This window comes from Rhodococcus sp. FH8, from assembly GCF_019266085.1.
GTDB lineage: Bacteria > Actinomycetota > Actinomycetes > Mycobacteriales > Mycobacteriaceae > Rhodococcus_F > Rhodococcus_F qingshengii.
This window is the reverse complement of the sequence record NZ_LPNQ01000077.1, coordinates 346,029-446,752: the sequence shown is the minus strand read 5'-3', so window position 1 is coordinate 446,752 and position 100,724 is coordinate 346,029. Positions and strand designations below refer to the sequence as shown.

The 100,724-nt window shown below is 62.2% G+C and carries 88 protein-coding genes, 1 tRNA gene and 1 pseudogene; 32 read left to right on the top strand and 58 right to left on the bottom strand.

What is annotated here, in order from left to right:
- The 4 genes from ATN38_RS23800 to ATN38_RS23785 form a co-directional block, all read right to left on the bottom strand.
- On the bottom strand, nucleotides 1–331 hold a 331-nt coding region (locus ATN38_RS23800), incomplete at its 3' end, for an aldehyde dehydrogenase family protein (protein ID WP_218748773.1).
- 126 nt (nucleotides 332–457) lie between these two features.
- The gene (locus ATN38_RS23795; RefSeq protein WP_007732381.1) at nucleotides 458–1,243 is read right to left on the bottom strand and encodes an MBL fold metallo-hydrolase; all 786 of its coding nucleotides are present in this window, start codon (nucleotides 1,241–1,243) and stop codon (nucleotides 458–460) included.
- Entirely contained in the window at nucleotides 1,243–1,713 is a 471-nt protein-coding gene (locus tag ATN38_RS23790) for a RidA family protein (protein ID WP_003943508.1), read from the bottom strand. Before ATN38_RS23790 ends, ATN38_RS23795 begins: the two co-directional genes overlap by 1 nt.
- 5 nt (nucleotides 1,714–1,718) lie before the next feature.
- Nucleotides 1,719–1,883, bottom strand: a complete 165-nt coding sequence (locus ATN38_RS23785) for a hypothetical protein (RefSeq protein ID WP_003943454.1) — start codon at nucleotides 1,881–1,883, stop codon at nucleotides 1,719–1,721.
- 53 nt (nucleotides 1,884–1,936) lie between these two features.
- On the opposite strand from ATN38_RS23785, the gene ATN38_RS23780 reads away from it, so the two are divergent.
- Together ATN38_RS23780 and ATN38_RS23775 are read left to right on the top strand one after the other, a co-directional pair.
- Entirely contained in the window at nucleotides 1,937–2,950 is a 1,014-nt protein-coding gene (locus ATN38_RS23780) for an ArsA-related P-loop ATPase (protein WP_037130910.1), read from the top strand.
- On the top strand, nucleotides 2,950–4,128 hold the full coding sequence (locus ATN38_RS23775) for an ArsA family ATPase (RefSeq protein ID WP_007732380.1): 1,179 nt from the start codon (nucleotides 2,950–2,952) through the stop codon (nucleotides 4,126–4,128). Before ATN38_RS23780 ends, ATN38_RS23775 begins: the two co-directional genes overlap by 1 nt.
- Nucleotides 4,129–4,146: 18 nt before the next feature.
- On the opposite strand, the gene ATN38_RS23770 is transcribed toward ATN38_RS23775, so the two are convergent.
- A complete protein-coding gene (locus ATN38_RS23770) occupies nucleotides 4,147–4,470 on the bottom strand; it encodes a WhiB family transcriptional regulator (protein WP_007732375.1) in 324 nt (107 codons plus the stop codon).
- 291 nt (nucleotides 4,471–4,761) lie between these two features.
- On the opposite strand from ATN38_RS23770, the gene ATN38_RS23765 reads away from it, so the two are divergent.
- Complete coding sequence (locus ATN38_RS23765) at nucleotides 4,762–7,131, top strand: transglycosylase domain-containing protein (RefSeq protein WP_003943525.1); 2,370 nt, start codon at nucleotides 4,762–4,764, stop codon at nucleotides 7,129–7,131.
- Between the two features lie 95 nt (nucleotides 7,132–7,226).
- Here the strand turns inward: ATN38_RS23765 and ATN38_RS23760 are convergent, their stop codons facing one another.
- Nucleotides 7,227–7,703, bottom strand: a complete 477-nt coding sequence (locus tag ATN38_RS23760; protein ID WP_003943491.1) for a GatB/YqeY domain-containing protein — start codon at nucleotides 7,701–7,703, stop codon at nucleotides 7,227–7,229.
- A 132-nt stretch (nucleotides 7,704–7,835) separates the two neighbouring features.
- Here ATN38_RS23760 and ATN38_RS23755 point away from each other — a divergent pair, with 132 nt between their 5' ends.
- The 3 genes from ATN38_RS23755 to ATN38_RS23745 all read left to right on the top strand — a co-directional run bounded on the left by ATN38_RS23755 (nucleotide 7,836) and on the right by ATN38_RS23745 (nucleotide 9,330).
- Entirely contained in the window at nucleotides 7,836–8,804 is a 969-nt protein-coding gene (locus ATN38_RS23755) for a metallophosphoesterase (protein WP_003943461.1), read from the top strand.
- A 54-nt stretch (nucleotides 8,805–8,858) separates the two neighbouring features.
- Nucleotides 8,859–8,932: transfer RNA gene (locus tag ATN38_RS23750), tRNA-Pro, on the top strand.
- A gap of 74 nt (nucleotides 8,933–9,006) precedes the next feature.
- Nucleotides 9,007–9,330 carry a hypothetical protein gene (locus tag ATN38_RS23745; protein ID WP_003943496.1) on the top strand — a complete coding sequence of 108 codons (324 nt, stop codon included), beginning with the start codon at nucleotides 9,007–9,009 and terminating at the stop codon, nucleotides 9,328–9,330.
- On the opposite strand, the gene ATN38_RS23740 is transcribed toward ATN38_RS23745, so the two are convergent.
- Both ATN38_RS23740 and ATN38_RS23735 read right to left on the bottom strand, forming a co-directional pair.
- Entirely contained in the window at nucleotides 9,293–10,624 is a 1,332-nt protein-coding gene (locus tag ATN38_RS23740) for a wax ester/triacylglycerol synthase domain-containing protein (RefSeq protein ID WP_218679768.1), read from the bottom strand. The two genes, ATN38_RS23745 and ATN38_RS23740, sit on opposite strands and share 38 nt — an antisense overlap.
- 80 nt (nucleotides 10,625–10,704) lie before the next feature.
- A pseudogene (locus tag ATN38_RS23735) lies at nucleotides 10,705–12,265 on the bottom strand (acyl-CoA synthetase).
- Between the two features lie 189 nt (nucleotides 12,266–12,454).
- Here ATN38_RS23735 and ATN38_RS23730 point away from each other — a divergent pair.
- Nucleotides 12,455–13,486 (top strand): ABC transporter substrate-binding protein, encoded by a 1,032-nt coding sequence (locus ATN38_RS23730; protein ID WP_003943522.1) that lies wholly within the window; start codon nucleotides 12,455–12,457, stop codon nucleotides 13,484–13,486.
- 57 nt (nucleotides 13,487–13,543) lie between these two features.
- On the opposite strand, the gene ATN38_RS23725 is transcribed toward ATN38_RS23730, so the two are convergent.
- Nucleotides 13,544–14,020, bottom strand: a complete 477-nt coding sequence (locus ATN38_RS23725) for a MarR family winged helix-turn-helix transcriptional regulator (protein ID WP_003943458.1) — start codon at nucleotides 14,018–14,020, stop codon at nucleotides 13,544–13,546.
- A 120-nt stretch (nucleotides 14,021–14,140) separates the two neighbouring features.
- On the opposite strand from ATN38_RS23725, the gene ATN38_RS23720 reads away from it, so the two are divergent.
- Together ATN38_RS23720 and ATN38_RS23715 are read left to right on the top strand one after the other, a co-directional pair.
- Nucleotides 14,141–15,757, top strand: a complete 1,617-nt coding sequence (locus ATN38_RS23720) for a DHA2 family efflux MFS transporter permease subunit (protein ID WP_042446649.1) — start codon at nucleotides 14,141–14,143, stop codon at nucleotides 15,755–15,757.
- Nucleotides 15,758–15,846: 89 nt separating this feature from the next.
- Complete coding sequence (locus tag ATN38_RS23715; protein ID WP_218748772.1) at nucleotides 15,847–16,515, top strand: hypothetical protein; 669 nt, start codon at nucleotides 15,847–15,849, stop codon at nucleotides 16,513–16,515.
- A gap of 5 nt (nucleotides 16,516–16,520) precedes the next feature.
- Here ATN38_RS23715 and ATN38_RS23710 read toward each other — a convergent pair whose 3' ends face one another.
- The 3 genes from ATN38_RS23710 to ATN38_RS23700 all read right to left on the bottom strand — a co-directional run bounded on the left by ATN38_RS23710 (nucleotide 16,521) and on the right by ATN38_RS23700 (nucleotide 19,873).
- Nucleotides 16,521–18,266, bottom strand: coding sequence for a cholesterol oxidase substrate-binding domain-containing protein (locus ATN38_RS23710; protein WP_256932086.1), 1,746 nt, complete (start codon nucleotides 18,264–18,266; stop codon nucleotides 16,521–16,523).
- Between the two features lie 118 nt (nucleotides 18,267–18,384).
- Nucleotides 18,385–19,188, bottom strand: a complete 804-nt coding sequence (locus ATN38_RS23705; protein WP_007732353.1) for a metal-dependent hydrolase — start codon at nucleotides 19,186–19,188, stop codon at nucleotides 18,385–18,387.
- A 220-nt stretch (nucleotides 19,189–19,408) separates the two neighbouring features.
- Nucleotides 19,409–19,873, bottom strand: coding sequence for a light harvesting protein subunit alpha (locus ATN38_RS23700; protein WP_218679764.1), 465 nt, complete (start codon nucleotides 19,871–19,873; stop codon nucleotides 19,409–19,411).
- 167 nt (nucleotides 19,874–20,040) lie between these two features.
- On the opposite strand from ATN38_RS23700, the gene ATN38_RS23695 reads away from it, so the two are divergent.
- Nucleotides 20,041–20,745: a response regulator transcription factor gene (locus ATN38_RS23695; protein WP_218748770.1), complete on the top strand. Its 705-nt coding sequence runs from the start codon at nucleotides 20,041–20,043 to the stop codon at nucleotides 20,743–20,745.
- Nucleotides 20,742–22,121: a sensor histidine kinase KdpD gene (locus ATN38_RS23690; RefSeq protein WP_136471619.1), complete on the top strand. Its 1,380-nt coding sequence runs from the start codon at nucleotides 20,742–20,744 to the stop codon at nucleotides 22,119–22,121. The genes ATN38_RS23695 and ATN38_RS23690 overlap by 4 nt, the downstream gene beginning before the upstream one ends.
- On the opposite strand, the gene ATN38_RS23685 is transcribed toward ATN38_RS23690, so the two are convergent.
- The 8 genes from ATN38_RS23685 to ATN38_RS23650 all read right to left on the bottom strand — a co-directional run bounded on the left by ATN38_RS23685 (nucleotide 22,018) and on the right by ATN38_RS23650 (nucleotide 30,647).
- The gene (locus tag ATN38_RS23685; protein ID WP_065455117.1) at nucleotides 22,018–23,007 is read right to left on the bottom strand and encodes an LLM class F420-dependent oxidoreductase; all 990 of its coding nucleotides are present in this window, start codon (nucleotides 23,005–23,007) and stop codon (nucleotides 22,018–22,020) included. The two genes, ATN38_RS23690 and ATN38_RS23685, sit on opposite strands and share 104 nt — an antisense overlap.
- A 6-nt stretch (nucleotides 23,008–23,013) precedes the next feature.
- A complete protein-coding gene (locus tag ATN38_RS23680) occupies nucleotides 23,014–23,700 on the bottom strand; it encodes an HAD family hydrolase (protein ID WP_065455116.1) in 687 nt (228 codons plus the stop codon).
- 269 nt (nucleotides 23,701–23,969) lie between these two features.
- Nucleotides 23,970–25,421 carry a catalase gene (locus ATN38_RS23675; protein WP_003943483.1) on the bottom strand — a complete coding sequence of 484 codons (1,452 nt, stop codon included), beginning with the start codon at nucleotides 25,419–25,421 and terminating at the stop codon, nucleotides 23,970–23,972.
- Nucleotides 25,422–25,452: 31 nt separating this feature from the next.
- Entirely contained in the window at nucleotides 25,453–26,007 is a 555-nt protein-coding gene (locus tag ATN38_RS23670) for a Fur family transcriptional regulator (protein WP_218748768.1), read from the bottom strand.
- Nucleotides 26,008–26,298: 291 nt separating this feature from the next.
- On the bottom strand, nucleotides 26,299–26,946 hold the full coding sequence (locus ATN38_RS23665; RefSeq protein ID WP_042446642.1) for a hypothetical protein: 648 nt from the start codon (nucleotides 26,944–26,946) through the stop codon (nucleotides 26,299–26,301).
- A complete protein-coding gene (locus ATN38_RS23660; protein ID WP_125050238.1) occupies nucleotides 26,930–28,645 on the bottom strand; it encodes a GMC oxidoreductase in 1,716 nt (571 codons plus the stop codon). The genes ATN38_RS23665 and ATN38_RS23660 overlap by 17 nt, the downstream gene beginning before the upstream one ends.
- Entirely contained in the window at nucleotides 28,642–30,126 is a 1,485-nt protein-coding gene (locus ATN38_RS23655; protein ID WP_007732326.1) for an NAD(P)/FAD-dependent oxidoreductase, read from the bottom strand. The genes ATN38_RS23660 and ATN38_RS23655 overlap by 4 nt, the downstream gene beginning before the upstream one ends.
- Entirely contained in the window at nucleotides 30,123–30,647 is a 525-nt protein-coding gene (locus ATN38_RS23650) for a TetR/AcrR family transcriptional regulator (protein WP_202427151.1), read from the bottom strand. Before ATN38_RS23650 ends, ATN38_RS23655 begins: the two co-directional genes overlap by 4 nt.
- 183 nt (nucleotides 30,648–30,830) lie before the next feature.
- Between ATN38_RS23650 and ATN38_RS23645 the strand changes: the two genes are divergently transcribed.
- The 5 genes from ATN38_RS23645 (at nucleotide 30,831) to ATN38_RS23625 (ending at nucleotide 34,597) form a co-directional block, all read left to right on the top strand.
- On the top strand, nucleotides 30,831–31,541 hold the full coding sequence (locus ATN38_RS23645; protein ID WP_050656944.1) for a response regulator transcription factor: 711 nt from the start codon (nucleotides 30,831–30,833) through the stop codon (nucleotides 31,539–31,541).
- Nucleotides 31,542–31,684: 143 nt separating this feature from the next.
- A complete protein-coding gene (locus ATN38_RS23640; RefSeq protein WP_370333094.1) occupies nucleotides 31,685–31,951 on the top strand; it encodes a response regulator transcription factor in 267 nt (88 codons plus the stop codon).
- A 131-nt stretch (nucleotides 31,952–32,082) separates the two neighbouring features.
- Entirely contained in the window at nucleotides 32,083–33,150 is a 1,068-nt protein-coding gene (locus ATN38_RS23635) for a sensor histidine kinase (protein ID WP_042446628.1), read from the top strand.
- Nucleotides 33,147–34,244, top strand: a complete 1,098-nt coding sequence (locus ATN38_RS23630; RefSeq protein WP_065455112.1) for a hypothetical protein — start codon at nucleotides 33,147–33,149, stop codon at nucleotides 34,242–34,244. The genes ATN38_RS23635 and ATN38_RS23630 overlap by 4 nt, the downstream gene beginning before the upstream one ends.
- 47 nt (nucleotides 34,245–34,291) lie before the next feature.
- The gene (locus ATN38_RS23625) at nucleotides 34,292–34,597 is read left to right on the top strand and encodes a hypothetical protein (RefSeq protein ID WP_218748766.1); all 306 of its coding nucleotides are present in this window, start codon (nucleotides 34,292–34,294) and stop codon (nucleotides 34,595–34,597) included.
- A gap of 6 nt (nucleotides 34,598–34,603) precedes the next feature.
- Here the strand turns inward: ATN38_RS23625 and ATN38_RS23620 are convergent, their stop codons facing one another.
- From ATN38_RS23620 to ATN38_RS23605, 4 genes are read right to left on the bottom strand one after another with little or no spacing between them, the layout of a single operon-like run.
- Complete coding sequence (locus ATN38_RS23620) at nucleotides 34,604–35,500, bottom strand: hydroxymethylglutaryl-CoA lyase (protein ID WP_371734788.1); 897 nt, start codon at nucleotides 35,498–35,500, stop codon at nucleotides 34,604–34,606.
- A 16-nt stretch (nucleotides 35,501–35,516) separates the two neighbouring features.
- Nucleotides 35,517–36,731, bottom strand: coding sequence for a CaiB/BaiF CoA-transferase family protein (locus tag ATN38_RS23615; protein WP_058227104.1), 1,215 nt, complete (start codon nucleotides 36,729–36,731; stop codon nucleotides 35,517–35,519).
- A gap of 36 nt (nucleotides 36,732–36,767) precedes the next feature.
- Entirely contained in the window at nucleotides 36,768–38,534 is a 1,767-nt protein-coding gene (locus ATN38_RS23610; RefSeq protein ID WP_047270036.1) for a multicopper oxidase family protein, read from the bottom strand.
- Between the two features lie 56 nt (nucleotides 38,535–38,590).
- Complete coding sequence (locus ATN38_RS23605) at nucleotides 38,591–39,430, bottom strand: alpha/beta fold hydrolase (protein WP_047270040.1); 840 nt, start codon at nucleotides 39,428–39,430, stop codon at nucleotides 38,591–38,593.
- Between the two features lie 65 nt (nucleotides 39,431–39,495).
- Between ATN38_RS23605 and ATN38_RS23600 the strand changes: the two genes are divergently transcribed.
- On the top strand, nucleotides 39,496–40,272 hold the full coding sequence (locus ATN38_RS23600) for a TetR/AcrR family transcriptional regulator (protein WP_047270037.1): 777 nt from the start codon (nucleotides 39,496–39,498) through the stop codon (nucleotides 40,270–40,272).
- A 48-nt stretch (nucleotides 40,273–40,320) separates the two neighbouring features.
- A complete protein-coding gene (locus ATN38_RS23595) occupies nucleotides 40,321–41,625 on the top strand; it encodes an HNH endonuclease signature motif containing protein (RefSeq protein WP_161121106.1) in 1,305 nt (434 codons plus the stop codon).
- Between the two features lie 94 nt (nucleotides 41,626–41,719).
- Here the strand turns inward: ATN38_RS23595 and ATN38_RS23590 are convergent, their stop codons facing one another.
- A complete protein-coding gene (locus ATN38_RS23590) occupies nucleotides 41,720–42,652 on the bottom strand; it encodes an oxygenase MpaB family protein (protein WP_007731493.1) in 933 nt (310 codons plus the stop codon).
- Between the two features lies 1 nt (nucleotide 42,653).
- Nucleotides 42,654–44,435 carry an acyl-CoA dehydrogenase gene (locus tag ATN38_RS23585; RefSeq protein ID WP_218748764.1) on the bottom strand — a complete coding sequence of 594 codons (1,782 nt, stop codon included), beginning with the start codon at nucleotides 44,433–44,435 and terminating at the stop codon, nucleotides 42,654–42,656.
- A gap of 149 nt (nucleotides 44,436–44,584) precedes the next feature.
- On the opposite strand from ATN38_RS23585, the gene ATN38_RS23580 reads away from it, so the two are divergent.
- Nucleotides 44,585–45,235 carry a TetR/AcrR family transcriptional regulator gene (locus ATN38_RS23580; protein WP_218748780.1) on the top strand — a complete coding sequence of 217 codons (651 nt, stop codon included), beginning with the start codon at nucleotides 44,585–44,587 and terminating at the stop codon, nucleotides 45,233–45,235.
- Between the two features lie 43 nt (nucleotides 45,236–45,278).
- Nucleotides 45,279–45,620 (top strand): Imm51 family immunity protein, encoded by a 342-nt coding sequence (locus ATN38_RS23575; protein ID WP_003943507.1) that lies wholly within the window; start codon nucleotides 45,279–45,281, stop codon nucleotides 45,618–45,620.
- 62 nt (nucleotides 45,621–45,682) lie between these two features.
- Here the strand turns inward: ATN38_RS23575 and ATN38_RS23570 are convergent, their stop codons facing one another.
- Genes ATN38_RS23570 through ATN38_RS23555 form a run of 4 tightly spaced genes read right to left on the bottom strand, consistent with a single transcriptional unit; the run spans nucleotide 45,683 to nucleotide 49,357 of the window.
- Entirely contained in the window at nucleotides 45,683–46,717 is a 1,035-nt protein-coding gene (locus tag ATN38_RS23570) for an aspartate-semialdehyde dehydrogenase (protein ID WP_042447794.1), read from the bottom strand.
- Nucleotides 46,718–46,723: 6 nt separating this feature from the next.
- Complete coding sequence (locus tag ATN38_RS23565; RefSeq protein WP_003943494.1) at nucleotides 46,724–47,989, bottom strand: aspartate kinase; 1,266 nt, start codon at nucleotides 47,987–47,989, stop codon at nucleotides 46,724–46,726.
- A 49-nt stretch (nucleotides 47,990–48,038) separates the two neighbouring features.
- Nucleotides 48,039–48,992: a hypothetical protein gene (locus ATN38_RS23560; protein WP_007731502.1), complete on the bottom strand. Its 954-nt coding sequence runs from the start codon at nucleotides 48,990–48,992 to the stop codon at nucleotides 48,039–48,041.
- Nucleotides 48,992–49,357 carry a hypothetical protein gene (locus tag ATN38_RS23555; protein WP_003943492.1) on the bottom strand — a complete coding sequence of 122 codons (366 nt, stop codon included), beginning with the start codon at nucleotides 49,355–49,357 and terminating at the stop codon, nucleotides 48,992–48,994. Before ATN38_RS23555 ends, ATN38_RS23560 begins: the two co-directional genes overlap by 1 nt.
- A 270-nt stretch (nucleotides 49,358–49,627) precedes the next feature.
- On the opposite strand from ATN38_RS23555, the gene leuA reads away from it, so the two are divergent.
- Both leuA and ATN38_RS23545 read left to right on the top strand, forming a co-directional pair.
- A complete protein-coding gene (gene leuA / locus ATN38_RS23550) occupies nucleotides 49,628–51,436 on the top strand; it encodes a 2-isopropylmalate synthase (protein WP_003943488.1) in 1,809 nt (602 codons plus the stop codon).
- A 240-nt stretch (nucleotides 51,437–51,676) separates the two neighbouring features.
- Nucleotides 51,677–52,054, top strand: a complete 378-nt coding sequence (locus tag ATN38_RS23545; RefSeq protein ID WP_003943489.1) for an SHOCT domain-containing protein — start codon at nucleotides 51,677–51,679, stop codon at nucleotides 52,052–52,054.
- Nucleotides 52,055–52,216: 162 nt separating this feature from the next.
- On the opposite strand, the gene ATN38_RS23540 is transcribed toward ATN38_RS23545, so the two are convergent.
- On the bottom strand, nucleotides 52,217–53,110 hold the full coding sequence (locus ATN38_RS23540) for a LysR family transcriptional regulator (RefSeq protein WP_003943476.1): 894 nt from the start codon (nucleotides 53,108–53,110) through the stop codon (nucleotides 52,217–52,219).
- A gap of 89 nt (nucleotides 53,111–53,199) precedes the next feature.
- Between ATN38_RS23540 and ATN38_RS23535 the strand changes: the two genes are divergently transcribed.
- Genes ATN38_RS23535 through ATN38_RS23525 form a run of 3 tightly spaced genes read left to right on the top strand, consistent with a single transcriptional unit; the run spans nucleotide 53,200 to nucleotide 56,126 of the window.
- A complete protein-coding gene (locus ATN38_RS23535; protein ID WP_050656967.1) occupies nucleotides 53,200–54,141 on the top strand; it encodes an EamA family transporter in 942 nt (313 codons plus the stop codon).
- 25 nt (nucleotides 54,142–54,166) lie between these two features.
- Complete coding sequence (locus ATN38_RS23530; protein ID WP_064073531.1) at nucleotides 54,167–55,420, top strand: MurT ligase domain-containing protein; 1,254 nt, start codon at nucleotides 54,167–54,169, stop codon at nucleotides 55,418–55,420.
- Entirely contained in the window at nucleotides 55,413–56,126 is a 714-nt protein-coding gene (locus ATN38_RS23525; protein WP_007731510.1) for a type 1 glutamine amidotransferase, read from the top strand. Before ATN38_RS23530 ends, ATN38_RS23525 begins: the two co-directional genes overlap by 8 nt.
- Nucleotides 56,127–56,132: 6 nt before the next feature.
- On the opposite strand, the gene ATN38_RS23520 is transcribed toward ATN38_RS23525, so the two are convergent.
- The 11 genes from ATN38_RS23520 to ATN38_RS23470 all read right to left on the bottom strand — a co-directional run bounded on the left by ATN38_RS23520 (nucleotide 56,133) and on the right by ATN38_RS23470 (nucleotide 67,768).
- Nucleotides 56,133–57,296: a low temperature requirement protein A gene (locus ATN38_RS23520; protein ID WP_047271595.1), complete on the bottom strand. Its 1,164-nt coding sequence runs from the start codon at nucleotides 57,294–57,296 to the stop codon at nucleotides 56,133–56,135.
- A gap of 66 nt (nucleotides 57,297–57,362) precedes the next feature.
- On the bottom strand, nucleotides 57,363–58,490 hold the full coding sequence (locus ATN38_RS23515; RefSeq protein WP_218748762.1) for an acyl-CoA dehydrogenase family protein: 1,128 nt from the start codon (nucleotides 58,488–58,490) through the stop codon (nucleotides 57,363–57,365).
- Nucleotide 58,491: 1 nt separating this feature from the next.
- Complete coding sequence (locus tag ATN38_RS23510; RefSeq protein ID WP_003943477.1) at nucleotides 58,492–59,697, bottom strand: acyl-CoA dehydrogenase family protein; 1,206 nt, start codon at nucleotides 59,695–59,697, stop codon at nucleotides 58,492–58,494.
- 17 nt (nucleotides 59,698–59,714) lie between these two features.
- Nucleotides 59,715–61,925 carry an acyl-CoA dehydrogenase gene (locus tag ATN38_RS23505; protein WP_075831921.1) on the bottom strand — a complete coding sequence of 737 codons (2,211 nt, stop codon included), beginning with the start codon at nucleotides 61,923–61,925 and terminating at the stop codon, nucleotides 59,715–59,717.
- 27 nt (nucleotides 61,926–61,952) lie between these two features.
- Nucleotides 61,953–63,083 carry a steroid 3-ketoacyl-CoA thiolase gene (locus ATN38_RS23500; RefSeq protein ID WP_218748760.1) on the bottom strand — a complete coding sequence of 377 codons (1,131 nt, stop codon included), beginning with the start codon at nucleotides 63,081–63,083 and terminating at the stop codon, nucleotides 61,953–61,955.
- A complete protein-coding gene (locus ATN38_RS23495; protein ID WP_064443015.1) occupies nucleotides 63,080–63,934 on the bottom strand; it encodes an SDR family NAD(P)-dependent oxidoreductase in 855 nt (284 codons plus the stop codon). Before ATN38_RS23495 ends, ATN38_RS23500 begins: the two co-directional genes overlap by 4 nt.
- A 1-nt stretch (nucleotide 63,935) precedes the next feature.
- Nucleotides 63,936–65,144 (bottom strand): DegT/DnrJ/EryC1/StrS aminotransferase family protein, encoded by a 1,209-nt coding sequence (locus tag ATN38_RS23490; RefSeq protein ID WP_118604741.1) that lies wholly within the window; start codon nucleotides 65,142–65,144, stop codon nucleotides 63,936–63,938.
- Between the two features lie 32 nt (nucleotides 65,145–65,176).
- Nucleotides 65,177–66,358: a lipid-transfer protein gene (locus tag ATN38_RS23485; protein WP_047888076.1), complete on the bottom strand. Its 1,182-nt coding sequence runs from the start codon at nucleotides 66,356–66,358 to the stop codon at nucleotides 65,177–65,179.
- A complete protein-coding gene (locus ATN38_RS23480; protein ID WP_030535712.1) occupies nucleotides 66,355–66,768 on the bottom strand; it encodes an acyl dehydratase in 414 nt (137 codons plus the stop codon). Before ATN38_RS23480 ends, ATN38_RS23485 begins: the two co-directional genes overlap by 4 nt.
- The gene (locus ATN38_RS23475; protein ID WP_218748758.1) at nucleotides 66,765–67,193 is read right to left on the bottom strand and encodes a Zn-ribbon domain-containing OB-fold protein; all 429 of its coding nucleotides are present in this window, start codon (nucleotides 67,191–67,193) and stop codon (nucleotides 66,765–66,767) included. The genes ATN38_RS23480 and ATN38_RS23475 overlap by 4 nt, the downstream gene beginning before the upstream one ends.
- Nucleotides 67,190–67,768 carry a MaoC family dehydratase N-terminal domain-containing protein gene (locus tag ATN38_RS23470; protein ID WP_218748756.1) on the bottom strand — a complete coding sequence of 193 codons (579 nt, stop codon included), beginning with the start codon at nucleotides 67,766–67,768 and terminating at the stop codon, nucleotides 67,190–67,192. Before ATN38_RS23470 ends, ATN38_RS23475 begins: the two co-directional genes overlap by 4 nt.
- A 199-nt stretch (nucleotides 67,769–67,967) precedes the next feature.
- Here ATN38_RS23470 and ATN38_RS23465 point away from each other — a divergent pair, with 199 nt between their 5' ends.
- On the top strand, nucleotides 67,968–68,546 hold the full coding sequence (locus ATN38_RS23465) for a TetR/AcrR family transcriptional regulator (protein WP_238588009.1): 579 nt from the start codon (nucleotides 67,968–67,970) through the stop codon (nucleotides 68,544–68,546).
- Here ATN38_RS23465 and ATN38_RS23460 read toward each other — a convergent pair.
- From ATN38_RS23460 to ATN38_RS23445, 4 genes are all read right to left on the bottom strand, one after another.
- Nucleotides 68,533–70,005 (bottom strand): MFS transporter, encoded by a 1,473-nt coding sequence (locus tag ATN38_RS23460; protein ID WP_218748754.1) that lies wholly within the window; start codon nucleotides 70,003–70,005, stop codon nucleotides 68,533–68,535. The two genes, ATN38_RS23465 and ATN38_RS23460, sit on opposite strands and share 14 nt — an antisense overlap.
- An 86-nt stretch (nucleotides 70,006–70,091) precedes the next feature.
- Nucleotides 70,092–70,661 carry a TetR/AcrR family transcriptional regulator gene (locus ATN38_RS23455; protein ID WP_099696768.1) on the bottom strand — a complete coding sequence of 190 codons (570 nt, stop codon included), beginning with the start codon at nucleotides 70,659–70,661 and terminating at the stop codon, nucleotides 70,092–70,094.
- Entirely contained in the window at nucleotides 70,661–71,281 is a 621-nt protein-coding gene (gene recR, locus ATN38_RS23450; protein ID WP_003943917.1) for a recombination mediator RecR, read from the bottom strand. The genes ATN38_RS23455 and recR overlap by 1 nt, the downstream gene beginning before the upstream one ends.
- Before the next feature lie 12 nt (nucleotides 71,282–71,293).
- Complete coding sequence (locus ATN38_RS23445; RefSeq protein ID WP_003943929.1) at nucleotides 71,294–71,632, bottom strand: YbaB/EbfC family nucleoid-associated protein; 339 nt, start codon at nucleotides 71,630–71,632, stop codon at nucleotides 71,294–71,296.
- Between the two features lie 109 nt (nucleotides 71,633–71,741).
- Between ATN38_RS23445 and ATN38_RS23440 the strand changes: the two genes are divergently transcribed.
- The 3 genes from ATN38_RS23440 to ATN38_RS23430 all read left to right on the top strand — a co-directional run bounded on the left by ATN38_RS23440 (nucleotide 71,742) and on the right by ATN38_RS23430 (nucleotide 74,434).
- A complete protein-coding gene (locus tag ATN38_RS23440; RefSeq protein WP_007731541.1) occupies nucleotides 71,742–72,542 on the top strand; it encodes an Rv3717 family N-acetylmuramoyl-L-alanine amidase in 801 nt (266 codons plus the stop codon).
- An 84-nt stretch (nucleotides 72,543–72,626) separates the two neighbouring features.
- Entirely contained in the window at nucleotides 72,627–72,923 is a 297-nt protein-coding gene (locus tag ATN38_RS23435) for a hypothetical protein (RefSeq protein ID WP_021332904.1), read from the top strand.
- Nucleotides 72,923–74,434, top strand: a complete 1,512-nt coding sequence (locus ATN38_RS23430) for an alpha/beta hydrolase (RefSeq protein ID WP_116057414.1) — start codon at nucleotides 72,923–72,925, stop codon at nucleotides 74,432–74,434. The genes ATN38_RS23435 and ATN38_RS23430 overlap by 1 nt, the downstream gene beginning before the upstream one ends.
- A gap of 54 nt (nucleotides 74,435–74,488) precedes the next feature.
- On the opposite strand, the gene ATN38_RS23425 is transcribed toward ATN38_RS23430, so the two are convergent.
- Entirely contained in the window at nucleotides 74,489–74,923 is a 435-nt protein-coding gene (locus ATN38_RS23425; RefSeq protein ID WP_003943959.1) for an SRPBCC family protein, read from the bottom strand.
- A 338-nt stretch (nucleotides 74,924–75,261) separates the two neighbouring features.
- On the opposite strand from ATN38_RS23425, the gene ATN38_RS23420 reads away from it, so the two are divergent.
- Together ATN38_RS23420 and ATN38_RS23415 are read left to right on the top strand one after the other, a co-directional pair.
- Entirely contained in the window at nucleotides 75,262–76,665 is a 1,404-nt protein-coding gene (locus ATN38_RS23420) for an FAD-binding oxidoreductase (RefSeq protein WP_042447764.1), read from the top strand.
- Entirely contained in the window at nucleotides 76,662–77,963 is a 1,302-nt protein-coding gene (locus tag ATN38_RS23415; protein ID WP_218748753.1) for a class I SAM-dependent methyltransferase, read from the top strand. Before ATN38_RS23420 ends, ATN38_RS23415 begins: the two co-directional genes overlap by 4 nt.
- A 36-nt stretch (nucleotides 77,964–77,999) precedes the next feature.
- On the opposite strand, the gene ATN38_RS23410 is transcribed toward ATN38_RS23415, so the two are convergent.
- The 7 genes from ATN38_RS23410 to ATN38_RS23380 form a co-directional block, all read right to left on the bottom strand.
- Nucleotides 78,000–79,037, bottom strand: coding sequence for a type IV toxin-antitoxin system AbiEi family antitoxin domain-containing protein (locus ATN38_RS23410; protein WP_047271575.1), 1,038 nt, complete (start codon nucleotides 79,035–79,037; stop codon nucleotides 78,000–78,002).
- A gap of 140 nt (nucleotides 79,038–79,177) precedes the next feature.
- Nucleotides 79,178–81,319, bottom strand: a complete 2,142-nt coding sequence (locus tag ATN38_RS23405) for a 3-hydroxyacyl-CoA dehydrogenase NAD-binding domain-containing protein (RefSeq protein ID WP_003943799.1) — start codon at nucleotides 81,317–81,319, stop codon at nucleotides 79,178–79,180.
- A 45-nt stretch (nucleotides 81,320–81,364) separates the two neighbouring features.
- Nucleotides 81,365–82,579 (bottom strand): acetyl-CoA C-acetyltransferase, encoded by a 1,215-nt coding sequence (locus ATN38_RS23400; protein WP_007731553.1) that lies wholly within the window; start codon nucleotides 82,577–82,579, stop codon nucleotides 81,365–81,367.
- A gap of 222 nt (nucleotides 82,580–82,801) precedes the next feature.
- Nucleotides 82,802–84,613, bottom strand: a complete 1,812-nt coding sequence (locus ATN38_RS23395; protein WP_042447759.1) for a multicopper oxidase family protein — start codon at nucleotides 84,611–84,613, stop codon at nucleotides 82,802–82,804.
- Nucleotides 84,614–84,701: 88 nt separating this feature from the next.
- Nucleotides 84,702–86,258: a hypothetical protein gene (locus tag ATN38_RS23390; RefSeq protein WP_042447756.1), complete on the bottom strand. Its 1,557-nt coding sequence runs from the start codon at nucleotides 86,256–86,258 to the stop codon at nucleotides 84,702–84,704.
- Entirely contained in the window at nucleotides 86,255–92,365 is a 6,111-nt protein-coding gene (locus ATN38_RS23385; RefSeq protein ID WP_042447754.1) for a type I polyketide synthase, read from the bottom strand. The genes ATN38_RS23390 and ATN38_RS23385 overlap by 4 nt, the downstream gene beginning before the upstream one ends.
- A gap of 677 nt (nucleotides 92,366–93,042) precedes the next feature.
- Entirely contained in the window at nucleotides 93,043–95,262 is a 2,220-nt protein-coding gene (locus ATN38_RS23380; RefSeq protein WP_042447751.1) for a DNA polymerase III subunit gamma and tau, read from the bottom strand.
- Nucleotides 95,263–95,424: 162 nt separating this feature from the next.
- On the opposite strand from ATN38_RS23380, the gene ATN38_RS23375 reads away from it, so the two are divergent.
- A complete protein-coding gene (locus tag ATN38_RS23375) occupies nucleotides 95,425–96,738 on the top strand; it encodes an ammonium transporter (protein WP_218748751.1) in 1,314 nt (437 codons plus the stop codon).
- A gap of 6 nt (nucleotides 96,739–96,744) precedes the next feature.
- Here the strand turns inward: ATN38_RS23375 and ATN38_RS23370 are convergent, their stop codons facing one another.
- Genes ATN38_RS23370 through ATN38_RS23355 form a run of 4 tightly spaced genes read right to left on the bottom strand, consistent with a single transcriptional unit; the run spans nucleotide 96,745 to nucleotide 100,691 of the window.
- Entirely contained in the window at nucleotides 96,745–97,116 is a 372-nt protein-coding gene (locus tag ATN38_RS23370) for a carboxymuconolactone decarboxylase family protein (protein ID WP_020905896.1), read from the bottom strand.
- 8 nt (nucleotides 97,117–97,124) lie between these two features.
- Nucleotides 97,125–98,714 (bottom strand): long-chain fatty acid--CoA ligase, encoded by a 1,590-nt coding sequence (locus tag ATN38_RS23365; protein WP_042447746.1) that lies wholly within the window; start codon nucleotides 98,712–98,714, stop codon nucleotides 97,125–97,127.
- Nucleotides 98,707–99,330 carry an alpha/beta hydrolase gene (locus tag ATN38_RS23360; RefSeq protein ID WP_042447831.1) on the bottom strand — a complete coding sequence of 208 codons (624 nt, stop codon included), beginning with the start codon at nucleotides 99,328–99,330 and terminating at the stop codon, nucleotides 98,707–98,709. The genes ATN38_RS23365 and ATN38_RS23360 overlap by 8 nt, the downstream gene beginning before the upstream one ends.
- Complete coding sequence (locus tag ATN38_RS23355) at nucleotides 99,330–100,691, bottom strand: MFS transporter (protein ID WP_007731563.1); 1,362 nt, start codon at nucleotides 100,689–100,691, stop codon at nucleotides 99,330–99,332. The genes ATN38_RS23360 and ATN38_RS23355 overlap by 1 nt, the downstream gene beginning before the upstream one ends.
- Nucleotides 100,692–100,724: the final 33 nt, after the last annotated feature.

Sequence of the window (100,724 nt, the reverse complement as noted above, 5' to 3'; positions counted from 1 at the left end):
GCGCGACGTCGAGTTCGCGTGCCTGCGTGATCGGCTTGCCGGTGTCCGCCATTTCCGCGGCGACAAATTCCTCGAATCGCTCCTCGATCCGGTCGGCGGCGCGTCGCAGCAGAGCCGTCCGCTCTCGAACCGGCGTATCGGCCCAACCGTTGTCCAGAGCGCGTCTGGCCGAGGTCACGGCCCGATCGACCAGGGCCTTGTCGGCCTCATGGACCTTGGCAAGAACACGGCCCGTTGCTGGGTCGACCTGATCGAAGCTCGACGACTCGTCGGGTTCGACATAGGAGCCGTCCACGTAATTGCGGATCCATCCGTCGCATTGTGAGGTCATGGACTAACTATTGGCCCGTGACCCATATCAAACAAATGCAAAAACTGCCGCCAGCTATACCTCGATCGGCATAGATGGCGGCAGTTCGGCCACACAACTCAGCTCTTCGTGTCGGCGCCGAGCGCCTCAGCGTCGCAGATACGCCAACTGCACGTTGACGGATTTCTCCGCGACCGGCCACAGCTTCGGGTCGACGTCGGAGTAGACGTGCTCGACTACGTCGCGCACCGAGGCCGACTCGCCCAACGTCGACAGAGCAGCCCGCACCTGATCCAGACGCTCCTCGCGGTGGGCGAGGTACTGCTGCGAAATCGCCTGCAGATCGGGTAGGTCCGGACCGTGCCCGGGAAGAACCGTCAGTCCTTCGCCGAGTGCGGCCAGCGATCGCAGCGAGGTGAGGTAGTCCCCCAGATCGCCGTCGGAGTCGTCGAGAACTGCCGTGCCGCGGCCGAGAATGGTGTCGCCCGTCAGCACGCTCGCATCGTTCTCGATGACTATCGACACCGAATCCGCGGTATGGCCCGGCGTCGCGAGGATCCGCAACTTCAGGCCCGCTACCTCGATCACTTCACCGTCGACAAGCGCCGAAGCGCCCCCGCGAAGAAAAGTAGGGTCGACGGAACGCACTGGAGCCGAAGTCAATTCGTGGAAACGGTCCACCCCGCCGGTGTGGTCGTAGTGCCGGTGCGTGATCAAGGTCAGCGCTACCGGACCGATACCAGCGACACGTTGCAGGTGTTCCTCGTCGTTGTCGCCTGGATCGACGACAACACACTCGACGCTGCCCGGAGCATGCAGAATCCAAGTGTTCGTACCGTCCAGCGTCATCATGCCCGGGTTGTTCTCGAGCAAGACCGAAGCGATGTCGGTGACGCGGCGTAGCTGCGCGTAGGCGGGATGGACCGTCGACATCAGCGAACTTCGACGATCAGTTCCACCTCGACGGGTGAGCCGAGGGGAAGTTCTGCCACGCCGACTGCCGAACGGGCGTGGATACCGGCGTCGCCGAGCACCTCGCCGAGGAACTCGGATGCGCCGTTGATCACGCCGGGCTGGCCGGTGAATCCTTCGGCGGATGCCACGAAGCCGACAACCTTGACGACGCGAACGACGTTGTCGATGCCGACCAGGGCGTCGATGGCAGCAAGAGCGTTGAGCGCGCAGGTGCGAGCCGCGGCCTTGGCGTCCTCATCCGACACGCCCGCGCCGAGCTTGCCGGTCAGCGCCAGTTTTCCGTCGACGAACGGGAGCTGACCCGACGTGTACACGTGGTTGCCGCTGCGAACCGCGGGAACGTAAGCAGCGACGGGTGCCGCGACGGCGGGAAGTGCAATGCCCAGTTCGGCGAGACGCTCCGACCAGGTCTGTGTTGCCTCTGCCATGTGATTCAGCCCTTCGGACGCTTCATGTACGCGACGTGCTGCTCGCCCGACGCGCTCGGCAGGACGGCGACGAGTTCCCAGCCGTCGACACCCCAGTTGTCGAGAATTGCCTTCGGATTGTGGACCAGCAACGGAGTCACGGTGTATTCCCAGGAAGTTATTTCGCTCATGCGGTGAGCCTATCCCGCGTACATCTTCGGCCCCAGACTTATAGGCTCGCGGTGTGGTTGCATCCCAAGATGAGCTGAGCAGGACCTGGCCCGAGTCTGCGACGAAGGCCCGCCTGCACTTTGTGTCAGGTAAAGGCGGAACCGGTAAGTCCACGGTTGCCGCCGCGTTGGCGCTCGCGTTGGCCGAAGGCGGCAAGCGCGTTCTCCTCGTGGAGGTCGAGGGCCGCCAGGGAATCGCGCAGCTCTTCGACGTACCACCGCTTCCACCGCAGGAGACCAAGGTCGCGGCCGCCGAAGGTGGCGGTGAAGTGATGGCTCTGGCCGTCGACATCGAGACCGCGTTCCTCGAATACCTCGAAATGTTCTACAACCTCGGCTTCGCCGGCCGGGCGATGCGTAAGTTCGGCGCCATCGAATTCGCCACCACAATCGCTCCAGGCCTTCGCGACGTTCTGCTCACCGGCAAGATCAAGGAGTGCGTCATCCGCACCGATCGAACCGGCAAACGCGTGTACGACGCCGTTGTCGTCGATGCTCCCCCGACCGGGCGGATCGGCAGCTTCCTCGACGTCACCAAGGCGATGGCCGACCTCGCCAAGGGCGGCCCGGTGCATTCGCAGAGTGAAGGCGTCGTTCGGCTGCTGCACTCGCCGGAGACCGTCGTACATCTTGTTGCGCTTCTCGAAGCGCTGCCCGTTCAGGAAACCGCCGACGCCGCCGCAGAACTGGCGCGTGACGACCTCAACCTCGGTGCCATCATCGTCAACCGCGCCAGCCCGAGGTTCTTGCCCGAAGACCAACTCTCCGGTGCTGCAGCCGGCAACATCGATGCAGCTTCGATCCGGTCGACGCTCTCCGATGTCGGCATCGATCTGTCCGACGACGACTTCGCCGGCCTGCTCACCGAGACGATCGAGCACGCGTCGGTGCTCGAAGCTCAAGAATCCAGTGCGGAGAAGCTCCGCGAGATCGACGGCGCGCGGGTGCAACTTCCCGCACTCGCCGACGGCGTCGATCTCGGTGGGCTCTACGAGCTGGCCGAATACCTCACGGAACAGGGCGTGTGATGACCGAGACCACCGAGAACGTGACGGTCGGCAGTTCCAGGACCGGCCGACGCGCAGCTCCTGCCCTCGATATTTCGGCGATCATCAAGGACCCGACGGCCCGGATCGTGGTGTGTTGCGGCGCAGGTGGCGTCGGCAAGACCACGACGGCTGCGTCGCTGGCGTTGCGGGCAGCCGAAGAGGGCCGACGCGTAGTCGTCCTCACCATCGATCCGGCCCGTCGCCTCGCACAGGCCTTGGGTGTGGCCGAACTCGACAACACTCCGCAGCCGGTGAAGCTGGGTCCCGAGGCCACGGGCGAACTCCACGCGATGATGCTGAACATGCGTCGGACTTTCGACGAGATGGTCATCGAGCATTCGAGCCCTGAGAAGGCCGAGCAGATCCTGGCGAATCCCTTTTACCAAACCGTTGCCACATCGTTCTCCGGAACGCAGGAGTACATGGCGATGGAGAAGTTGGGGCAGCTGGCGTCGAACGACGCGTGGGATCTGGTGATCGTCGATACCCCGCCGTCGCGCAATGCGCTCGACTTCCTCGACGCTCCACAGAGGCTCGGAACATTCCTCGACGGACGGATGATCCGGCTGCTCTCGGCACCCGGCCGTGGCCTGACCAGGCTCGTGGCCGGCGCGATGGGATTGGCCCTGAAGGGTGTCTCGACCATCGTGGGAAGCCAAATGCTTTCGGATGCATCGGCATTCGTGCAGTCGCTCGACTCGATGTTCGGCGGTTTCCGTGAACGCGCCACGAAGACCTACGAGTTGCTGCGTCAGCCGGGGACTCATTTCCTGGTGATCGCAGCGGCCGAGCCCGACGCTCTCCGTGAGGCGGCGTTCTTCGTCGATCGCCTTGCGGGTGACTCGATGCCGTTGGCCGGTCTGGTTCTCAACCGCACTCACCCGACGTTGACGGCTCTGCCTGCCGATCATGCGGTGACCGCCGCCGACAAACTGGAAGCGAAGGAAAATGCGACCGAGGCCGAGGCCCTCACCGCAGCCGTTCTCCGCATCCATGCCCATCGGGCAGTGATCGCGAAGCGAGAAATCGCCTTGCTGAGTCGATTCACCGCAGCTCACCCGAGGGTGCCGCTGATCGGTGTTCCGTCGCTACCGTTCGAGGTCTCGGACCTCGAGGCGCTGCGCGCGGTGGGAGATCAGCTCACTCGTAAGGGCTGATCCCCCGATCGACCTGGATCAGACTGCTGAGTGATGCTGGCGCTGGTCTTCGAAGAACTCGGACCAGGAGTCGACGTCGGGGTGCTGCTTGAGCAGTGCACGGCGCTGACGTTCGGTCATTCCGCCCCACACACCGAACTCGACACGGTTGTCGAGAGCATCTGCTCCGCACTGCATGAGGACCGGGCAGTGACGGCAGATGGTGGCTGCCTTGCGCTGTGCGGCGCCACGAACAAAAAGTTGGTCGGGATCGACCTCGCGGCATCGCGCCTGAGTTACCCAGGCAATTCGTGCCTCGGCCTGCTCGATGTCCAAACGGCTACTCGGGGTGGCTGTGTACATTCTGGGTCCCCTCTACAAAGTCTGACCGTCGCCATGAGGCGAGCAGCGCACCATCTCAGCCGTCTCGCGGTAGCACGTGAAAGCTGAGACACATTCGTGATCGAGTGTTACGTCGATCACACTGATCACAATTTAGGTAAAGAACGCCCCTAACGCAAGACGGTCGGGAGCATTTTTTGGTACGGCAGTACAAAGCGCGTGTTCAGGAGGTTTTGAACACCCGCAAAACACTGAAACCGGTTCCAATGGGTGGGCACACGTACTCTGTAGATCGTGTCGATTGCAAAAACAGTGGCGAAGCTCGCCGGAAGCTCCGCATTGGCGGGTGTCCTGGTCGCAGGGGTGATGTTCCCGGTGGCCGGCGGATTCGGATTCGCGTCCAATCGCGCTGCCGATACCGTCGACAACGTCTCGGCCGAACTGGTCGAAGGCACGGTCCCCGCGGTGTCCACCATGGTCGATGCGGCAGGCAATCCCATTGCCTGGCTGTACGACCAACGACGCTTCGAAGTCCCGAGCGAGAAGATCTCCAACAACATGAAGTTGGCGATCGTCTCCATCGAGGACCGCCGGTTCCCCGACCACAAGGGCGTCGACTGGCAGGGAACGCTGCGCGCCTTCCTCACCAACACGACGACCGGTGAAGTGCAGCAGGGCGCGTCGACACTCGATCAGCAGTATGTGAAGAACTACCAACTGTTGGTCGTGGCCAAGACGGATGCCGAGCGCCGCGCTGCCATCGAGACCACCCCGGCCCGAAAGATCCGCGAGATCCGGATGGCGCTGACGCTGGACAAGGAACTCACGAAAGACGAGATCCTCACCCGGTACCTCAACCTCGTACCTTTCGGCAACGGATCCTTCGGCATTCAGGACGCGGCTCAGACCTACTTTGGCGTCGACGCCGCAGATCTGACCGTTCCGCAGTCCGCGATGCTGGCCGGCATGGTTCAGTCCAGCTCCGCGCTGAACCCGTACACGAACGTCGAGGGCGTGACCGAGCGTCGTAACACCGTGCTCGACACCATGATCACGAACATTCCGGATCGTGCCGACGAGTTCCGTGCAGCCAAGGAAGAGCCCCTCGGCGTCCTCGAAACCCCCAACAACTTGCCGCGCGGCTGCATCGCTGCAGGCGATCGCGGATTCTTCTGTGATTACGCACTGAAGTACCTCTCGGATGCCGGAATCACCCGCGACCAGATCAACGAGGGTGGTTACCTCATCAAGACCACTCTCGATCCGCAGGTCCAGGCGTCCACCAAGGCCGGACTGAACGCGAACGCGAGCGCCAACCTCGACGGCATCGCGAACGTGATGAACGTGATCAGGCCGGGCCAGGATTCACACAAGGTCATCGCGATGGCCAGCAGTCGCACGTACGGACTCAATGCCGACGCCGACGAAACCGTCCAGGCGCAGCCGTACTCCCTTGCCGGTGACGGTGCGGGTTCCGTCTTCAAGATCTTCACGACCGCTGCGGCGATGGAGAAGGGCCTCGGCATCAACGCGACCCTCGACGTGCCCAAGCGCTTCGAAGCCAAGGGCATGGGTAGCGGTGGTGCGGCAGGCTGCCCGGTCTCGACGTACTGCGTGGAGAACGCCGGTAACTATCCGCCGACGCTGTCCGTGACCGACGCCCTGGCACAGTCCCCAAACACCGCTTTCGTCAAGCTCATCGAGGCGACCGGCGTCACGCCGACCGTCGACATGGCTGTCCGTCTCGGCATGCGCTCGTACGCCGATCCCAACACCTCGGGCTTCGACGAGCGCAGCATGGCCGACTTCCAGAAGGAACAAAACCTCGGTTCGTTCACCCTCGGCCCCACCTGGATCAACCCGCTCGAACTCTCCAACGTCGCGGCCACTCTCGCCTCGCACGGCAAGTGGTGCCCGCCGAGTCCCATCGATTCGGTCTTCGACCGCTACGGCAAGCCGGTGGCCGTCACCGAGCAGGGCTGTGAGCAGGTCGTCGAGCCCGGCTTGGCAGACACACTGGCCAACGCCATGAGCCGTGACGACGTCGGCGCCGGTACGTCTGCCGGTGCCGCGAGCAGCGCCGGATGGAGCCTGCCGATGTCGGGCAAGACGGGTACCACCGAGACCCACAAGTCCTCGGCGTTCCTCGGCTTCACCAACAACCTCGCTGCGGCCGTCTACATCTTCGGCGACTCCCCGACGCCCGGCGAGATCTGCTCGAGCCCGCTACGCCCCTGCTACAGCGGCAACCTGTACGGCGGTACCGAACCGGCGAGATCCTGGTTCGCGGCAATGAACCCGGTCGCCAACAACTTCGGGCCCACTTCGCTGCCCCCGATCGACGAGAAGTACGCACGGGGATCGCAGAACGGCCAGGTTCCCGAGGTTGTCGGCCTGAGCCAGTCGGCGGCGACGTCGAGGTTGCAGGCGTCCGGCTTCACGGTCAATTCCGTGACCACGGCGTCCGGAGCACGCGCGGGAACGGTCACCGGAGTTTCGCCGTCCGGGTCCGCGATCCCGGGTTCGACCGTCACGATCTACATCAGTGACGGGTCCGTAAGGGCTCCGGCAGCACCCGCATCCCCGGCAGCTCCAGCAGCTCCGGCACCGGGCGCGACTCCCCCGGATGCGACTCCGCCGGGAGGCGAACCCGCACCGCCTGCGGGGACCCCACCGAACTGACGGCCCTGAAAACTGACGGCTCTGAAAACAAGAACGGCCGCGATCTCCGAGTGACTCGGAGTTCGCGGCCGTTTTCGGTTTCCGGTGGCGCGCTACTACAGGCGGGACTTCACTGCTGCAGAGATACGGGCGCCATCGGCCTTGCCCTTGGCCAGCGCGCTGGCGGCCTTGATGACCTGGCCCATCTGACGCATACCCGGACGCTCACCGAGCTCCTCGGACACCTGAGCGAGGGCGGTGTCGACGACGTCGACGAGTTCGGCGTCGGTCAACGGCGTCGGCAGGTACTCGTCGATGATCTGAGCTTCGGCGCGCTCTTTCGCGGCAAGTTCACCGCGGCCGTTCTCGGTGTAGATCTCGGCCGATTCGCCGCGCTTCTTCGATTCCTTTGCAAGGACTTTGATGATTTCTTCGTCGGTGAGGACCCGTGCTTCCTTACCGGCCACCTCTTCGGTCTGGATGGCTGCCATGAGCATCCGAAGGGTGGCTGTACGTAGCGGATCCTTCGCCTTCATGGATGCAACCATGTCGGTTCGGAGGGTGGCTTTGAGCGATGGTGTCGTGTCGGACATGGTGGAAACGCTACGCGCTCGGCGTTTCGAGCGTGCCGATAGTTACCTCCGCCCGGACACAATTCTCTGTGGAATAGCTGTAAAAGGCAGCGAGAGCGACGCAGAAGAACGCCACACCCGTATCCTTGAGAGGTGTCTTCCCAGTTCCGCACCAATCTGACCCGCACCGCACTTGGTGCCGCGGGCGCCGCTGCACTAGGGATCGGGTACGCATCCGGCATCGAACGCAATGCATTTGCACTGCGTGAGGTGACGATGCCAGTCCTGGCGCCCGGTTCGTCGTCGCTGCGGGTCCTCCATCTCAGCGACCTGCACATGATGCCGAACCAACGGTTGAAACAGAATTGGTTGCGTGAGCTCGAAGGCCTCGACCCCGACCTCGTGGTCAACACCGGAGACAACTTGTCGCATCAGCGCAGCGTCCCGGCAGTGGTCCAGGCGCTCGGCGATCTGTTGGCTCGGCCGGGTCTGTTCGTCTTCGGCAGCAACGACTACTTCGCTCCGAAACCGAAGAATCCACTGAGCTACATCTTCAACAAGGACAAGCGCATCACCGGGGATCCCCTCCCCTGGGGCGATCTGCGGGCCGCGTTCACCGAACGTGGATGGCTGGACATGACCCACGTGCGCCGCGAACTCGAAGTGGCCGGTATTCGCATTGCTGCCGCCGGCGTCGACGATCCGCACCTGAAGCGCGATCGCTACGACACCGTCGCCGGAACACCCAATCCCGTCGCCCAGCTCAAGCTCGGCCTGACGCACTCACCCGAACCTCGAGTTCTCGACCGGTTCGCCGACGACGGCTACGACCTGGTGCTCGCCGGCCACACGCACGGTGGTCAGCTGTGCCTTCCGTTCTACGGCGCGCTGGTCACCAACTGCCAGATCGACCGATCCCGGGTCAAGGGACCGTCGAAGTGGGGCGCACACACCCAGCTGCACGTCTCAGCAGGCATCGGCACTTCGCCGTGGGCTCCGGCACGCTTCTGCTGCCGCCCCGAGGCAACTCTGCTGACTTTGGTTCCGGCGACCAGGCGCGAACCGGAGCATGTCTCCGCACACAGTTCCGCAGAGTCTCCAGCGTCGGTTCTACGCAACTGACCTGCGGATTTAATGTCAGTCGACTCGGTAATGTAAGCTAACCGAGGTTCGACACGGGGTGTGGCGCAGCTTGGTAGCGCGCTTCGTTCGGGACGAAGAGGTCGTGGGTTCAAATCCCGCCACCCCGACAGTGAAGAACAGAAATCGAGGCCCTTCCGCTTACGCGGGAGGGCCTCGATTTCGTTGACGATAAGGTGAAGCCGTGGCATCCGAACCAGACTTCGCGCACAACGACATGGCGAGCCGTAGCCGACGTGAGAAAGCTGTCGGTCTTGCCAAGTTCGCCTGGGATCGCGATATCAGTAGTGCAGAGTTGCTCGACATGCCCGACGATCGGCTGCGCAAGCTTGCGCGGGCGGCGGGCGCCAATCCGCCCAGCACGCGGGAGACCTGGACGATCGCGGCCGGACTGCTCGACGAGAAAGCTGTGTGGGCAGCCGCTAACCCTGACCGTCCCGAAGCTCGGCGTGAGCATCCGGACGAGAAGATCATGTGGGTGAAGAAGCCGATCGAGCCCTGGCTGTAGTACTTCGCTCCGCGAGGCATGCCTGAACCCGGGCCGCGTTCCTCTCGAGAACAGTCGCGTAGTCGTCGATGTCACCACTGTCCGGGGATCCGCTGAGCACCGAAATAGCGAGCACGTCACCCACCGAGTAGATACCGTGATTGAAGGGACTCCTCGGGGACGCGTATGGGAAAGACACGGTCGACAGGATCTTCGAGGTGCCGAGTGTCATGACAGCGGGACCACGGTTGACACTGCTCGCGACAGTTCCCAGTTTGGGCTCCGCGGACAATCCAGCTTTGATCGCAATTGCCGGAAGTTCGTATTGCAGTGCGCGTACGGCTCGGTATGCGTCGAGATATCCCGCTTTGGCCTGATTGTTGTTCTTGGTGATGGCGACAAGTCGCTCCTCGATATCTACTGTGCCCAACGCCAAGTCGATGTGATAGCAGCCCATGTGATTTTGTCCGCGCACTGCGGCACCCACGGGTGCCCCGGACATAACTTGCATCGACCGCGGACTCTTGTCACCGAAATATTCTTCCAAAGACAACGAGATCACGGTCTGGGCAATGGCAGTCACCGTAACTCCTGGCCATTCTTTCTTGATCTCTCGAATCAGTACCAAATCGAGCGCGACCGCTGTCGCCGAGCGCTCGCCGGTGAAGGTCACAGCGCCACCACCTGAATCCGGCGCGTCGTACTTCCGGGACTCCGGCAGAGCCCTTAATGCGCGGACATACTTACGCGGCGTTCCAATAATTCCCATGACGGACGACCACCACGGGTTCGGCGTTGTCAGTTGCGGAACAAAGTCGGGTAATTGCTTCGTCGAAAACAGATCGTGAACGATTTCGTTGTACATCCGTCCGTCCCCCAGAGCATGGGAGGCCTTGAGAATCACTACCGTTGCTTCCCCCTGCACTCCAGGCGCATCGCGAACACCTCGAATGACGTGCAGACGCCACAGACATTGGTAAGGATCTACAAACCGCGCCGCCAACTCGGCAGAGTATTCGAACACACCTTTCCACGTCGAAATTTCAACATTATCTTCGACATGGTCGTCAATATCGAACGGTTTGGAGTCAATCCAGTAGGGAAAATTCAACCCTCCAGGGACTCTGGTCAAAGTCCATCGCAATTGCGGGATCCTCGACGCACGCGCAGCAAGGAGTTCGAGCAGTTCTTTTCTATCGAGCGGTAGAGAGCTATCTGAATCGAACAGGAATATCGTTAGAACATCGGTAGAACGGTTTTCCACGTTGGCCGCAATCAATCCGAAATCTACCGAGGTCAGTTGCCTGGTGGGCATAAATCTCCAATCGAAATCTTGAAAGCAGGGCGCGAATGGAAGCTGTCAGCGACCTACTTACTTCCGCAGGTGTTTCACGATTATGTACAACCAGCTACGGTTTCGCGAGCCCAACGGTAGTCGGCCTTACCGCTGGGCGAGCGGAGGATGGTTGGTACGAGCACGATCGAGCGGGGGATCTTGTACCCGGCGACGTGGGTGCGGCAATGCTCCGACAATGATTCCGTCGCAACATCTTCGAATCCCGGTCGAACCTGCACCACCGCGGCGACCTTCTCACCGAATCGAGTGTCGGGCGCACCCGCCACCAAAGCGTCGAAAACTGCCGGGTGAGTTTTGAGTGCCTGCTCCACTTTCTTCGGGGTAGACCTTCTCGCCGCCGGAGTTGATGCACATCGAACCGCGCCCGAGCAGCACGATGGTTCCGTCGGCTTCCATCGTGCCCATGTCCCCGAGCACCGCCAGACGAACCCCGTCGACGACGGGAAAAGTTGCAGCAGTCTTGGCCGGGTCGCCGAAGTAGGCAACGGGAACATGGCCGGCCCGGGCGATGAAACCGACTGTGTCCGAGCCTGGTTCGATGCGACGGAATTCGTCGTCGACAAGAATCATGTTGGGGTTGGATCGAATTCGCTTGGAACCGTCCTCACCGAATTCGACGACGCCGTCGTTGCCGGATTCCGAAGCACCGAATGCATCCTTGATCACCAACCCCGGTAGTCGGGTTGTCAGTTCTGCCTTCAGGTTCGGGGAGAACAACGCGCCACCAGACCCGATCAGTTGGAGAGTCGAAAGGTCGTAGCGCCCTTCGCTTGCGGTGATGGCGTCGGCGATCGGCCGAGCAATTGCGTCGCCGACGACGGTGATTCCGGTGATCTTCTCGGCCTCGACCAGTCGCAACACTTCCATCGGATCGAAGCTGCGGGTCAGCACTCGGGGCGCTCCCATGAGGAATGCCGTGAGCAGTGAATAGATTGCGGCTCCATGCATGAGCGGCGGGATGAGTAGCAGCACAGTTGGATTGGTGTTCGCTACAGCTGCATCCACAACCTCTTCGAGGCTACGACGCGGCGGCCCGCTGAGGTTCGCTCCGGACAGGGCGGCAAAGAAGAAGTCCTCGTGCCGCCACACCACACCCTTGGGCATTCCGGTTGTGCCGCCGGTGTAGATGATGAAATGGTCGTCGTTGCTGCGAGGGCCGAAGTCGCGGGTATCAGTCTGCGCGGCAAGGGCGTTCTCGTAGTCTTCGCCGACGATCAACACGTGGGTGATCTCCGGACACTGCGGAACCACGGCCAATGCCGTCGGCGCGAATTCCTCTTCGACCAGCAGTGCCACCATTTGAGAGTTGGTGTAGATGTACAGGAGTTCTGCATCGGTATAGCGGAAGTTGACGTTGATCGGTACCGCTCTGATCTTCAAGCAAGCCAGGAGCGCTTCGACGTACTCGACGCAGTTACGCATGTGAATACCGACGTGCTGCCCAGGCTCGACGCCCACCGACTGCAGATGATGAGCGAGTCGGTTCGATCGCAGTTCGAGTTCGGCGTAGCTCAATCGCACGTCTTCCAGAATCAAGGGAACTCGATCGGGGATCGCATCGGCAACGGCCTCGAACAGATCGGCAATGTTCAGGGTCATCGAAATCCTCACTACACGCGTCTTCGCTTACCAGTACAGGTCTTTCGCGAAGCTAACACGTTGGTCGCACCCTGTAGTCCGAATTGCGTAGCGGTCCCGCTGAGCGAGACCTGACGCGCCGCTCACCTGGCGTCAACGGTGCGGATACCTCCCTGACCAAGCCCGATAGCCGAAAGGTAGGGTAGCCTAATGCACTCACGCACCACTCTCCGGAGCCGCACGTCGGTCCGGGTCGCCATGGTTGCCTTGGCGACTGTTTTTGCCGCTACGGCCTGCGGCTCGTCCGACGCCGGCGGCAACGCGAACGGCAACACCGATGTCGCGACCGGCGGCAAGCTGTTCAGCACCGCCGACACGGAAACCGCGAAGCTCGGCAGCGATGCCGCGCCAGGCGAGTTCCCTCGCACCATCACCCATGCCCTGGGCGAGACCACCCTCGAGGCCAAGCCGACCCGCGTCGTCGTCCTCGACAGCGGTGAACTCGACGAGGTTCTCTCGCTCGGGATCACCCCGGTCGGCATCGCCAGCCCGGAAAGCGCCGCCGGTCAGCCGTCGTACCTGGCGGACAAGTTGGTCGGTGTCCCCGACGTCGGCACGACCAACAACCTCAACCTCGAGGCGATCACCGCACTGCAGCCCGATCTGATCCTCGGCAGCAAGCTGCGCCAGGACAAGCTTTACCCGCAACTCGCGGCAATCGCTCCGACGGTCTTCAGCATCCGCCCCGGCTTTCCGTGGAAGGAGAACTTCCTCCTTGCCGGTGACGCACTCGGCGAGGAGACCAAGGCTGAGCAGGTTCTCAACGACTACCAAGAGCACGCCGACAAGGTACGTGAGTCGATCGACGGCTCCCCGACCGTTTCACTGGTTCGTTTCATGTCCGGGAAGCTGCGCCTGTACGGCAATCTGTCGTTCATCGGCGTCATCTTGAAGGACGTCGGCCTGCCCCGCCCGGCGATCCAGGACATCGACGAACTGGCCGTCGAGGTCAGCCCCGAAACGATCACCGAGGCGGAGGGTGACCGAATCTTCTACTCCAGCTACGGAAATCCCGCCGACACGGGCCAGACCACGGTTGTTGCCGGACCGCTGTGGGCCAGCATGGACGCAGTCAAGGAAGGACGCGCCACCGAGGTGAGCGACGAGACCTGGTTCCTGGGCCTCGGCCCGACAGGTGCCGGCCTGGTTCTCGACGACCTGCAGGCCAAGCTCGGCAAGTAGCCGTCACCGGCACAAAGAACGCCGCCCGACTCTCCGGAGTCGAGCGGCGTTCTTTGTTCAGCGGTTGTCCTGCTCGAGGTGTTCGTTCATCGTCGAGTGAAGGTCGACGAGAAATTCCTCGAATCGACTGAGCAGTTCGGGCGGGTACTTCGCCATCATGGCGTCGAGTCGCACGGCAAGGGGCCCGAAGAACTCGTCCGCCAGGTCCTGCACATGCGCACTGCTGTGCAGCGTGACCACTCGCCGGTCGGCATTCTCTCGGGTCCGGACGATATGTCCCGCCTTCTCCAGGCGGTTGAGCAACGCGGTGGTTGCACCCGACGTCAGCGAGATCCGCTCTCCGAGGCGGGCGGGTGAGAGCGGCGTCCCCTTCTCCTCGGCAGCGGTGATTTCCATCAAGGCAGTCGCGTCGGTGGAATGCAGGCCGAGCCACGACGCGAATCGATGGCTGAATTCGGTGAACGTGCCACCGTACGCGCGGAATTCGTCCATCAGCCGCTCCCGCTCCACGGAGATGTCGCGCGGTGCCTCCACCTCGGTGATCCCACCTTTCCTGTGCCAGACGGCGGCCGGTCGAACCCAGCGCGCACGTTGACAACTTACCGCCTCAAATATACCTTCATAATAAAGTTACTTCACAATGGAGGTTTATTCGTGAACATCTCACCCACCACCCGCAAGTGGTTGGGCCTGATCGCCATTGCACTCGGCGTGGCACTGATCGTCGTCGACACCACGATCGTCAACGTCATAGTTCCCTCGATCATCGAAGATCTCGGGATCAATTCCGTTCAGGCTCAATGGATCCAAGAGTCCTACGCAATCGTGTTCGCGGCACTCCTGCTTCTGGTCGGCAGAGTTGCCGACCTGGTCGGCGCCCGTCGTATCTTCATCGCCGGTGTCGTCGTGTTCGGCGCAACGAGCCTGCTGGCCGGACTGGCGCCGAACGGCGGTCTGCTCATCCTGGCGCGCTTCCTGCAGGGCGCCGGCGCGGCCATGATCCTGCCCACGTCACTGTCGCTTCTGAACGCGATGTTCACCGGAAAGGCGCGCGGCCAGGCCTTCGCGGTCTGGGGCTCCACCATCGGCGCTGCATCCGCCCTCGGCCCATTGCTCGGCGGCTGGCTTGCCGAACATGCCTCATGGCGTTGGGCATTCGGGATCAACATTCCGCTTGCTGCGCTCATTCTGATCGGCGCAGTGCTGTTCATCGCGCCCTCACCCCGCACCGCTGGGCGCATCGACGCCACCGGAGCAGCACTGTCCATCGCCGGGCTCGGCCTGCTGGCCTTCGGCCTCGTCGAGGGACGAACGTACGGGTGGCTGACCACGAAGGAACCCTTCGATCTGTTCGGTCTTTCATGGTCCAGCGGACCGTCGCCGGTTCTGGTGGCGCTGGTTCTCGCCGTTCTGTCGCTCGGTGCGTTCGCCTACCGTCAAACCATGCTCACCCGCAGCGCCGATCCGTCGCGGGCACTGATGGACGTACGGTTGTTCTCCATCTCGTCGTTCCGCAACGGCAACATCGCGACGCTGATCATCGGACTCGGCGAGTTCGGAATCGTTGCGGTGCTTCCTCTCTGGCTCCAGTTCACGCTCGGATACAGCGCCCTCCAGGCAGGGCTCGCGCTGGTTCCCATTGCCATCGGCAGCTTTGTCGCCAGTGGTGCGAGCTTCGGGCTGGCATCGAAGGTCTCGCCGTTGGGCTTGGTCCGTATCGGCCTGGCTCTCGAAGCTCTCGGTCTCGCCGGCCTCGGATTCATCGCTGCGACAGACAGCCCCTGGTGGACTATCGCCGCAGTGCTGTTCTTCTACGGAATCGGCGTCGGTTTTGCGACTGCCCAGGTGACCAACGTCGTGCTCGAGGAGATTCCCGAGCAGAGCGCCGGTCAAGGCTCCGGCATTCAGAGCGCGTTCCGCCAACTCGGATCCGCACTGGGCATCGCTGTCCTCACCACGGTCTTCTTCAGCACTCTCAATTCGACGCTGAACAACGACCTCACCGGATCCGGTGTCGACCAAGCTCAGGCTGATCAGTTGACGCGGGCAGTCACCGACAGCGCAGGCGCCGCCATCGACTCGCTGGCCGGTTCACCGAACACTGCCTTCGTCGCCGACGCTGCCCAATCTGCGATGACTCACGGCATCACACTCGGCGGATACCTTGCGGCCGGATTTGTCGTGGTGGGCCTGATCGCCACGGCGCTCATCCCGAACAAGCCGGCCCCGTCAAACGAGGAGGAAACGAAAGCAGCAGCCGACGTCGCCTGACGGTCGGATCGGTGCAGTACGGTGCCGGTATGCGATTGCCCTGGTCACGGTCAGCACAGTCACGGTCTGCACAGTCACGGTCAGCACCGGTGCTCAGTGAGGCCGACATCGTCGCCGTACGTGAGCAAGCACGCGAACTGGTAGTCCCAGGTTTCGCTACGTTCGACGAAATCTGCGAAGCCGCCCGAGACTGTGTCGAGGGCGGCTTCGAGAACGACGAACTCGGCAGACAGATCGACGCAGTAGTGCGTGAGGTCTGGGACCACAGACTCGAGGAGCAGACCCAGTGGACGGCTCCCGGAGACTTCGAGCGCCTCTCCGCAGTCTTCGCCGAACTCGAACGCAACGGCATCGTGGCCCGGATGAACTTCACCTGCTGCATGCAGTGCGGCACTACCGAAATCGACGACGAACGCACGCCGTCCGAACCCGACGAGAACGGGTATCCCTTTGCTCAGTGGGCGTACACGTTCTTCCACATGCAAGATGCGGAGCGTCTCGGCGACGAGCCGTCCGATCTCTACTTGTCCTACAGTGCGTTTCGTCCGGCCCACGATCTCGATCCCGCGCTGGTCACCGCTGCCTTCGGCGGCGACGAAACCGCCAAGGCACACATGATCGCGCACACCGATCAGACCGTCGGGCGCCAGGTAGCCGACGCACTCCGAACTCAGGGACTGAGCGTCGATTGGAACGGTGACAACAATCAGTGTATCCGTGTCACCGACGTATGTTGGCGTAAACCGCTTCCGCAGTAGGAGATTCAGCTGGGTGGCAATACGCGGTCGAGGAACGTATTGCTGAATACGCGGTGCGGGTCGTGTTCGTCGAGAGTGGCGAGAGCGAAGTCCCAATTCCCGTCGCCACCGGCACGGAAGGTGGCAGGCACTGTGCTGGTGAGGAATTCGTCGTCCTGGTACGCCGCCTGATCGGTGAATGCCCACCCCTTGGACCACTCCGGACGGAAGGTCGCGTAATCGCCGGAGTAGTTCGCGACCATCCACAGTTCCATTTCGCGAAGGAACGCAGGCAATCCCGCGGTGCCGGGAATCGAGACCACGTTCATCCAGATCGCTGTGTCCCAGTCCTGACGATCCGCCCGCGGCCGCACCGCTGACAGGTCCGGCACTCCGGCGCTGTCGACCAACACCTCGCCGTCATCGTCGACACCGCAGAGACGCACTTCGAACGGCATGTTGACGGGATACTGCCCCAGCGACGCGTAGTGCGTCATTCGTTCGTTCAGCCAACTCGTCATCTCGTGGACGACTCGGCCGATGTTGGACCGCTTGGTGATCACGGCTCCGCCCCCGGCTACGACGCGCAAGGTCGTGTGCCGGAGGTAGAACAGAACGTCTTTCGACCAGCCCCAGAGATCGTCGGTGTCGGTCAGCACCAATCCTGCTGCTACAGCGCCGAACTGAGAGGCGCCGAACAGCGGTGTCGCACCTTGGAGACCCTGTGCCACCATCCCCAACGGGGTAGTGACCTCTTCGGGAATCGCGTCGGAGAAGAAGTAGTTGTACGGCCCGCTCACCTCTCGGGACTCCGGCGGTTTGACCGGGGTCGGTGTCCAGACCTTGAGCCACGGTGTTTGCGTGAACGGGAACCAGATTGCTTCCACCCGTCCGGATTTCTCGACGAAACTCTCGTAGGTACGCCCTGGCGAACCGGGAGCAGCAAAGAGTTCTTGCCACGGAATGTCGGTGAAACTCTGGCACCGCAGCCGATAATTCTCCCCGGCTTGCAGCGTCACGGAGGTGACGAAGGTTCGACCCAGATGGGCCAGGAAGGCGGTGCTCTCGACGTCCGATCGGTGAAATGTCTTCAGTGCGTACCGATTGATGCCTTCGTCCCACGCCACCACCGTGATCTCGGTGATCAGGTTGCTCAGCGAACCATACGATTGACCAGGGGTGATCGTCTCCCCCACAGCCGGATAGGTTGCCCCGTGAGCACCGATCGCCAGCGCGCCGGCGATGGACAGCTCACCGATCGCCGGAGAGTTGGCCCAGCCGAGCCCTTCTCGCTCGAGCGCTGTCAGAATCGCTTCGATACTGGCGCCGGCGCCCGCCGTGACCGTTGCGGGCGTGCCGTGCTGCACCACAACCGAATTCAGTTTGGCCATCGTATCGACCAGCAGAACTCGATCCGAAGGCGCGCCGGGCACCACCGTCAACGGACTCCACCCGTGCATCGTTCCCTTCGCACGCACTGTGTACCCGTTGTCGAACGCCCAGTTGGCGAGGGTGACGACGTCATCGCTGTGACGTGCCGTGGCCGTCCACACGCTGTCGAGCATGATTTCTCGCGACCAGTTCGCGTACGCCTGCTGTGACAACGGAATGTCCGACGGAAATCCGGGCGGTGGCGCGATGGTCGATGCCGAACCCCAGGGAACTGCTCCAGCCGGCGCCCAGGAAATGCCCGCGAGAGCAGCTGCGCCGGCACTCGCTGCGAGAAATCCGCGCCGGCTCACACCGTCTTCGCTCGAGCTGTGCTCTGCCATGCGCTCTGCTTGATGCACCACTGCTCACTCCGTCAGCCGACTCGGTTCATGTCAGGGACGAACGTAGAACAAATATGATTACGATGCCAGTGGTTCCGTAATAAAAGTTTTCCGAAGCTCACTGCACCATCGGAGCGAAGACCGCGTAGATCGCTTCCGGGGCACCGTCGAACGCACTGATGATCAACCAGGCAGTCAGAACCGTCAACGCCGGCCCGATCAGGATCTTCTCGAGGTTCCCACCTGCACGGATGGACAGGAATGACGGCAGCCGTTGTTCCCACCATCGTTTGCCGCCGAGCGGAATCAGGGGCGCGAGAAACGGCACCCCTTCCTTAGTGATCGCATCGCCGAGACAGTGCGTGGCGCAGCCCAAGGCCACCGCAACACCTAGCCCCGTGGATCCAGCCTCACTCGGATACCACTGCCAGGTGAGGGCAGAGAGCACCAACGCAACGGCGGAGACCGCGAGCCAACCCTTCTCCTTGGCCAATTCACCCGCCAATCCACGGATGGCCAACCCGAGGCAGAAGAACAGGGTGATGATGATGGCTGGCTTCCCGAACTGAACAACCAGCGCCGAGACCCCGGCACCCAACCCGGCGGCGAACAGCGCGGTGTGCGTGAGCGTCCGATGCCCACCACGACGCTTGCCGTCCTTCTTGCCTTTGGTGATGCGGTAGAAGGTCACCGAAATTGCGTCGATGCCTTTGGCCAGAGCCTTGCTGAGCGGACCGAATGATCGCGAAACCGTCGACTGACCGGTATCGAGGTCGGGAAGCAAGGCGGCTCCGGCACACACTCCGGCAAAGGTCAAAGTTTCCGCAGTGGATGTGGGCCCTCCCCAGTCGAGAGGCAACAACTCCGCAACCACCAACCCCACAGCAGCACCGGACATCGCGTGGGTGGGGCCCATGACCATGAAACACAACACCTTTCGAAACGCGCCCCGCATCAGGCCGTACCGCACCCTCTGCAAGACACCACACACATGACGCCGTCGGCGACGGCCCCGGCATGCTCGCCGAGACCGCCCCGAACGTAGCAAGTGCTACCGACAGGCTTGACCAACCTCCAGACCCAGTTGAGTACGGCCGTACCGTTCCAGGTCAAAGCGGTTCATGCGGAGCTTTTTTCGCTCGTCAGCCCGCGGCAACCGTGCATGACAGGGCAACGCCCTCCTCCAGCGGAGCGACGCCTGCCATGTCGAGCACCTCTGCCGGAACACCTTCGGTCGTCGGAGCCCACTCGACGGTCGGCAACGCCGGCACCCCTTCATGCGCAACGAATGTCGGAGCTTCGCTCGGCACTTCGATAGTGACTGCGGCCGTACCGGCCTCCTCCGCGCGCACGACCTTCCCCTCGTCGATGAGCTTCTGCAGCTCCTCGTCGGAAATCGGCGCCGCGACACCACACGCTACTTCGGGAGCCACACCCAACTCGGACGGAGCGGTCGCGATCGACCGCACCGCCACCGGTGACCCGTCGGAAATCGGATTGGAAGCCCAGGCGATTCCCGGCGCCACTGCCATACCGAGGACCGCCACGGACGCCACCACCACACCGGTCCGGCGGGCCCGCTTGCCGTTCACTTTCAATCGCGTCATCGTAGTTCTCCTTGATCGAACGTTCTCGAGTTCTCGGCGCGGTCGCATCCGAGAAACCCGAGGTTATGAAGCCAACACTGCAGATCTGTTGTCGGTTTCTTAGGAGTTGATGAGAATGCGACGGCCCTCGCTCCGAGCGAGGCCCCAGGCTTTGATCCGATGGCACCATGGCTGGGGTGAGTACACGCGAGCGCATCCTGATCGTTGACGACGACGCGAAGGTTCTGAATTCGCTCGAACGTGGACTCCGATTGTCGGGCTTCGACACGGCAACTGCCGTCGACGGACGATCGGCCTTGTCATCGGTGAACAAGCAATGCCCGGCCGCGCTCGTTCTCGACGTCAACATGCCCGGTCTCGACGGCGTCGGGGTGGTGACCGCCCTGCGCGCGATCGGCAACGAGGTTCCGATCTGCGTGCTCAGCGCCCGAAGTTCCGTGGGTGATCGCATCGCGGGGCTGGAGGCGGGCGCCGACGACTACCTCACCAAGCCCTTCGAGTTGGCCGAGCTCGCCGCCAGACTCCGCGCATTACTTCGACGCACGACGCGAGCCACCCCGTCGGTCGACCATCCGATCACGGTGGGACCGCTGACGGTCGATCTCCGTGGCCATCGAGCGCACATCGACGGTAGACGAATCGAACTCACCAAAAGAGAATTCGACCTGTTGTCGGTACTCGCCGAGCACACCGGTGTCGTACTCAGTCGCGCACAACTCCTGCGACTCGTCTGGGGTTACGACTTCGCCGCCGACACCAATGTCGTCGACGTCTTTGTCACCTACCTACGCAAGAAACTCGAAGTCGACGGAGCGCCCCGCGTGATCCACACAGTGCGTGGGGTGGGCTTCGTCCTGAGGGCCGAACGATGAAGCGGCCGCTGTCACTTCAGACTCGCGTAGCCATCGCCTCGGGCCTGGCCGCCGGAATCGTGATTGCCGCGATCGGAATTGCGTTCGCGGTCTTTCTGCGTGTCAACGGATCCGAACAACTCGAACGCACTCTCGATTCCGTCACCCTGGGCGTCGCGGCGAGTGCGCCGAGCCCGCTATTCATCGAGACACCAACTGCAACAACAGAACCATCCGTGGTCAGCCCCGGATTCAAAGCCGCGACCGTCAGCGCCTTGGCTACCACCGATGTTCGCAGTCGTGATGTTCTGGTGCCCGGCGACAGCGGCGCCGCACTGGCCGTCAGCATCCCCGAAGACCCACTGACCCAGGCAATCCGTGAGCAGCAGTTCCAAGTGGCCGCTGCAGCAGTGGTCGCCATCCTTGCCGCGGCCGGGCTCGGTTGGTTCCTCACCGGCCGAGCCGTCCGGCCACTACAGCAATTGACCGAGACCACCAGTTCGATCGGCAACAACCTCGACGTCGACGGACTCTCGCGCCGGGCACCGTCGGTACGTGGAACGCGAGAAGCCGAAGAACTGTCGGAGGCAATCCAGAGCATGCTCAGTCGCATCGAAAGCGATCGAAGCCGCACCGAGGAGGCGTTGGAGTCGGCACGCGATTTCGCTCGCGTCTCCGCCCACGAACTGCGCACACCTCTCACGTCGATGCGTACCGATCTCGAAGTTCTCGCAACACTCGATCTCACGGAAAGCCAACGGCGCGAACTGTCCGGCGAATTGTTGGAAGCGCAGCGCCAGATCGAGCGCACCCTGACCGACCTCGAGACTCTAGCCCTGGGTGACGTGGCCGATCCCGAGGATTGTGCCGACGTCGATCTCGTCGAGGTTGCCGATCGCGCCGTCGCTGACGCCGGCCGTCTGCACCCGCAGGTCGACGTTCGTTTGAAAGCACCGGAAGAACTTTCGGTTCAGGCCTTTCCCGCGGGTATCCGTCTGGTGCTGACCAACGCCGTCACCAATTCCGTTCGGCACGGCAATGCCGACGAAGTCGAGATCACCGTCCGATCAGGGGCTGCGACGGGTTCGGCGACGGTTTTCGTCGACGACAACGGCACCGTGATCGCGCCTTCGGAACGCGAAGCGATGTTCGAGAGATTCGTTCGTGGTACCGGTGCGGGTGACGCCGGAAGCGGTTTGGGACTGGCCCTCGTCGCGCAGCAGGCGAGGCTGCACGGCGGTAGCGCGCGACTCGACAAGAGCCCACTCGGCGGAACTCGATTGATCTTCTCGATCAACCCAATTCGACGTGCAGAGCCTCGAGCAGCGGCTTGGCCGCCTCGTCGAAGAATCGGTCTTGGGTATCTCCACCGATCTGTACCAGTGCCACATCGGTGAATCCGGCGTCGGTGTATGCCTTGACCGCTTCGACGATCACATCGAGATCGGGACCACACGGAATGCTTTCAGCTACATCCTCTTTGCGCACGAACTGAGTCGCACCCGAGAAGCTCGCCGGCGTCGGCAGTTCGGAGTTCACGGACCACCCTCCGCCGAACCACCGGAACTGCTGATGAGCTCGTGCAATTGCCGTGTCGCGATCAGGGTCCCACGAGATCGGAATCTGACCGATGGTCCTGCCTGCGGGAGCCAATCCGTATGCTCGGCCGTGCACGTGCTTCCACAAGTGCACTAGCTCCGCATCCGGTTGCACGGCAATCAGATCGTCGGCCATCGGACCGAAACGCTCGACGGACTTGTCTCCGGACATGGCCAGCGCCAGCGGAACCGGGTTCTCGGGGAGATCCCAGATCCTGGCGGACTGGACGTCGAAGTACTCCCCCTTCCAGCTCACCAGATCTCCGGCGAGCAGTGCGCGAATGATGCTCACCGCCTCCTGCAGCATGTCCTGGCGGGTGTCGATGGACGGCCAACCCTCGCCGACCACATGCTCGTTCAGGCTCTCGCCACTTCCCAATCCCAGGGTGAAGCGTCCGTCCGCGAGGATCTGGATCGTCGCAGCTTTCTGAGCGACGACGGCGGGGTGGTACCTCACGGTCGGACAAGTCACGTACGTCATCAAACCGACTCGCTCGGTGGCGTGGGCGACTGCCCCCAGCACCGACCAGGCGTAGGGTGCATGCCCCTGCTCGGTCAGCCACGGCGAGTAGTGATCACTCATCACTTCGAAGTCGAAGCCGACTTCTTCGGCCCGAACTGCATGGCGAACCAGTTCTTTCGGACCTGCCTGCTCCGTCATCAAGGTGTAGCCGAATCGTGCCATCACTGATCAACTCCCGGTATCTAGGCCTGAAACGAGTTCGGAAATCACACTGCCGTCGAGGTGGTCGAGGAGGTCGCGGGCGTCGTCGTACACGGCAGTCGCACCCGCACCTTCGAGTTCGTCGGTCGACATGCCACCACTGCGCACTCCCACAGCCACAACGCCCGCCCATGTCGCCGCCTTCATGTCCCAGACGGCATCCCCGACCATGACCGCATTGCCCGCGTCGACACCTGCCTTCGCGAGCGCGACCTCGATCAGGTCCGGATCAGGTTTGGCCTCGTCGACGGATTCCGAAGAGGTGGCGGCGTAGATCATTTCGTCGATGTCGAGCGTCCGGCGTAGCAACTTCAGTTCGTCGTCCGGCGCCGAGGTAGCGAGCACCACATGCAGTCCGAGCGAGTGAACTCGGCGGATCAACTCGCGCGCTCCCGGCAGTACTCGGAGACGGTCGGCCGACTGCCGGTAGTACGTGGTGTGAAGTTCTTTGGCTCGCGGTCCGCACCCGTCGATGTCTTCGCCGAGCAAGGACTCCAGTAGTTGGTCTCCGTCCATGCCGATGCTGCGGTGTACCCGCCACGCGTCGACCGGGCGACCTACCTCGAAGAAAGCTCGCGACCACGCTTCTACGTGCAGATAGTTGGAATCGACGAGCGTTCCGTCGATGTCGAAGAGAACCGCACCTATTGCCATGGGAATTGACTGCCCAACACCTCGGTTCGCGAAACTTGTGCCCCGAGCATTCTCAGCTCGAGAAGCGGATCATGGAGAGTGCGAACAGCAGAAGTGCACGTCGAACAGGGGTGTCGTCATGGAGTCAGTCGTTGTATTCCTTCTCGCATGCTTCGTCTATTGGTTTGCGCTTCTGTAGTTGGGTAGACGGAAACGGACCGCTGCCGGGAAGTGATTTCCCTTGCAGCGGTCCGCATTCGGTAGACCTAGGCGATTCTCATGTCAGCGGGTCACTGACCTGCGCGTACACCTTCTTCGACGCGCTTGCCCAAATCTGCGTCGACGTTCTTCCAGTACTCGAAGACACGCAACAGAACTTCCTCACTGACGCCGGCAAGGGCGTGGCCGACGATGTTGCTCACCAGGCGCTCACGAGCTGCGTCGTCGAGAACTTCACGGACCAGCGTTCCGGCCTGCGTGAAGTCGCCGTCCTCGGCGTGCTCGATGTATCCGGCGCGCACTGCCTTGCCGTCGAACGCCCACAGTCCTTCGTCACCGGCAACCGACGGATCGGCATGCGGTCCGCCGTACGAGTTCGGTGCGTACACCGGCGTCGACGGGGAATTGAAGCTGTAACGCATGGCGCCCTCCTTGGAGTAGGAGTTCACCTCGTTCTTCGGGGCATTGACCGGCAGGTCGGCGTAGTTGGTGCCGATGCGGTAACGATGTGCGTCGGCGTAGGAGAAGACGCGGCCGAGAAGCATCTTGTCCGGGCTGAATCCGATGCCGGGCACCACGTTCGACGGCTCGAACGAAGCCTGCTCGATCTGCGCGAAGAAGTTCTCCGGATTGCGGTTCAGCGTCCACTTGCCGACCTCGATCAGTGGGTAGTCCTTCTGGGACCAGACCTTGGTGAGGTCGAACGGGTTGAAGCGGTAGCCTTCGGCCTCGTCGACCGGCATGATCTGAACCTTGAGTGTCCAGCTCGGGAAATTACCGGCCTCGATGGCGTTGTACAGATCCGCGCGGTGGTAGTCGGGATCGCTACCGGCGAGGCTGTCTGCTTCGGCCTGCGTCAGGAACTCGATGCCCTGATCGGTCTTGAAGTGGTACTTCACCCAGAAGCGTTCACCCGCAGCGTTGACCCACTGGTAGGTGTGCGATCCGAAGCCGTCCATGTTGCGCCAGGTCTTCGGGATACCGCGGTCACCCATCAGCCAGGTCACCTGGTGAGCGGTCTCGGGACGCAGAGTCCAGAAGTCCCACTGCATGTCGTGGTCACGAAGACCGGAGCCGGGCAGTCGCTTCTGCGAACGAATGAAGTCGGGGAACTTGATGGCGTCCTTGATGAAGAACACCGGGGTGTTGTTGCCGACGAGGTCGTAGTTTCCCTCTTCGGTGTAGAACTTCATCGCGAAACCGCGCGGATCGCGCCAGGTGTCCGGGCTGCCCTGCTCACCGGCGACGGTGGAGAAGCGGACGAGTGACTCGGTCTTCTTACCCGGCTGCAGGAACGCGGCCTTGGTGTACTTGCTGACGTCGTGTGTGATGACGAGTTCACCGAAAGCGCCGCCGCCCTTGGCGTGGACGATGCGCTCCGGGACACGCTCGCGGTTGAACTGCGCGAGCTTCTCGATCAGGTAGTGGTCGTGAAGGAGCACCGGCCCCTGAATACCCGCGGTCAGCGATTCGTCATCACTTGCGACCGCGATACCGAAATTGTTGGTGGTGGGCTTGGTCATGGCGAAGCCTCCTAGCGTTGTGGGCTGGGCGTCAGAGGAGCGGGGCTGCATCCGAGTCGAACGCATGGGCTGCATGCGAGGTGGCTGACTCGGAGGTTCTGGACGCATCAATTCGATTCTGCGAGACCGCGTCCGACTCGGTGTCGGATTCGGCAGAATTCTTCAGGCAATCTTCGCAACGGCCCCAGAACACGACCTCGGCTTCGTCGATTTCGAAGCCGTGATTATCGGAAGGTTCGAGGCAGGGAGCTTGGCCGACAACACAATCGACGTCGACGACCTTGCCGCAGCCGCGACAGACGAAGTGATGGTGGTTGTCACCAGTCCTCGTCTCGAACCGTGCGGGCGAACCCGCCGGCTCGATGCGTCGCAGCAATCCTGCGTTCACGCATGCCTTCAGCACGTCGTAAACGGCCTGTGTGGATACCGATCCGAGCTGCTGCCGCACGAGTGCTGCAACAGAATCGGCGTCTGAATGCGGTTGGGCTGTAACCGCATCCAGCACGGCGAGGCGCGGAGCAGTGACCCTCAACCCGACGGCGCGCAATTGCGCTCGGGGGTCGAAGTCATGCTCTCCGTCTCGCATGTTTCCCAGTATGCCGCTTTTCTGGAATTAGTCAAGAAAAGGATTGCCTAAGTTGAATCGAGACCGGTGTCACATATCAAGGACGGGAACAAATCCGGGGAGACCGCCGTTGAACACCCTGTCGGCGTCCGAACAAGCCCCGGGCCCCACCCCTTTTGTCGCTGCGAGCGACCACCCGCCGAGAGGCGCCTGTGGGACGTCGACACCTGACTTTCACCCCACACCACACGACCAAGGCCGCCCGGTCACTGACGGGCGGCCTTGGTCGCTTTCTCTCAGGTCAAACCCCCGCTACCGATGCTTGGCCGCTCCCGTAGTCATTTTTCCGCCCAGAATCACGACGCCGTGATGGGTGCCCGCAGCAAGCCAGTCCGGCAGGGTCTGCCCCTCTGCCTCGACGCTCACGCGCGCGTATCGGAACGATCCCGTCAGCCTTGCCGACGCGATCGCCAGACCTCCACCGGACTCGGGCTGCGCAAATCCCAACGCCCCGGCAATCGGCAGACGCGGCCCGAGCATCCGCGTATCCGAACGCACCCGCCATCCGTCGCCGGTTGCAGTGAATTTCTGCTGCACGTCTCCGTCGAACTCGGCCAGAACCTTGGGTAGTTGCCAGTGGACTCGCCCACCGTGCACCGACGGTTCCGAATCCACCGCGATGAAAGGGACCGCCATCCGCGGCATAGGCCCGATCCGTTTCCCTGGCGCATGCAAGACCGGACTGGCGAGGATCTCGCGATACGGGCCGACCGGCGAATCGAGGTAGTCCACCATCATGGCCACCGTCATCGGAATCGTTCGACCATCCGGGCCGAGCTCCCGCGCCGCCGACGTACTGCGGTGCCACCACAGTGTCGCGCGAACGCGAGCCGGCCACGGCGGCGGATCACTCACCGGCCAGTCGACGCGGTCACTTGTCGATTCAGGCACGCTCCACATCGGACACCTTCTCAGCTCGAATGGTCAGGGGAAGCCGCAAAGCGCCTGGTGCATGCGTCGGCACCACCGGATCGGACGGCAAAGTCGGATCGATACGTACGTATGGCTCGCCGGTCTTCGGCCGGGCGTCCGCGCCACCCTTGTTCGGCCACATCGCGCACGCTCGTTCCGCCTGCGCAGTGATGGTCAGGGAAGGATTCACTCCGAGATTTGCGCTCACCACCGAACCGTCCATGACGTGCAGTCCCTCATGACCGTATGCACGCAGATACGGATCGACGACGCCACTCGACGCGCTGTCACCGATCGCGCAGCCACCCAGAAAGTGTGCCGTCATCGGGATGTTCACGATCTCGGCGATGGAACCACCCGGGTCGCCGTCGATCTTCTCGGCGACCTTGCGAATGGCTGTATGACCCTGCGGAATCCACTGAGGAGGTGGATCGCCCGGTCCCGGTCTACTGGTGAGGGAGCGCCCGAATCGTTTGGTGTTCTTGGAAAGTTCGAGGGAGTTGTCGTCGGTCTGCATCACCAGCGCGATGACGGTTCGCTCGGACCAGTTCCGTACCGACAACGACCGCAAGAACGCTCCTGGGTGTCGGGCCGCGACCGCCAGAGTCTTCAGCACCCGGGGAGTTCGCCCACCGCCGTCACTCAGGACGGTCTGCAGAAGTCCTATTGCATTGCTGCCCTTGCCGTATCGCACCGGCTCGATGTGCGTGTGATCATCCGGGTGAAAGGACGACGTGATGGCTACGCCCTGCGTGAAGTTCCGTCGACGCGACTTCGACGTTGCGGCCAGTACGGCTTCGGAATTGGTACGTACGACGGTGCCGAGAGTATCCGACAGGCCCGGCAGGGCACCGGATTCCTTCATACCGAGCAGCAGCCTCGCCGTTCCGTACGTTCCGGCGGCAACCACCACCTGATCGGCGGTGAACCGAACTTCTCGCCGGCGGACGCCGTCCGTTCGCCTCGCGAGCAGGCTGTAACCACCGCTTGCCGCCGGCCGAAGGTCGGTGACGGTCGTGAGCGGATGAACCCTGGCGCCCGCTTGCTCGGCGAGATGGAGGTAGTTCTTGACCAGCGTGTTCTTCGCACCGACTCGGCAACCGGTCATACATCCCCCGCATTCCGTGCAACCTGTGCGTTCGGGTCCTTTTCCGCCGAAGAACGGGTCCGGCACGGAAACTCCTGCCTCCCCGAAGAAAACCCCGACGGGGGTGGACGTGAAGGTCTCCCCCACGCCCATCTCTTCGGCTACGTCCTTCATCACCGCATCGGCAGGAGTGAAGGACGGATTGGTGCGAACACCCAACATCCGTTTGGCCTGGTCGTAGTACGGCGCCAGTTCGTCGTGCCAGTCAGTGATGTGCGCCCACTGACGGTCTTCGAAGAACCGATTGGGTGGCTGATACAACGTGTTGGCGTAGTTCAACGACCCACCTCCGACGCCGGCCCCCGCCATCACGAGCACATCCGGAAGAAGATGGATGCGCTGAACCCCATAACATCCGATCCACGGCGCCCACAGGTACTTTCGAAGTCTCCAACTGGTTTCAGGCAACTCGTCGTCGGCAAACCGTCGACCGGCTTCGAGCACCCCGACGCGGTAGCCCTTCTCCGTCAGGCGAAGAGCGGCGACACTGCCACCGAATCCCGAACCGATAACCACCACGTCGTAGTGCGTCGCGGTCATGCCTCGACGCTTTCGATCTTGCGAGCGGAGTAGTTCTCCCGATCGAAATGCTCCAGCAGCGAACGGAATTTGAAAGTGAACGTCGGCCACTGCACCGAGTTGCGCCCCTCCGGATCGATGTACCAACTCGAGCATCCGCCCTTGTTCCACACCGTGTGCTGCAACTCGTGCTGAATTCCCTTGTTGTAGTGCACCTGCACCGTCTCGTTCACGTCGAGGGCATCGATCCGCTCTCGCTTCATGGTGTTCAAGGCGTCGTTGACGTACTCGGCCTGGGACTCGAGCATGTACACGATCGAACTGTGTCCGAGGTTGGTGTTCGGACCGTACATGAGGAACAGATTCGGGAACCCGCTGACCGCAGTACCCTTGTACGCGTTGGGACTACCGTTCCAATGTGCGGCCAGCGTCTCGCCACGTTTTCCGGTGATCAGATGCGCAACAGGCGGTTCCGTCGGCGTGAACCCCGTGGCGAAGATGATGGTGTCGACCTTGTGCTCGACTCCGCGTCCGTCGACCACTCCGTTTTCGGTGACCGAGACGAGCCCACTGTCGACCAGACTCACGTCCGCGCGGTCAAGGGTGCGCAACCAGTCGTTGGACAGAAGCATGCGCTTGCAACCGATCGTGAAATCGGGAGTCAGTTTCCGGCGCAACTCCGGATCTTTCACCTGTCTGCGCAGATGAAGGCGCGCGGCCGCCTCGAAGGCAGGCAGCACCCACGTCGCGTGCGACATCGCGGCACCGAGTAGCTCGCGGAAGCCGTAAACCCACCCGCGAATCACCTTCTGTGTAACGGGAATCCGCGAGTACACGGCCTTCTGTGCGGCAGGCAGGGTGCGATCCATCCGCGGAATCACCCAGGCCGGAGTTCGCTGGAACACGGTGACATGGGCAGCAGGGTCGGCAATTTCGGGAACGAACTGAACCGCCGACGCTCCCGTTCCGATCACGGCTACGCGCTCACCGCGCAGTTCGTGTTCGTGGTTCCACGTCGCCGAATGGAAAGTGGTCCCGGAGAATTGGTCGAGACCGGGAAAATCCGGGATCTTGGGCGTCGACAACGCTCCGGTCGCGGCGACCAGAGCTTTGGCCGTCAACGACCCTCGAGATGTCCGAATACGCCACAGCGCCGCATCCTCGTCCCACACAGCAGCTTCGAGTTCGCAGTTCAGGACTACGCGTTCCACGATGCCGGTGTCTGCGGCCACCTTCTTCAGATAGTTGTAGATCTCGGGTTGACGAGCAAAGGTATGACTCCAATCGGCGCTCGGTGCAAAAGAATACGAGTACAACGCCGTCGGCACGTCACAGGCACAGCCTGGATAGGTGTTGTCGCGCCAAGTGCCGCCGATGTCAGCTCCACGCTCGATCAACACGACGTCTGCAGCGCGATTGTCGCGAAGCATTCTGGCGGCCAAGCCCATACCGGCAAATCCGGCACCGACGATCAGCGTTTCGACATGTTCGGGAAGCTTCACTTCTTCTCCACTCGGGATTGCCAGGCCGGCAACAGTCGCGCTCTGAGCGCGTCGTCGGCTTCGGATGTACGAAACAGGGCTGAGACGGCAAGCCCACGAACGAGTTCGATGGTGAGTTCGACCGACTCGGAGTCGAACCGATCACCGAACAACTCGGCGCTGCCGAACTCGAGCGCCTCACTCACCTTGCGTTCGAGGGGCACCGTCGCCGCATGCAGAACGGGATCGGTCCGCGCCGCGACCCACAATTCGAGGGCGGCATAGAACAGCGGCCCGGAGAACGCGTCCGACAGGACCTCGAGGCCTCGACCACGATCCACTTCAGCGGTGAGGATTTCTTCCAGCCGCTTGTCGACCAGATACTCGACGGCCGCGACGACCAGCGATTCCTTGGTCGGAAAATGATGCAGTTGCGTACCCCGCGAGACGCCTGCGCGGCGGGCGATCTCTTGCGTGCTGGTCCGTGCGTAGCCCAGCTCGACCAACGATTCGACGGCGGCGTCGAGGAGGCGCCCACGCATCGCCGCTGTGCGTTCGGCCTGGGTACGGCTTACTTTCGCATCGGAAGTGGTCTCGGTCACAAGACAACTGTAGAGCCGAAACGTAAAACAGTCCAGGCTGACTTCAAATCTTGACACGTAACATACCGGTCAGTCAGCTCTGCCTGATAACGTCCTCGCATCGAGCGGAGGGAAACAATCGCTATGCCAGAGCAAACAGCATTTCCACACCGCCGTGTCGGGTTGGTGGAAGACCACGAGTCGGTAGCAATCGGCGTGTCCGTGATGCTCGAGGACGAGCCGGACCTCGAATTGGTGTGCATCGCGACCACTGTGTCCGAGATGCTCGCTCAGAACGTCGCCTTGGATCTGGCAATCCTCGACCTCCGACTGGCCGACGGGTCATCGCCCAAGAGCAATGTCGAGCAACTGCGGTCCGCCGGGCTCGAGACATTGATCTTCACCGGGGCGGAAAACCCGTACCTCGTTCGCTCGGCCGCCCGTGCCGGCGTACTGGGTGTTGTACGCAAGTCCGAACCGACTGCCGTCGTGGTTGATGCGATACGCGCCGCCGCGTCGGGAAGGCAGGTGGTGACGACAGAGTGGGCTGCCGCAATCGACGGGGATCCAGGTCTCGACGAAGTGGGTCTGAGCCCTCGACAACTCGAGGTCCTCGAACTTTACGCATCCGGAGAGAAGGCGGATCGAGTTGCGCGACTCACCGGTTTGGCGCCGCAGACGGTTAACGACTACCTCCAGCGCATCAGGCAGAAATATGCGGCTGTCGGACGACCCGCACCGACAAAAACGGATTTGTACAAACGCGCGGTCGAAGACGGGGTGTTACCAATTCCTGAACGGCCTACTTCCGGAAAAAAGCTGACTTTGACTAACAATGAGGTTCGGCAACAATAACTCTCACAGCGCTGCCCCTGAAAATATGGGCAGAGGAATTGATGTCTGGGAAAAATTTCCCTCTTCGAATTACATTCATCTGACAAGAAGACGGCACTGTCGGGGGTCTGTCATTCCGCTACAGAGAAGTAAGGACGAAACTCATGACAGTCACTGTGGAAAACTGCATGGCACAGGATCCCGTAGGACCGCACCTTTCGGAGCGCGAAATCGAGGTTCTCAGGGAATGGCTACTGAGTGATTCGAAGTCACGCGTTGCTCAAAACCTCTACATCAGCGTGGGAACGGTGGGGACCCACCTGTCGCGGATTCGCGAGAAGTATGCCGACGTTGGAAGGAACGCACCGACGAAATGCGAATTACTCGTGCGAGCGATACAAGATCAGATAGTGACGATCGACGAACTCTGATCGACAGAGTTGCTTTCGACAAAACAGCCAGTGCTTCTGACGAAATTCTGAGGCTCTTCGGCCGTTTCATCGGCGCCGGCTATGTCTGCTATCTGATATTGCTTGCCCCTGCGATTGCAGAAGCCACCACGATGTCTGCGTCGTGGTGGACTCCACTGGCGGTGGTCGCGACTTTCGGTAGTGGGCTGGCGCTGGGAGCATCGACGTTCCACGCCGACACCCGATGGGTGAAACGAACTGCGAGCGCAAATGCGGTTCTCTACGTCGTGGTCATCCTCCTGTGGTGGCCGGCGTGGAATGGTGACCACGTCACAGATTTCACCTTGTGGATTTCCAATTTCCCCGGCGTCGCCAGCCTTGCTGCCGCTGCAGCTTGGCGACCGGCCGCTGCCGTCGTGCACCTTTTCGTAGTGGCAACACTCGCACAGTTGACCAATCACATAATCCGGACGAGTCCCACGACGCACCTGTTGGTTCCCGACCTCGCCTTCGCCTGGACATTCTGCGCGGTTTTCGTAGCAGCGGCCGTCATGGCCTTGCGAACCGGACGAGTACTGGATGCGACCATCGCCACCACTCATGCCGCTGCCGCCGGCGCCGCCGCGGCCGAGGCCAAATCCGTCGAACGCGAGAGATTCGACGCACTCATCCACGACACCGTGATGTCGACTCTGCTCGCTGCTTCGAGAAACGACGCCGATCCCTCGGTCGTCGCTCAGGCGCGAAGGACGGTGGCAAGACTCGACGAACTGCGCTCCGGAACCGACCACGAGACGAGTTTCGACTTCGACGGAATCCTCGCTCAGTTGCGTTCAGCCGCTTCGGAAGTGGACGAAAACATCACGTTCGAGACCGCCCTCTCCGACGGGTCTGATCCGAGCGGATACGCACCCGACTCGATTCGTGCGATGGCCGGTGCGATGGCCGAGGCACTGCGCAACAGCGTCAAACACGCCGGAAGCAGTGCACGGCGTTCGGTCACGGTCACGGCAACCGCCACCCACCTCGAAGTAGTCGTCACCGACGACGGCGTCGGCTTCGATCCGAGCTCCGTCGAGACGCATCGCCTCGGAATCACTGTCAGCATCCGCGGCAGAATGCGTCAACTCGACGGCGGATCGGCAACCATTCGATCGTCACCCGGCCGCGGCACTTCGGTGACTCTGACGTTGAGCTTGCCCGTAGCGGTGATGACATGACCAGGCCGGACGGACGAGATGTCCGCGATCTTCTCGGCATGCACAGCCGTGCTGCTCGATTCATGGCTGCATGCTTCGCGCTCACCTGCGTGATCTCGGTCGCCTACACATCCTCCGACGTCCGCGCAGTCTGGCCGATGATCTTGGCAATTATCGTGTGCTCGACTGCGGCTTTCACACTCGTACTGAGCAGAGGCGACCCGATGCCGCTGGGGCAGAGCGTTCTGGTGTCTCTGACCGGCGCCGTCACGAGCGGCCTGGTGTTGTCAGTGGTTCCCGTCCCCGTCAACGACATGACTCAACTCTGGATGTTCGGGATGTCGACGGCAGTCTTCACCTTCATGTGCGTTCGTGGGCGTACAGCACTCGCGTGGCTCGGGCTTGGACTCATGGTGTTGGTGACCGCCATCTGGTCCTCCACCACCGGCCAGGGGGCCATGTACGGAGTGTCGTTGACGGTCATCAACGCGGGCCCTGTTCTGATGTCGACCTTCTTCGCATACACCATCCGTCCTCAAGCCAGGGTTATCTACGAACTTCGTGAGCAGTCCACCCAACGAATTGCCTCCGCATCCGCCAGTGCTGCGATTCTCGAGGAACGCGACGCGCAACTCGACAGGCTCGATGTCCTTGCACGCCCGCTCCTCGAACGGGTCGCTTCCGGGGTTCCACTGACAACCACCGAGCGGCAAGAATGCGAACTCCTCGAGGCGCAACTCCGAGATTCGCTGAGGGCGACAGGCTTACAACAAACAGATGTCATCGATGCTGTGCGTGCCGCTCGAAACCGCGGCGTCGAAGTGGTCCTGCTCGACGACCACGGAATGGATGGCGCGAACCCCGACGTGCGCGACCGAATCCACTCGAGCATCGTCCGGGAACTCACCGCGATCACGCGAGGAAAAGTGACCATACGGATCCTTCCACCTCGGCGTACCGCTATGGCCACGATGCTGGTCGACACTGAAGACGTTCGACGAATCGAGTTCGATCACAACGGAATGCAGCTGCTACGGCAGGGGGACCGGGGAGAGCTCGGCACCTCGTCCATGTCCGTCGATCCGACTACAGACAGCGCCGTCGAACCCGAATAGCTTTCGAGGAGAGTGAGATTCACCGGGTCGATCACCAGGAGAAATGAATGATCTTCGAACTGCGTCCAGCGCATGTCGCACGTGCCCTCGCCGCACTGTGTGCCCTTCCGATTCTGTGGACATTCGCAGTAGAGGGAATCACCACGACAACGGAATCGGACTACAGCACGGGCGAAGTGTCCTCATCGAGCGACCTGGGCTCTCAGATCGGAAGCGTCGCGATCTGGATCGTCCTCGCGATCGCATTTGCCGCCGGTGCATGGTATCTGGAGAAGCAGCGCATCGGTTGGCCGGCCGCGGCGCACGAGCAGCTGGTCAAACTGCAGCTGGCATCACCCAACCGAGAAGAGTAAAGGTCCCTACCGCTTCCGATCGCCGGCGCGGAGAAGATTACTGGGAACCGTATGGCCCACTATCTCCTCTGCAACGGCAGCGGCACGAATGCTCGCATCCAGGTCGATACCTGTCGCGATGCCCATGTCTTCGAGCATGTAGACCAGTTCCTCCGTCGCGATATTGCCACTGGCACCGGGAGCGAACGGACAACCACCGAGACCTCCGGTGGACGCGTCGAGGTTTCGAACACCGTGCTGCACAGCCGCAAACGCGCACGCAAGACCAGCGCCACGCGTGTTGTGGAAGTGCGCACCCAAGCCGAAGTCACCTACTCTTTCGCCCACAGCGTCGATCAATCGTCCGACACGTCCCGGCGTGGCAGTGCCGATGGTATCTGCGATCGAGAACTGATCAGCACCGAACTCCCTGGCCTGCTCCGCAATCCGCAGAACACGATCCGGGTCGGTTGGACCGTCGAACGGACAGTCCCAGGCTGTGGCCACGATGACCTCCACCCGTCCTCCGGCGTCGTGGACGATCCTGACGACCTCTCCGATACGTTCGGTCGCTTGCTCCGTCGTCGACCGAGTGTTGGCCTCGCTGTGGCCATTCGATGCCGACACAACATATTCGACGGTTTTCATTCCTGCGGCGACGGCCCGTTTCGCTCCACCGATTCCGGCGACCAATGCCGAGAACTCGATGCCGGGCCACTGGTGCAGTTCTGCTGCCAACAATTCCGCGTCGGCCAACGCCGGCACAGCGCGCGGTGAGACGAACGACGTCGCCTCGATACGCGAAACACCCGTCGCAGCCAGAGCGTCGACAAGACGAAGTTTCTCCGCCAGCGACACCGGGTCTTCGATCTGCAACCCGTCCCGTGGTCCGACTTCACGAATACTGACTGCTGGAATACCCACGCCAGGTACCGACATGTCAGATCACGCCCTTCATCTTCAGTTCTGCCTGCTCGCCGTCCGAGAGTCCGAGGAGCCCGCCCCACACCGAGGAGTTGTCGTGACCCGGCGCCGACGCTCCCGCGTTGCGCACGGATCCGGGTGTCTCACTGAAGGTAGGCACGACGCCCAGGCCGAGGACGTTTTCACCGATCCGCTCGTCGTAGTGGTCGACGAGCATCCCCCGCTCGATCAGCTGCGGATCCTTGACGACATCTTCAACCGTATTGATCGGCCCGGCAACAACTCCCACTTCGGTGAGGCGTTCCACCAGGCTGGTGGGATCTTGGAGCGCGACCCAGGCACTGATCAGTTCGTCGAGCTCGTCCTGATGTTTGCCACGCGCAACATGATTGGAGAAGCGGTCGTCATGCGCTAGTTCCGGTCGCCCCATGATGGTGCACAGACGCACGAAGAGCGTGTCCTGATTGGCTGCGATCACCACCCAGTTTCCTTCAGAGGTCTGATAGATGTTGGACGGCGCAATACCCTCCAATCTCGTTCCCGAGGGCTGCCGGATGATCCCGCCCCGATCGTAATCCGGGATCGTGGATTCCTGCACCGCCAGACAGGATTCCGTGAGGGCAACGTCGACCACCTGACCATGGCCGGTCCGCTCTCGTGAGAGCAACGCCGCCAGCACTCCCTGAACGGCGAACATCCCGCCGAGAGAATCTCCGAGCGAAAGGGCAATACGCGGAGGCGCCTGCCCTGGATAACCGTTCAGATGCCGAAATCCGCTGACCGCTTCGGCAACCGAGGCGTAGCCGGCGCTCTTGGCTTGCGGTCCGCTCTGCCCGTAACCGGATACCCTGGCCAACACCAACTTCGGATTGCGCGCACTGAGAACGTCGAATCCCAGGCCCCACTTCTCGAGGGTGCCCGGCCGGAAGTTCTCGACCACCACATCGGCATGTTCGATCAGATTCAGAAACAGGTCTCGCCCCGCGTCGACACGAAGGTCCAAGGTCACACACCGCTTGTTGCGGGCGTGAACCGTCCAGAAGAATCGATGACCGTCCTGCTCGGCCTGACCCCAGGTACGAAGCGGGTCCGGGCGGTCCGGCGATTCGATCTTGATCACGTCGGCACCCATGTCGCCGAGCAGTTTCCCGGCGAAGGGCCCGGCGATCAAGGTTCCGAGTTCAATCACCCGATATCCGTCCAGGGGCCCGGTGGGCGCACCTTCCGACACAGCTGCCTCCTCTGGGAACTTTTCTCCCCTTGAAGGCTACGTCACCACCCGATATCGCAACATCATGTCGTGGTCTTCGTGATCGAGCATGTGGCAGTGCCAGACGTACCCCTGCAGGTCCCCCATACCGGCTTCTCCGTGTGCCGAGTGGTCTGCCATGGAACCTCTCGCGAAAGTTGCATCCGGATCGAAGCCCAACTCGTCGGCCGTCGGAAAGCGCACGATCACGCGGGTGATCGAGTTGGCATCCACGATGACAGTGTCCTTCTCCCCCGTTTCCCACACTTCGGGAGGCCGCAGCGAAGAGGTCACGAATTCCTCTGCCGACGGCGTCCACCGGACCCCCAAGTCAGGCACCGGATACCGCTGCATCAGTGCTGCAGTGTCGAGGCTTTGGCGTCCCACAACGCGGAACGCCACCAGGTGCAGATGAATCGGATGTGGTTCCGTGGTGATGTTGATCAGATTCCATTGCTCGACGGTTCCCTGACGCGGCAGTTCGATATCTGAATCAGTGAACCGCAAATTGTTGAGCGACATGGTGATCGAGGGATAATCCGAGGGACGCGAGAGCTGCATGATCGTAAGATTTCGCACCACATCCGGTTGTACTGGTTCGGCCGCAACAGAATTCAACTGCTGCGGGATCGAGCCGGTGAATCCCTTTGCGCTGCCCACGTCGAACCGACAGAACACCGGCATCACCTGCGTGCCGCGTTGAGCCACCGCAAGGGGTACCGGTTCGTCATTGCGCAATTCCACCGTCGTGCCCGGCTCGAGCATGCTGAAGTCGACCAGCAGATCAGCGCGTTCACCCGGACTCAGCCGGACGTGATCCGTCGGCGCAGGAGCGGCCAAAAAACCGCCTTCGGAACCGATCACCCAGAACCGCATACGATTTGCGAAGTGCAGATTCCACACCGAATAGGTTGCGGCATTGAGCAGTCGCAATCGATACAGGCCGCGGGCAACCTCCACTTTCGGCCACACGACGCCGTTCACTACACCCACGTCACCGGGAGTCGCCGGATCCCAGGAACCCTGCGGAGTGAGCCACGTGGAACGGACACTCTGTTGACCGTCGGAGGTGAAGACCTTGTCCTGCAGAATCATCGGAAGCTCGAATTCGCCGGACGGCAAGCCGAGAGAATTCCCGGTGGTGCCTGTATCTGCGTCGTCACGGAGAAAATACATCCCGACCAGCCCGGCGTAGACGTTGAGGCGCGTCATTCCCATGGCGTGATCGTGATACCAAAGATTGCCGGCGGCACGACCATTCGTGTATTCGTGAACCAAACCTTCGCCCGGACGCTGGATCAGCTCCGGATGCCCGTCGAACTGCGGTGCAGTAACTCCTCCGTGCAGGTGAAGCGAGGTGGGGACCTGTGTGCGGTCGAGGTCGCTGACGCCGTGCAGACCCGGATCGACATCGGCGGCAAGCGGATACGCAGAAATGTCGTTGGCATATCGGACTGTCACGAGCTGATCGACGTGCGCCTCGATGGTGGGGCCCAGATAATCCATTCCGCCGTAACCCAGCGACGGCGACGACGGTAGGTCCGGATGGAAACGGTGCATCGACGATGCCGCACGAAGCTCCAGGTTGCCACCCGAAATGCCCGGCAGGACAGGAAGGGACTCCCGGAACGGTTCCAGACGGGGCGACGGAAGTTGGAATGGGCGCAGTGGATCGACATCAGGTGGTCGAGCCGTCGCTGATCCAGCGGACAACGCGCTCAGACCGGCCAGCAGGCCAAGCCCTTGAACAAACGATCGGCGACGGATCTTGTGTGACTCGTCCACTCACGGCCCCCTCACGCTGACGGCATCCGGAGCGGGTTACCCGTGTGCCCGCACGGTCAAACACCGACCACCTTCTCCAACCAGGGTTTGAGAATGGGTAGAACATGAGCCGGTTGCATTGCCTGCGTGTGATCCAGACCGTCGAGTACCTCGATATCCCACCCTGCCGACCGAACGGCGTCGAGGTCGAGATCGGCCGGCGCGACCCGTACCCCACCCCATCGGTCACCGTATTCGATGACGTCTCGCGAACCGACGAAACACATTCGCGGACAAAGGATGCGCCCTTGAATCGTTCGATCGTCGAATTCACCAAGTGCGCGGTACAGCGTCACGAACTGCCGGGTCTGCGCTCCGGTCAACGCAATGTCGATGGAGTTCCAATCGAATTCGTCTGATGATGCCGTGGGCTGTGATGTGCGCTGGGGCGGTTCACTCGCCATGCGGTGTGTAGCTTCGGTAACCTGGAGCATCGCCTTGTACGGCCCATCCACCGGCGGGAAACCACCCATGACCAGTGCGGTCAGACGATCGGTGCGCAGCGCCAACTGCAATCCGCACAGAGCCAGCCAGGAGTATCCGTAGTAGGCGAACTGGTCGATCCCAGCCGAATTCGCCACAGCCAGAATGTCGGACGCGATGTTGTCGGGAGTGAGCGTGTCCGGCGCGGGCGACGCCATCCGGTGCCCTTCGTAGTCGAAGGCAACCACAGTGAAGTTCGACGCCAACCCTTCCAGGAACGTTCGACCGAGCGAGGGGTCAACGCCCCAGGCGCGCAGTTCGTCCGCCTTGATGCCGGTAGCCGAAATCGGATTCACAGGTATCAGCACGGCAGGGCCATGCCCGAGAACCTCGACATCGATAGTTGTCCCGTCATGAAATCTTGCCTCAACCATGCCCACTCCCAAATCTTTACACTGTAAAGTAATTAAGAATAGCGCGACTCCACGAAAGCGACAAGATGAACAAACAGGCAGGCCGACGCGATATCGCACGCACGATTTCACTTCTGTGGCGTCAACCCGAGGCGCCTTCCGGCCGCCGAGGACCGAAGCCCGCGCTGTCCATTGACACAGTCGTTGACGCCGCGATCGAAGTCGCCGACGCCAACCCCACGACACCGTTGTCGATGCGCATGATCGGCGACCACCTCGGCCGCACTGCGATGTCGTTGTACACCTACATACCGGGAAAGGACGAACTGCTGGACCTGATGTACGACCGGGTGCATGCCGAGCTACCGCCGATCGCAGACACCGGCGACTGGCGCATGGCACTCTCCGACTGGGCCGCCGCACTCTTCGCCCTACATACACGCCATCCGTGGACATTGGATGTCTCGTTGGCGCGCCCCGTCCTAGGTCCGCACGAGCAGGCAGGACTCGAATCACTCCTGTCCATTCTCTACTCCACAAGTCTCGATGCTCCGACCATCCGCAGATCGGTGAGCATGCTTTTCCATTTCATCCGGGGGTCCGCGCGGACCTTAGCTGAGATCCGGAGCGCCTCGACCATCGGAGATTCCGAATCTCATTGGTGGGCAAAGTCTTCTGCTGCACTGGCCGATGCTGCACCGGATTTCGCGGACGACTTCCCCCACACGATGCAGTTGGGTCGGGAGGCCCCACCGGTACCGGGCGGCGACTTCTATCTCGAACGAGAAACCGAAGAGTCATTTACTCAGGGCCTACAGATCCTCCTTGACGGTATCGAATCGAGGATTCGAAAACACTCTTGACTCGAACGCATGTTCGAGTATGATTTGGAGAGGGGATCGGGGGGTTCAATGAGTGTTTGTCTGTCGGACGTGGTGTCTGGTTCTGCGGTGGGGTTACGCGGACGGTTGTGGCAGTTGACTGCTGCCGAGTTGCGCGCTGCTGCTGTCGAGGCGAGTGCGGAGATTCTTCGTCTCGAAGCTGTGCGTGTGGCGGTGGTGGACGAGTTGTCGTTGCGCCCGGATGATCAGGTGATTGCCAGTCGCGGTGTCGGTTCGTGGTTGGCGGGCAACACGATGCTGCAGGTTCGGGACGGGAAGAAGATCGCCGCGTTGGGTGCGGCTTTGCGGCCGTTTCCGGCGGTGGCGGCTCGGTTCGATGGCGGGGACTGCTCCTTCGAGCATGCCGTGTTGATCGTGGCGTTCTGCGAGTCACCACCTAAAGGCATGCCAGACGCCGCGCTCCCTCGCTGTATCGACCTACTGCTTGCGGCTGCTTCCGGAGTTGAGGCGACGACCACGAAGGTGCGGAACGTGATCGCGACGTTGGAGAGGTTGTTCGAATCGGATGAGATCCCGCCCGCCGAAGACATCGACCAGAACGAGCTCCGGATCGCCTCGACATTGAACGGTCGAGTGGTGGTGCGCGGCGATTTCGATGCCCTCACCGGTGAAATGTTGCTCTCGGCCCTGTCGAATCTGACGATGCCAACCCCAGCACCGGATGGGACGCCCGATGCCCGGTCGGCGGCGAAACGCACCGCGGACGGGTTCACCGAACTGATCCGCCGCTATCTGGACTGCGCCAAGACCGGTACCGATGGTGGTCAGCGTCCGCACGTGAACGTGCACATCAACGCGCGTGATTTGGCTGAGCATCGGGACTGCGCCGCAACACCCTCCAAGACTGATGACGGAATGGCCGTATCGGATCTCGATGTCGGGCACATGCCCTGGCTCGGACCACTGTCCGTATCGCAGACCAGACTCCTCGGGTGTGACTGCTTCCTCTCCACCGTCCTGCTCGACGATCACGGCGCACCCTTGGATGCGAAACCAGGAAAGAGGTTGGTCACCGCCGAACAACGGACTGCGTTGATTGCCCGCGACAGAGGCTGCGCCTTCCCGGGCTGCACATGCGTGCCCGCCTGGACGGATGCGCACCATATCCGGCACTGGGCGAACGGCGGCCCGACGGTGATGAACAACCTGGTCCTGCTGTGCCGTTCACATCACCGGCTGATGCACCGCAAATCCGGGTTCGTCGGCAAATGGGAAATCCGAATAGGCGCCGACAACAAACCCTGGTTCATCCCACCACCCTCGATCGACCCCGGACAGCAACCGCGGCCCGCGAACACCACCTTCAAAACCTGAGAGGTCAAACCTCTTTGGCGACAACAGAACACGGACCAAGCACCGCATCGAAGGGATCCCCCCGATGCGGTGCCAACAGACCGTGGCGAACCCGTCAGACGGCCTGCGCAACCTTGGCGGCTCGCGGGAATCGCTCCCGAATCTCCGCTGGCGTGACAACTCTCGGGTCCAGGGGTTGCTCGTCACGCAGGTGGCGCTCCAACACCTTGCCCGTCATCGGCGCAATGACTTTCAGAGCAGTGGTCATGTTCTTCGGTGAACTACCCAACCGGACTGCCGTTCGCACCGCGGGCGCAATTGCTCTGTCCAACAACGCTGGCTGATCGAACCCACCCATCGTTCGCATCCAGCCGGGCAAAGTCGCGATAGTGGCCGGCGCGACCAATCGGCTGAATGTCGCGAACTTCGTCTTCCCCTGCGCTCTCGGTGTTCTCAACAAGTAGTGCATCGCCCGGTTGGCACGCTCGGAGGTACACAATCTGGGCCTGACTTCAGCGAAGTACTCACGTACCTCTTCTCGGGAGCGTGGAACGTCGGAGGTCTTGCATGTCTGTAGTTCGGCAGCGATCACGCATTCTTCCCAGTACCGCTGCTCTTCGACAGCTGAAAGCGGGCCCGGCCCATACATCTCGTAGCACTTGAGCACCGAATGCCAACCCGTCACGTGGATCCAGAGTTGTGACGCCGGATTGTTTGCGCTGTAACGAGTTCCGGTGATCGGTTCGATGCCCGTGGCCTGAGCATGAACTGTCATGAGGTGGTCGGACAGCGCCAGTGCTGTCCGCCCGTCGGCAGTGGCGACGGTCAGGAAGTACGCCAAGGTTCGGTCGAGTCGCCCGGCCGGATCGCTGTAAATCCCGCTCATGTCTGCCACTGCGGCAGCCAAGAAGGGGTCGAAGTGCTCGAGCACCACCGACCGCTGGAACCCGATCAGCGCTGTCGGCGCGGCCCAGATCTTCCAACTGGGTGATCCTGGGCCGAAGAAGCCGTAATCCTCACGCGGTCGATTCATCGTCAGTTCAGACATTTCATTCCTCCCCGTTCGTTGAGCCGGCACCGTTCATTTCGTAGGCACCAGACAAGGCGACTACTTGCTGCCAGACGTACTCGAATCGCTCCGCCGCGAACGTGGGGCGCCGAATAGATGCGAGTGCCAACCGTTGCTGATCTTCACTGGCGCTGGGTTTTCCGTACAACTCCACCGCTGCAGCACTGAAGTCGCGGACCAGGACATCGAAGATCTGATCCAGCACCCCACCGCTCCGCTGTCCCTCGTCCAATCCCAAGATCTCGGCTTGTTCGAGGATCAGCTGGCCGTAGACGACGAGGGTGAAGAGTTCGGTGATCGCAAGGCCGAAGTCCAAGTCGACCTGCTGCGCCGCATCCGGTGCAGCTTCGGCTAGAAGGGTCACGAGCGCTTCTGCCTGCTCCACGAACAGTGCAACGTTGGGAACATCCGCAAACTTCGCGTACACCGCTCGCCAGTCGTCGAATCGAACCTTGGACAACCCCCGTGCCGGGCCCTGACGGAACAGGAACTCGTCGTCGGCTGCGTCGTTACGCGTCGGAATCGCCGGAAATGACTCGGGGGCAAAGAGGTACGCCGGCATGAACTTGGCGATCAGGGCGAGATTGACGGCGACGGTCCCCTCGAGCTTGGGCAGCCCGTCGACATCCATCTTGGCCACCGCGAGGTAGCTGTCCTTCTCGAAGCCCTTTGCCGCAGCGATGTCGGAGAGCAGTCTGATCACCTTCTGTGCCTCGGTTGTCACCTTCATCTTGGTGACAGGATTGAACAAGAGGTAGCGGCGGTCCTCGGGCGATGCGGTGCGGAAATAGTCCACCGCACGATCCGAGAAGAGCCTCATCGCCAGCAGGCGCGCGTACGCGTCGACGAATTCACGTCGTACGTGTGGGAACGCCGTGACGGGATTGCCGAACAGGATTCGATTGTGCGCGTGGGTAATCGTCTCGTACAAGGCATGAGTCGACATACCGATTCCGCCGAAACACAGGTTGAATTTTCCGATGTTCACGGTGTTGAGTGCGGCACTGAATGCTGCCTCGCCGGTATCCAGGATATCCTCTGCCGCAACGGGATAGTCGACGAGTGAGAACTCCGCTACGTACATCTGGGCCGGAACGATGTTCTTCACCACGGTGAATGCCGGATGGTCCGAGTCGGCGTAAAAGAAGACGTACTGATCAGTGCCCTCCACTCCGTCGACACGGCCGAAGACAGAGACCGTGTTGGCGCAGTTGCCATTTCCGATGTAGTACTTCGAACCGCTGGCCAGGTACCCGCCGCTGCCGTTGGGCGTCAAGACCATGTCCGTGGAGTAGACGTCCGCGCCATGCTCTTTCTCGGACAGTCCGAATGCCGCAACGCCTCCGGAAGCCAAAGCGGAAGCTGCTCGCGCCCTTGCCGTCTCGTTGTCGCTCTGCCACACCGGCCCGAGACCGAGGATGGTCACCTGCCACGGGTACCAGTAGTTGAGTCCGTAGAAGCCGAGGATCTCGGACAGCGCGGCGATACGACTGGTATCCCAGCGCTTGTCAGAGTCGCCACCACTGTCGCGGGCGGGCGTCAGAAATGTGGCGAACAGACCTTCCTTCGCCGCGAAATCGAGGAAATCGGAGTAGAAGATCTTGTTGTGATAGTCGGCCAGGAGTCGGTTCTTTCCACGCGCCTCGAACCAGTCGACGGTCGCGCCCAGCAGTCTCCGCGTGGTCGCGTCGAACTCCGGCCGATCGTACGTGGAGGGATGGAGCAGCAGATCATTCGGCACTAAAGAGGTCGACGCTGTCATAGCGGTTTTTCTCCTCGAGATCTCGGCAGAGGCGCCTCACTGAGCACCATTCGAATACAACGCCACCGTAACAATTGCAGACGATGAATACAACGGTTGCGTATTATTCACGAAGAAGTGGCAGGCAGATTAGGGTGAGAGCGGAGGTGATGCACACGATGACCAGGCCACAAGCTGACGCAACGGATACACCGCGGCGCAAGTACGCCCCTCGCATGGCGCCCGAGCAACGTCGCGAGCAGCTCCTCGACGCAGCATTCGAGGTCACCGGCCGCGTTGGCCTGCACAACCTCAGCATGGAATCCGTCGCTGCCGAAGCCGGTGTCGGCAAGCCCGTCCTCTACACGATTTTCGATACCAGGACCGATCTCGTCGCTGCACTGCTGCGCCGCGAGCACGAGCGAGCCATCGCTCAGGTGCTCGAAACCATGCCGACAGATCTGAGCGAACTCGGCCCAGCGGCGTCGTACACCGGGACCGTCGGCGCCTTCGTCGACGCCGTACTGGAGAACCCGACGCGCTGGCGCCTGATTCTGACGTCTGTCGAGAACGCCCCCAGCGAGTATCACGGCTTGTTGAAGCTCTCTCGCGGAGCTGTCTTCGCCCGCGCCGAAGAACTGGCCCGCGCCGGGATTGCCCTCGAGTCGAAGCTCGAAGGCCTTGATCCGGTTCTCCTCGCACACACCATGATGTCGTTCGCCGAAATGCTCGGACGACTGGCCGTCAGTGATCCCGAAACCTATACCCGAGAACGACTTTCCAGTTTTGCCGTGGCTCTCGCACAATCGGTCGGGCGTTAGCGGCCGACTGAAACCTGTCGGTCGGATCTGCTTCAATACACGCATGACATCACCATCGATCGAACCGCTACAGCTTTTCGAAACGTCTCCGGGCAACTGGTCACTGATGCTCACCGACCAGCATTTCGGCAAGGTGGCATCGATATTCGAGCAGGTAGAGGGTTTCGAAGGCTCCGGTTACGACTGGGCGTCGGTCGCCCACGCAGTGGTAGGCCGCGATGCACCGCATCTGGAGGGCCGCTTCGGCACCGATCCCGAAGCGGGCATGTTTGTTGCGTACGGCAGCGACAACGGAGCTCTCGGTGAGCTCGGAGCGCTACTCGCCAAAGCGTATTCGGATGCCGAGTACCTCGGTGGCCTGGTCGCCATTTCCGAACTCGACTAGAGCGCCTGTCGAAACGACACCGGCCCCACACCTAGGTGCGGGGCCGGTACCGAACGAAAGATCTAGCCGACCAACAGCTCGGCAATCTGAATCGTGTTGAGCGCGGCACCCTTACGCAGGTTGTCGCCCGAAACGAAGAGCGCGAGTCCGCGTCCCTCCGGGACACCCGGATCCTGACGGATACGACCGACCAGCGACGCGTTGCCACCGGCAGCGGCCAGCGGCGTCGGAACCTCGACCAGCTCGACGCCCGGAGCGTCGGCGAGGATCTCCTTGGCGCGAGCAACCGAGAGCGGGTTGGCGAACTCTGCGTTGATCGCGAGCGAGTGCCCGGTCACGACGGGAACGCGCACGCAGGTGCCCGAAACCAACAGATCGGGAAGTCCGAGGATCTTGCGGCTCTCGTTGCGGAGCTTCTGATCCTCGTCGGTCTCGCCGCTTCCGTCGTCGACCAGCGAACCTGCCAGCGGCAGGACGTTGAACGCGATGGGGGCGACGTAGTTGTTCGGGGCCGGGAAGTCGACGGCACTGCCGTCGTGAACCAGCTTCTCCGCGTCTCCGACTACGGCGCGCACCTGGCCGAGGAGTTCCTCGACGCCGGCGATGCCGCTACCGGACACGGCCTGGTAGCTGGAGACGATCAGACGCTGCAGACCGGCTTCGTCGTGCAGAACCTTCAGCACCGGCATCGCTGCCATGGTGGTGCAGTTGGGGTTCGCGATAATGCCCTTGACCAGGTTCTTCGTGTCCTGCGGGTTGACCTCGCTGACCACGAGGGGAACCTCGGGATCCTTGCGCCATGCCGAAGAGTTGTCGACAACGGTCGCGCCGGCAGCAGCGAAGCGCGGAGCCTGGGCGCGCGAGAGCGTCGCACCGGCTGAGAACAGGGCGATGTCGATGCCCTTCAGGTCCTCATCCGATGTGGCGGCCGCATCCTCGACGATGATCTCTTCGCCGCGGAAGGGCAGCTTCTTACCGGCGGAGCGTGCAGATGCGAAGAACCGCACCTTGTCCGCGGGGAAGTTCCGCTCTTCGAGCAAAGTGCGCATGACGATGCCGACCTGACCGGTCGCACCGACAACAGCGATAGTCGTCATGAGAAATTACCGTCCCGTTCCAGCGTGTACTACTGCTTCTTCTTCGCCACCGAGCCCGAAAGCGTCGTGGATGACACGTACAGCGTCGTCCAATTCAGTGTCCTTGACCAGCACTGAGATGCGGATCTCAGAGGTCGAGATGAGGTCGATGTTGATGTCTGCCTTGGCCAGCGCCTCGCAGAACGTGGCGGTGACGCCCGGGTGGCTCCGCATTCCGGCGCCGACCAGGGAAACCTTGCCGATGTGGTCGTCGAACAAGATCTGCGTGAAGCCGATGTCTTCCTGACGCTTGGTCAGGATCTCGACGGCGCGGGGGCCGTCGGCCGTCGGAAGCGTGAAGGTGATGTCCGTCTTGTTTGTCTCCACCTTGGAGATGTTCTGCAGCACCATGTCGATGTTGATCTCGGCATCGGAGACTGCGCGGAACACCTTGGCAGCGTGTCCCGGTGTGTCCGGCAATCCGACAACGGTGATCTTGGCTTCGCCGCGATCGTGCGCGACTCCGGTGATCAGGGCCTCTTCCACAGGAATGTCCTCCATCGATCCGGACACGATTGTTCCGGGCTTGGTGGTGTATGACGAACGGACGTGCACAGGCACGTTGTAACGACGGGCGTACTCGACGCACCGGAGCATGAGCACCTTGGCACCACACGCTGCGAGTTCGAGCATTTCCTCGAAGGAAACCGTCTCGAGGCGGTGAGCGTCGGGGACGATGCGCGGATCGGCGGAGAAAACGCCGTCGACGTCGGTGTAGATCTCGCAGACGTCGGCGTTGAGTGCAGCTGCCAACGCCACGGCAGTGGTGTCCGAGCCACCGCGTCCGAGCGTCGTGATGTCCTTGCTGTCCTGGCTGACGCCTTGGAATCCGGCGACCAGAACGATCGAGCCTTCGTCCAGCGCAGTGCGAACACGGCCCGGCGTGACGTCGATGATCTTGGCGTTTCCGTGGCTGCCGGTCGTGATGACTCCGGCTTGTGAGCCCGAGAACGAACGAGCTTCGGCGCCGAGGGAGTGAATTGCCATCGCTACCAAGGAGTTGGAGATGCGCTCACCCGAGGTCAGCAGCATGTCCATTTCACGGGCCGGCGGGGAAGGGCACACCTGCTGAGCCAGATCGAGCAGCTCATCGGTGGTATCGCCCATCGCTGACACCACGACGACGACATCATTGCCGGCCTTCTTGGTCTCGACGATCCGTTCAGCGACTCGTCGGATGCGCTCGGCGGTTGCCACCGAGGATCCGCCGTACTTCTGGACGACGAGAGCCACGCGTTTCTACCTCCAGGTCGAAATTGTTTACAGATACCAGAGGTCGAGCTTACCGAGGTGGTCCTGGGACTTCCCGATGCGTACTGCTGTTCGCCTCAGATCCGCGCGGGATCAGTTGCGAGATCCGCGATCGCATCAACGTCGCAGAACGCGAGCCACCGGCAACGTAACCGACCACCGTGACGGCAACTCCGCAGGCGAGAAGCACGCGGATACTGCTGACCAGCGAAACTGCCAGCGCGTCGTACACCGCGACTGCCGCCTCAGATGACGGTATGTCTGAATTCTGTAAATAGACCCGCCGCACGACGGCCAGCGCCACCAACAGGGCGATCATCGCCACCGCCGTCGCCAGCCCGACCAGGGACAGTGCGCGCATTCTCCTCGGCGCAACTGCGACGGCCGCGATCGCACAGGCCAGCGACACCCACGGCAGCCAGGCCGCTGCCCGGTCGAGAGTGTTCGAGAGGTCCTGGGCCCGCACCAGCTCGTCGGATTGCAGGATCTCGAACTGCGGATCGAACGTCGGAAGACGATCGACGACGGTGAATCCGCGATCGCGGAGGTTCGTCCGCAGTTCTGTCATGATCGGCTCGAGGGACAAGGTGACTGTTCCGCTGTCGTCGGACCGAACGATGCCGTCGGTGGCTCTGCCGGTCACCATCGCAGCAAGTTGCGCGTGCGCCTGACGGTTGGCCGCGGTCCAGAGCGTCGCGAACTGGTCGCTGGAGACCAACGACTGAGCCGCCTCCCGAACAAGTTTCTCGGCTTGTCTCGTCACCACCTGTGGAAACCGGTCCAACCGCTGCGTCAGTTCCTCGGTCAGCCGATCAACGACAGCCGCTTGGACAGCAGGTTCGGAAGCCAACGGGGCAACCGTCTCGACGTAACTGTCGGTGTCGTTCACCTGGGTGTGGACGAACAGCGCGAGCACCGAGCCGGCAGCACCGAGACCAGCGAGAACGATCAGCAGTGAACAGACGATCCAGCGGATCGAGCGCATCACGTGTGCTTGGCGCGCGCCGGTCGAATCTTCGCGGTGATGTGGTGAATGCGGTGATCGTCAGCGGGTATCCGGAAGGTCTCGGTAACCCGAACGGTCATCAGGTTCCGCCCGAACAACCCGGCGTCGAGGAGGTAGTCAGCCGTCAGGTCGTCCCCGTCGACCGTCCACTCCACCTCACGAATGTCGCGGATCACGCGATACTGAGGACCTCCGGAAAGGCTGCGCCGCAAATGATTCCCCGAAAATCCGGTCTTGAGCCCGACCTCGTGGCGTACCGCGTCCGGAGCCAGCGGTACGGAACTGCCATCGTGACTGCGGAGCGCGTCGAGGTACGTGCTCGCCACGGCGATTCGGGGATCCATGGACGACAGTCCACCATTTTCGGGGCCGAAACGGCAGCACAATTCGGCGACAAATTGGACATGAGGGCGAACCCCACCGATTTCTCGCGAAATCCAGGAGTAGAGTGCTGTGCATGCAGCGCGCACTCCTTCTTGGTTGCCGCGACGGGGTCTGATCCAGACTGGCCTCCCGCCGCGGGGTTTTTGTGCGCCGGTCGACCAAGCCTTCCGGACTCATGGTCTTGACCAACAGGTCAACAGGCCGGGTCCACAATCCTGGAGATCACACCCATGTCCCCCGCTGACGCATTCACCACCGGCACTCGCACCATCACCCCGCCCACGAAGCCGGCACCGTCCGACCAGCCTGCGTGGAACACGCAGAAGAACTCGTCGATGCCGACGTTCCGCTACCGCCCGTTCGCCGAAGAGGTCGAGACGGTCACGCTGCCCGACCGCACCTGGCCGGACAAGATCATCGACCGAGCACCCCAGTGGTGTGCCGTTGACCTGCGCGACGGCAACCAGGCGCTGATCGATCCGATGAGCCCGGCGCGCAAGCGTCGTATGTTCGATCTCCTGGTTCGTATGGGCTACAAGGAGATCGAGGTCGGCTTCCCGTCCGCGAGCCAGACGGACTTCGATTTCGTTCGCGAGATCATCGAAGACGGCGCCATCCCGTCCGACGTCACCATCCAGGTGCTGACGCAGTCGCGTCCCGAGCTGATCAAGCGCACGTTCGAGGCCTGTGAAGGTGCCGAGAACGCGATCGTGCACTTCTACAACTCCACCTCGATTCTGCAGCGCCGCGTCGTGTTCCGCGCCGACAAGGACACGATCAAGAAGATCGCCACCGACGCCGCCGAACTGGTCCTCGCCGAGTCGAAGAAGTACCCGGACACGAACTGGCGCTGGGAATACTCGCCCGAGTCCTACACCGGCACCGAGCTCGAGTACGCCAAGGAAGTATGTGACGCCGTCACCGAAACCCTGGGTGCGACGCCGGCCAACCCGGTCATCCTGAACCTGCCCGCCACCGTCGAGATGGCTACACCCAACGTGTATGCCGACTCCATCGAGTGGATGCACCGCAACCTGGCCCGCCGCGATTCGGTCATCCTGTCGCTGCACCCCCACAACGACCGCGGCACGGGTGTCGCTGCAGCCGAGCTGGGCTACCAGGCCGGCGCGGACCGCATCGAAGGCTGCCTGTTCGGCAACGGTGAGCGCACCGGCAACGTCTGCCTGGTCACTCTCGCTCTGAACATGTTCACGCGCGGCGTCGACCCGCAGATCGATTTCTCGAACATCGACGAGATCCGTCGCACGGTCGAGTACTGCAACCAGCTGCCCGTCCACGAGCGTCATCCGTACGGCGGCGACCTGGTCTACACCGCGTTCTCCGGCAGCCACCAGGACGCGATCAACAAGGGCCTCGACGCCATGAAGGTCGACGCCGACAGCCAGAACTCCGACGTCGACGACATTCTCTGGCAGGTCCCCTACCTGCCGATCGACCCGAAGGACGTCGGCCGCAGCTACGAGGCCGTCATCCGTGTGAACTCGCAGTCCGGCAAGGGCGGCGTCGCATACATCATGAAGGCCGATCACGGTCTGGTGCTGCCGCGTCGTCTGCAGGTCGAGTTCTCGCAGTCGGTCCAGAAGATCACCGACGGCGAGGGCGGCGAGGTCTCGCCGAAGGAAATGTGGGATGTCTTCCACGAGGAGTACCTCGCTCCCATCACCCCGCTCGAGCGCATGAAGCAGAAGGTCACCGCGTCCGAGGAGGACGGCGGCACCGATGCGATCACCGCGATCGTCAAGGTGAACGGCAAGGAGCAGGAGATCTCGGGAACCGGCAACGGCCCGCTCGCTGCCTTCGTCGACGCGCTGGGAAGCATCAACTTCGACGTTCGTGTCCTCGACTACTCCGAGCACGCGATGTCCGCCGGTGACGACGCCCAGGCCGCGGCCTACGTCGAGTGCGCCGTGACGGGCCCGGAGGGTCAGAGCACCGTCGTCTGGGGTGTGGGTATCGCCACGTCGATCACGACGGCCTCGCTGCGCGCTGTGGTCTCGGCAGTGAACCGCGCCAGCTGACACTCAGCTCCTGACTCGTGAACAATCCCTGGTCTCACCCGATTTTCGGGTGGGGCCAGGGTCGTTTTCAGAGCATTGAAGATTTTCGGTCGATGTTTTCGATTCGGCATGACATTGGTCCCGAAAGAGTCGGTTAGCGAAGTTAACAAAAAGAATTCACCCATCGAGGATGATGCAGACGCCACGTGCGCGTGAGATAGTCAGCTCAGACAAATCCGACTTGTGAAATGGAGCTCGACAATGGATTCCTTTTGGGACTTCCTCTGGCTGATCATCATCAGCTTCGCGTTCATCGCGTACTTGATCCTGCTCTTCTCGATAATCACCGACCTGTTCCGCGATCACAAGACCTCCGGCTGGGTGAAGGCAATCTGGATCGTCTTCCTGTTCTTCATTCCGCTGCTCACCTCGCTCGTCTACCTGATCGTTCGCAGTGACGGAATGGCACAGCGGTCCCTCGAGGCTGCACAGCAGGTCAAGAACGCACAGGACAGCTACATCCGTGAGGTTGCCGGAAAGTCCCCGGCCGAATCCATCGCAGATGCAAAGGCACTTCTCGACGCCGGCACCATCAGTGAAGAAGAATTCGCAGCACTGAAGGCCAAGGCTCTCGCCTGATACCGGCCCTCACTAAGCGACCCTCACTAAACCGTGAGGATTGCACTACCGAAACGGGAGCGACACTAATCGTGTCGCTCCCGTTTTGTGTTCATTCACCGACAGCTGCCCATTCACCGACAGCCGTTCATTCACCAACGGCCCTTCATTCACCGACAGCCTTCATTCACCGACAGCACGCGCGACGTCACGAAAGGCGTCGAGCACGACTCCGATAGCCGGACTGCGGTTGGCGTGTAACCGAGTTGCCAATTCATAAACTCGTGCAGCGCGCACTCCCGCCACCGGTTTCCTCGAAACTCCGGGATGCGTGATCGCGTATCGCGGCATCAAAGCCACGCCGTGGCCCGCCGCCACCAGTTCTTCGATGACGCGGAAATCGTTGATCCGATGAGCGACGCGAGGCTGGACGCCGGTTACCGACGCAACCGACAGCAGAACGTCGTCGACCGGAAACCCGCCGCGCACGCTTATCCAGTTCTCGTCGGCCAATTGTTCCAGCCGGACCGAATCCTGCTCGGCGAGTGGATGATCAGGCCGCAGCACCAGATCGATCGGTTCACGCATCAGCGGTTGCACGCTGACCCGGGGAAACGACGTCTCGGCTCCGCGTTCGTCACGGTGGGTGAGGATCACATCGTGATCGGCCAACAGTCCAGGGACGGCGGACGCCGGTTTGTCGACGTCGTAGGCGTCGATGTCCACGTCCGAGTTCTTCAGCGCCGTCAGGACACCGGGCAGCAGGAGCGCCGCGCCGGAGGGAAAGAACGCGACTCGCACCTTTCCCCGCGGCGAGCCTCGGTACGACGCCATCTCGTCCGCCGCCCGGTCTAGCGCCGCCACCACGTCGTCGGCGCGAAGCACCAGCGCTCGACCCGCGTCGGTGAGGCGCAGCGTGCGCCCGTCCGGTTCGAGGAGCGAGACCCCCGCTTCTCGTCCGAGGATCTTGAGTTGTTGCGAGACGGCGGACGGCGTCATCGAGAGGGCGAGAGCAGTAGCGCCGACGGTTCCTCGGTCGGCGAGCTCGCGGAGGATTCGCAGGCGCGTGGCATCCATACGGTGACGAATATCCATGTAGCAAAACTACATGGATAGTGCATCTATATTCGCTTGTTCTGATGCTTCGTACGGCTCACGATTAACGCATGACTCCCCGCGACCGTCTCCTCGGCCTGACCGTGATCGTCTTGTGGGGTCTGAACTTCCTGGCCATTCGCGTCGGCCTGGATCATTTCCCGCCATTCTTCTTCGCAGCGCTGCGGTTTCTGATCATCGCGATTCCGGTGGTCATCTTCGTGCCGCGTCCACAGGTGCCGCTCCGTTGGCTGCTGCTCTACGGATTCGGTTTCGGATTCGGCCAGTTCGTCTTCCTCTTCTGGGCGATGCATTCAGGGATGCCGACGGGCCTTGCATCACTTGTCCTGCAGTCGTCAGCACCGTTCACCGTCCTACTCGGCGCTTTCCTGCTCCGCGAGAAGCTCAGCGTCTGGCAGGTCTCCGGTATCGCCGTCGCCGTTGGCGGGATGTCCTTGATCGGCTGGGACCGCTCGCACCACGCGGCACTGTTGCCCGTCATCCTCACGCTCCTCGGCGGCCTGTCCTGGGCGTTCGGCAATCTCGGCAGCCGCTTGGCCGCGGCGAACACCGTCGGCGAGCCTGCACCGATGCGCTTGATGTTGTGGATGTGTGTCATCCCGCCGTTGCCGATGCTCGCACTGTCAGCCGTGGTCGAGGGCCCCACAGTCGGCTGGCACGCACTCGGCACCGCATTCAGCGCCGACGCCTGGCCGTCGCTGGTCGGGCTGGCCTACATCATTCTGCTCGGCACCATCGCCGGATCCGGGCTCTGGACGATGCTCATGGGCCGCTATCCCGCCGGCATGGTGGCGCCGCTCTCCTTGCTGGTGCCAGTCGTGGGAATCGGCGCGTCCTGGCTGTTCCTGCACGAGGATCCGAGCCCGTTGTCACTGGTCGGGGCGGTCATCGTGATCGCCGGAGCGAGCGCCGCACAGATGAGACGTAAGCCCGCGAACACTGTTTTCTCGGACACACCTGCAGCCTCACCACCGGCGCGACTCGGCGTCTGACGACGCCCTGTGCCAAACTCGGGCCGTGGGAACTGGACTATCGATCACAGCGCGCGGAAAGCTCGCCATGCGAGCTGCCGCAGCAGCATCTTGGGCATCGCAGAAGGCCGGTCGCGGCAAGGGTTCGATGATCGGCGGGCTGATCGCCCTCAAGATCGACCCGACGCTCATGACTCAGCTCGGACGCGGCAAGCGCACCGTCGTGGTCACCGGCACCAACGGCAAGTCGACGACCACGCGTATGACCGCCGCAGCGCTCGCGACACTCGGTAACGTCGCCACGCAGGCCGACGGCGCCAACATGGATGCCGGGATCGTGGCTGCCCTGGCCGCGCGTACCGATGCGACGCTGGCGGCACTCGAGGTCGACGAACTGCACGTCCCCCACGTAGCCGACGCCGTGAACCCGGAAGTGATCGTGCTGCTGAATCTCAGCCGCGATCAGCTCGACCGGGTCGGCGAGATCAACATGATCGAACGGAAACTGCGCGCGTGCGTCAACGCGCATCCGAATGCGGTGATCGTCGCCAACTGCGACGACGTACTGGTCACCTCCGTGGCATACGACGCCACCAACGTCGTGTGGGTTGCTGCCGGCGGCGGTTGGGCCGGCGATTCCGTCAGCTGCCCGCGCACCGGCGAACCCATCGTGTGGGAGGGAAAGCACTGGCGCAGTACCGGTTCCGACTTCGCGCGGCCCGAGCCGACCTGGTGGCTCGACGACGACAATCTCTACGGCCCCGACGGCCTGAAGATTCCGATGACGTTGACCCTCCCCGGAAAAGCCAACCGCGGCAACGCAGCTCAGGCCGTAGCGGCTGCAGCGGCTTTGGGTGCAGATCCGGTCGGGGCAGTTGCCGCCGCATCGACGGTTCAAGAAGTCGCAGGTCGATACAGCACCGTCGAGGTCGGACCGCACTCCGTTCACATGCTGCTCGCGAAGAATCCCGCCGGCTGGCAGGAAGCGTTGTCGATGATCGATCCCACGGTGGACGGTCTGGTCATCGCGGTGAACGGTCAGGTGCCGGACGGCGAGGACCTCTCCTGGCTGTGGGACGTGAAGTTCGAGCACTTCGAAGGTGTCAAGGTAGTGGCCGCCGGTGAACGCGGAACAGATCTGGCAGTTCGCCTCACGTACGCGGGCGTCGAGCACACTCTCGACCCGGACCCGTTGCGCGCCATCGCTTCCTGCCCTCCCGGACGTGTGGAGGTACTGGCGAACTACACGGCCTTCCGTGACCTCAACACTGCCATCGCGAAGGAGTCTCGCAATGTCTGACTCGACAGTTCGCATCGGTCTGGTACTCCCCGACGTCATGGGCACCTACGGCGACGGCGGCAATGCCCTGATCCTGCGTCAGCGCCTGCGGATGCGCGGCTACGACGCCGAAATCGTGGACATCACCCTCAGCGATCCGGTCCCCGATTCGCTCGACGTGTACACGTTGGGTGGCGCCGAGGATTCCGCTCAGCGCCTCGCAACGCGTCACCTCGCGAAATACCCTGGTCTGCAACGCGCCGCAGAGCGTGGCGCACCGGTTCTGGCGATCTGCGCTGCCATTCAGGTGCTCGGCAACTGGTACGAAACCTCCAGCGGCGAACGCGTCGACGGTGTCTCGATGCTCGACGTCACGACCTCGCCGCAGGAGAAGCGTTCCATCGGCGAAGTCATCACGAAGCCGCTGATCGACGGACTCACCGCGCCCCTCTCGGGGTTCGAGAACCATCGCGGCGGAACAACTCTGGGTAGCTCAGCCTCTGGATTCGCACGTGTCACCCATGGTGTCGGAAACGGCGTCGGTGACGGATTCGAAGGCGTCGTACAGGGTTCGGTGATCGGGACGTACATGCACGGACCCGCCTTGGCCCGGAATCCGGAACTCGCGGACCTCCTGCTCATGCGCGCCTTGGGTGTGAACGAGCTTGAACCCCTGCATCTGCCCGAGGTCGACAAGCTCCGCAAGGAGCGACTCGCGATTCGCTGACCCGGTTCAGACGGTTTCGGATTTGCCCTCGGTCAGAATCAGTTCCACGGCCAACAGCGCGGCGCAGGCCAGTCCCGCGACCAGTTCGGGCACCGCGGTGTAGGTACCACCGAGCACGACGACTATCGCGACCGAGAACGGCACGAGGGTGCGTACCGAGGAGTCGTGTAGTCGAATGTGGATGAACCACAAGGCGGCAAGGATGACCGCGACCGGAACGGTGACGGCAGCACCCGTCACCAACGCGCTGCCGTCACCGTGATGAGTCCAGAAGTCGACGCGCGAGGCCAACCCCGCACCGATGGCGGCAGCGGCGGCGAAGATGAAGTAGTGACCGAACCCCCAGACGAAGGGTGAGACGTTGTCACCGCCGATCACTTCGCCTGCATTGCGTTGGAAGTACAACCACCACAGGCTGAAGACAATCAGAATGCCGCCGATCACGACGTAGGTGACCTGCGCTGCCGGATGCTCACCGTCGACCGCGTCCTGAATCGCGATGGTGGTCGAAAGGATCGTCTCGCCCAGAACGATGATGAAGAACAACGAGTACCGCTCCGCGATGTGATGCGGGTGCCACGGCGTCATGCCCGGCTTCTCCGACCAGATCGGTACCGCGAATTCGCACAGAACCAACACCAGGAACGTCGGGACGTAAACGGCGGACGGCACGAAGTAGAAACCGATCCAACCGATCTGGACCAACACGATTCCGAGAGCGTATCGACGCGCCGTGAGCGCATGCTCGGGGTCGTTCCGCGAGACCCTGAGCCATTGGATGACCAGGGCTATTCGCATGATGACGTAGCCGACGATGATCAGCAGGGCGTCGTCGTTGAAGAAGCGGACGATGCCGGCTGCAAGGACCAGCGATCCGAGGATCTGGAATATGGTCAGCAGCCGGGCGATTCCGTCGTCGTTGTCGTACGCCGAGGTGAACCACGTGAAATTCAGCCACGTCCACCAGATCGCGAAGAAAGCCATCGCGAAGTGCCCGACGCCCGAAGCCGCATGCCCTTCGCTGATCGCGTGGTGCAGACCGGTGGCCGCTTGAGCGACCGCCACGACGAAGCAGAGGTCGGTGAGCAGCTCGAGCGGCGTCGCCACCCGGTGCGGCTCGTGCGGGTCCCGCGGAACCAACGGCCTGATGAACGAACTGGTGCGATTCACGAAGGGCAGAGTAGCGCGATGATTGCCGACGCGCTGCCCGTGACTGGAACCTGCGGACTCAGATATTCACGCCGACGCCCCGATCTGGGCTCGGATCTCCAACTGATCGGCGAGTTCGGCGCCTATCGCCCCCGCGCTCCCCAAAGTGAAGGCGATCTGCCGTCCCCACAGGAAATAGCGGTGAATCGGATAGTCGACATCCGCGCCGATTCCGCCGTGCATGTGCTGGGTCGCGTGCACCACGCGCAAACCGCCACGCGACGCCCACCATTTGGCGACCAGCGCCGCTGCTTCCGCTTCACTCTCGACTCCGCTGTCCATCAGCCAGGCAGCGCGGTGGGTGGTCAATCTGGTGCTCTCGGTGTCGAGGTACGCGTCGGCGGCCCGGACGGCAACTGCCTGGTTGGTCGAGAGTGGACGACCGAATTGCACTCGCTCGGAGGTGTATTTCGCCGTCATCGCCAGCGCTTCCTCGCAGACGCCGGTAGCCAGGGCCGCCAGAGCGACCCGCGCACGTCGTAACGTCCAGTCTCGAACCACCGCGCCGTCCGCGGGAAGTGCGTCAGCTGCAGTAACCGCAACCCCGTCGAACTGCACAGCGCTGTTGCTCTCGCGGTTCGTCACCGCAAGCGGTGTACGCACCAGCGCGTCCCGGTCCGTCGGCACGATCATCACGGTGACACTGCCGTCCGGCATCGTCACCGGAACCACCAGTGCGGCAGCGAACTCGGCGGCAGATACGGAGTCGACGCGGCCTGACAGAACCCAACCGTCAGGCGCCGGCTCGGCGCGAACCGCCGTCTCGGCGTTGTAGCCGGTGTCGAAGGCGCCGGTGACGATCACCGAGCCGTCGAGCAGTCCCGGAAGCCACGACGCTTTCTGCTCCTTACTGCCGAACTCGGCAATCGGCAGCGCTGCCGTCGAAATCACCGACCAGAGCGGCACCTGGGCGACCCGGCGGCCCTGTTGTTCGAGCACCGCTGCCAGGCCTAGCATTCCGAGTCCCGCTCCCCCGACCTCCTCTGGCAGAGGAATTCCCAGAACGTCGGAATCGGCGAGGAGCTTCCACAGTTCGGCGTCGAAACCGCCGGCGCCCTCCACTTCCCGCAGTCGGTCCACTCCGGACTTCGCCGAGAAGATCGATTCACTCAGATCCCGCACGGCGGACAAGTTGTCGTCGAATTCGAATTCCATGTCAGCTCTTTTCGTTCTGTGCAGCGGGCCGGCGACGCGCAGCAAGCGCCATGCCCAGGCATTTTGCGGCGACGATTTCACGCATCACTTCGTTGGTTCCACCGCCGAAGGTGTTGTTCTGGGCGCGTCGACCCAGGTTCTCGACCCGCCCTTCCAGTACCGCTCCGGGTGTGCCGGGGCGCAGTAAGCCCTTGGCGCCCAGCACTTCCTGCAGCATGCCGTACGCACTGACGACGGCTTCGGTACCGAAGATCTTGGCCGCGGCCGAATCCCCGCCGCCCAAGGTGTTGGCGGCGACGTCCGCCACCAGTCGCAGGTTCATCAGGTCGGCAGCACTGAGCAGCGCGTAGACTTCCGCCAATTTCTCACGTACCCAGCCGATGTCGTAGACGTGGCCGCCACCGGCGGGTTCCGTCTTTGCCCACTCGACCACCTCGGCGAAGAGCTCGTTGGCGATGCCACCGCGTGCGGCCAGGGCAACACGTTCGTGGTTGAGCTGGTTGGTGATGAGCTTCCACCCTTGATTGAGCTCACCGACGACATTGGTGATCGGTACCCGAACATCTTCGTAATAGGTTGCCGAAGTGCTGATTCCACCCACGGTGTGAATTTCGGTGACCGAGAAACCCGGCGAGCTGGTCGGCACCAGGACCACGGAAATGCCCTGATGCGTCGGCGCGTCAGGATCGGTACGAACGGCAAGCCAGACCCAGTCGGCAAACACACCGGCACTGGTGAAGATCTTGTTGCCGTTGATGACAAGCTCGTCACCCTCGATGCGGGCGCGTGTTTCGAGTGCCGCGAGGTCGGTGCCCGCATTGGGTTCGGTGTAGCCGATGGCAAAGATCAACTCGCCCGCCAGGATCGGACGCAGGAAGAAGTCCTTCTGAGCTTGCGTCCCGTGCTTGATCAGAGCGGGTCCGACGGTGTTCAGCGTGACCAGCGACAGCGGCGCATTGGCGCGAATCACCTCGTCGTAGAACACGTACAGAGCTTCGGGGTTCTCGCCCCGACCGCCGAATTCCTCCGGCCACCCCAAGCCCAGCCAACCGTCTTTACCCATTCGGCGCAGAATGCGATCGAAGACGGGGCCGCCTTCGGTCTGATCCACGAGAGCACGGCGGTCTTCGTCGTTGATGATCTCCGCGAAGTACGCCCGCAATTCCTTGCGCAGAGTCTTCGACTCCTCCGACAAATCCAAGTACATGGTGAAACTCCTAAGATCTACGAACGCGGCAGGCCGAGTACGCGCTGCGCGATGACGTTGAGTTGAATTTCGACGGTTCCGCCGCCGAACAGAATCGAGGGAAGTCCGATGTGGTCTATCGCGTAATTCGCCGACGGGTCGACAACGGCGGCACGAGGTCCGAGCAGTCGCAACAGATCCCGCGAGCCCTCACGCTGCGCCAGGGCGTTGTACACCTTCGACACGCTGATCTCGGAGCCCGGTTCCTGACCCGCCAGTCGCGCCGACACCCCGCGTAGATTCATCGCGGACAGTGCCAACTCACGAGAGATACTGCGGCCGAGGCCCTCCACTGCGTCTTCGCGAGGGCAGTCGTGGCTCGCGTCGGCAATAACCTGACGGAACAGCCGACTCGAACCGTGGTGCAGCGTGCTGCCCATACTCAGGCGTTCGTTGGACAGCGTTGTCGCAGCAAGCTTCCACCCTTGCCCCGGCTCCGCCACCAGGCAGTCGTCCGGGACGAAGACGTCGTCGAGGAATACCTCGTTGAACTCCGACTTACCGGTGGCTTGTTTCAGCGGACGTACGTCGATGCCTTTCGAGGTCATGTCGACCAGGAAGTACGACAGCCCACGATGTTTCGGAGCGTCGGCGTCCGAACGCGCCAGGCATACTCCCCAATCGGCCTCATGCGCGCCCGAGTTCCACACTTTCTGACCCGACAGGACCCAGCCACCGTCGACCTTGCGCGCTTTCGTGCTCAGACCGGCCAGGTCTGATCCCGCGCCCGGCTCACTGAACAGCTGGCACCAGATGATGTCGGCGCGCAGCGAAGGCTCGACGAACCTGTCCTGCTGCTCGGCGTTGCCGTGTTCGAGAATCGTGGGCAGCACCCATTCCCCGATCACCGTGGACGGTTGAGCCCAACCTCGCATCGCGAATTCGTGTGCGATGACGGCCTGTTCTCTCGGTCCTGCTCCCAGCCCGTACGGCGCCCGATAGTGCGGGGCTACCAGTTTGGCGTCGGCAAATCGGGCGCGTCGAGCGCTCCCCTTGGCCGGCGCCCAACTGGCGCTGGTGGTTCCGTCGTCGGGCAGCAGCGCAACCTCGTCCAGAACCCTGCGAACCTGCTCTCGTAGTTCCGGCAGCATGTCCGGGTCGACAAAGGAGAAATCCCGTTCCGAATCGGCGGACCGGTCTCCCAACGTGTGTGCCCACTTCACCTCGGATCCCGCCACCGCAGCGATACTGATTGCCCGGCGCCAGTACAGATGCGCGTCATGCTCCCAGGTAAATCCGATTCCGCCGAGCAACGTGACACATTCGAGGGCGTTCTCGATGCCGACGGGCAAAGCGGCCAACGCAGCTTGAGCCGAGACAAGTCTGTGCTGATCCTCGTCGTGCTCTTCGGACCGAGCGGCGTCCCACGCTGCGGCACAGGCAATCTCGGAGCGGACCAGCATCATGGCCGCCTTGTGCTGAACTGCCTGGAAGCTTCCGACCGGACGGCCGAACTGCTGCCGGGACTTCACGTAGTCGACCGCGGTGCGTAGCGCCCACCCGGCTATACCGCTCGCCTCCGCAGCCAACACCGTGTTGACAATCAGTTCGACTCGGTGCGCCTGGAGACCCTCGACGATCAGCCCAGCGTCGACCTTGTGATCGGTCAACGTCAGCGTCCCGATCGAGCGTGTCAGATCCACTCCGTCTTCGACCTCCACCGCAGCGGAAGACGACTGCTCGAGCCGGAACCACAACTCGCCGTCTTCGCTGTTCGCTTGCACGAGAACGACATCGGCTCCGGGTAGACCTAGAGCCGGGTCGGCAGAACCGCTCACGGCCCACCCTGCATCGCTGCGAGCCGCGCGCAATCCCACGCCGGTGCAGACTGCTCCGGTTGCGCCGGTGGCCAATTCGATCAGCATTGATTCCGCAGCCGGGCCGGCAGCTGTTGCGAGGATCCCACTGGCGATGACCGTCGGAACGTACGGTCCCGGGTAAAGCGCATCACCCAATTGCTCGACTACCACCGCCAGTTCGGCAAGCCCTGCCCCGTCACCGCCGTACTGCTCCGGCAGGTGCACTGCGTGCAGTCCCTGACGGACCAATCCATCCCACGAGTCCGGCCGATCACCGGCGGCGTACCGCTTGACGTTGCTCCGCGTATCGGCGATTCCACCGAAGCGGTTCGCGAATGCGGCTACCGCTTCCGCCAGGTCACGGTGATCTTCGAGCAGGGGCAGTGCCATGGCAGGTTCCTCAATCTTCGGTTCTTGTCAGATGCGTTCGAGAATCAGGCAGGTGGTTGCGGCGGACGCGCAGATCGCGATCAGCGCGATGGACTTGTCCCGGCGCTCCAGTTCGTCGATGGCATTGGCCAACAGTCTGATTCCGGTTGCACCGGCCGGGTGGCCCAACGCGATTGCACCACCGTTGACGTTCAGCAATTCGGGATCGACGCCGTGAACCTGCGCGAACGACATCGGTACCGAAGCAAATGCCTCGTTGACCTCGAACAGGTCGATGTCGTCGATCGTCAGACCGGTGCGGCCGAGCACGATGTTTGCCGCGTCCACGGGACCGTCGAGCATGAACTCGATGTCTCCGCCGATGACGCACTGCGCCAATATCTTTGCCCGCGGCCGCACCCCGAGCATCCTGGCTCGATCCTCGGACATCAGCAGAGCGGCACTCGCACCGTCCGAGACCTGCGAAGACGTTCCAGCGGTGTGCAATCCGCCCTCTTGAACGGTGCGCAGCTTCGCGAGCCCTTCGAGACTCGATTCGCGCAGACCCTGATCCCGATGAACCGGAACGTCAGAGCCCGGAGCGACCACATCGATGATGTGCGAGTCGAATCGGCCTGCCTCCCACGCCGCCGCCGCCCGCTGCTGCGAGCGCAGCCCGAAGGCGTCGAGATCCTCGCGGCTGAAACCGCGCTTGACAGCGATCCGATCGGCCGCGGTGTACTGGTCGACGGTATCGAGTGACCACGACTCCGGACGTGGTGTTCCGAGGCCGGTACCCACCTTGTAGGTGAGTGGTGCCCGCGACATCAGTTCCACACCGCACGCCACACCCACGTCGACTGCACCGATGGCAATCTGCCCGGCAATCAACTGCACCGATTGCTGCGCGGTTCCGCACTGCGCGTCGATCGTGGTGCAGCCCGCTTTCAACGGAAGGCCCGCATGCATCCAGGACGTACGCACGATGTTTCCGAACTGCTCACCGAGAGGCGTCACACAGCCGCCGATGACCTGGTCGACCGCGCCAGGATCCACGCCCACCCGATCCAGCACGCCTTTCTGCGCATAACCCAACAGTTCCGCCGCGTGGACTCCGGACAGCCAACCCTCACGCTTGCCGAACGGCGTTCGTGCTGCGTCCACGATGACGGGCTTCATGCCAACTCCTCGGTTCGTAATGCCGGGTTCTCCGGTAATGCCGTTCCGTCCAGACCACGCACGGTAAGGGACCACTCGTCGATCAGGTCCAAGCTGACGCTCGAGCGCGCGGTGAACTCGGTGTCGCAATCACACAGCGCTGTGACCGCTTCCACCATTTCTTCCATAGATTCGACCTGATCCGGCCGGATAGTCTCACCGACCAGGACCCTGGCGCCCTCACTGAGCACCGCTGCCCGCGGTTGAACCGTGTTGACGCGAACCCCCTGGCCGTAAAGCTCCACGCCCATGCCGTTGCTCATCCTGTTGAGCGCTGCTTTGGACGCGCCGTACACGGTCATGGCAGTTCCCGGTTCGACCCACGTGAACGGCGGGCCATGCCACGGTTTGACGGTGCCACTGGACACGTTCACGATCCAGCCGTATCCGTTTGCCACCATCCCCGGCACCACGGCTTGCATCAGATCGAGCGGTGCATGGACATTTGCCTCGAACATCAACCGTCGCCGCCGCAGTGGGTAATCCGAGAGCGGCTGATAGATCGCCGCTGCCGCGTTGTTCACCAGGATGTCTATAGTCCCGCCAAGCTTCTCGATCGCCAGCGGCACAACGGTGTCGCGCTGCTGCTCGTCCGTCAGATCTGCGACAACTATCTCGACTTTGGTTCCGTACTTGGCAATTCGAGCCGCAGTCTCTTCGAGACTGCCGGGCAGGGTTGCATGCGTGCCGAGCGTCCGAGCCACGAGGGCGACGTCGGCACCCTCGGCTGCCAGTCGCTCCGCGACGCCCGCACCGATTCCGCGACTGGAACCGGTGACAAGCGCTCGGCGGCCGTCAAAGCGCCTCGTCATGCTATTTGAACTTCGAGGCGAAGCGATTGATGCTCTCCGCAATCCGTGCAACTTCGTCTTCACGCAGGCCGTGACTCATGCCGAGTGTCATTCCTCGGGCGAAAACCGCGTCGGCTTCCGGCAATCCTTCGGCCGGCTGACGGAACTCGATGTTGTTCATCATCGGGTGACGAGTGACGTTGCCGCTCCACACAGTTCGTGTGTCGATACCGTCGGCCTCGATGGCTTCCTGCAGGTCGCTGCGCGTGAAGGGGGCGTTCTCGTTGATCATCACCGGGTAACACAGCCACGCCGTGTCGAGACCGTCGAGTTCTACCGGCGTCGTGAAGAATTCGGGGTGGGCGCCGTATGCCGTCGTGAAGGCCGCAAATGTGGCCTTACGCGTCTTGTAGTTCTGTTCCAGCTTGTCGAGCTGCACGACGCCGTAAGCTGCGCCGAGTTCGGAGGGCTCGAAGTTCCACGACATGAGCTCGAAGATGAAGTCGTTGTCGTAGTCGACGCCGTCGAGTTCTTCACGGAAGACTCGGCCGGACTTGGTACTGCCGAACAGGTTCGGCTCGCTACGACGGCCCCAGCGGCGAAGCAGCAAAGCCTTGTCACGGCTGGCTTCGTCGTCGACGCACACCATTCCACCGGTTCCCGCGCACGTGATGATGTGTGCCATCGAGAAACTGGTGACGACGATGTCCGCCCGAGACCCGGTGGGAGTACCGCGGAGCGTGGCGCCGATCGCGTCACACGAATCCTCGATCACCTTGAGTCCATGGCGATCAGCGATATCACGAATGACGTCCCAGTCCGGGCAGTTGCCGGCGAGGTTCGGCATCAGGATGGCACCGGTCTTCTCGGTGACCATTGCCTCGATCTTGGTGACGTCGACGTTGAACGTGTTGGGTTCCACGTCCACGAACACCGGCACCAGACCGGCACGCACGATCGGTGCGATATCGGTGGAGAACGTCAACGGCGACGTGATGATCTCGCTTCCCGCAGGCAGTCCAAGCAGCTCGACTGCCAAGTACAAACCCGAGGATCCCGAGTTGCACATGACGCCGAACTTCTTGCCGGCCAAGGCCGCGATACGTTCTTCCATCTCGAAGACGTTCTTGCCGATGCGCAATCCTTGATGCCCGCTGCGCAAGACGTCGACAACAGCCTGTATTTCTTCCTCGCCGTGGGTGGCCCTGGCGTAGGTGATCCGCTCGCTCATCTTGTTCCTGCTTTCTCGAATAGGCGGCAGATTCAGCGATCTGCCGAGAGGACGAGCGCACTGTGCGGGACGGGAGAGCCGCCGGTCACGAGCACGTTGTCCAGAGTTTTGGTGGGTTGATTGGTGGAGGTGCCGCGGATCAGGCGTACACCTTCGGCAATGCCGTTGACGCCGTGGATGTATCCCTCACCGAGTTGGCCACCGTGGGTGTTGATCGGCAGGCGACCGTCCAGCTCGAGATTCCCGTCGGCGATGAAGTCTTTTGCCTCACCTCGACCGCAGAATCCGTACTCCTCGAGTTGAAGCAGAACCATCGGAGTGAAGGCGTCGTAGAGAATTGCGGCATCGATGTCGTCCGGGCCGATACCGGCCTGGTCCCACAGTTGGCGCGCCACGAGTTCGACTTCCGGCATGCTGTCGATGTCTTCGCGGTAGTAGCTGCTCATCGAAATCTGTTGTGGACCTACACCTTGCGCAGCACCGCTGATGATCGCAGGTTTGTGCGGCAGGTCGCGGGCGCGCTCCGCGCTGACGATGACCAGCGCCTGTCCACCGTCACTTTCCTGGCAGCAGTCGAGCAGACGGATGGGGTCAGCGATCATGCGCGAGTTCTGATGGTCCTCGATAGTGATCGGGCGTTCGTAGAACCAGGCCTTGGGGTTGTTCGCCGCATGCTTGCGTGAGAGGACCGAGATCTGGCCGAAGTCGGCGCTGGTTGCCCCGTACTTGTGCATGTACAGCTTGGCGAGGAAGGCTTCCTGCTGCGCCGGGGTCAGAAGCCCGTACGGGTTGATCCAGTTCCGATACTCCTGGTCCGTCGACGCGTTGTACGCAAAAGGTGGCGGGCCGGCGCCGAATCGGTGACCTGATCTTTCGTTGAAGGCACGGTAGACGACCACAACGTCGGCAACTCCGCTGGAGACGGCAAGCGCTGCTTGTTGAACCGGTGCGCAGGCACCGCCGCCGCCGTGTGGAATTCGACTGAAGAACGTCAATTCCGGGATCCCGAGGGCGCGTGCGACCGCAATCTCAGGATTGTTCTCCATGGTGAACAGTGCAAATCCGTTCACCTCTTCTGCCTCGATGTGCGCGTCGTCGAGTGCGGCGATCACAGATTCGCACGCCAACTGCCATTCGCTGCGGCCGGAGTTCTTGGAGAACTCGGTGGCGCCGATTCCGGCGATGGCTGCTTGCCTCGAAAATCCTCGTGTCATGCGATTACCCTTTCCACCGGTTCGAGAGTCACGTCGGCCGTCACGTGTGTTCCGCGGGCGTTTTTCCCGAGAACCGTCACGGTGAGCGCCCGGCCGTCTGTGGCGGTGACCTTGCCGGTGAATGTCATGGTGTCTCCGGGAAAGTTCGGAACACCAAGCCGTAGTGATGTTTTGACGATCCGTGACGCCGGGCCGGACCAGTCGGTGATGTAGCGGTCGATGAGCCCGTTGGTAGTGTTGATGCTCATGAAGATGTCGGGAGTTCCGCGATCCTGTGCCTTGCCCGGATCGTGATGCACGTCCTCGAAATCCTGAGAAGAGATCGCGGTGGCGACGATCAGCGTTCGATCCAACGGCAATTCGAGGCTGGGGAGGACCGAACCCACTTCGCAGTCAATCAGTTTCGTCATTGCACCGAACCCCGTCGCCTCAGTTGCGGCAGCATCTCGCCGTGAGCGTGCTCGGAGAAGGTCACTTCGAGTTCCATGCCGAAGTCGAGTTCCTCGTGATCGATCCCCGCGATGTCGGCAACCAGACGCGTGCCTTCTTCGAGATCGACGAGTCCGACGGCGAGTGGGTACTCGAAAGCAGGATCCTTCGGGTGATGGATGACCGTGAAGCTGTGCAGCGTGCATCGCCGCGTGGATTCGACTGTGTCCCAACTGAACGAGCGGCATTCCGGGCACGCGGGTGCGGGCGGGTGGCGCAGTGTCTTGCAATCCGCACACCGTTGGATCTCGATGCGACCCTCTTTGGCCGCAGAGAAGAAGAAATCGTTGTCGTCGGTGACGGTCAGTCTCGGAACAGCGGTGTTGCGGGAGCCAGTCTCGCTCATGCGATTACCTCCTGGACTTCGAGTTGAGTATCTGTCTGGGCATCTGGTTTGAACCTGAGCAATCGAAAACGCTCTTCGACCAGCGTCTTTCCGTCCTGGTCGACGTACTTCTTGAACAGAGTGATGAAGCACCCGTGACCGAGAGCCGTCTGTTTGAACGGCGAGATCGCTTCGATGGTGAAATGCGCGGTGACGTGGTCACCGGGGCTCAGCTCCGCGCAATACTCCTGCTCGACGTTGGTCGCGACAACGGAGGTGTATCCGGCCTCGTCCAACAGCGCCAGCAGTCGTGAATAGGCGAAGTCCTCGGAGACTCCGTCGGCACGAAGTTGCTGGACCTGCCTATAACGTCGGTAACCCGCCATCACCCAGGTCGAGATCATGGCGGGCGGACAGACGACGTCTCGACGGCCGGTACTGCGGGCGGACTCGGCGTCGACGTAGATCGGGTTGCGGTCGTCGTGCGCCTCGACCCAGTTGCGGATCATCGCCTCGTTGACGGCGTAGCGGGCGACGCGGGGTGGTTCGGCCTCTGCGCCGATGAAATTCGGAAACTGCGTCTGCAGGCTCTGCACTGAAATCCTCCGTGAACGAAAGTTGAGCAAGCGCTTGATTTTGAAGCTAGCATAGGAATCCGGAAGTGGAAACACGCGATCTCACCGACGAATTGGTTCGAGCCGGAGCTATCAGGCAGGATTGCGCTACGTTCGACGCCGGCAGCCCGGCCCCCCGAAACCCTGCCCTGAGCAGGACCGACAACCAGTGGAGATTTCAGTGGCATCACCAGATCGTCGGGAGCAGATCCTGGAGAGCTCAGCCGAGCTGTTCGCCAGGAAGGGTGTCGCCACCACGACCGTTCGCGAGATCGGCGACGCCGCCGGTGTGTTCTCGGGCAGCCTCTACCACTACTTCAAGTCGAAGAATGCGATAGTTGCCGAGCTCATGCGCGGCTTCATCACCGACATTCAGCTCCGCTTCGATCAGGTGGAGAAGACGGCAAACGACCCCGAGGAAGTCCTGCGCGGCTTGATCCGCGAGACGCTGGTCGTCATCGAACTACACCCGCACCCGACGGCGATCTACCAGAACGATCGGGCTTATCTTCGCGACAACGATCTCCTGCAATCCGTCGACGGGCCTTCCCGCCAAGTCCGCGAGCATTGGATGAAAGCGATTGCCGAAGGCGTCGATCAGGGAATCTTCCGCAAAGACGTGGCACCGGAAATTTTCTATCGATCGGTACGAGACACCTTGTGGTCGACAACGCATTGGCCGGATCGCCAGAAGTACACCACCGACGAGTTCGCGGATCTGATGATCACGCTCTTCCTCTCGGGATTCAGGGTCGCCTGACCAGATCCGGCAAATCCAGATGTTTCGGGGTTCGTCCCTGCGGCAACAGGATCGACACCGCGAACACGACCACCGCGCAGCCCGCGCACACCAGGTAGGCGACGGAGAATCCGGTCCACGACGTGGAATGTTCCGAACCGCTGATCACGAATGCAGCGAGAATGGTTGCCACCGTCGCACTGCAGATCGTGCTTCCGGACGTCCGCAGAAGTGAGTTCACCCCGTTGGCAGCCGCCAGTCGCTGACGAGGTACGGCAACCAGAATCAGCAGCGAGAGCGTGCTGTACACGATGGCAGTCCCGACCGCTGTGATACCCAGTGCTGCAACCACTCCCCACAGCGGCTTACCGGCAACGGCGTGAATCCCGTACCCGCCGGCGAGGAACACGGCGCCGGTCAACATCGCGGTCCGTGAACCGAAGCGGTCGGTGATACGCACCGCAACCGGTGAGAACAGCACCATCGCGATACTCGCCGGAATCTGGCAGAGCGCTGCCGCGATGATCGACAGGCCGTACCCGGCACCCGGCCCCTTCATCCCCTGCAGCAGTTGTGTCGTGATCAGCGTGTTCCCGAAAAACGCGAACCCGACCAGCAGAGCCGCCAGATGCGGGATCAACACCGCACGTTTCACGAGAGCACGGACGTCGACCAGCGGATTGACGTTGCGCCGCTGTTGAATTACCCAGAGCGTGAACAGCACCGCCGACGCGGCCAGCATGGAGATCACCGCTCCACTGGTCCACCCCCAACTCGACCCCTGAGTGATCGGCACAAGCAGAGCAATCATCGCGGCGCTCAGACCAACCGCCCCGACGCCGTCGAATCTTCCCGACGGATTCGGCTCGGACTCTCGAATGAACAGCACCGCAGCAAGAGTCACGGACAGCCCGATGGCGGTGGTTACCCAGAACAGGACGTGCCAGTTCGAGTACTGCGCGATCATCGCGGAAAACGGTATGCCCAAAGCGGTTCCGACGCCGAGCGTCGAACTCATCATGGCCACTGCGCCGTTGACCTTGTTACGTGGCAATTCGTCACGCAGCATGGAGATTCCGATGGGGATGACTGCCGACCCGGCCCCCTGCAACGCTCTCGCGAAGATGAGTACAGCGATGTCCGACGACAGCGCACACAACATCGAGCCGAGAGTCATCATCGAGAAAGCAACCAGAAGCATCTTCTTCTTGCCGAACATGTCGGCGAGTCGACCGAAGATGGGAGTGACGACAGCGCCGACCAGCAACGTGACGGTCACCAGCCAGGACACGGCCGTGCGTCCAGCGCCGGTGAAGTGCGGCAACTCCGGCAGCAGTGGAACGATGACCGTCTGCAGAACAGCCTGGAACACTGCGGCGGCGACAACGATGGGGAACAGGAAGCGGGAGCGCGACTGCGCGAGTCCCGCGTCGGAGGTGGTGACTGCAGGCGTGCCCGGCGGACGGTCGAGCGTCGTCACCCCACACCGCCTGTTCTCACTAGGTAAATATCCGTTCACCTACATTAGGTGAACGGATATTTACCGAGCAAGAATTGTGACGCCGCTCACCCGTCGAGCAGCTTTTGCACCAGCGGTGCGTACAGCGCAACCACCTCGTCCTGGGTGCCGGTGGCATGGCCGGCCATCATCCGTCGGCGCATGATCGCCACTCCGACCACCATCGACATCGCCAGTTCCGCGCGCAATCTCGTGTCGGGGCCGGACAGGCGAGCGGCGAGGGTGTCGATCATCTGCGTCGAATAGTTCTCGCGCAGCTTGCGGTTGCTCTCTTCACTGACGCCGCTCATGAACAACAAGCTCATGGACAGCGGCTTGTACGACTCCAACGGCTTGGTGAACAGCGAGACCATGCGCTCGCCGAGCGAGTCGTTCGGGGCGTCGAAGACCGTGACCGCCGCTGCCCGGAAGTCGACCAACTCGTCGTACAACTGCTCTTTGGAACCGAAGTACTTGATGATCAGCGGTGCGCTGACGCCTGCGTCTTCGGCGATGTCCTTGAGCGTGATTTCGCGGTAGGGCCGAGTCGCGAATGCTTTCCCGGCCGACGCGATGATCTGCGCACGCGTCTGCTCGGACGTACGACGCACCTGCTGACCTTGCTCCGTGCCGCTCATCAGGCGTTCCGCGACAATTCACGACGGCCGGACAATGCGCGACCCAGCGTCAACTCGTCTGCGAATTCGAGATCGCCACCCATCGGAAGACCCGAAGCCAACCGAGACACCGTGAGCCCCGGAATGTCTCGCATCATGCGAACGAGATAGGTAGCTGTCGCCTCACCCTCGGTGTTGGGGTCAGTGGCGATGATGACCTCGGACACGTCGACGCCGTCCTCCTGATTTGCGATGCGAGCCAACAACTCCCGGATACGCAACTGGTCAGGCCCGATCCCCGAGAGCGGATTGAGCGCACCGCCGAGCACGTGATAGCGACCCTTGAACTCACGGGTGCGCTCGACGGCCTGAACGTCCTTCGGTTCCTCCACGACGCAGATCACCGTGCGATCGCGACGTGCGTCGGCGCAGATGCGGCACTTCTCCTGATCGGAGACAGTTCCGCACACCGTGCAGAACTGAACGCCGTCACGGATGCGCTGCAATGCATTTTTCAAACGGTCGATCTCGGGAGGCTCCACGGAGAGCAGGTGAAAAGCGATGCGTTGAGCGCTCTTCGGCCCGACTCCGGGAAGCTTCCCGAGTTCGTCGATCAGATCCTGAACCGGACCTTCGTACACGCGTTCTCGTTTCTAGAAGCCGGGGAGACCGGGAAGGCCTCCGCCGAGTCCGCCGGCCAACGGGCCGAGCTTCTCAGCAGCGACTTCCTGTGCCTTACGCGAAGCGTCCTCGATCGCGCCGATCACCAGATCCTGCAGCGTCTCGACATCTTCGGGGTCGACGACCTTGGGATCGATCTGCAGACCGACAACCTCGCCGGTGCCCTTGACCGTGGCGACAACCAGTCCGCCACCGGCCTGACCGGTCACTTCGGCCTGAGCCATTTCCTGCTGCGCCGCCATCAATTGCTGCTGCATCTGCTGAGCCTGAGCCAACAGAGCAGACATGTCGGGTGCTCCACCTGGTTGCACGAGCGGTCCTTTCTACAGAGTTATCCCCACCAGCGTAGTCGGTGCGCGCTACCGTGAGCGGGTGCGCCGGAACCAGTCAGACACCGTAAAACCGTCAAGAGGGTCAAACATGGCATCACGTGTGTTCCGCTCCACTGCCCTGATCGCCATGGTCGGGGCCGGGCTTCTGAGCGCTGCGTGCACGATTCCGACCGAGACTGCCGAGGCCACGACTTCGGTCGAGGTGTCTCCGCTGAGCACTGTCGCCGCTGACGTCCCCGCTGCGCTCACCGGCAAGGTCGTCTTCCTCGATCCCGGGCACAGCGGGGCGAACGACGACAGCATCAACACCCAGGTCCCCACGGGCCGCGGCGGCACCAAGAACTGCCAGACCACCGGCACCAACACCGATGCCGGGTTCCCCGAGCACACCTTCAACTGGGAAGTCGCGAGCCTGGTCAAGAGCGAACTCGAAGGCCAAGGCGCCACAGTGGTCCTGAGTCGACCGGACGACATCAGCGTCGGATCTTGCGTCGACGCACGCGCCGAAGCTGCCAATTCCTCCGGCGCCGACGTAGTGGTGAGCATTCACGCGGACGGCGCAGCAGCCGGAGCCGAGGGCTTCCACGTCTGCTACTCCGCGCCCCCGCTGAACGCGGTGCAGGCCGGCCCGTCCGTCACCTTTGCCGAAACCATGCGCGACTCACTCGTCACCGCCGGACTCACCCCGTCGACCTACATCGGTGACGACGGGCTGGCACCACGCGCCGATCTGACGGGACTCAATCTGTCGCAGCGGCCGTCGATTCTGGTCGAACTCGGCAACATGCGAAATGCCGACGAGGCAGCGCGCATGACGAGCCCGGACGGTCAGCAGGAATATGCGTCCGCCGTCACCAGCGGAGTCACGGCCTTCCTCACAACCCCCTGACCTGTCTTCTGTGGAGAAATTCCACTTGTCCACAGGTATGTCGGCACCGCCGAAGTAGCCCGCTCACCTGGATACGGTTCTGCCATGGGGCCGATACTTCAGGTAGATTTCGCTGCTCTGCAGCAACTTTCAGCTGATCTGTCTCGAATTGCGGATCAGATCTCGGGGATCGATTCCGCCGGCCCGATTTTCGAAGCCGCGGCGGCCCTGAACTCGTCCGCTGTCGCGGCTGTGTCGACTGGGAATGCCGGCGTCATCGCCGACGCGTACCGGCACCTGGCTACGCAATTGGGACTCATGGCGTCGGGAACCGCTGCCGCAGCACGTCTGTACGACGCTGCCGAGGGCGAAGTGGTGTCCGAACTGCGCGGAGCCTACTGATGCAGCCCACCGTCTCTCAGCTTCGAACGTGGTCACCGGAGAAATTGCGCACAAGCGCTTCGGAACTGATCGACATCGACCGGCAGATCGAAGTTCTCGGCAATGACGCCGGACGCAGCATCGACGCCGTCCGCGAATTCTGGCAGGGACAAGCGTCGAGCGCAGCCGCAGTGCAGTGGTCTGGCATCTCGCTTTCCTCGTCGCGGCTGTCGGTTGCGGTTCGCGTAGTTGCGGATCTGTATGGCGGAGCGGCCAATACGATCGGTGCGGCGCGAAAATCAGTTCTGGACCTGGTCGAGGAGGCGACTCTCGAACACGGCTTGACGGTGTCAGACAGTGGAGCGGTATCGGCACCTGAGACGAAGCAGCCGTGGAATCTGGCCGACGCCATGCAAGATTCCGAAAACGCCACGGCTGCACAGGTTTTTCAGCAGAAGATCTCCACTGCATTGACGGCACTCGACGACGAAGACAACCGGGCCGCGACTGCTCTGCGTGCGGCATTCCGAGAGATCGGATCACTCCTTGGCAATCAGCCTGATCGCCTCGACAGCACTGTCGTCGACATCCTCGACGGGAGGTCGACACTCCCCGGGACACCCACGGAGCTACACCGACTCTGGGAATTGCTCACGCCCAACGAGAAAGACGCGTTGGCGAGGTGGGATCCGTCCATCGGTAGCCGCGACGGCCTTCCCGCTCTCGACCGGGACTACTACAACCGGCGGTACCTCTCTGCGCTCGAGCAGTTGCCGGATCGAACGGTAGCTGCCGGATACACGGCCGTGCGCGGCGAACTTCGACCGGACACGTTCCTTCTCTCGGTCACGGATGGGCATGCCGTCGTGGCAGTCGGTAATCCCGATGCCGCCGGCAACGTCGCAACACTGGTCCCCGGAACCGGCTCCGGGCTGTCGGGCGTCGGCGGAGACCTGCAACGAACCAAGGCCATGTACGACGCGACGGTCAGGGCGGCGCCAACGGAAGCCACATCAGTGATCCTGTGGTCCGGATACGACGCTCCCCCAGGCATTCCCGACGCAGCCTCGGATCGGTACGCCAACTCCGCAGCGCCGAGGCTCGACAGCTTCCAGGACGGGTTACGAACCTCGCATGACGGTCCGCCTTCGCACAACGTGGTGATCGGTCATTCCTACGGCAGCACCGTCATCGGTGCTGCGACTACCCGTGGCGCTTCTCTCGACGTCGACGAACTGGTTTTTGTCGCAAGCCCCGGCGTCGATGCCGAGCGCGTGAACGAACTGAGCCTGGACGGCGTCGACTCGGCCGAGATGGCTCACCATGTTCATTCGACGACGGCCTTCTGGGATCCGGTCCAATTGATCCCCAAGATCCTCGGAGTCCACGGGTTCGACCCGTCGGATCCGGAATTCGGCGCGCAAGTATTCACCGGATCTCCCGGGGAGCCTGGGTTCGGAGTTCACAGCGATTACTGGGAAAGCGGAAACCCCGCACTCACCGAATTCGGACGGATCATTACCAGCCCGTGAAAGAAGGCGCCGTACCGGTGAAGGTACGACGCCATCTCGGTGATGCAGGATCGGTTAGACGAGTTCGCGCTTGAGGTTGTCCAGGACCTGGGCCTGGATGCGCTGCAGACCCTTCGGAGCGAACGTGCGCTCGAAAAAGCCGCCGATACCGGTGGCACCCTGCCACTGGGTGAGCGTCGTCACCGTCGTTCCGGTGCCGTTGGGGGCAACGGTCCAGGTGGTGACGAGGCTGGAGTTCGCGTCCTTCTCGGTGATGACGTTGCCGTCGACCGTCACTGTCGCCTTGACGTTGCGCGAGCGCTTTTCCGTCGCCTTGAGCGTCCACTGCGCGACGGTTCCGTCACCCTGGCCACCTTCGACGACCTTGTAGTCGAGGTACTGCTCGGACAGGATTCGCGGGCGAACCGTCTCGTAGTCCGAGAGCGCCGCGAGCACCTTGTCGGGTGCTGCTGTGACGACTGTCGAACTCATTGCATTGACCTGACCCATATGCCCTACGTCTCCTTGCTCGACCAACGCGGCTCGATACCGCGAATGACTATCCGAATCCGCACCTCGAACTGCGCAGATATTCCTTTCCATACTGCCTGCTGCGCCCGGGTATCTCGACCATCTACCCATTCCGTGTGAGCTGGTTCACCACTCGGAGCATTTACCGAGTTCGATTGCAACAACTCGATCAAATTCGGGCATTAATACCCCTCCGGATAGCTTGCACACGCAACTACCGATAGCGTCAGGGTGTGACTCTCTCGTTCAATGGGGTAGTTCAGAAGTTAGATCGAATCCGGACAAAGCAAGGCCCGGGTTCCGATGCTGCGCGTGAAATGGGGTTCGAGCAGCACAGAGAAGGCGTCGAACGCCTACTCGCGTCATACCGCGCCATTCCCGCCGATGCTTCTGTACGCCTGGCAAAGAAGACATCCAATCTGTTCCGCGCTCGCGCCAAGACGTCGGCCCCCGGCCTCGACGTCAGCGGTCTGGCAGGTGTCATCGCCGTCGATGCGCAGGCGCGCACAGCCGACGTCGCCGGCATGTGCACGTACGAGGACCTCGTCGACGCGACGCTGCCCTACGGGCTGGCGCCCCTGGTCGTGCCTCAACTCAAGACCATCACCCTGGGCGGTGCGGTGACCGGCCTGGGCATCGAGTCCACCTCGTTCCGCAACGGCCTGCCGCACGAGTCGGTACTCGAAATCGACGTACTGACCGGAAGCGGCGAGATCATCACCGCAACACCGGACGGCGAACACGCCGAACTGTTCTTCGGTTTCCCCAATTCCTACGGCACCCTTGGCTATTCGACGCGATTGAAGATCGCACTCGAACCCGTCAAGAAGTACGTCGCCTTGCGCCACGTGCGCTTCGATTCGTTGAAGAAACTCGAAGAAACGATGGATCGCATCGTCACCGAGCGCGAGTACGACGGGATCGCCGTCGACTATCTCGACGGGGTGGTCTTCACCGATTCCGAGAGCTACCTCACACTCGGCGCGCAAACCGACGAGGAAGGCCCGGTCAGCGATTACACCGACCAGGACATCTTCTACCGGTCGATCCAGCATTCGTCACTCACCCAGCCCAAGACGGATCGCTTGACCATTCGCGACTACCTGTGGCGCTGGGACACCGACTGGTTCTGGTGCTCACGAGCTTTCGGTGCACAGAACCCGAAGATCCGGCGCTTCTGGCCCAAGCAGTACCTGCGCAGCAGCTTCTACTGGAAGCTGATCGCCCTCGACCACAAGTACGACATCGGAGATCGCCTCGAAAAGCGCAAGGGCAAGCCCCCGCGCGAACGCGTCGTCCAGGACGTCGAGGTACCCATCGAACGAACCGCGGACTTCGTCTCGTGGTTCCTCGAGGAAATCCCGATCGAACCACTGTGGTTGTGCCCGTTGCGTCTTCGCGAGCCAAGCCCTGCCGCCGCTTCTGCATCACGGCCGTGGCCCCTCTACCCCCTCGAACCCAAGCGCACCTACGTCAACATCGGCTTCTGGTCTTCGGTGCCGATCGTTCCCGGTGAGCGCGAGGGGGCAGCAAATCGACTGATCGAAGAAAAGGTCAGCGATTTCGACGGACACAAATCGCTCTACTCCGACTCCTACTACTCGAAGGAAGACTTCGAGGAGCTGTACTACGGCGGCGACCGGTACATCGGACTCAAGGAACGCTACGACCCGAAATCCCGTTTATTGGATCTATTCTCTAAGGCGGTGCAACGTAAATGACCACGTTCAAAGACTCCAAAAGCCAGGACAAGCTCTCTATTGCCGAGATTCTCGAGACGCTTTCCGACGGCATGCTGCCGCTTCGATTCACCGCGTACGACGGCAGCACCGCCGGCCCCGAAGATGCCGACTACGGACTGCACCTCAAGTCGACTCGCGGAACCACTTATCTCGCAACAGCTCCCGGCGACCTCGGCATGGCCCGCGCGTACGTCTCCGGCGATCTCGAAGCCGAGGGTGTCCACCCCGGTGATCCGTACGAGATCCTGCGCATCATGGGTGACGAACTCCACCTCAAGCGCCCGTCCGCACTGACGCTCGCCAGCATCACGCGCTCCCTGGGCTGGGATCTGTTGCGGCCCATCGCCCCGCCGCCCCAGGAACATCTCCCTCGCTGGCGTCGCGTCGCAGAAGGACTGCGTCACTCCAAGACTCGTGACGCCGAAGTCATCCATCACCACTACGACGTCTCCAACACCTTCTACGAGTACGTCCTCGGCCCGTCCATGACGTACACCTGTGCCGCTTACGACAATGCGGAACAGACGCTCGAAGAAGCCCAGGAGAACAAGTACCGCCTGGTGTTCGAGAAGCTCGGACTCCAGAAGGGTGATCGACTTCTCGACATCGGCTGCGGCTGGGGCTCGATGGTCCGCTACGCGGCCAGGCGCGGCGTCAAGGTGATCGGCGTGACTCTCTCTCGCGAGCAAGCGGATTGGGCACAGAAGGCCATCGAGGACGAGGGCCTCGCCGATCTCGCCCAGGTCCGTTTCTCCGACTACCGCGACGTGGCCGAGACCGGATTCGACGCAGTGTCCTCCATCGGCCTGACCGAGCACATCGGCGTCGGAAACTACCCGGCGTACTTCGAGTTCCTCGAGGGCAAGCTGCGTGAGGGTGGGCGTCTGCTCAACCACTGCATCACCCGTCCGGACAACCGAAGCAGCGCCAAGGCAGGCGGATTCATCGACCGGTACGTCTTCCCCGACGGGGAGCTCACCGGTTCGGGTCGCATCATCTCCGAAATCCAGAACGTCGGCCTCGAGGTGCGTCACGAAGAGAACCTTCGCGAGCATTACGCACTGACGCTCGCCGGATGGTGCCAGAATCTCGTCGACAACTGGGACGCGTGCGTCGCCGAGGTCGGCGAAGGAACCGCCCGCGTCTGGGGCCTGTACATGGCCGGCTCACGACTCGGGTTCGAGCGCAATGTCGTTCAGCTGCACCAGGTTCTGGCCGTGAAGCTCGGCCCCAAGGGTGAGGCGCATGTGCCGCTTCGCCCGTGGTGGAAGGCCTAGGGGCAAAGCCCCTGTGCGCCTTTTTGGTAGTCGGCACTACCAAAAAGGCGCACAGGTGCCGCAGGCACCCGACTGCGTCCTCACCCAACCTCCCCGCCGCAAGACCGTCTCCACCTCGTGCGCAACCTGGCACGGGGTCTTCACCACCTCGTCGAATCCGTAGACCAACCGCGGACGACCTGCCAGCTCTGCCGCATTGTCACGGCGGCGATCACGAAATGCCACCTCGGCCATGGAATGCGCCCACCGACCGTCGAGACGCACGATCAGCGGCACACCGAATTCGCTGTAGTCGCAATCCTCGTACAGCGTGCGGCCGTCGACGCGGACCGGAGACTGGCGTCTGGCCGACGGCAACCCGTGCGCCTGCTCCACGTCGACCGCATAGTGGTATTCGAGCGTTGACTGCACCCCGTCTGCCAGGAGGCGTACCGCATCGGAAAGCGCACCCTTGAATCGATGTGGTGTTCGTTCGTCAATCCGACGACGCACATCGTTCAACGGAATTCGCGCATTTGTCACTGTGGTGATGAGTGAAACGTAGGCGCTTCGCGCTGTGGATTCGGCGGTCGCAAGATCAATCGCGGTATCCGCCCGCGACGTTCGAGGTATGACTGACGGCACGCCGATGTATCGGTGGGCTCGGGATCGGTGGACGACTACCCCGGGGTGAACCACGCCACCCACTCTGACAAGTGCACCCGACGTTCGCGCTGGAACTCGGCGGATTGTCGCGGACTGACAGCGAGCCGACTTGCCGTAGGGCACGGTGACATGGACTGGCTTGTCTGCGTCGATGCGACGCATTCCCCATTCCTCAGCTGCAGTGTCGTGGCTCAGAATCGCTTGCGGGCCACCATAAAGCCAAGCGGCGTTCAAGATCATTTCTCTGGTGAGCGGGCCAGCGGTCACTGCATACACGCCTTGTAGAACGCGCTGCCATTCGCCGCGGTCCAGAAAGTTCCGCAGCATCCCTCGGTTGTATCCGAATGACGAGAGTTGCTGTTGCCGTACCAGACCGGATTGCGCATCGAGAATCCGGAGAAACTCGCTTCCACCATGAGACGTAGTCATGGCACCAAGCGTCAGGCCGAACTCCGACAGGACTGACGTGAAATTCGCTGTCGGAGTTCGTCTGTGGATAACTCACAAGCTGGGGATAAACCCCTGTGCGCCTTTTTGGTAGCCGTAACTACCAAAAAGGCGCACGGGGGCTATGCCCCTAGCGAAGCCGGCGGGGTGAACCGCGGGCCGTACTGCGCAGCGAGTTCCTTTGCACGAGCGACGAAGCCGGCCGTGCCGCCCTCGTAACCGACGATGAACTGGTGAACGCCACCGGTCCAGGCCGGGAATCCGATGCCCATGATGGAGCCGATGTTGGCGTCCGCCGTGGTGATCAGGACGTTCTCGTCGAAGCACTTCTGCGTCTCGATCGCCTCGATGAACAGCATGCGGTCGATGAGGTCCTGGATCGGGGCGTCGGAGGTTCCGGAGTTGAAGTTCTCGCGGAGTCCGGACCACAGGCCGGTGCGCTTGCCCTCGGCGTAATCGTAGAAGCCGGCTCCACCGAGCTTGCCCTTACGATCGAACTTCTCGACGAGGGTGTTGATGACCTCGCCGGCCGGATCTGCCGGCAGTTCCTTGCCTTCGGCCTTGGCGGCGTCGGCAGATTCCTTGCGGATCTTCTGCATGAGGGTGAGGTTGAGCTCATCCGAAAGCTGAAGCGGCGCAGCCGGGTAACCGGCCTGCATACCGGCCTGCTCGATGGTGGCGGGCTCGACGCCCTCGGCGAGCATGCCGATGGCCTCGTTGATGAAGGTTCCGATGACACGCGAGGTGAAGAAGCCACGCGAGTCGTTGACCACGATCGGCGTCTTGCGGATCGCCTGGACGTAGTCGAACACGCGAGCCAGAGTCTCGTCGGAGGTCTTCTCACCGCGGATGATCTCCACCAGCGGCATCTTGTCGACGGGCGAGAAGAAGTGGATGCCGATGAAGTCTTCCTGACGCTTCACGCCGGTGGCGAGACCCGTGATGGGCAGCGTCGAGGTGTTCGAGCCCAGCAGCGCCTTGGGATCGACGATGTCCTCGATCTCCTGGAACACCTTGTGCTTGAGTTCCTGGCTCTCGAAGACTGCTTCGATGACGAAGTCGACGCCGGCGAAATCTGCCGGGTCAGCCGTCGGGGTGATCTTGGCGAGGAGTGCGTCGGACTTCTCCTGCGTGGTCTTGCCACGCGAGAGCGCCTTGGCCTCAATGCCTTCGGCGTACGCCTTGCCCTTGTTGGCAGCCTCGATGCTGACGTCCTTGAGGACGACGTCGAAGCCGGCCTTCGCGGAGACGTACGCGATGCCCGCGCCCATCATGCCTGCGCCGAGGACGCCGACCTTCTTGATGGTGGACTTCTCGATGCCTGCCGGACGTGAACCGCCGCCGTTGATCGACTGCAGGTCGAAGAAGAACGCCTGGATCATGTTCTTCGCGACGCGGCCGGTCACCAGCGAGGTGAAGTAGCGAGCCTCGATGAGCAGCGCGTTGTCGATGTCGACCTGCGAGCCTTCGACGGCTGCGGCCATGATGGCGCGCGGAGCCGGCATCGGAGCGCCCTTGAGCTGCTTACGCAGGTTCGCGGGGAACGCCGGAAGGTTGGCAGCGAATGCCGGAGTGGACGGAGTTCCGCCAGGGATCTTGTAGCCCTTGACATCCCACGGCTGAACGCCGCCTTCGGGGTTGGCCTTGATCCATGCCTTCGCAGCCGGAACCAGCTCCTCCACCGAGCCGACGACCTCGTCGATGAGACCGACTTCCTTGGCCTGAACGGGTCCACGCTGCTGCCCCTGGAGCAGGACGCCCATGAGCGCGTTCTGCAGGCCGAGCATCCGCACGGTGCGCACGACGCCGCCGCCACCGGGCAGCAGGCCGAGGGTGACCTCGGGCAGGCCGATCTTGACGCCCTTGACGTCTGCCGCGATGCGGTGGTGGGTCGCGAGAGCGATCTCGAGACCGCCGCCGAGCGCCGCGCCGTTGATGGCGGCGACGACCGGCTTGCCGAGAGTTTCGAGACGACGCAGGTCTGCCTTGATCTCGACGCTGTGGTTGTAGATCTCCTCGGCCTGCTCGGGGCCGACCTTGATCATGTTCTTGAGGTCGCCACCGGCGAAGAAGGTCTTCTTGCCGGAAGTGATGACGGCACCGGTGATGGAGTCCTTCTCGGCGACCAGACGGTCGACGGTGGCCTTCATCGACGCGATGTACGCGTCGTTCATGGTGTTTGCGCCCTGGTTGGGATCATTGATGGTGAGCACGACGATGCCGTCGGCGTCCTGGTCCCAGTTGATGATGTTCTGATCAGTCACTTTGCTTGACTCCTGGTAAGCCTCGTTGGAAGGACGGACGCCGCGTCAGACGCGCTCGATGATGGTGGCAACGCCCATACCGCCGCCGATGCACAGGGTGATGAGGGCGCGCTTGCCGCCACGACGCTCGAGCTCGTCGACCATCGTTCCGGTGATCATCGCGCCGGTTGCACCGAGCGGGTGACCCATGGCGATCGCGCCACCGTTGACGTTGAGCTTCTCGTCCGGGATGTTCAGGTCCTTCTGGAACTTCAGGACGACGGAAGCGAATGCCTCGTTGATCTCGAAGAGGTCGATGTCGTCGACTGTCAGGCCGGCAGCTGCCAGAACCTTCTTCGACGCCGGCGTCGGGCCGGTGAGCATGATGGTGGAGTCGGCGCCGCTGGTGGCGGTGGCGACGACGCGAGCGCGCGGCGTCAGACCCATGTCCTTGCCGGCCTGCTCGCTACCGACGAGCACGAGGGCAGCGCCGTCGACGATTCCCGAGCTGTTGCCGCCGTGGTGAACGTGGTTGATCTTCTCGACCCAGTGGTACTTCTGCAGCGACACGGCGTCGAATCCGCCGATTTCACCGATCACACCGAACGCGGGAGCCAAGCCGGCGAGGTTCTCTGCCGTGGTGCCCGGACGCATGTGCTCGTCGTTGTCGAGGATGGTGATGCCGTTGATGTCCTTGACCGGCACTACCGACTTGGCGAAGTATCCGCCGGTCCACGCCTTGGCGGCGAGGTCCTGCGAGCGCACGGCGTATGCGTCGACGTCGTCACGCGAGAAGCCCTCGATGGTGGCGATGAGGTCTGCGCCGACGCCCTGCGGCACGAAGTAGTTGTCGTAGTTGGTGGCGGGGTCGAGTGCCCACGGTCCACCGTCGGATCCCATCGGAACGCGGGACATCGACTCGACGCCACCGGCAATCACCAGTTCGTCCCAGCCGGACCGAACCTTCTGAGCAGCCATGTTCACGGCCTCGAGGCCGGAAGCGCAGAAACGGTTGAGCTGAACGCCACCGACGGTGTCGGGCAGTCCCGCATCGTTGACTGCAACGCGGGCGATGTCCATTCCCTGATCGCCAACGGGGGTGACGACGCCCAGGATGAGGTCGGAGATCCGGTCCTCGTCGAGGTCGGGAAAGCGCACGCGCAGTTCCTGGATCAGACCCGTGACCAGCGAGATCGGCTTGACCGAGTGCAACGACCCGGTCTTCTTGCCGCGGCCTCGCGGGGTACGGATGGCTTCATAAATGAATGCCTCTGTGGTCACTGTGAGGTGTTCCTTCCGTGTAATTCGTCGAACCGGTCTGCAGATCGTCCGCGCCACCTTCGGTGGTGGCGCATGGCCGAGGTACAGACCTCAGCGCTTTCACTGTAGAACGTGTTCCAAATTCATGGGAAGGACCGAAGCGATCCTGCTAGGTGACCGAGGTGATCAGGTGCGCGAACGCCTGCCCGCTTCGGTTCATTTCGGGTGCGCCCCCGGAAGCACTCACGGCACGATGCGATACGGCAACATCATGTCGTGATCTTCGTGATCGAGTAGATGGCAATGCCACACGTATCCCTGGAGTCGACCAGAATCAGCCATATCGTGGCGCCCACCGCCCGTCATCCCACTACCCGTCATCACACCGCTCGGAAGACGATCGAACATCGCGTCGGGATCGAAACCCAGCTCATCCGCGGTGGGGAATCGCACGATGATCCGGGTGACAGTGCCGCCGTCCACCCTGACGGTGTCCTTCATCCCCGCTTCCCACGGCGCCGGCGCGATCATCGGCCCCGCCTCGAACCCGTCGGGCGACGGAGTCCACTTGTTGCCGATCACCGGCTGCGGATGGCGGATCAAGTACTCCAGCGTCCGCATCGGTGTTCTGCCGAGAATCCGGAAATTCACCAAGTGCAGGTGTATCGGATGCGGGTCCGGCGTGGTGTTGACGATGTTCCACTGCTCGACGGTGCCTTGCCGCGGCCTCTCGACGTCCGTGGTGCTGAACGTCAGGTTGTTCAACGTCATCTGAGCCGGTGGATTCCGCAGTTCCAGTTGCTGGCTCACCGTCACCGTGCGAATTACCGTCGGCTGCTCCAACGGGGCGAGAACGTCACGTTGCCGGCGCCCACCGCGCAGTTGCGACGGAACACCACCGGTGAATCCGCGCCTGGCGTCACCGCGGAACCGGCAGAACAGCGGCATAGTCACTTCACCGATGACAGCGGCGGGTAGCGGGGGCGCCTCGTCGTTGCGAAGCTCCACCGTCGAACCCTCCGACAGTCCGGTGAAATCGACGAGGAGGTCGTACCGCTCCCCCGGTGCGCAGCGGAAGGCATTGACCGCGACGGGTGCGTCGAGCATTCCGGCGTCGTTGCCGATGACCCAGAACGTCATCATGTTCGAGAAGTGAAGATTCCACACACTTGCCGACGCCGCATTGACGATGCGGAAGCGGTAAAGGCCCCGAGCCACAGACAGTTCCGGCCACACCTTGCCGTTGACCAAGCCGACGTCGCCCACCGCGCCGCCTTCCCACGATCCTTCCGGGATCAAGATGGTGGATCGGCCGTTCTGGGCGCCTGTCGGCGTGAAGATCTTCTCCTGCAGGATCAACGGGATCTCGAATTCCTCGGCCGGCAACCCCAATGGATTTCCCAGTTCGCCGGTGTCGAATTCATCCCTGATCAGATAGTTGCCGATCAGACCGGCGTAGACGTTGAGCCGGGTGATGCCCATCGCGTGATCGTGATACCAGAGGTGGGCGGCTTCCTGACCGTGCAAAAAGTGATGCATCGCAGCCTGTCCCGGCATCACCAGCAGTTCCGGGTGGCCGTCGCTCTCAGGTGAAGTGACTCCACCGTGCAAGTGCAACGACGTCGGCGGGTGCGCACGAAAGTCGGCCTGCATTCCGTGCAGCGTCATATCCATGTCCGCTGCCAACGGATGTCCGGTCAGATCGTTCTCGAACGTCAACATGATCGGCTCGCCGGAATGCGCCTCGACGGTAGGGCCCAGATAACCGCCACCGATCTCTCCGCTGCGGTACGACAGTGCTGGGGACGAGGGAAAATCCCGATGAAAGGCATGTTGCCCCACTTGCGCTGTCAGTGTGATCTCGTTTCCGGAAAGCGTTGACAACGAAGGTATTTCGTCACAAAACGGCTCGAACTCCGGCGAATGAAAAATCAACGGAGACTCGATATCCACACTCCCCGCCGGAGCAGCACCTGCCTTTGCGCCCAAAGCAACAGCCGCTGTGCCGACTACCGACCCTTTCAGAACCGATCTTCTGGAAACCCCGATACCCATACATGCCCCTCCCCATCGAAACGGGTTGCGTTCTCCGGCAAGGAAAACGCAACCCGTCTCTCCACTTCGATCTCGGAAAATCCCCCGTCTACTTTCCGTCGATCGCCTCCAGCACCGAATCGATCAGCGACTGTGGAAGTTTCGACGGCGGAGAGATTTCCAGTTCTCCCGGAGCGCCCGGCATCGTCCAGACAGTTCTGTGCCGAGCGATCGCGAGCTTCTCCCGTGATCCGTCCTCATTGACCTTGAAGTACTCGAACTCGAGGTCGATCCCCCTCTCGTAGAGGGCAGACAGGGACATCGTGACCAGGACGTCGTCGAACGGCATGACCTCGCGCAGATGCTCAACCCTGGTGTGCACACAACGAAGTTCCCCGAGGGCGCCTCTGGCCGCCATGGCCTCACGCTGAGAACGGACCAGGAACTTGTCCCGAACCCTCGACTGCCAGATGTAATAGTTGCCGAAGTAGATGTTGCCCACGACGTTTCCGTCCTGCATCGTCGTCGAGAACACCTCGGATTCGAGCAGGTACGGATTGCGCGGCACCATCGGAGCCGAGCGGATCACGGAACCACGATCGACGTTCTTCGGTTCGGTGGGAACAGCGATGTTCTTCGTCCCCGTCGGAATCGTCATCGGCTCGATGAAATCGTGGAAGTACTGCGGCATCGGCCGTGCCGCCACCACACCGTGGGAGAGGATTTCCACCCACGTCGTCTGCATCGCACTCCACCCGATGTGAGTGCGCGTCTCGCCGTCGACCCGGCACCATTCGACATGCAGATTGGTGGTTGCCCGATCCGGACCGGTGAGCTCGGTGATCCAGATCGTCCCCTCGACAATGTCGTCGGTGTACAGGTTCGCATCGATGAACACCTCGGAGTTGTTGGTCACCATGCCCCAACGACCCGTCGCCATGTCCTCCACGATCTGCTTCGAGATCGGTCCGGTTCCCCTCTCTCGCAAAGCGCCCAACCACAGCGCGAAGCTCGCGAACCCCACTGATCCACCGACGTTGCACGCGTCCCGGAACCCGACGGGGAACCGGATCGACACCGCCGGATAGCCGCTCCGGGCCACCACATGCACGTCGGAGCCGTAGGCCATCGGATCGAACTGCGCGAGAGACTTCGCTGACAACGGTCCGGAGTCGAACTGCGGTGCCGGGTCCTGCGCCGGTTCCTCCGCATCCTCCTCATGAGTCACAAACGCGAGAATCCGCTCCTCGTTGTCCGTCAACAGAGCTGGAAAAGTCAGAACCACCACGCTTCCGTCTGCGCCGCCGCGGAAGGTCACTGCGTCGTCCTCCCTGGCGCCCATCGCCAGAGAAACCGACATCTGCCCCGTGGCCTTTCGGATCGCCTCGGCCGCCGCCCACAGCCTGGTTCCCGCACGATCGAGTGATTCGCCGCCTGCGATCAACTCGTCGAGCAGCGGAATCCGCGCCGAACCCAGAAGCGCCTTCCACTGCACGGCGGTTCGGGAGCGAATCGGTTCGATGTCACACCCCTGAGGCCAGTCGCCGGCCGAACTGAGTGACTTGCTGCCGTCGTGCGAGAGCGAGACATCCACAGAGGGCGGAATATCACCGACGACGACGGGCTTTCCGGTTTCCTGCCATTCGATGGCAAAGGCATTACTCATTTGATCACCACATCCTCATCGAGATGAATGTTCACGGCCGCCTCGGCGATCGGTTTCTCCTGCTCGTGGCGTTCCGACTTGGTCAACTCGTGAATCCCCGGGGTATGCGCGACCACAACCCGCGGGCTCTTCACTCCCAACGCCCGGCTGTGTTGCGCGAGCTTGTCGAGAATGATCTGTGCGTCGCGCGCAGTCGGATCCGCGATTTCCTCAGCCGTAGGACGGCTTTCGTCGTGGGAGAGAATCTGGGAGCGATATCCCTCGAGCTGCATCACCACTCGTCCGTCCTTCACCACCGCCACGTCGGCTTGCATGTGGGTCTCTGTCTGCACCTTGTCGTAGGCGTACGCGGTGAACGAACGAGCCTCGAATCGTCCGTCGTACATGTCGATTCGCGCAATGTTGACCGGAAGGCAGATCTCCCGCGGAACCATGATCTGACCCGATTGGAGCAGGGAATCGAGGAAGTAGGGATCACCGAGGAGGTGCTGCTTACGGTCGGCTCGCGAAATAGCGCTGAAGAGAATGTGCTCGGAATCGAGGCTCGAGATCTCTTCGAGTCGGCGGAAATCGCCCTCCTGGAACAGCAACCACGAGTAGAGATCGTCCAACGGATCGATGTCGAGCACCGGTCGCGGCAACTCCTTCTCGAACTCCGGCAGTGTTTCGTCCAGCCCGAAGATGAAGTCGGCCGAGAAATGGGGCCGTCCGTACCCGGTCCGTTCGGTGCCGATCGTGACATGCACCCGCGTTCCTGCAGCATCACGATCCTGCTCCACGACGCTTGCCTTGATCTCGACTCTGGTGCCCTCGACCGTGTCGACGACGATCGGTCGATCCAGCTTGATGTCGTCGATGCGGACGCGGCCCAGAGTCACGCGTCCGGTGACATAGGCCGCCGCCTGCGACATCGCCTCGAGCCCGAACACCGTCGGAAGCAGCGCCGATCCCTTCCAGACATGATCGAGGACAAAGGGATCCGCCGAGGTGGACAACGTCGTCCGGGTCACCAGTTCTACCTGCGGCTCGAATGTCACCACTTGGTCGATGTAGCGCGACACCGCCGGCAGAGCCGGTGCTGCCGGCGCCCAGGTGTCGAGACCGCCGAGTCGACTGGTCACGACGATACGACTCGCCTCGGGTCCGCTGTCGACCAGGCGAAGGAAATGATCCACTCCCGCAGCCGTGGAAATCGGCATGACACCCATCTTCGCGAGGTGGTTGACACTGCCCATGCGGGCGCCCATGCCGGTCTCCCCCCACACGCTGTACGCGAGCGAGAACGTCCGAGTCTTCGGGTGCCCGGCAGCATACCGCATCACCATTTCGTCGAGAAGCTCGTTTCCGTATGCATACCAGCTGTTTCCGGGCATACCTGTGAATCCGATGATGGAGGAGAAGCCCACGAACAGCTTCAAGTCGCGATCAGCGAGCGCTTCGACGAAGTTGGCTGCGCCCAGGACCTTAGGTGCAACCTCCTTGAAAGCCGCAGCGCTGTCGACTCTCTCGAACCGCCGCGGAACATTCGCCCCCGCACCGTGGACAAACCCGGTGATCGGCCCAACCTCGACCTCGATCTGGGCGACGACGCCGGCCACCGCCGCAGCATCCGTGACGTTGCAGCGATAGTAGTGAGCGCTCAAACCGGCAGACGTGAAGTCCGCAAGAGTGGAAGCGATTTCGTCACCCGCTTGTCGCTGAGAGCTTCCGATCAGCACTAGTTCGGCGCCTGTCTTTCGGCCGAGAGCCAGAGCGCATTGCGCCATGATGCCTTTCGCGCCACCGGTCACGACCACTACATCCGAACTCCCCAACCCGCTCTCGCGGACGGTGTAGTCGCTCGAGGCGAGAACCCGCGGTTGCAGTGCCGTGCGTCCCATCTCGGTGTCGTAAGTCGCGAACACATAGGGTGCAACCGAATCCAACTCGGAGACGACGGTGGTTGCCACCACCGCGTCCGCAGTCGAGCCGTCGAATCCTATGACGCGGACATCCAGTTCGGGGCGCTCGTGATGCACCGAAGCGGCAAAAGCCGCCGCACTCGGTACCGGCGCCGGATTGCCCAACTCGACATCGGTGAACTGAATCACTGCCAATGTGGTTCGTGCGCCTCCACTTTGCTGCGCCGGAACCATCTTGTGCATGTGTTCGATCCCACGGCGCAAGCCGATTTCGGTGACGGAATCATCGGTCACACGCGGCATTACGGCAACCACGTGCTGTGCATTCGCAGGAGCGCCGTCGGAGAATGTGCGAATGTGGACCTGAGCACCACGCCCTCGCAGTTCGGATTCCAACCTTCCGACCAAACCGGCGTCGTCACCGATGACGACAAACGTCGTGTCCGTGAGGTCTCGGACTCCGTGCAACGCTGTCTCGCTCCGAACCTTTTCCAGGGTGTAATCGCGAACCCAGGTGAAGCTGTCGGCTGATAGACCCTTTGCCTTCACCGGCAGCGCCCGCGCAACCGGCTGCTGCTGCCCCGACTTCTCTTTCGCGGATCGATCGAGCACTTCGATCAGTTCACCCAGGCTGACGTTGACGAGTTCGGCCGGATCCAGATCACCCTGAACACCCAATCGCGTTGCCACAGTTGCTATCGCATCGGCAGCCTTGATCGAGTCCATGTTCAGGTCGTCGAGCAGGTGGAGATCCACATCGAGAGACTCCACCGGAAATCCGGTGTCCTCCGCGATTACCTCGAGCAGTATTCGCGACACGTCCGACTGCACCGAACTCGCTGCTGGAACGGCAGAACCGAGATTCGGTGATGCCGCAAGGATCAGCGATGCTGCTTCTCCGATCGTGGCATTGGCCAACTCGGCAGGGTCGAGGTCGACAACCTCGAACTGATGCGCAACCTTCGAAATAGCCTCTGCCGCACTGATCGAGTCGAGATTCAGATCATCGAGCAGACGCAGATCCGTCGTGATCGACTCGGCGGGGAATCCCGTCGTATCGGCGAGGATCCTGATCAGCTCACTTTCCACGGACCCAGCGCCCGCGTCAGCCGGCTCTTCGACTACCGGAGCCGAAACCGGCGAAGGAGCTTTCGCTGCCACGGATTCGTGGCCGTTGGTGACTGCCCGCGAAGTCGGAGCAGATGGAGAAGACGGAGAAGTCGCTCCAGTGCCTACATCAGCACGAATCACGTCGACGAGGAAGGTCCCGCGTCGGCTCAGGTAATCGGCCAGCGCCGCAGCCGGATCCCCGCCGGACGTACCAAGTGCGAGCGGTTCGGGAGCAGAGGTAACCGTCAGCTTCGCCTCGGCCAGGTTCTCGATGAACACCTTCTGATCGGCAGGAACGAATTCGCGCACGAACCGGCCGTCGAAAAGTTCGTTCCATCGGACCTGAGCGCCGTGTACGTACATCGCGGCCAGTGCGACATTGAAGTCCTCGTCGCGTCCGGACTTGGACGCAACGGGGAAGCAGCGCACGCCGTCGGTCCCATTGATCGCCTTGGTGAGCCCGGTCAGCACACGGCCGGGTCCGACCTCGACGAGCAGGTCCACGTCCTGCGAGATTCCACTTACCGTCTTGACCCAGTCGACCGGTGAGACAACCTGTTTGGTGACCAATTCGCGAAGTGCCAGTGGCGTCTGTACGCGTTTCCCTTCGACGCAGGAATACACGGGGCAAGTCAGCGAATCGACTTGCTCGTCAACGGGCGCAGTGGACTTCAACTCCCGCTCGGCCTCGTTCATCATCTCGGAGTGGAAAGCATTCGACACGGCAAGCGCCTGAGCCGACACTCCGCGCGTCTTCGCGATGGCAACCACATCGTCGACCGCGTCTTTGGTGCCCGAAACCACGGTCTGTGTAGGCGTATTCAGATTCGCGACGGTCGCGTAACCCTTTGTTTCCGCGATGATCGCCTCAGCCGTCGATCGGTCGCAGGTCAGGCTCGCCATCGCGCCGTTTCCACCACCACTGACAGCCATGGCCGCACCCTTCGCCGCAGCCAAGGTGATCAGCGTCTTCTGGTCGTAAGCTCCTGCCGCGTAGAGCGCGGTCAACTCGCCGAGACTGTGGCCGGCGACAGCACTGGGTGTGACACCCAATCGGCGGAGGTACTCGAACCAGAGCAGCGAAGCCAAAGCGACGGCAGGCTGGGTGAACTGCGTCTGGGCGAGATCCCGCTTCCACTTCGCCAATTCCGCAGCGTCAGCGCTCTTGACCGGGTTCCGCAGAATTCGAGGCGTGATCGCCTCCGCTCCAACTCCCTCCAACCAGCCGTCCGCCTGGGTCGCCAGTTCGCGTGCCCACTCGAAGCGCTCGATCAGCACGCGCGCCATCTCTAGTTGTTGGGATCCCTGTCCAGGGAACAGGAATCCGATGTCGTGGTGGACGGCGTTCGAGATCGAGATCTCGTTGCTCACGACCTTCACCTGACCGGATGCAGGAGCGGAGTTCTCGCAGATCACGGCAAGCTGACGCATGCGTTCGGCCAACTGCGCGGGACGTCCGGCCACCACTGCGGCACGGAAGGGCGCGGTCGGCGAGATCACTCGAGAGAGTTTCGCCGAAAAGTCCAGCAGCTCGGCAACACTCAACGGAACCGCCAGATCTGCAACATCCCGCGCTCGGGTCGCCAAGTCCACCGCGGAATCTGCAGAAAGTACGAAAACCTCGGTGTCCTGATACGACGCCATCATCGTGCGGACGTCTTGCGAGGGTGTCAGCTTGCTGGATGGTGCATCAGCCGATTCGATCGCGACGTGGCAGTTGATACCGCCGAAACCCATGGCTTGCGCACCGGCCCGCATCTTCTCGGACGGATCTCTGATCTCGCCGTTGACGAGCGGAAAGAGTGCCGGCGCTTCGGTTCCGAACGCCGGGTTCGGGTCGGTGCAACCGGCGAGGGGCGGAAGGATTCGTTGATTGACGGCCATGGTCGCCTTGATCAGCGCAAGGATGCCCGACGCCGCCTTCGTGTGCCCGATCAGCGACTTCAGTGACGTCATGCCGATGCTACGAGCCTCGACGGGCCCGTCCGTCTGAGCGGCCTGCTGGACGCCGGCCAGTTCGACGGGGTCTCCGACGGGAGTACCAGTTCCGTGTCCTTCGACGAAGGCAACCTCGCTGGCCGCGAATCCCGCTCGCGAGTATGCGCGACGGATCATCTCGGCCTGAGTTTCGGCGCGGGGCTTGGTGATTCCACCCTTGCCATCGGTGGAGATGCCCCAGCCGCGAATCGTCGCGTACACGTAGTCGCCGTCCGCCCTGGCGTCCTCGAGTCGTTTCAAGGCCACGAATCCGCAACCTTCACCCGGGATGAATCCGCTTCGGCTTGCGTCGTACACATTCATGTCGCCACGGGTCAGTGCACCCAAACGGGCGAATCCCACCAGTTCCAAAGGATCCAAGCTGACGTCGACTCCCCCTGCCAAGACGAAGTCGGCCGCGCCGGACGCCAGCTTTTCGGCTGCAGTCGCCACCGCGAGCATTCCGGACGCGCACGCACCGTCCACGACGTACCCGCCGCCGTTGAAGTCGAGATAATTGCAGATCCGGCCGGCAATCGTATTCGACAACATGCCGGCGAGAGTGTCTTCACTCGGCTCCACCAATGGGCCCTTGTAGACCTCTTCCATCGTCTCGGCGAGAGCATCGGCGACGGAACTGTCCAACTGGCGCGCTTCGGCTGCCACAGCGAGTGCGCGCTTGACGTAAGGCCAACGCAAACGCATCGACCACATCCGGGATTCTTCTCCGGTGAGGGAGTTGCCGACGATTGCGGCGCTGCGTCCAGTGGGTACCGATCCTCGGCTGTAGCCCGCGTCGGTCAAAGCCCCGAGTGCTGTTTCCAGAGCCAACCAGTGTGTGAGATCTGTCGACTTGAAGGTCCGCTCCGGTATCCGGCGACCGACCCAGTCGAATTCGAAACCATCCATGAACGCGCCGCGATCGGCGTATGTCTTGTCGACGTCGTCAGGGCTCGCGCTCCAGTAGTCGTCGAGGGACATCCGTGACTCCGGAAACTTTCGGAATTGCATCCGACGCGCGAGGACGTTCTCCCAAAATCCTTGCAGATCATGTGCACCGGGGGACCACATGCTCATCCCGACTATCGCAATCGCAGGATTAGTTGAATCTTCAGTCATCTTACACTTCCTATTTTCGCGCGCATCCACGGGAGACTCAATCGACCGAAGACTAACCACGCTCTCATCGGTGTGTAAAACGCAGATTCACCTCAAGGCATAAACAAATAACAAAGGTCGTTCGGCGCAATGAACGTGTTTCAGCAATTTGACAGCAATCGGGAGTTAGCTGTAACTCGGAGTTACTTATTTGCTTCGTAACCGGTCATGCTCCTGCTTGAACATCCGTACCGGATCCCGGTTTCACGGCCGCCATTTTCTCGCGATCGGCAAATATTCAGTTGAATATGCACCGAAATGCCGCAATGCCGAATATGTGGCCAATTCGCCGAATGTCCCAAATTGGTCGATCCCCGCAAATCAAACATCCGACAACTATCAATCTGAACATTCGTGACACACCGAAATTTAACAGCAGCACTCGAATGCCCATCAGACAACGAGAAATTCCAGATATTCTTCGGCGACCATCGTCCGAATCGACGTTTCGTTACACCGGAACTGAGCGAACGAATGTGCCAGCAAACCAGCCACATACAATTCAGCTTTGCGAGGCCGAGCCGGCGCGCTTTTGAGACGCGCGCGCACAAAGGGAACGGCACTTATAACAATTCGATCACACAGTGGTGCAGCTGGATTCCGACAGCTGTTTCACGCACACGGACCGAGACGGCAACTCAGCTTTCGAGGCGGCGAGCTCCGAGGACGTCCTTGAGGAGTTCCTTTGCAACATCCTCGGGATCACGTCTGGCAGTCGGATCAGCGGGCTCCGCCGCCTCCGCAAACATCTCGTCCTCGTCCTCCGGCGTTGCAGGCGGAGGAGTTGCCTCGTAGTCGACCTCAGGAGCAGGGGCCGGTCCAGGGTCTTCCGGATAGTCGGGGGCCTCGGGCGGCGGAATGTCGTCCGAATCGCCGCGCTGGGGCTGCGGGGCCTTGGGCTGCTGCGCTGCGCGCTCCTGACTGGGCCGCGAGAAGCGGGGCGCAGCGGCAGGGCGGCTCGGAGCTTCCGTCGCCTTGGTTGCGCTCGATACTGTCGGCGCTGTAGGCGCACCTTCTTGATACTCGACCTGCCAAGTGCCACCGAACATTTCGGCAAGGACCTCGCAAATGACCGCCGCGTTGTGCGGTTGCGTCACACGAGCACCCAGGACCGGTGAGCCGTGAGCGATGACAACGACATGTCCACGCACGTCGTGAACCGTCGCAGCGGACAGCATGGCCGGAAGAACCTTGTTTCGTTCACCGACCTTGTTGCGCAAGGTGTTCCACGATTCACGGAGAGTCTCGACTGTGGGGCCTGCCGAGACCGGCGCAGCTTCGGCAACCGCCGGCTCGTCGAACTCGGGCTCGGGCTCGGGCTCGTAGTCGGGTTCCGGCTCGGCAAGCCCGATCAGCTCTTCCGCCTCGACAGGAGCAGTAACCGGTGGTTCAACCACAGGAGCTTCAACTATTGGAGCTTCGGCAACCGGAGCTTCAACCACCGGAGCTTCGGCAACCGGCGGTTCCACGATCTCGACAGTGGGAGTCTCGACGACGGGAACTGCCGCTACCGGAGGTTCGACGACAGGAGCCTCCACAACCGGCGGCGCCGCCGCTGGAGCAGGCGCGGCTGGTTCCGGCCGCGCCTCAGGCTCGGCCTTGCGTTGAGAGGGCCGTTGGAACTTGGAAGCAATCTCCGGTTCGAGCGGCGGCACGGTGGGTGCCGGCGTTGCTGCCGCGCGAGGAGCAGCCGCGACTCCGGCAGCCGGAATACCTTGTTCCAGGCGCTCCAGCCGCTGCAATACAGCTGACTCGGTGTCGGAGGCCGACGGCAGCAGCATTCGCGCGCACATCACTTCGAGCAGCAGCCGCGGCGCCGTCGCACCACGCATTTCGCTGAGTCCGGCATGGACAGTCTCGGCGAAGCGGGTGAGCGTGGCCGGGCCGACTCGTTGAATCTGCTCACGCATCGTGACCAGCTCCGCTTCCGGAGCGTCGACCAATCCTCGTTCGCTGGCGTCGGAAACAGCCTGCATCAAGATGAGATCACGCAGGCGCTCGAGAAGATCGAGCGCGAATCGGCGTGGATCGTGACCGGCGTCCATCACGCGATCGACAGTGCCGAACAACGCGGCCCCGTCACTGGCAGACAGGGCGTCTACTGCTTCGTCGATGAGCGCGACGTCGGTGACTCCGAGAAGAGAGAGCGCGCGCGGATACGTGACACCTTCTTCTCCTGCGCCCGCGAGCAGCTGATCGAGGACACTCAACGAGTCACGAGGGGAACCGCCGCCGGCCTTGATGACCAGTGGATACACCGCAGGCTCGACCGGTACGCCCTCCTGGGCGCAGATCTTTTCCAGGAGTCCGCGCATGGTCGACGGCGCCAACAGGCGGAACGGGTAATGGTGTGTACGCGAACGGATGGTCGGGAGAACCTTTTCCGGTTCCGTCGTCGCAAAGATGAAGATGAGGTGTTCCGGCGGCTCTTCGACGATTTTGAGCAGCGCATTGAAACCCGCCGCCGTCACCATGTGTGCCTCGTCGATGATGAAGACGCGGTAGCGAGATGCGGCGGGTGCGTGGAACGCCTTGTCTCGGAGTTCTCGGGTGTCGTCGACGCCACCGTGACTTGCGGCGTCGAGTTCCGTCACATCCAGGTTGCCTGTGCCGCCCGGGCCCAGCGAAACGCACGAGTCGCACACGTTGCACGGCGTCGACGTCGGTCCCTGCTCACAGTTCAGCGAACGCGCCAGGATTCGCGCCGACGACGTCTTTCCGCAGCCGCGCGGGCCGGAAAACAGGTAGGCATGGTTGATGCGTCCGGTGTCGAGGGCCGTGCTGAGCGGTGCGGTGACATGCTCCTGCCCCACCACCTCGGCGAAGGACGCGGGTCGATACTTCCGGTACAGGGCCACGCGCAAAGACTACCGGCGACCCACGACAGGTGGTCCGGTGCGGGTGCAACGCCGACTTCTCCCGAAACATGTTCGCAACACAATCGCAGTGCGGAGGAAACCGCACGCACTCATCGTGGGTTCCGTGCACGCGGGCTGGTCCGCGTGCGTGAGGAGAAAACTGTGCCCGCCACCATCGATGCCGGAGCAACTGCCTGGTTGCTCGTCAGTACTGCACTCGTACTTCTGATGACGCCAGGACTCGCACTGTTCTACGGCGGCATGGTCCGCTCGACGGGCGTACTCAACATGATCATGATGAGTTTCGTCTCGATCGCACTCGTCACGGTTGCGTGGTTGTTCGTGGGCTACAGCCTCGTGTTCGGCGACGATCACGGTGGCATCATCGGCGGACTCGAGCACATCGGCATGGCGGGCATCGACCCGTCGACGGTGCACGGGAATGTCCCGGAAGTGTTGTTCGCAACCTTCCAATTGACGTTCGCAATCCTTACTGCAGCGCTCATCAGTGGTGCGATCGCCGACCGCGCGAAGTTCTCCGCCTGGATGATCTTCGTCCCCATCTGGTCCTTGCTCGTCTATGTCCCCGTCGCTCACTGGGTGTGGAATCCGCAGGGATGGCTCGCCCAGATGGGCGCACTCGACTACGCCGGTGGCCTCGTGGTCGAAATCGTGTCCGGAGCGTCGGGTCTGGCATTGGCACTGGTCCTCGGCCAGCGGATGGGTTTCAAGGCCGAGTCGATGCGTCCGCACAATCTGCCGTTCGTCCTGCTCGGCGTAGGCCTGCTCTGGTTCGGTTGGTTCGGATTCAACGCCGGCTCGGCCCTTGCGGCCGACGGTATGGCCTCGCAGATCTTCCTCAACACACTCGTCGCCGGTTGCACCGGACTACTCGGCTGGCTGTTCGTCGAGCAGAATCGTGACGGACACCCCACGACGTTCGGCGCAGCTTCGGGCGTCGTCGCCGGTCTGGTCGCGATCACCCCGTCGTGCGGAACGGTGAACATGTTCGGTGCGCTCGTCATCGGTCTGATCGCCGGCATCGTCTGCTCGTACGCCGTGGGATGGAAGCACAAGCTCGGCTACGACGACTCCCTCGACGTCGTCGGCGTGCACCTCGTCGGCGGAATCGTCGGCTCGTTGTTGATCGGACTCCTCGCGACGGCCGTGATGACAGGCGGTCCGGAAGGTTTGTACTTCGGCGGTGGATTCGCGCAGTTGGGCAAGCAGTTCGTCGGCGTCGTCGTGGTCGCGCTCTATGCCTTCGGTGTGACCTACGGTCTCGGAAAGCTCATCGACAAGACCTTCGGCTTCCGCATTTCGCGTGAAGACGAGGCCCGCGGAATCGACGTTGCCCTGCACGCGGAGTCGGCCTACGAGCACGGAGTCCTCGGCCACGGTCCGATCGGCGGACAGAACCCGAGCCTGTTCCTCCAGCGTCAGCGGGAGGAACGGGAGAACCGCGAGCGGGACTGACCGCCCTCACCGGTTCGCGATTTCCTCCATCAGGATCGGAACGCCGACATTGCAGGAATGAATCCCGACGACGGTGGTCAGTTTCAGCACCTCGAGAATCTCCTTCGGGGTCACTCCCATGTCGAGCGCGGCGCGAATATGGCGTCGTACGCCGGGTGCGTACATGTGTGTGCTCGCCGCATCGACGGCTATGCACAGCAACTGGATCACCTGAGGTGACAGCACCCCGCTGTTCCAGGGCTGCATCGCTGTCTTCATGTACAGCTCGGTCCACTCGGGATCCAGCTCCGAAAGTCCGTCCCACAACGGATTCCAGCCACCCGAATCCTTCATGGCCTGGGTCACGGGAAAAGCTTCACTTGCTCGAACGTCAGTCATCGATCTCCTCAGGCCATCGAAAATGCTTGATTCAGTTCACGTTTGAGAATCTTTCCGGTTGCCGTCATCGGCAGCGACGGCACGAACTCGATGCGACGCGGATATTTGTAGGCGGCCATCTGTTCCCGCGTCCATTCCACGAGATCCGATTCGGAGATCTCTTCACTCGGCTCTCGGATCACGAACGCGACAACTTCTTCGCCGAGGCTCGAGTCCGGCACCCCGACGACGGCGACGAGTGAGACGGCTGGGTGAGTGAGCAGAACCTCTTCGATTTCGCGTGGGTAGACGTTGAATCCGCCCCGCACGATCATGTCCTTCGCGCGATCGACGATGTAGTAATTTCCGTCGGTATCGACCCGTGCCAAATCCCCGGTGCGAAACCATCCGTCGCGCATGACTTCCGCCGTCGCCTCGGGTCGGTTGAAATAGCCCTTCATGACGTTGTGCCCGCGAATGGCCAACTCTCCCACTTCATCGGGGCCGGCGATCGTGTGCCAAGAGTCGTCGACAAGCCGCGCTTCGACGCCCCAGATCGGCACGCCGATCGAACCGGGCCGGGGGTCGCTCTCCGGGTCACTGAACAAGGCCAGCGGAGAGGTCTCGGACAACCCGTACCCTTCGAGGATCTGAACACCGAAGCGTTCCCTGAACTGTGTCAATATTTCCACGGGAAGCGCTGCGCCACCGGAGATCGCGCACCGCATGTTCTGTGCAACGGTCTCGATATCCACCCCGGATTTCACTACCTCGTCCAGCACGCCGAGCAGTCCCCAATACATGGTCGGGACGCCCGCGAAGACCGAGATCTTTTCGCGTTCCATGATCTCGAGTGCCGCGGTCGCATCGAAGCGCGGCATCAACACCAAAGTGGCACCGACGCAGATTCCCGCATTCATGGTCACTGTCTGGCCGAACGAGTGGAACAACGGCAAAGTCAGGAGATAACGCTCATGCATGGACGGAACGCTCTCGAACAACCGGTTGGTCGACAGTGCATTCAAGACCATGTTGCAGTGAGTGAGTTCGGCGCCCTTGGGCTTTCCGGTAGTGCCGCTGGTGTAGAGAATGACCGCGGTGTCCGTCGGTTCACGAACAACCGCGACTGCAGGCGTTTCCGTGCCGGACACGGATGCCAGTGCTTCGCCTAGAGTCTCGACTCCGAGGATCGACGACGGTGCACCCGACTCGGCGCTGATCACGATCAGGGCCGAACAGGTCTCGCTCTGCTCGAACCCGGCGATGGCGTACTCAGCGATCGGCAATTCGGGACTTCCCTCGAAACAGAAGTACAGCTTTGCTTCCGAATCAGCCAGGTGATAGGCGATTTCGCGCCCCTTGAGCAGAATGTTCAGAGGAACGACGACGCCGCCGGCCTTGAGAATGCCGTAGTAGACGATCGGGAACTCGAGAACGTTCGGGCAGGACAACGCCACCTTGTCACCTGGCTCGACACCCCGCGAGACGAGCAGATGGGCGATGCGATTCGCATAGGCGTCGAACTGCGCATACGTCAGCCTCGCTTCCCCGAGAACCAGCGCATCCCGTTCCGGGTATCGCCGGGCCGAATCTTCCAGCAGAGCAGCAAGATCAAGCACGACTGTGTTCCTCCTGCGCCTCGGAATCCGTGGCATGAGACGAGGCGGCGTGCGACACCGACTCGAGCAGTTCCAACACCAACGATTCCGCCCGCGGCCAATACCCGTATCCGGACGCCGGATTGAGGTGTCCGACCTCGCCCAGATCCAGCAACCGACTCCCCCATCCTTCAGCCAAACCCACAACTCGGCGATACCCGGCCAGCGGATCGTTCCGACTCGCCGCGACCGTGCTCGGAAACGGCAGACGCTGACGCGGTATCGGTAGCCACCCGTGTCGGTCGAGATCTTCGAGAGACGGATAAGACTCGGGCAGCGGAAGTTCGAGATCCGCCGGCGTGACCAGAAGTGCGCCCGCAACCTCTCGATGATGCGCCCTCGCCCAGTGAGCAACTGTCATGACTCCGGCGCTGTGCCCGACCAGGACCACCGGCCCGCAGACACTTGTCAGCACCTCGTTCAATGCCGCAACCCGCGCATCGCGGCTGAGCTTGTCGGTCTCGAGGGGAGGAACCGTCAGAACGTTGTCGAGCCTGCGCGCGAGGTGAGTCTGCCAATGATCTTCGACATGATCCCGCAGACCGGGAACCATTACTACCGTAGTTGATTCATTCATCATGAGCTCCGAACGTCTGTTACTTCAGTGGCGCCGGGGATCTCGGGCCGATTCTGCAACGTCGCCAGCCGCCTCATCCCGGCGGGATAGGCACGCTTGCCGGCTACCAACGCGAGGGCCGCGACGACATAGACGAAGGGCGAAAGCTGTAGAGCACCGAGAAGACCCAGGTGATCGGCGAGGATGCCGACAACGAAGGGACCGAGCGCCAGCCCGAGAAGGTTGTTGGCGACGGTGAGCGTTCCCATGGCCGACGCTCGAATCGAGTGATGGGTAAGGTTCGCGACCATCGCTGCCGTCGGCCCCGACGAACCGGCGGAGAAGAATGCACCGATACCGAGCAACACGAGTTGTGCTGTCCCCGTGCCCAACCGGAGCCCGATGCTCAGCGTCACCAACGAGATGGCGCAGTAGACAATGGCGGTGGTCCATTTTCGCGCCGAATCGTCGCGGCTGAATCTATCTGTGATGAAACCGCAGACCACCATCCCGCTTCCGACCAGAAGGACGAACACGGAAGCCGTGACGCCGGCCTTGTCCGGGGCCAAATCGTAGTAACGATTGAAGAAGCTCGGCAACCACGCCAGAAGTACAGCGGCGGTGAACATCTGGAGACCACCACCGATGTAGGCGAATAATACGGCTGGATTGGTGAACAGCGAGGACACCGGCGCACGAAAACCGTCGTGTCTCACCGCTTCCCCGGCGGCATCCGGCGCGGCCTCGACGGCGTAAGCGGTGAGCTTCTTCTCGGTGACGAGGGCACGGAAGAGCGCGACCAGAATCAGACCGAAGATCGCCATGGCGGCAAAAGACCACCGCCAACTGAACTGGACTGCGATGAACCCACCGATTGCCACACCGATGACCGAACCGAACGATCCACCGGCCATGAAGGCACCTGCAAGAGCTGCGTGCACGCGGGGCGCAAACACACTGAGGACCACGGCGATACCCACGCTGCCGTACGCCGCTTCACCGACACCGACCAGGAACCGGGCGCCCAACATCTGTTCGTAGGTCTGAGCGATTGCGCACAGCAACGTCGCGACACTCCACAACACCGCCATCAAGATCAAGCTCTTGACGCGGCCCCAGCGGTCCGCGAGCAGCGACAACGGGAACGTCAACAGCCCGACCATCAATGCCACCACGCTGCTCAGGGAGGCGAGGTGCGAATCGGAGAGATCCCAGTCCGCTTTCAGGATCGGGAAGACTGCACTGAGCACCTGCCTCGACATGTAGTCCGAGAGCAGAAGACCGAAAGCCAGGGCGAAAACGATCCACGGGTATAACTTTCGTCGTCCGCCGATTCCGAGCGCGGTGTCCACACGTGGCGTGGCGGGAGCTTGCAGTCCCATGACTCTCCTAGGAAGTACTCGAGGTAGACGGGG

Bases quoted from the DNA above. Each gene is read 5' to 3' on its own strand.
- ATN38_RS23795 (WP_007732381.1), bottom strand. From the start codon at position 1,243: ATGTCGACGGTCCATCCCGCCTACGCGCAGCTACGCCGCGTCACCGAC.
- ATN38_RS23790 (WP_003943508.1), bottom strand. From the start codon at position 1,713: ATGGCAGAGGCAACACAGACCTGGTCGGAGCGTCTCGCCGAACTGGGC.
- ATN38_RS23785 (WP_003943454.1), bottom strand. From the start codon at position 1,883: ATGAGCGAAATAACTTCCTGGGAATACACCGTGACTCCGTTGCTGGTC.
- ATN38_RS23775 (WP_007732380.1), top strand. From the start codon at position 2,950: ATGACCGAGACCACCGAGAACGTGACGGTCGGCAGTTCCAGGACCGGC.
- ATN38_RS23770 (WP_007732375.1), bottom strand. From the start codon at position 4,470: ATGTACACAGCCACCCCGAGTAGCCGTTTGGACATCGAGCAGGCCGAG.
- ATN38_RS23760 (WP_003943491.1), bottom strand. From the start codon at position 7,703: ATGTCCGACACGACACCATCGCTCAAAGCCACCCTCCGAACCGACATG.
- ATN38_RS23740 (WP_218679768.1), bottom strand. From the start codon at position 10,624: ATGCCCACCAGGCAACTGACCTCGGTAGATTTCGGATTGATTGCGGCC.
- ATN38_RS23730 (WP_003943522.1), top strand. From the start codon at position 12,455: ATGCACTCACGCACCACTCTCCGGAGCCGCACGTCGGTCCGGGTCGCC.
- ATN38_RS23710 (WP_256932086.1), bottom strand. From the start codon at position 18,266: ATGGCAGAGCACAGCTCGAGCGAAGACGGTGTGAGCCGGCGCGGATTT.
- ATN38_RS23705 (WP_007732353.1), bottom strand. From the start codon at position 19,188: ATGGTCATGGGCCCCACCCACGCGATGTCCGGTGCTGCTGTGGGGTTG.
- ATN38_RS23700 (WP_218679764.1), bottom strand. From the start codon at position 19,873: ATGACGCGATTGAAAGTGAACGGCAAGCGGGCCCGCCGGACCGGTGTG.
- ATN38_RS23695 (WP_218748770.1), top strand. From the start codon at position 20,041: ATGGCTGGGGTGAGTACACGCGAGCGCATCCTGATCGTTGACGACGAC.
- ATN38_RS23690 (WP_136471619.1), top strand. From the start codon at position 20,742: ATGAAGCGGCCGCTGTCACTTCAGACTCGCGTAGCCATCGCCTCGGGC.
- ATN38_RS23685 (WP_065455117.1), bottom strand. From the start codon at position 23,007: ATGGCACGATTCGGCTACACCTTGATGACGGAGCAGGCAGGTCCGAAA.
- ATN38_RS23680 (WP_065455116.1), bottom strand. From the start codon at position 23,700: ATGGCAATAGGTGCGGTTCTCTTCGACATCGACGGAACGCTCGTCGAT.
- ATN38_RS23675 (WP_003943483.1), bottom strand. From the start codon at position 25,421: ATGACCAAGCCCACCACCAACAATTTCGGTATCGCGGTCGCAAGTGAT.
- ATN38_RS23670 (WP_218748768.1), bottom strand. From the start codon at position 26,007: ATGCGAGACGGAGAGCATGACTTCGACCCCCGAGCGCAATTGCGCGCC.
- ATN38_RS23665 (WP_042446642.1), bottom strand. From the start codon at position 26,946: ATGTGGAGCGTGCCTGAATCGACAAGTGACCGCGTCGACTGGCCGGTG.
- ATN38_RS23660 (WP_125050238.1), bottom strand. From the start codon at position 28,645: ATGACCGCGACGCACTACGACGTGGTGGTTATCGGTTCGGGATTCGGT.
- ATN38_RS23650 (WP_202427151.1), bottom strand. From the start codon at position 30,647: ATGCGTGGGCGCCTCCTCGACGCCGCCGTCGAATCGTTGGTCGAGCTG.
- ATN38_RS23645 (WP_050656944.1), top strand. From the start codon at position 30,831: ATGCCAGAGCAAACAGCATTTCCACACCGCCGTGTCGGGTTGGTGGAA.
- ATN38_RS23640 (WP_370333094.1), top strand. From the start codon at position 31,685: ATGACAGTCACTGTGGAAAACTGCATGGCACAGGATCCCGTAGGACCG.
- ATN38_RS23635 (WP_042446628.1), top strand. From the start codon at position 32,083: ATGTCTGCGTCGTGGTGGACTCCACTGGCGGTGGTCGCGACTTTCGGT.
- ATN38_RS23630 (WP_065455112.1), top strand. From the start codon at position 33,147: ATGACCAGGCCGGACGGACGAGATGTCCGCGATCTTCTCGGCATGCAC.
- ATN38_RS23625 (WP_218748766.1), top strand. From the start codon at position 34,292: ATGATCTTCGAACTGCGTCCAGCGCATGTCGCACGTGCCCTCGCCGCA.
- ATN38_RS23605 (WP_047270040.1), bottom strand. From the start codon at position 39,430: ATGGTTGAGGCAAGATTTCATGACGGGACAACTATCGATGTCGAGGTT.
- ATN38_RS23600 (WP_047270037.1), top strand. From the start codon at position 39,496: ATGAACAAACAGGCAGGCCGACGCGATATCGCACGCACGATTTCACTT.
- ATN38_RS23595 (WP_161121106.1), top strand. From the start codon at position 40,321: ATGAGTGTTTGTCTGTCGGACGTGGTGTCTGGTTCTGCGGTGGGGTTA.
- ATN38_RS23590 (WP_007731493.1), bottom strand. From the start codon at position 42,652: ATGTCTGAACTGACGATGAATCGACCGCGTGAGGATTACGGCTTCTTC.
- ATN38_RS23585 (WP_218748764.1), bottom strand. From the start codon at position 44,435: ATGACAGCGTCGACCTCTTTAGTGCCGAATGATCTGCTGCTCCATCCC.
- ATN38_RS23580 (WP_218748780.1), top strand. From the start codon at position 44,585: ATGCACACGATGACCAGGCCACAAGCTGACGCAACGGATACACCGCGG.
- ATN38_RS23575 (WP_003943507.1), top strand. From the start codon at position 45,279: ATGACATCACCATCGATCGAACCGCTACAGCTTTTCGAAACGTCTCCG.
- ATN38_RS23570 (WP_042447794.1), bottom strand. From the start codon at position 46,717: ATGACGACTATCGCTGTTGTCGGTGCGACCGGTCAGGTCGGCATCGTC.
- ATN38_RS23560 (WP_007731502.1), bottom strand. From the start codon at position 48,992: ATGCGCTCGATCCGCTGGATCGTCTGTTCACTGCTGATCGTTCTCGCT.
- ATN38_RS23555 (WP_003943492.1), bottom strand. From the start codon at position 49,357: ATGGATCCCCGAATCGCCGTGGCGAGCACGTACCTCGACGCGCTCCGC.
- leuA (WP_003943488.1), top strand. From the start codon at position 49,628: ATGTCCCCCGCTGACGCATTCACCACCGGCACTCGCACCATCACCCCG.
- ATN38_RS23545 (WP_003943489.1), top strand. From the start codon at position 51,677: ATGGATTCCTTTTGGGACTTCCTCTGGCTGATCATCATCAGCTTCGCG.
- ATN38_RS23540 (WP_003943476.1), bottom strand. From the start codon at position 53,110: ATGGATGCCACGCGCCTGCGAATCCTCCGCGAGCTCGCCGACCGAGGA.
- ATN38_RS23535 (WP_050656967.1), top strand. From the start codon at position 53,200: ATGACTCCCCGCGACCGTCTCCTCGGCCTGACCGTGATCGTCTTGTGG.
- ATN38_RS23525 (WP_007731510.1), top strand. From the start codon at position 55,413: ATGTCTGACTCGACAGTTCGCATCGGTCTGGTACTCCCCGACGTCATG.
- ATN38_RS23515 (WP_218748762.1), bottom strand. From the start codon at position 58,490: ATGGAATTCGAATTCGACGACAACTTGTCCGCCGTGCGGGATCTGAGT.
- ATN38_RS23510 (WP_003943477.1), bottom strand. From the start codon at position 59,697: ATGTACTTGGATTTGTCGGAGGAGTCGAAGACTCTGCGCAAGGAATTG.
- ATN38_RS23505 (WP_075831921.1), bottom strand. From the start codon at position 61,925: ATGGCACTGCCCCTGCTCGAAGATCACCGTGACCTGGCGGAAGCGGTA.
- ATN38_RS23500 (WP_218748760.1), bottom strand. From the start codon at position 63,083: ATGAAGCCCGTCATCGTGGACGCAGCACGAACGCCGTTCGGCAAGCGT.
- ATN38_RS23495 (WP_064443015.1), bottom strand. From the start codon at position 63,934: ATGACGAGGCGCTTTGACGGCCGCCGAGCGCTTGTCACCGGTTCCAGT.
- ATN38_RS23490 (WP_118604741.1), bottom strand. From the start codon at position 65,144: ATGAGCGAGCGGATCACCTACGCCAGGGCCACCCACGGCGAGGAAGAA.
- ATN38_RS23485 (WP_047888076.1), bottom strand. From the start codon at position 66,358: ATGACACGAGGATTTTCGAGGCAAGCAGCCATCGCCGGAATCGGCGCC.
- ATN38_RS23480 (WP_030535712.1), bottom strand. From the start codon at position 66,768: ATGACGAAACTGATTGACTGCGAAGTGGGTTCGGTCCTCCCCAGCCTC.
- ATN38_RS23475 (WP_218748758.1), bottom strand. From the start codon at position 67,193: ATGAGCGAGACTGGCTCCCGCAACACCGCTGTTCCGAGACTGACCGTC.
- ATN38_RS23455 (WP_099696768.1), bottom strand. From the start codon at position 70,661: ATGAGCGGCACGGAGCAAGGTCAGCAGGTGCGTCGTACGTCCGAGCAG.
- ATN38_RS23440 (WP_007731541.1), top strand. From the start codon at position 71,742: ATGGCATCACGTGTGTTCCGCTCCACTGCCCTGATCGCCATGGTCGGG.
- ATN38_RS23435 (WP_021332904.1), top strand. From the start codon at position 72,627: ATGGGGCCGATACTTCAGGTAGATTTCGCTGCTCTGCAGCAACTTTCA.
- ATN38_RS23430 (WP_116057414.1), top strand. From the start codon at position 72,923: ATGCAGCCCACCGTCTCTCAGCTTCGAACGTGGTCACCGGAGAAATTG.
- ATN38_RS23425 (WP_003943959.1), bottom strand. From the start codon at position 74,923: ATGGGTCAGGTCAATGCAATGAGTTCGACAGTCGTCACAGCAGCACCC.
- ATN38_RS23420 (WP_042447764.1), top strand. From the start codon at position 75,262: ATGGGGTTCGAGCAGCACAGAGAAGGCGTCGAACGCCTACTCGCGTCA.
- ATN38_RS23415 (WP_218748753.1), top strand. From the start codon at position 76,662: ATGACCACGTTCAAAGACTCCAAAAGCCAGGACAAGCTCTCTATTGCC.
- ATN38_RS23410 (WP_047271575.1), bottom strand. From the start codon at position 79,037: ATGACTACGTCTCATGGTGGAAGCGAGTTTCTCCGGATTCTCGATGCG.
- ATN38_RS23395 (WP_042447759.1), bottom strand. From the start codon at position 84,613: ATGGGTATCGGGGTTTCCAGAAGATCGGTTCTGAAAGGGTCGGTAGTC.
- ATN38_RS23390 (WP_042447756.1), bottom strand. From the start codon at position 86,258: ATGAGTAATGCCTTTGCCATCGAATGGCAGGAAACCGGAAAGCCCGTC.
- ATN38_RS23385 (WP_042447754.1), bottom strand. From the start codon at position 92,365: ATGACTGAAGATTCAACTAATCCTGCGATTGCGATAGTCGGGATGAGC.
- ATN38_RS23370 (WP_020905896.1), bottom strand. From the start codon at position 97,116: ATGACTGACGTTCGAGCAAGTGAAGCTTTTCCCGTGACCCAGGCCATG.
- ATN38_RS23360 (WP_042447831.1), bottom strand. From the start codon at position 99,330: ATGAATGAATCAACTACGGTAGTAATGGTTCCCGGTCTGCGGGATCAT.
- ATN38_RS23355 (WP_007731563.1), bottom strand. From the start codon at position 100,691: ATGGGACTGCAAGCTCCCGCCACGCCACGTGTGGACACCGCGCTCGGA.